Origin of the sequence: Nocardia sp. NBC_01503 (assembly GCF_036327755.1) — a bacterium.
GTDB lineage: Bacteria > Actinomycetota > Actinomycetes > Mycobacteriales > Mycobacteriaceae > Nocardia.
The window spans coordinates 630,075-742,831 of the sequence record NZ_CP109596.1 but is presented as its reverse complement, the minus strand read 5'-3'; the positions used below and the strand labels follow the sequence as shown (position 1 = coordinate 742,831).

The window sequence follows — 112,757 nt, the reverse complement described above, 5'->3', positions numbered from 1 at the left end:
GCAGCATGGCGTCCAGATCGAGTCCGCCCAGGCGCGGCACATTGTGGAAGATCACCCACATCTCGGCGAATTCGACGAGTCCGATCAGGAAGGCGCTGAACACATCCGTGGTGAACGACAGGGGATAGGAGCGCTGCGCGCGCAGCCGGGAGGCGAGTACGGCGCGATAGGGCGCGAATCGCGAGGGACGGGACACGATCGCGGTGCGATCGATCGGCGGGGACGTGCGGGCCGGTATCTCAACCACCCTGCACCTCCAGCTTCCGGCGGCCCGCCCGCAGCACCAACTGTCCGACCGCCACCAGCACCCCGAGCCAGAGGCATTGCACCACTACGATTCCCACCGCCGCCATCCCGGTGGTGCGCCCGGAGATGACATCGATGGGCCACTGCAGCATGGAGGGGAACGGCGTGGCATAGGCGATGGCGCGCAACCACTCCGGGAACAAGTGCAGCGGTGCGAACAATCCGGCGAGGAAGGTTCCGCAGATCATGTGCAGCGCCCGCAGCCCCCGGGTGTCCACCATCCAGAATCCGGCCAGGCAGACCGCGAACATGGACAGGAACGACAGCGCGATGGCCGCGGCCAGGCTGATCACCCCCAGTGCATAGGGGCCGGCGGTGGTCGGCAGTGCCAATCCGAAGGTGAGCGCTCCGACGAGCATGCTGGGTAGTCCGCGCGGTAGCAGTGAGTAGGTGGCGCGCCCCAAATACTCGGCCAGATGCGCGAATTGGACATCGATGGGTCGCAGGAAGTCGATGGCCACATCCCCGGTGCGAATCCGCTCCACGATATCGGGCAGCGTCCAGAAGGCGATGGCCCCGAGCAGCCCCTGCGACAGCCAGATGTACGCGCCGATGGTGCCTGAGTCGTAGCCGCCGAACCCATTGTTGGCGTGCACCGCCGCCGTCAGCACCGCCGCGCGTACGAACCCGAACACCAGATTGGTGATCAGTCCCGCCACCATGGCCAGGCGATAGTGCGTCTGCCTGCGAAATCCGGCCTTGACCAGTTGCCAGTAGACCCCCACCTCGGCACGCACAAGAGTTTGACATTACCCGATGCCGCGACACCGGCAATGAGCGTCGCCCACAGCGCTTTTCCAGCGATCCTCGTCATTCCGGCGCGCCGGGGTGGTCCACCGGGGGAGGACGGGGCGGGAGGGGTCTTGGTGAGCGCGTTATGCTCGCGGCTGTCCGGACGCGACGGCCGTCACGTCCAGCCTGTTTGCCCGGATTCGCCGAAAACCCTCCGCCGCGGTATCGGTCAATGGTAGAAACATCTCTGTTTCACTTTGCTCCGACGCTAGGACGACCGATGACCGTGGCCGAGACGACTGTTTTCGAGACCCTCGAATCCAACGTGCGCGGTTACTGTCGATCCTGGCCGACGGTCTTCGAGACAGCGCGCGGGTCCTGGCTCACCGATGAGAACGGCAAGGAGTACCTGGACTTCTTCGCCGGGGCCGGATCGCTGAACTACGGGCATAACAATCCGGTGCTCAAGCGGGCGCTCATCGACTATCTGATGAACGACGGCATCACCCACGGCCTGGATATGTCGACCGTCGCCAAACGCCGCCTGCTCGAGACCATTCGGGACGTGCTGCTCGCTCCGCGCGGGCTGGAGTACAAGGTGCAGTTCCCGGGGCCGACCGGCGCCAATGCCGTGGAGGCCGCGCTGAAGCTGGCGCGCAAGATCACCGGGCGCACCTCGATCCTCAACTTCACCAACGCTTTCCACGGAATGACGCTGGGCGCGCTGTCGGTCACCGGCAATGCCGCCAAGCGTGCCGGGGCGGGTGTTCCGCTGGTGCACGCCACCCCGATGCCCTACGACGGGTATCTCGAGGGGCTGGACGAGCTCGCCTGGATGCGCCGCGTACTCGACGACAGCTCCTCGGGCCTGGACAAGCCCGCCGCCGTCATCGTGGAGACCGTCCAGGGCGAGGGCGGGGTGAATGTCGCCCGCGCCGAATGGCTGCGCGCGCTCGCCGACATGTGTTCCGCGCGCGGGATCCTGCTCATTGTCGATGATGTGCAGATGGGCTGCGGCCGCACCGGACCGTTCTTCTCCTTCGAGGTCGCGGGCATCAACCCGGATATCGTCACGCTGTCGAAATCCATTGGCGGCTACGGGCTTCCGATGGCGCTGGTGCTCATGAAGCCGGACCTGGACCAGTGGTCCCCGGGTGAGCACAACGGCACCTTCCGCGGTAACAACGCCGCCTTCATCACCGGTGAGGTCGCGCTCACGCACTACTGGTCCGACAATCGCATGGAACTCGACACCCTCGCCAAGGGTGAGCGCATCCGTCAGCACCTCACCACGCTGACCACCGATTTCCAGGGCATCTCCACCCGCGGCCGCGGCATGGTGCACGGACTGGTGTTCGACGATGCCTCGCAGGCCGCCAAGGTCTGCCGGATCGCCTTCGAACTCGGTCTGCTGGTGGAGACCTCGGGCTCCACCGACGAGGTCGTGAAGCTGCTGCCCCCGCTCACCGCCACCGCGGACGAGATCGGCCACGGCCTCGGAATCCTCACCCGCGCGGTGGAGATCGTGCGCGACGCCCACTAGCGGCGCACCCCAGAAACGTCGTCACCGCCCACACCGGTGCCGACCCGATGCCGGGCTCCCAGCTGCGGAGGGAGCCCGGCATCACTTATCTCGCGGGGCTCAGCCCAGCTTGCGCAGGAACCAATCCGGTAGTTGCTGTTCATCCTTGGGCCCCAGGTGCGGATCACCCGGCGGCAGGGTGCAGAAGATTCCCGCGGTGTGGAACTCGTCCGGCAGCGACAGGATGTATGGCGGCCGATCTCCGTCGGATCCGCGTAGCAGTAGAAGCGCCCGACCAGCTTGCCCTTCTGCCGCCAGACCCCGTCCGGGCTGCGGGGGCCGCCGCACCTGTCGGCTTTTGCGCCGAATCCCCCACCGGCGCAGCGGTTTGCGTCTCATCGCCGAGGGTGATCTCGCCCGCTTCGGCGGGTGCGGAGAGCGCCGTCCGCGCGGCCGCCGCCAAATCGCCCGCGCTCGCGCAGCGTTTGGCCGGATTCTTGGCCATCCCCCGCGCGGCCCCCGAGTCGAACGCGGCCGAGACTGTCGGCCGGGCCAGACTGGGGCGCGGCACCGGATCGAACAGGTGCGCGCGCATGATCTGGGCATCGGAATCGCCGGTGAAAGGTCGTGTGCCGGTGAGGCATTCGAACGGCATCAAGCACTTCGTGCTTTCGGGCTACCCGCACCTCGAGGAGGCGTACTGGTTCGGCGAGGGTGTCCTGTCCATCCTGGAGCGAAAGGGACTGTGGCAGCACCCCACTCGGCGTCCGTCCGGACCCGCCTCGATTCCGTTCGCGGGCGCGTCCAGCAGCCAGCGCCGGAACCTCCGCGCCGGCTCGAGCTCCGCGGCCCGCCTTCGGGCCGGGTGCGCCCAGGTGCACCGCGTCGATGAGGTCTTCGGCGACGGGATCGGCCTCGTAATAGGCCGCGGCGAAGTCACGCACCTCGGCGTGCCGGTACGCGAATCGGGTAGCCACCAGCTTGCGGATCGCACCGTAACCACCGTCGGACCTGGATATCGACGGAGTCATCCAGGAGACCGCGACCATGTTGGGGGAGCGGCTCAGCATCCGGTCGTAGCGGTGGATTAGCCGTGGGCATAGGGTGGCTCTATGTCACTGTCACCTCGGGTGCCTGATCTCGCCGCGCTGGAGCTGCTGCTGTCGGTGATCGAGTTGGGCAGTCTGGGGCGGGCGGCGAAGGCGCACGGCATCAGTCAGCCCTCGGCCAGTTCGCGGATCCGGTACCTGGAGCAGCTGGTGGGGGTGCCGGTGCTGGAGCGGACCACCCTGGGTTCCCGGGCCACCGCGGCGGGAGCTTTGATCGCGGAGTGGGCCCGCGATGTGGTGGCGGCGGCGGCGCGATTGGACGCGGGCATCGAGACCCTGCGGGAGCAGCGGGATTCGCGATTACGGGTGGCCGCCAGCCAGACCGTCGCGGAGTATCTGTTCCCGAAGTGGTTGATGGCCCTGCGGACTCGTATGCCGGAGATGGCCCTGGCCCTGGAGTCCGGAAATTCGGCGGAGGTGGCCCGGGCGGTACTCGACGGGCGCGCGGGCATCGGATTCGTGGAGAGCCCGGTGGTCCCGGGGGAGTTGGAGACCCATATCGTGGCGCGCGACCGCCTCGTCGTGGTGGTGCCGCCAGGGCACCGCTGGGCGCGCGGCCGCGCTATCACCGCCGAGGAGTTGGCGCGTACACCGCTGATCTATCGGGAACCCGGCTCCGGCACGCGAATCTCCTTCGAGCGAGCCATGACTCGCGTTGTCCCGGAGTGGCAGCCGAAGGCGGTGCTGGAGCTCTCCTCCACCACCGCCATCAAAACCGCGGTGGCCGAGGGCGTCGGCCCGGCGGTGCTGAGTTCCCTGGCGGTGGCGGGTGAACTCGCCGAGCGCACCCTGGTGTCTCCCGAGGTGACCGGTCTGGATCTCGACCGGGATCTCCGCGCCGTCTGGCCCAAAGGGCAACGCCTCACCGGACCCGCCCGAGACCTCTACAGCATCGCTGGTCGCCCCGCGTAACACCGGTGCTCCTACCGGGTCTTCGCACCGTGCGTACTGCGAAGGCTCAAGTGCGCCAACGCCTCACGCGCCGCGCTGGAACGGGTTATGGTCACGACATGGTGCGATCAGCCGTCGCCGCCGACCCGGATGAGCCAGATGATCCGGCGTCTGCTCAGCGTCCTCATCTCGAGGTGGTGCCCGGGGAGCCTGGGGCGGAGTCACCTCGATCGGCGGACACCGAGCCGCCGCAACCACCGCTGGGTGAGAACCCTCTGAAAGCGGCCGATATCGCGCGACTACCGGCGGCGGCAAGGCATCGCATTGCCGCCTTCATCCACCTGCAGATCGCCGCGCTCGAGGAGATGCCCGAACCGCTGCCCGACGGCGATCCGAATCCCTAACCGGCGCAGCGATATTCGAACTAGGCGCAGAAGTAGCAGATGCCGTTCGCGGGCAACTGGATGAAACACTCCTGGCACAGCGCCTCACGCACCGGCTCCGGCTTGGGCTCGGCCTGCGGTGTGGTGATTGTCATTCGACGCTTGGCCGCCACCTTCGGAGTGAGCGGCGGCACACCACCATCGGCCGGAATCGCGGCCCCGTAGAACTGATAGCACTGCCAACGGGCATAGGCAGCATGCAATTCCAGATCCTCCGGAATCGGCAGCCCCGCCAATTCGAGCACGTACTTGTAGGCATCGCCCACGGTATGGTTCTGCCGCACGCACAGTGCCGACAGCGGCGGCTCGCCCGCACCATGGCAGCGCCGCGCCACCTTGCGCAGGATGGCATCCATCCAGGTGCGCGTCGGGGCCTTGGTATGCACGCCGGAGACTTCCTGTACGCGCTCGGCCAGCTCGTTCACGGTGACGAAATGTCCATACCCGGTTGCGGTTTCGGCCAATTCGGCATGCGCGGCCAGCGCCCACGCCACGGTTGCCTCCCGGAACGGCACCGCGGTGCCGTCACCTGCCCGCCATGCTCCTGCCATTGTGGTTACGGAATCCTTCATCACCTGTCCAAGTTATCGCGTCGACCGCCGAACAATCCAATAGCCTCCCGGGCCGCGGCCGGATCGGTCGCGGGTGTATCGACCGTTCGGCGGTGACGCGGTTCGGCGGTGTGCGAAAGTGCTACCGCATACCGACCGGTGTGGTGTGAGTTTGCTTGTGCGCCAACGAGTTTTACATCGGCGCACATACTACCGCGATAGACTGAATTCGGTTCGGTCAGACCCGACCCGTGAAAATCCAGCGGCTTTGGTGACTCCGGACTGTTCCGCTCCAGTCCCCGGCGGTTCGACAGCACGATCGGACCTGCCCGAAGGGGGCGTGATGCACGGTACCGAGAACACCCGCGGCGGTGTGGGATCGGGCGGATTCGCCTCGAGAGCCTCGGCGGTCGCACCCGGCTGGACGGCCGATTCCGCAGCTCACGGCAGTTCCCTGGCGCGCCTGAACTCCGATGACACCGACGGTGACGACGACTGCCGGCAGTGGACGGTGGTAGCCGTGGTGGTGGATGCCGGTCGCGTCGGACTGGTACCCATCGGCATGGTGATGGCCGCCGACCTCGACTTGGCGGCGGACCAGGTGTGTGACCGACTACCCGCCCCCGACGGGATTCCCGGCGCACGCTACCTCGTCGCCTCACCATGCACGCTGGAGGTGGATATGCGCGTCGGCCGCGTCGTCACCGTGCCGCAGCTGACCTGGGTGAACCGTATGAAGTGGGGTGAGGACGTCTGGGTCGGGACCGAATGGGTGCCGGCCGAGGGCGGTCTGCGCATGCTGGATCCACAACACTGGCGGAACGCCCCGCGCCGCAGCGCGGGGTCGTGAAGAGCTCTCGGACCATGGCTTCCCGGTTGTTTCCGCCATTTGGCATAAAGTGGCGCGAATACACCAGGGTGCAGCCGCGGTGATGCGCGGAACCGGCAGACGGGAGCGGGCGATGGCGGTCGACCGAGGGCATCGGCCCGGCGGATCCCGGTGAAGGCTGGCCACAGCGCGGTCGCCCGATTTCTGGCCGTCCTGCGTGAGCTGGGGGCCGATGGCAACTCTGCCCCGGTGCACGGCGAGCGCCTGTGCGCGGCCCTGATTCAGGTGTTGCCGGTGGATGAGGCCGCGCTCGTCCTCGCCCTGCCGGAGAACCGCTGGGAGGTGCTGGGATCTTCCGGTGTCATCGCCGCCCATCTGGCCGACGCCGAGGCCGTGGTCGGCGAAGGCCCAGGGCCCGCCGCGCACCTGGCCGGAACCCCCATTCGGGTGCCGGACTTCGCCAATGTGATGGCCGCGGGCCGCTGGCCGCTGCTCGCCCAGTGGGACCGGTTGCCGCAGACTCTCGAATCGATCTGTTCGATCCCCCTGCGCCTGGGCGCGATCAAGGTAGGGTTCCTCGATCTGGTCGGCGCGGACCGGGTGCTCGGCGGTGTCCAGTCCTATACCGATGCGCTACAGGTCGCCGATGTGATCACCACCGTGCTGCTGGCCGCCCTCAGTCCACCTGTGCGCGCTGGCGGTCGCGATATCGATGGCCTCGCGTTGGGGCCCTGGTGGGAACAGTCGGTCTCGGCCCGCGAGATCCATCAGGCCACCGGAATGGTTGCCGTGCAACTGGATTCGTCTGCCGCGGTCGCCTATGCGAGGCTGGTCGGGCATGCGTTCGTCAGTGGCGCGACCCTGAGCGAGACCGCCGCGGCCGTCGTAGCGCGCCGACTGCGCTTCCCACCCGATCACCATCACGACCCCAACCCGGTTCCCTAGCGCGGAACGCGCCCGGACGAACCGCCATAGGATTGACTAGAGAAGAGGTGAGTGGAGGATGGCAGCTGGAGATGGTGCGCTGACCGCCGCGATGGTGCGAATGGTCGATACCCTGGTCGTCGACTACGACCCGGTCGAGCTGACCCAGGAGCTCGTCGATACCACCGTCGACCTGCTGCCCGCCGACGCCGCCGGATTACTGCTGGCCGACGGGCACGGTGAACTCCAGGTCTTCGCCTCGACATCGGAGGAGACCCGGCTGCTGGAGCTATTGCAGGTCGAATCCGCGGCCGGGCCCTGTCTACAGGCATATCGGACCGGTGAGCAGGTGCTGGTCGAGGATCTCGAGCGCGGGGTTCAGCGCTGGCCGGCGTTCGCGGAGCGGGCGGCGCTCGAGGGTATCCGCGGTGTCTGCGCCCTGCCGCTGCGATTGCGCGACGACCGGATCGGGGCGCTGAATCTGTTCACCACCCGGGCGGGTGCGCTCGGACCCGACGATGTGCGCATCGGTCAGGCACTGGCGGATTTCGCGACCATCGGCATTGTGCACGCCCGCATTCTCGCGGACTCGCTGATGGTGAACGATCAACTCAGTGTCGCCCTGAACAGCAGGGTCGTCATCGAACAGGCGAAGGGCATGCTCGCCGAGCGCGCACAGCTCGATATGGATGCCGCGTTCGGGGTGCTGCGCAAATACGCCCGCGATACCAATCAGCGCTTGGCCGATGTCTCGCGCGCGCTGGTGGACCGTGAGATCGATCTCGAAACCATCCTCGGGCACCGGATTCGCAAATGACGTAGGGCTCGCTGCGAGGGTTCATTACCGATGCCTCGCGGGAAGGTCGGGGGTAGAATCCGAAACGCACGTCGTATCGCTCCGGACCCCGGTGGTCGATCTGCGCACGGCAGGACACGTCTCCTGTCGTTGACGCGAAAAATGGAGCGGCGCAATGTACTTACGAAATTGCAACCGTGCTTGCCCGTGCGCGAACAGAACTCGGGCAGAAGACTCGATCAGTGTTTCAGTGCAAGCGTTTACGCGATGTAGCGCGGCGGATGTGCAGTTCGGTCCGGGCGAAACGGTCCCCGGCGACCGCGAGCATGACGCGGCTGGCATCGTGGATCAGCAGATCCAGCTCCACGATGGCCTCGGACACCGCGGCACCGGCGGCACGGACCTGAGCCGGACTCGACTCTCTGCGGTTGAAAACGCCCCGCAACTCATGCAGCTCCACGCCCACATCGAAGAGTTGGCGCACCAGCCGCTCGCTGGATTCGGCGAAAATCGCTGTCACCAAAGGGGAATTCGTCGTCGGATCGGTTCCGGTGGGCGGCGGCTCCGGCGCACCCGGTTGTGACACTCCAGGGTCGGACATTTCGATTTCCTGGGTCGATCGCACCAAATCCCGAGCGACGCTGCGGAACTCGGCGCGAGAGTGATCCTCAGTCTACGCCTGCTCGGGCTCTGCGAGCGGTCTCGTACAGGTTTTCACTACTCCATTATCGAATGGGAGTTCACCGATGGTGGGCATTGGGCTGGAACAGGCCGTGGTCGCGGCGACGGCGCGGTCGATGGTGCGGGATGGTCCGGCGCCGCGGGCATCGAATACCGACCGGTGCGGCATTACTTGGTACTCCATGAGTTTACTTGTGCGGCAACGAGTTTTACATTGCGTGACATACTGCCGCGATAGAATTGCGGGTGCCCGGTCCAGTTCGGATCCGCCCAGGGGGCGTGATGAACAGCATTGAAAACATTGGTGGCAGTAGGAGATCGGATCGCGGGCTCATCGAGGATGATGCCGGTGATACGTTTCGGCAATGGACGGTGGTTGCGGTCTCCGTCGAAGCCGACCACGTCGGGCTGCTGCCCATAGGCACGGTTGTGGCCGCGGACCTCGCACTCGCCGCGGGACAGCTCTGCGACCGGGTGCCCGAACCCGACTCGGTTACCGGAGCTCCCTATCTGGTCGCCTCCTCGACCGCGTTGGAGGTGGATCGGGAGCTGGGCAGGGCCGTCCCGGTTCCACAGACCAGCTGGGTGAATCGCGTGCAGTGGGCCGGAGGCGGTTGGTCGCCGGGTCAATGGGTGCCCGCCGCGGGCGGCCTGCGCATGCTCGAACCGCGGCGCTGGCACACCGCGTAGCGTCGGGTGCCCTGAATCCTCTATAAATGTGGAGGCTGAGAGTCTCGGCCGTACCGCAGAGGAAGGGGCACCGCGTGATGGCACGTGGCAGCGGCGCATCCGCGGGAAACCCGAGTGCGGCTACGGAGATCGCGACCCGTGACAAGTCGGGGCGACGCGCGGCCATCTGTGGGGCGGCGCTGGATTTGGCCGCCGCGGGCGGTAATCGGGCGATCACGCATCACGCCATCGACGATCGGCTCGGGATCGCGCGGGGATCGACCTCGTACTACTACCGGACTCGGCAGGATCTGTTGCGGGCGGCGCTGATTCACCTCGCGTCCACCTCGCGCACGGCGTTCCGGATCGCGCTGGAGTCGGGTGATCGAGAGGCTGCGGCCCCGCCCTCGGTCGATGCCACGGCCGATCTGATGGCCGGGCAGGTGGATCTGCTGCTGGGCGCGCGCCGCCGGGACGCGCTCGCGCGCTATGCCCTGGCCGCCGATACCGCCGGGGACGAGACATTGCGGACCGAGCTCGCCAGCTGTCTCTTCTCATTGCCCGCCGCGACCATGCTGATGGAATCCCTCGGTTCCGCCGACCCCGAACGGGCGGCGCGCGATCTGATCAGCCTGCTCGAAGGGCTGCTCTTCGATCGGCTGCACGGCCATCGATCGCTGCTCGGCATCGAAGCCGGGACCCCCGCCAGCCTGGCCGATCTGCGTGGTCCGGTGCAGCTTTGGCTCTCCCGGGCGGTTCGTTAATCCGCCTTCAGGTGGTGGCGTAGCAGTACCGCGAGTTGATTGCGCGCGTCATCGAACGGATGACTGGATTTGAGCGCGCGGCTCTGCACGATCGCGCCCTCGATCACCGAGAGCAGCAGTCCGGAGAGCGAGCACGCCGTGGCGCGTTCGATACCCGCGGCGACGAGTCCGTCCGCGAGCCGGGCCGTCCATTCGGTGAAAGCCTGTCCGGCCGTGGACTGCACCGACGGGTCGAGTTCGTCCAGTGCCGCGGCCATCATGAACGATCCCGCGCGATAGTCGCTGGTCTCCAGTCCCGCCCGCCAGAACGCGAGGAGGTCGTCCAGCCAGCGTTCGGCGGAGGGTGTGCCGGGCAGGGCATCGGCCATCCTGCTGACGTGCTGGTACACCACCCGGGACACGATCTTCGCCGCCGTCTCCACCAGTTCGCCCTTGCCCGAAGGGAAATGCTGATAGAGCGAATTGCGTGAGGCATTGCTGCGCTTGAGTAGTTCACTCAGGCCCGCCGCGTGCACGCCGTGTTCCTGCACCGTCGTGATGGTGCTCGCGATCAATCGAGCACGCGGTCCCGCCGTCATGGAAGTTCCTCCAACCCTTGCTTGAACCGATCGGTCCATGTTAAACCTATCCATGTGAACCGATCGGTTCATGTCGAGAGGAACTCATGCCCGCGCAGATCGCCACCGCACCGCCGGTAACCCACGCCACCACCCTTGGCCTCGGCGTATACCGCCCCCGCCGGATCGTCCCCAATGCCGAGATCGTCGACCGCATCGACTCCTCGGACGAGTGGATCCGTACCCGCTCCGGAATCGAGGCGCGCCGCTGGGCGCAGGACGACGAGACCATCGTCGCCATGAGCACCGCCGCCGCTCGCGAGGCGCTCACCGCCGCGAATATCCCGGCCGAGCAGATCGATGCCGTCATCCTGGCGACCTCATCGCAGATGGTGCTGGGCCCCTCCGCCGGCGCGGTCGTCGCCACCGAGTTGGGCATGCACGACACCGCGGCGTTCGACGTCTCCGCAGGCTGCGCGGGCTTCTGCTACGCGCTCGCCAACGCCGCGAATCTGGTGCGCGCCGGACAGGCCCGGCATGTGCTGGTCATCGGTGTGGAACGCCTCTCGGACCTGCTCGACCCCACCGATCGCACCTGCGCGTTCATCTTCGCGGACGGTGCGGGCGCGGTGGTCGTCGGACCGTCCGATGTCGAGGGCATCGGCCCCGTCGCCTGGGGTTCGGACGGCAGTCAGACCTCGGCGATCAAGCAGGACAAGGACTTCGCGCAGTACTTCGCCGAGGTCGCCGCGGCCGAGGCCAGCGGCGGCAGCACCGAGCGGCCGTATATCCGGATGAACGGCACCGCCGTATTCCGCTGGGCCGTCACGTTTTTGGAGAAGGCGTGCCGGGACGCCCTGGACCGCGCCGGGGTCTCGGTCGACGATCTGGACGCGTTCGTCCCGCACCAGGCCAACAGTCGCATCACCGATGCGCTCACCCGTGCGTTGCATATGCCGGATTCGGTCGCCATCGCTCGCGATATCGCCGAGAGCGGCAATACCAGTGCGGCCTCCATCCCCATGGCCATGGAGCAGTTGCTGCGCTCGGGCGCGGCCGAGCCCGGCGATACCGCCCTGCTGCTGGGCTTCGGCGCGGGTCTGGCCTACGCCGGTCAGGTGGTGACACTCCCGGCCATCACCGCCGGTTAAGCTGCTCCCCACTATGGCCCTCAGCGCAACGATGCACACCTTCGCCATCCAGCTCGCCGATATCGACCGCGGGGTCTACCAGGATCTGGAATTGCGGGTGGCCCGGCACCCTTCGGAGTCGGCCGAGTTCATGGTGACCCGACTACTGGCGTACCTGCTCGAATACGAGGAGGGCATCACCTTCAGCGAGGGCGGGGTCTCGGCCACCGATGAACCCGCGGTGCTGGTGCGCGATCTCACCGGACAGATCACCGCCTGGATCGAGATCGGCGCACCCGATGCCGAGCGGGTGCATCGCGGCAGCAAGCTGGCCGGGCGCGCGGCCATCTACACCCACCGCGATCCGGTGAAGGTGCTGGCGCAGTTGGCGGGCAAGAAGATCCATCGCGCCGAGGCCGTCCCGCTCTACAGTTTCGACCGGGAATTCATCGATTCCGTTGTGGCGGTACTGGATCGGCGCAATACCGCCTCACTCTCGATCACCGAGCGGGTGCTGTACCTCGATATCAATGACGCCAGTCTGCGCGGATCGGTGGCGGAACAGTCGATCGGATAGGCGATCCCGTCGGCGAGACCGCGGAGATGCCGAGATCGTAGGCGGATTCGGCATGTTCGGCCTCGTCGATACCGGTCACCTCGGCCTCGTGATCGACGCGGAATCCGATGGTCTTGTGAATGAGCCAGCCGACGATATAGGTGGCCAGGAACGAGTAGCCGAGCACGGCGAACGCCGCGATCATCTGCCGCTCCAACTGTGTCCAGCCACCGCCGTACAGTAGGCCGTTACCGCCCGCCGGATTCACGGTGGCATCGGCGAAGACGCCCACGAGCAGGGTGCCCACCAGGCCCCCGACCAGGTGGACGCCGACCACATCGAGTGAATCGTCATAGCCGAAGGTGAATTTCAGGCCGACGGCCAGCGCACAGATCGCCCCCGCGGCCACGCCGATCGCCAAAGCGCCCGTGGGGCCGACGAATCCGCAGGCGGGAGTGATCGCCACCAGACCCGCGACCGCACCCGAGGCCGCGCCCAGGGTGGTCGGCTTACCGTCGCGCAATTGCTCGACAATGATCCAGGCCAGCGCGGCCACACCCGTCGCGATGGTGGTGTTGGTGAAGGCCAGGGCCGCGAGATCACCCGCCGCCAAGGCGGATCCGGCATTGAAGCCGTACCAGCCGAACCACAGCAGCGCCGCACCCAGCAGGGTGAACGGCACATTGTGCGGACGCGCGATACTGCGCGGCCAGCCGTGCCGATCGCCGATCACCAAGACCAGCGCGAGGGCCGCCGCACCCGCGTTGATATGCACGGCGGTACCGCCCGCGAAGTCGAATGCCCCGAGCCGATTGGCAATCCAGCCACCGACATCCGAGGAATTACCGGCCTCATCGGTGCCGGTGAACCCGGTGACGCTGAAAACCCAATGCGCCACCGGGAAATACACCACGGTCGTCCAACCGACTATGAACACCACCCAGGCCCAGAACCTCGCGCGCCCGGCGATCGCACCCGATATCAGGGCGGTTGTGATGATCGCGAACATGAGCTGGAACATGACGAACGCCATGGTCGGAATCTGATGTCCGGCCGGACCCGAGAGTGTGCCGTGCGTATCGCGTAGCAGCACATGTTTCATACCGCCGATCACGCCCTGATACGCGTCCGGCCCGAATGATTCGCTGTACCCGTACAGCACCCACAGCGTGGTCACCGCACCCAACGCGACGAAATTCATCATGAGCATGTTCAGCACGCTCTTGCCGCCGACCATGCCGCCGTAAAAGAAAGCCAAGCCCGGTGTCATCAACATGACCAGTGCCGCACTGGCCAGCACCCACGCGGTATCTCCCGAATTCACACCAATTACCTCTAACTTCACGGGTCGCGTGAAGCATCGAGAATTTCTGTTTCGCCGGTGCCGCTCAGCGTGTTTCGACTCGGTGAATTCGAGTGCGCCCGCACCGCGGCGGTATAGCGGTCGGCCAGGCGGGCGCACGCGGCCGCGAGTTCGGGCGGGCCGATCACCTCGAAATCGGCGTCGAATCTGCCGATGGCCGCGGCCAATCCGGTCCATGACCAGGAGCCGAGCGGCAGACGGCAGCGGTCGGGGCCGAGATCGGAGACGATGCCCTCGGGGGTGAATTCGCGAACGGTCGCGGCGGGAAGGCGCAGGATCACCTCGCCGTGGCACGGCCGGTCGGCGGTGCCGTCGGAGCCGTGGAATCTGCTGGTGAGGAAGGCTGTCACAGTGCCGCCGGGGAGTTCGCGCGGGGTGAAGCGCGGGCCGGTGGGTATGCGCGGGGTCATGCGGTCGGCGCGGAAGGTGCGCCAATCGGCGCGGTTGAGATCCCAGGCGATCAGGTATCAGCGGCTACCGCGGGTGACGAGGTGGTGCGGTTCGGCTCGGCGCGGGGGAGTGGCGGAAACTGTTGCCGGAGTGGAGGAGATCACCGGCTACTGGGACCGGCTCGGTGCCGGAGCCGCGGTGATCCAGCCGCTCGGCCCGGCGGGCTGGGCTCCGCTGTACGGCATGCTGCGGGACCGCTTCGGCGTGACCGGGGTGCTCGATGTGGCGGGCAGTTCGGAGTACTCCGGATAAGCCCCCAATTCCTTTGGCACTCAGCGCATAACGCGCCGATCGCGATCATGCTCGATAGGATCCACTGTGGCTCTTGGCCATTGGAACAGGAGAGTTTATGAGCAGGATTGTGATCGCAGGTATCGGTAGCCGGGGAGATGTCGCACCCTTGACCGGCCTCGGCGTCCGGCTCCAGCAGGCCGGGCACGAGGTCGTCCTCGCCGGACATGAGAGCTTCGCGGAGCTGATCGAGGGCTGCGGACTGCGATTTCGGCTGATGGAGTTGAACTTCGGCTTCGAGGGCGATTACGCGGAGATCCAGCGCCGGACCGTCTCGGCATTCAATACGCCCGCCGGATTCCGGGTGATCGGGCAGGGATTGCTCGCGGCCCTGCGGGACGAGCCCGCCGACTTGCTGCTGCTCACCCCCTACGCCGAATTCGCGGGGCATCCCTTCGCCGAGGCCACCGGCATTCCCACCATCGGCCTGCGGCTCCAACCCACCTGCGCCACAGCCGAATACCCACCTGCCGTCGCAGGCGTCTGGTCGCTCGGACCCTACGGAAATCGGTGGGCCGCCGATATCGGCGCCTGGCTGGTGGATCGCCGCTACGGCGCGGTCATCGGCGAATTCCGGCAATTCCTCGGACTGCCCAAGGTATCGGCGCGAGAACTGCGCCGCCGCCGTACCGCCGCGAAATGGCCTATCCTGCACGGCTATTCGCCGACCCTGGCGCCGCGTCCGGTCGATTGGCGCGAGGGCATCGATGTCACGGGCTTCTGGTGGCCCGCGCGGCCGGTGGATTTCGAACCGCCCGCCGAGCTGGTGGAGTTCCTCGCCGCCGGACCGGCCCCGGTATTCGTCAGCTTCGGCAGCAATATCAATGACGCGAAACGCACCGCCGAACTCGGTGAGATCATTCGCACCGCATTGCGCCGCGCGGGTGTACGCGGCATCGTCCAGGCCGGATGGACCGGCCTCGAGGTGGCCGACGACGACATCATCAGCCTCGGCGATATTCCCTACGACTGGTTGTTCCCACACCTCGCCGCCGCCGTACATCACTGCGGCGCGGGCACTTCCGCCGCCGCCCTGCGCGCCGCCGTCCCGACCATCGGCGTGCCGGAGATTCCGGAGCAGCAGTTCTGGGCGCACCGACTGGAGCTGCTCGGCGGCACCGCCGGAATCACCCGGCAGCCCGCCCTCACCGCGAACTGGCTGACCGACGCCATCCGAACCGCCACCACCGACACCGGACTCCGCGCGAACCTCAGCGGGGTCGCCGCCCAACTCGCCGAGGAGGACGGTGCGGAGCTGGTGTTGCGCACCATCGAATCGGTCATCGCGCGGTCATCCGTCTAGCTGGGGCCGGATGCGCACGACCTACAGTGTTGGCGTGAGCGCCGACGCCCGACTACTGCTGATCAATGCCGCCGAACAGCTGATCGCGCAGCACGGATACGCGGCGCTGTCACTGCGGCAGGTCGGGGTGGTGGCCGGGCAGCGCAATAATTCGGCGGCCCAGTATCACTTCGGGACCAAGGACGGGCTGCTGGAGGCGATTCTCACCACGCGTTCCGAGCGCGGTGAGCCGCGCCGTCGGCAGCTGCTCGCCGAATTGGATCCCGAAACCGTCACCGTGCGTCCCATCCTCGAGGCTCTCATCCTGCCCGGGGCCGAAACCCTCGCCACCGCGGGATATCCCAGTTGGATCGCGCGCTTCACCGACCGGATGATCACCGATCTGAGCCTCGGGCTGATCGAACAGCGATGGGCGGAGCACTTCATCGGCGCGTTGCAGGCCGGGGCGCTGCTGGAACGCGCACTCCCGGAACATGATCCGCGAGTGGTGCGGCAGCGACTGTCGCTCTTGCTGGTGCTGGCCGCCCGTGCCTTCGCACATCTGGAATCGCAGGCCGATCGCGGTCACGCGGTGCAGGTCGAGGCCATTCACCGCACCGCGGACGATCTGATCGATATGGGAACCGTACTGCTGACGAAACCGGCGTGAACCGCTGGCGGGGGACCACCCCCCCAACAGGCCGGTGGTCGCGTCGATGCCGGTGAAATACCAGCAGGGATTCCCGCCGCCATCGCTGCGCGACGATCCCGCCGTGGGCATTGACGGTCAGCTCCCGTTTCGTTCTCCGCCGCCCCAGCGGTCATGCGGTGAGGTCTTGCTAACCCAGTGGTTACGCGTGGTGATCGTATGGAAACGGCTGGTCCATAGCGTATTCAGGCATGTCGACACCATTGGGTACACGGTCGGACACCGGGGGCGGGCATCTGCGCGATACGGTGTACGGCATCCTGCGCGACGAGCTCATGAACGGGCAGATCAAGTTCGGGCAGCGGCTCACCGAGCCGAAGGTCTCTGGGCGGTTCGGGATCTCGCGGACACCGGCGCGGGAGGCGCTGGCCATGCTGTGCTCCGATGGTCTGCTGCGGCGCGAGGACATCGGATTCAGTCCGGTGCGGCCCAGCATTCCGATGATCCGCGATCTGTATGAATTGCGAATCACCCTGGAGCTGGCCGGAATTCAGCGGGTTATGGACAATCCCGGGCTGCGGCATGATCACGAGCTGCTGCGGCTGGAGCGGGACCGGTGGCTGGCGCTGCGGGAGGATCCGCCCGCGCAGGAGCCCGGATTCGTGGTGGTGGACGAGGAGTTCCACATCGCGCTGCTGTCGGCATCGGGCAATGGTGAGCTGGTGCGGACGCTGGCCTCGATCAATGCCCGCATCCGGCACGTCCGGATGTATGACTTCATGGTCAACAATCGGGTCGAGGTGACCATCGAGGAACACCTCGCCATTCTCGATGCCGTTCTCGCCGAAGACCTCCCGCACGCGCTCGTCCTGCTGCACCGGCATATCGGCGAATCCCTCGATGTCGTGCTCGACCGGGTCACGCGGGCCATTGTCGCCATGTCGATGGCAAGCGAACAGGAGTAGTCGGTGAGTTCGAGTTTCGACACCGTACTGATCGCCAATCGCGGTGAGATCGCCTGCCGGGTCATGCGCAGCGCACAGGCTCTCGGCCTGAAATCCGTTGCGGTGTACTCCGATGCGGATCTCGGTGCGGCGCACGTGCGCAGGGCCGATGCCGCGATCCGACTCGGGCCGGGCCCGGCGGCGCAGTCCTATCTGCGCGCGGACCTGGTGATCGAGGCCGCGCTGGCCTCCGGGGCGGGAGCCATTCATCCCGGCTACGGATTCCTCTCCGAGAACGCGGATTTCGCGGAGGCGGTGGCGGCCGCCGGACTGATATTCGTCGGTCCGACCCCGGAACAGCTGCGCGTATTCGGTGACAAGCACACCGCTCGGGAGGCCGCCCGCGCCGTGGGCGTGCCGCTGGTGCCGGGCAGCGGCATCCTGGAATCGGTCGACCACGCGGTCGCCGAAGCCGAGCTGATCGGCTATCCGGTCATGGTGAAAGCCGTTGGCGGCGGCGGTGGCATCGGTATGCAGGCGTGCTTCGATGCCGATGAACTCCGCACCGCGTATGAACGCGTACAGCGGCTGGCCGTGGCCAACTTCTCCTCCGCCGGTGTCTTCCTGGAGCGCTTCGTCGCCCAGGCCCGGCATGTCGAGGTGCAGGTCTTCGGTGACGGGCTCGGCCGGGTCGTCAGCCTCGGCACCCGGGACTGCTCACTCCAGCGTCGCAACCAGAAGGTGATCGAAGAGGCCCCCGCTCCCGGGCTTTCCGGCGAGATCACCGAACAACTGCTCGCGACCTCCCGTGACCTGGCGCGCTCGGTCGACTACCGCTCGGCGGGCACCGTCGAATTCGTCTACGACACCGACCGCGGCGAAGCCTCGTTCCTGGAGATGAATACCCGTCTGCAAGTGGAACATCCGGTCACCGAGGCCATCACCGGAGTGGATCTCGTGGGCTGGATGCTGCGCCTGGCGAGCGGTGACACCACCATGCTCGACACCCTGCCCGATGCGGGGCCCGCGCTCAGCGGCTGGGCGGTGGAGGCGCGCGTCTACGCCGAGGACCCCGGTCACGAGCACCGGCCCAGCGCCGGATTGGTCACCGAGACAAGGTTTCCCGATGATGTTCGGGTCGATACCTGGATCGGTACCGGCACCGAGGTCAGCGCGTTCTACGATCCGCTGCTGGCCAAGGTCATCACCCACGGCGCGACCCGGGACGAGGCATTCGAGAAGCTGACGGCGGCGCTGGGGGAGACCCGCGTCTACGGCGTGCAGACCAACCTGCCCCAATTGCGTTCCGCCGCAGTAGCTCCGGTGGTGCGGGAAGCCGCTCACATTACCGGCACACTCGCCGAACTGAGCTGGTCCAGCCGCCGCTTGGATGTGCTGCGGGGTGGAACGATGACCACCGTGCAGGACCATCCGGGCCGAATCGGGCTGTGGGAGGTGGGAATTCCGCCCTCCGGACCGATGGACGACCTGTCTTTCACCCTGGCCAATACCGCGGTTGGCAACCCCGTCGGCGCACCCGGCCTGGAATGCACCCTGCAGGGACCGCGTATCCGCTTCTCCGGGTCCGCCGTCATCTGCGTCACCGGTGCACCGACCCTGGTCACGGTGGACGGCGAACCCGTACCGATGTGGGAGCCGCTCACCCTCGAACCGGGGGCGGTACTCGATATCGGCGCACCCTCGGATGCGGGCCTGCGCACCTACCTGGCGATTCGCGGGGGTCTGGACGCACCGCTGTACCACGGCAGCGCCTCGACCTTCACCCTCGGCGGATTCGGCGGCATCACCGGCAGGGCCGTCGCCGACGGCGACGTACTCGGAATCGCTGCCGCACAACCGGATACCGCGGGCACTCCCGAGGCCGTACCGGTCGAGCAGCGCCCCGCGTTCACCCACGATTGGCAGCTGGCCGTCGGTGCGGGACCGCAAACCGCGCCCGCGTACTTCACCGATGCCGATATGACGCGGTTCTACGAGCGGTCCTGGCGGGTCGGTGGTCATGCCAACCGCACCGGCATCCGCCTCGAAGGCCCGAAACCCGAATGGTCGCGCGGCGACGGCGGTGACGCGGGGCTGCACCCCTCGAACCTGCATGACAATCCGTACAGCGTGGGCGCACTGAATGTCTCGGGTGACACGCCGATCCTGCTCGGCCCGGACGGTCCCAGCCTGGGTGGTTTCGCCTGCCCGCTGACCGTGGTCTCCGCGCATCGGTGGAAGCTCGGTCAGCTGCGCCCGGGTGATTCGCTCCGGTTCCTGCCCGTCGACGATGACACCGCCACCGCGCTGCGCGGCTCGAATGCCACGCGCGCCACCGGCATTCTCACCGATACCGGTGCGGCCCTTCGTGATCGGGGAATTCTGGGGACGGCCCCGGCCGGTCCGGATCGTCCTTCGGTGGCCTACCTGCGCGGCGGTGACGACAATATTCTCGTCGAGTACGGCGAGATGGTGCTCGATCTCGGACTGCGCATGCGAGTCCACGCCCTCGCGCGAGCCCTCGCGGCCGCCGCACCCGCCGGAATCATCGACGTCACACCCGGGGTGCGGTCCCTGCACATTCACTTCGATCCCGATGTGCTGCCGCAGTTCCGGCTGCTCGGCCTGCTCGGCGAGCTCGAGCAGCAACTGCCCGCCACCGGCGACCTGGTGGTACCGAGCCGCACCATCCGGCTGCCGCTCTCCTTCGACGATCCCTCCATTGCCGAGGCGATCGACCGCTACCGCAGTGGAATTCGTGATACCGCACCCTGGCTGCCATCGAACACCGAATTCATCAGGCGGATAAACGGACTCGACAGCGTCGACGAGGTGCGCCGGACGGTATTCGACGCCGAATACCTGGTACTCGGACTCGGTGACGTGTATCTCGGTGCGCCACTGGCGGTTCCGCTCGATCCCCGGCACCGCCTGGTCACCACCAAGTACAACCCCGCGCGCACCTGGACCCCCTCGGACGCGGTCGGCATCGGCGGCAAGTACCTGTGCGTGTACGGCATGGAATCGCCCGGCGGCTATCAGCTGATCGGCCGCACCGTGCCCATCTGGTCCAGTTATCGGCAGCACGCGCCATTCGAGGACGGGACGCCGTGGCTGTTCCGCTTCTTCGATCGCATTGTCTGGGAACCGGTTACGCCCGGGCAGCTGCTGGAGCATCGCGCCGCCGCCCGCGCCGGTCGATTCGATGGCGAGGTCAGCGATGGAACCTTCGCCCTGGCCGACCATCAGCGGATGCTGCACGACAATGCCGATGCCATCACCGCTTTCGAGACTCGCCAGCGGGTCGCCTTCGACGCCGAGAAGCGCGCCTGGCGGGCGGCGGGCGAATTCGATCGCGCGGTCGCCGCACCGGCACCGGTCGAGACCCGCGGCGACGTGCTCGCGGGCCTGCCCGCGAACGCCACCGTGGTCACCGCGCCCATGGTCGGCAATGTGTGGCGTATCGATATCACCCCCGGCACCAAACTCACGCAAGGAGATCCCGTCGCCGTCCTCGAAGCCATGAAACTGGAACTGCCCGTGCCCAGTCCGGCCACCGGCACCGTACTGAAGGTGCTCACCGCACCCGGTGCCACCGTGGAACCCGGAACCCCTCTCGCCGTGATCGGAGTCGACTGAATGAACACCCACCAGACCGATAGCAGCGCGAGCCCCGCACCCACCGCGCGCGTCGCGGCCGCCTACGCGCGGATCGCCGAGGCCGATCGGCCCGAGGTGTGGATCACCCTGCGCGATCAGGCCGAGGTGCTGGCCGAGGCGAGCGCGCTCGAAGAGCGGATATCCGGTGGGGCGGAGTTGCCGCTGGCCGGAGTGCTCGTGGCGGTCAAGGACAATGTCGATGTCGCGGGGTTGCCGACCACCGCGGCCTGCCCCGAATTCGCCTACACGCCAAGTGAAACCGCGTCCTCGATAGCGCGGCTGGTCGAGGCCGGGGCCATCGTCCTCGGTAAGACCAACCTCGATCAGTTCGCCACCGGACTGGTCGGCACCCGCAGCCCCTACGGCGCGGTCCGCAATGCGCTCCATCCCGAGCTCATCTCGGGTGGTTCCAGCTCCGGATCTGCGGTCGCCGTGGCCCTGGGTATCGCCGATATCGGAATCGGCACGGACACAGCGGGTTCCGGGCGGGTGCCCGCCGCGTTCAACGGCCTCGTCGGTATCAAGGCGAGCCTGGGAATCATTCCCGTCCACGGTGTGGTGCCCGCATGCGCCGACTATGACGCCGTGACCGTATTCGCGGCGACCCTCGACCTCGCGACCCGGGCGGCGGCGATCATGGCCGGACCCGAACCGCGCGATCCACGCAGTCGCACCTGGCCTGCCGATGTGCGGTTCGCCGCCGCGCAATCGCCCCGCTTGGCGATTCCCGTGCCCGCCAACCTGACTCCGCTCAGCCCGGCCTACCGGGAGGCGTTCGACAAGACCGTCGCCGCGGCGCTGGAGGCGGGGTTCAAGATCGACATCGTCGATATCGCTCCACTGCTCGAGGCCGCGCTGCTGCTCTACGACGGTGCGATCGTCGCCGAGCGGTATGCGGCCGTGGGGACGTTCCTCGACAGCCGGCCCGCCGGCGCCGATCCCACTGTGACAGCGATCATCTCGGCCGCGGAGATGCCCAGCGGGCATGCCTTCGCGGATGATCTCTCCGCCCTGGCGCGTACTCGATCGGCCGCACTGCGCCTGCTAGAATCCTTCGACGCGCTGCTGCTGCCGACCACCACCGAGCACCCGACTCTCGCTGCGGTCCAAGATGATCCGATCGGGATCAACCGGCGGTTGGGCACCTACACCAACTTCTGCAACCTGCTCGATCTCGCGGCCGTGGCGATTCCCGGCGCGGCGACCGCCACCGGCGAACCCTTCGGCGTCATGCTCGTGGTGCCCGCCTTCGGTGACCAGGTGGCCATCGATCTCGCGGCCCGGCTGCAGCATGCCTCCGCTACACCACTTCTCGTCGAGACCGGCGTCGAGCTGGCGGTATTCGGGGCCCATCTGCGTGATCAGCCACTGCACTGGCAGTTGGAGGAGCTCGGGGCGCGTTTCGCGGGATCCATCCGCACCACCGATGCCTACCGCCTGACCGCCATGGATACCACGCCTCCCAAACCGGGCCTGGTGCGCACCGCGCCCGGACATGGTGCGCCCATCGTCGGCGAACTGTTCCGACTCTCCGAGGCGGGGCTCGGCCGCTTCCTGGCCGCCCTCCCCGCGCCCATGGCATTGACCGCCATCGAACTCGGGGACGGGCGCACGGTCGTGGGCTTCACCGCGACCCATGACGCCACCGCCACCGCGGCGGATATCACCGAACACGGTGGCTGGAAGGCGTACCTGAGCGCCCGGTAATCGGAGCGCGATAGCGGCGTCGACTTGCTGCGACGTCGCTTTCCTTCCGATTGGTACGGTTCTGGGCATGACGACGAAGCTCTCGATACGGCTGCTGTCCGCGTTCGGACTGGTTTGCTGCCTCGTCGCCGGTGTCACCGCCTGCGGCAAGTCCGCCTCGATGACGGAGGTCGCCGACGGTGGCACAGCGGATAGCTCCGGCCATACCGGCTATCCGTTCACCCTCGACAACTGCGGCGTCAAGGTCACCTTCGACAAGGCGCCCAGCAGGGCGGTCTCGCTCTATCAGGCATCCACCGAGATCCTGTTGTCGCTGGGGCTGGCCGATCGGATGAAGGGCACCTCGACCTGGTTCGATCCCGTGCTGCCGAAGCTGGCGGCGGACAATGCGAAGGTGCCCCGGCTGGCCGACAATGATCCGTCGCTCGAGGCGGTGCTGGCCACCGAACCCGACCTCGTGACCTCGGCGAGCGCGCACACCTTCACCTCCGCCGTCGTCGCGGAGCGATCGCGGTTCGCGCAGCTCGGCATTGCGACGTATCAGTCGCCTTCGGTGTGCGCCGGGGCCACGGTCGAGGGTGAAACCGTCACTCGCACAGCGCCGCTCGGTATCGACACGCTGTTCCAGGAGATCACCGAACTGGCCCGCATCTTCGATGTGCGGGAGCGCGGCGCACAGCTGGTCGCCGAATTGCGGGGGCGTCTGGAGGCGGCGAAGACGGGCGCACAACGCACTCCCGAGCCGACCGTCGCCTTCTGGTTCTCCGGCATCAAGACGCCCTATATGGCCGGATGTTGTTCCGCCCCGGGGATGTACGCGCGTGAAGTAGGCGCCTGCAATGTCTTCGCCGGACAGCGGGAGGACTGGCCGGAGATCAGCTGGGAGGCCGTCGTCGCCGCCGATCCGGAGGTGCTGGTGCTCGCCGACCTGAGCCGCCAGCGCATCGACGGTGACGCGCTCACCACGAAAATCCAGTTCCTGGAGTCGAATCCGGCGACCAAGCAGATGCGCGCGGTGCAGGGCAGGCGCTATGTGGTCATGACCGGTTCGGAATTGGATCCCGGCATCCGCGAGATCGACGCCATCGAGAAGCTGTCGACCGGCCTCACCGCGGCCCGTTGACCGTCTCTCGCCGCGCGGTCCTGCCGATCTGTGTGGGCTGCGCTGTCCTGCTGGTCATTTCGATCGCCGTCACGGTATCCATCGGCCCCGCCGATATTTCCCTGCGCGAGGTCTACAGCGTGATCGGCAGCCACCTCGGCCTGGGAAGCTCCTCGGCCGGGCGGCTGGCCGACGGCATCGTCTGGCAACTGCGACTGCCGCGCGCGGTGCTGGCGGCCGGCTGCGGAGCCGGGCTCGCACTCTGCGGAGCGATTCTGCAATCGCTGCTACGCAATCCGCTCGCCGACCCCTTCGTGCTGGGTGTCTCGTCCGGAGCCTCCGCCGGCGCGGTCTCGGTCGCGGTGCTCGGTGTAGGAGCCGGAGCCCTGACCCTCTCCGGTGGCGCGTTCGCGGGCGCGGTCCTGTCCTTCGCCCTCATGCTCGCCCTCGCCTACGGCGCGGGCGGCACCCCCGACCGGGTAATCCTCGCGGGCGTGGCCTGCACCCAATTGTTCTCCGCCCTCACCTCTTTGATCGTCCTGTGGTCCGCCAACGCCGAACAAACCCGCGGTGTCCTGTTCTGGCTCTTGGGCTCCCTGGCCGGTGCCACCTGGAGCGATGTCACCACCTGCGGCATCGTCTTCGCCATCGGCTGCGTCATCTGCCTCTGGTACGCACCAACTTTGGATGCTTTCGCCTTCGGCCCCGACGCGGCGGCGGGACTGGGCGTCGCGGTAACCCGCACCCGCACAGTTCTGCTCCTGATCACCGCACTGGTCACCGCGGCGTTGGTAAGCGCCGCCGGTGCAATCGGTTTCGTCGGTCTGGTCCTGCCGCACGCCGCCCGCTTCCTCGTCGGCCCCGCCCACGCCCGCCTCCTGCCCGTCACGGTCCTGATGGGCGCGGTCTTCATGGTCTGGGCAGACACCATCGCCCGCAGCGCATTCGGGGCCAGGGAAGTCCCGGTAGGAGTGGTAACCGCCCTGCTCGGCGTCCCCGCGTTCGCCCTTCTGCTGGCCCGCCGCAGGCGACTCGCATGACACTGCGCGCCCTGGACATCTCCTGGACCCGCTCCGGCCGTCTGGTCCTCGACGGCGTAACCCTCACCCCCACACCGGGATCCACGGTCGGCCTACTAGGCCCCAACGGCTCCGGAAAATCCTCCCTGCTCCGCCTCATGGCCGGTCTCGACCGCCCTGACTCCGGCCGGATCCTCCTGGACGACAACAGTATCCAAGAAATCCGCCGCAGGCGGGTAGCCCGCCGCATAGCCCTGGTGGGCCAACACGCGGACACCGACCTGGACCTGACCGTCCAGGATGTAGTCCACCTGGGCCGCATCCCCCACCGCACCCTCTTCGGCACCGACCCCACCGCCGACACCTCCGCCATAACCCAGGCCCTCACCGCAACCGGCCTGTCCCACAAGGCATCCGACCCCTGGCACACCCTCTCCGGCGGCGAACGCCAACGCGCCCTCATAGCCAGCGCCCTGGCCCAACAACCCCGAGAACTCCTCCTCGACGAGCCGACCAATCACCTGGACATAGCCCACCAACTGGAAATCCTCACCCTCGTCCAATCCCTACCTCTGACAGCAATCCTCGCCCTCCACGACCTGAACCTCGCGGCAATGTTCTGCGACACCCTCCTGGTTCTTGATCAAGGCCGAGTAGTAGCCACCGGCACCCCTGCCCAAGTGCTGACCGAACCCTTGATCTTCGAGGTCTACAAGGTCCACAGTCGGGTAACCATGACTCCCGACGGCACCCCCTCGGTAACCTTTCTCCGCACCTGACCCGGGTCCCAACGCCCAGGACCGACCGTCAGTGGTCGATGAATTTCTTGTGGCCGAAGAGGCAGGCTCCGGTGTAGTAGTCGAAGCCGTAGTCGAAGACCGCGTGCAGGTTCCAGTGGGCTTCGCAGTAGGAACGGTCGCAGGTCGCACAGAAGTACGGGGCGTACTCCTTGGCGAGTGCGTGGAGCACCGCGTCGACACGGTCGCCCGCGCCGCGCACCGCGGCGACGACCGCCTCGTACCGGGCGACATGGGTGGAGAACCCTGTGAAGGGGAGAAAACCGCTGAGTCTGAAGGTGCCCAGTTCGGACAGGCCGGGGATGTTCAGTTCGTGCAGGATGTCCGTGCGCCCATCGGCGTATGCGGCTCCGCGCGGGATCAATTCGATGACGGCCGCGGTTCGCCCGCAACCCTCGTATCCGCACGGGATCTCGGCCCACACCCGTGGCGGCTGCTCAGCTGTCATCGGCCATCCCGGTGTTTGGTCCCGCCCTGGTGTGGGTACCACTGAACCTGGCGACTGTGTCGCAGGGTCAGGGTGGAGGCGCCCCCGGCAGGAATCGAACCTGCGACCTAGGGATTAGAAGTTCCTGCGCTCGAAGCATTGTCCTGACCAGCAGAGGAGCAGTTCGTGGGGGAGCGGAATGGGAGAATCCCTAGGTGAGCCGCGACCGGGCTTCCGATCTTGAACTATCTTTGCGGCCAATCGGCTTCGTTTCGATCACGCAGGCACAGGACCTCTTCTTGATCGGAAGGCTTGAGTGACGCCCCGGGTGGCTATTCAGAGCGAGGATCAGACCCTGTGCGGTTGCTGCTCTGTAGGGTCGTTCGACCAGGTCCGGTATAGCTTGTGGATCCCATCAGTTTCGAGCAATCGTGATTGCCAATCTTCACATGACGGCCGGGCGCCGAGGCTGATGCAACTTTCGACGATTTCCTCAAGGCTGTATCTAGGCGATGGCATATGAGCTTTTAGGTTGAACGAGGGATGAATATGAGGGCGAAACTCATGGCTGTTGCCCACGGGGTGCCAGTGCCAGCGGATCTCTATACCTTCCGCCTCACGAACCAATTTGTAGTTATACATCCGTGTTGAGATTCGGAACCTTCCGACTGAAATATCGAACCGTTCCGGGTCTGTCTCGACTAGCTCGAATCTCTGTTCGGCAAAAAGAGTGCCGAATCCTTTCAATTCCATGCCTTCGGGACCGTTCAGCATCCACGCGCCTTGGCTGCCGACCTTCCCCACCCGGTCAGCTACAAAGATCTGCGAGTACCCATCCAGGCAGCCAACGGCCCGCTTAAGGGGATCGATGTAGTTCTGAACCGCCTCTTGAGGCGTGCGACCAGGCACGGATACCCCCTACCGAATCCTACTGCCGCCGGGCAAACGGTAGGGCCATCGCGACCTCGGTGAGACCTGCAACGTCATCCCAGTTCACACCCTCGAAGTCGCCGCGGTCCCACCTTACGATGAACTCACTCCCCGATATGCCCATGTGTACCTTGGCGATTTGATCGAAAAGATCGGCGCTACCTTGTCCATCCATTGCGATCACTTCACCCGTGGTACCGGTCGCAGTGGTCATGTCACCCTCCTTTCGGCTCTCCCTATGTTTACCAGCTACTACCGACAGATGCTTGATGATCATCGCAACCAGTCCTTCATTGTTGCAGTACGTGCCCCTACGTTACTCGAACCTATGTTCGAAGACGGGTGGTTGCCCAACATCTTGGCGATCGGTGTCACATCGGCTGATCGTCTTTGAGGCTGGTGGTACCGGTCTGCGGCAAACTGGTTGGAGCTGCCTGTGCTGTCGGCGGTGGTAGCAAGCCCGCATTAGCCGATTGGCCTCGATCGAATAGGAGAACCGCATGACTCGAGCGGTCGATCGGGCCGATGACCACTTGCCCGATCGAGCAGCAGCCCTGCCTGTCGACGGTCGGTGACACTGCTTGCGACAGTGGAGGTTTCGCGTTGAAGTAACGTCTGTTGTCGTGGAGGCTCAGGTGAGTCTCCGCTTGCAAGCCGCTTGTGGCTGGTGCGAGCGGATTGAATCGGGTGATAGTCGGAGGTACGTATGTCCAACAACAATGGCGACAAACCGTCGGAGAAGGACAAGCTGTCAGAGAAGGCGGCCGATCTTGTCGAAGCGAGACTGCGTGCCTTGGTGACGTTGCCGCCTGCCAATCGAACGGACCCACCCGCCGCTGCCCGGTTATGGCTAGATGACCTCTTGTCGAAACATGATTCCTACCGGGATGCGACACTCGCGATCATTGCCTTCTCCGTCTCCTCCGACGAGAGGTTGGACGTTCGGCTCGCACCAGACGGCCGGCGGCCGGTAACGCAGAAGTTGACCAAAGTCTGCGATGAGCTGGGTATCCCGTGCAAGCGAGACGCGTTCCAGACGTTAGGTAAAGGTCAGAAGCGACTAGATGGGCTTGATCGCGCCGCCTGGCGAAACCTCATCACATGGTTGTCGACAACTGCGTCCGCTGAAGAAGTCGCGGCTGCTTTCGAATATGTTGCTGAGGATGTTGCGGCAACTGCCCGAGTGATTCCACCAATGCCCGATCTGGTCATATCGGCGCTAACGTTTCCCAAGATGTGGGCGCTCTTTGAATCAATGCTTGACACGCCAACTCGTGGTGCTCATGAACAGATGATTTTCGCGGCGCTTCTGCATGCATTGATGGAACAGCTTGGAGGGCACTTCCGTGTCGATACCAAGAATATCAATGCTTCTGACGCGTCTGCTAAGTCAGCTGCAGATGTGCAGGTGTGGTTGCAGGGCCAACTCATCGATGGGTACGAGGTGACAGCCAACTCGTGGGAGACCAAGCTTGCTCAGGCAGAGGCCGCGCGAGTCAAAGCAGATTTGCAGAGGATTCACATCGTAGCGAAGGCAGGAAACCTTTCGGCGCCGGATCTTGCGACAGCCCTCGCGGAATGTGGCCTGGGACTTGACGCTGATCTCAGTATCCTCGACGTTCGTCACGAGATTCGGTCAATGGTTGCGCGACTGGTGAGGCAACACCGTCTTGAGGCGCTTCGGCGCTTGCATTATCTCCTAGTTCATCAGCAACCGAATCATGTACTGGTGGGAGACTATGTGAGTTTGCTCGTGAAATCGGGGATGGTGGCTGAATGAAGGAATCATTCGCTTAGGCACTTAAGTAATGCTTTGCCGACAGCCGCAGCAAGGCGTGGAGGTACCGCGTTTCCCACCTGTCGGTACTGACTCGACCTTCGGCCTTGGAACTCCATCGTAGAAGGGAAAGTCTGTAGTAATGCAGCTTCTTGCACAGTGATACGTCGAGCCCCTGGCACCGTACCGGTCTTGGGTGTTCCCCCTGACAGAAGGTGGGCGTGGTAGGAAGGCAAAATTCCAGCGGTATCAATCCATGGTGTCTTGTTGCCACCCATGCTTGCCAACATAGTTGGAGCGAGGTCGTCGAGGTCAATCGGACGGCCGCCACCGTTGAACAAGAGTCCGTCATGGGGGCTGGGCCTGATATGTGGCTTCTTGGCGTAGGTCACCTTGGAAGTATTCGGATCACCAATGACGCGCTCCGCTGACAAAATGTCACCCGCTTTTACCGTGCCAACCTTGTGGGTCGGTGTAGGTGCTTTGAACCTCTTGCCTTGGATTCCGACGACGAAGAGACGACGTCGGCTTTGGGGAACGCCGTAATCGGATGCGGCAAGAACTTCCCATGAGACGGTGTAGCCCAGGCTGCGGAAGGCCTCAAAATAGGTTTCCATGTGGGCAAGGCGGCTGCCGCGTACTAGCCCGCTAACGTTCTCCATGATGAAGGCGCGAGGCGCTATGTCTTTCACAGCTCGCAGGTAGTGAGGAAGACCGTCCCGGGGATCGTCTTCACCTAGGCGGTGACCGCCGTCCGACCATGGCTGGCACGGTGGGCCGCCTGCTACTACGTCGATCTCACCTTTGTACTGACCGAAGTCAACCTGTGCGATATCGCACTCTTGCATCTTGGTTTTTGGATGGGACTGACGGTAGGTAGCAGCGGAATCTCGATCCCACTCGATAGCATTGCGTACGTCGAAGCCTGCTTCGATCAATCCCAGCGAGAGGCCGCCAGCACCTGCAAATATGTCGATGGTCCGCACAGGGGGCAGCATACGTGCAGCATCTGACAAGCGAACAGAAGCCGCTGCGAACAGCGTGAGTTGATCGCCCGGATCCACAGCATCATCCTCGTGGGCGTGTGGCGTCAGCATCCGATCACCATTCACCACTGACCCGGTTGAACTCAACATGAACTGAGTGTCTACTACCAGTTCTGTTGTCTGCCTTGAACGCCGCGCCGCAGGTGCCGCAGTAGATCGGACCGGCTTCGAAGACTCTGAGCGATACCCGCAGCTTGCGGCCGCATTCGCATACGGCGGAGAGCCCGTTGTTGTTGGATATACGTCCGCCGCGTCGGTTCGGTTCCCGTCGGCGGTACGCCACCAGCGCGAAGGCCAGTTCGTCCAGTTCGTCGCGGTATTGCTCGCGGGTTTGGTCCGGCACCATGGTCACCGACCATCCGAACTTGTCGTGATGCTCCAGGGCGAGTCCGAGTTCTTTGCCGAGGATGCGGTAGCGCTCGTTGTGCCAGCGGCCCTGTCGGCTGGTGTCCTTGATGCCCCGCGTTGCCGCAACACCGTGGGCGGCCTCGTGAAGCAGGGTGCCGAGCACGTCGACCGCGCCGTGCTGAAGCCCTTCCCCGCCCACGAACAGCTCATGTAGCTCGTACTCGCCTCGTATCCAGCGGTTTTGCGCAAAATGCCCCAGCGTGATCTCGCTACTGCCGGTCGATCCCGCACCTAAGGTGAGCACTACTTCGGGTACGTCCGGGTGGTGCGATCGGATTGCCAGCCATGTGTTTTCGAGCGCGGAAATGAGCAAGCCAGTGATGGTATCGGAGTCGGTCATGACATCCGGGTCCTTCCGAAGGCTGTTGACACGTACGTGTCAACGGGTGGAGTCCCGACCGAGCGTGGATTCCCTGGGCGCGCGCCGCGCTCTGTCGGGGCAGGCCCTGCGCCTGCCCTCACCGCCTGCCGGGGGCGTCGCAGAGGCTCCGGGCCGAGGAGGAATTTCCCGGCACCCCGCCGTCACTGAATCTGTGGACCGGACGGGGAAATTCGTCCTCGGGCGGGAGGGGCGGCGCCCGTACAATGCGGCGCGCACCCAGGGAATCACCCAGCACGACAACCACTCCGGACCATCCGCCGGACTATCGCCCGCGACTATCCGCACCGGGCACAGCCACCCCCGCGCAACCGGTCCCTCCGGACGTCACCACTGCGCGAGCGTTCCGGACGACACCCTGCACTCAACCGCCACGTACGCACCCACCGTCACCGGACGCTCCCACGCACCCAACTGCAACGCTCATTACCCAACTCAACCTACTTACTCCTCTGTCTGAATATTCTTCTCTCTCTTCTTCTTTCCCCCGCCCCGCCTCCTTCTGAAAATTAACTATGGCTCTCACAGATCACCAAATACACACTGATGGGGGTATTTGGTGATCTGTGAGAGCCCACCCTGTAACCGCAGGTCAGGAGGCGGGGCGGGGTGTAGAACACGGGTAAAACTCGGGTAGTGATCTCCCGCGTTCTACCCGCGTTTTTCCACGATGCGACGAGTTCTGCCCGCCTTTCGCCGCTCATGCGCTGCGTTCTACCTGTGTTCTGCACGGGTTTTACCCCCGATTTCCGATTGCTGGCCGCTGGCCGATCCCGGTATCCGGTCCAGATTTCGACGGCCCGTCGCGTCCGGGAGGGGGTGGGGCGCGTGATTGTGTCGGCGCCGCCCCTCACGCCAAGCACGAATTTCCCCGTCCGGCCCGGCGCTCACCGCAGGGTTTCGGAACGGGAAATTCGTACTCGGCGTGAGCCTCTCGGGCGGCGCCAGCGGGCAGCTGGTGACGGGCAGGCCGGGCCTGCCCGCACTCTCCACGCGCCCCACCCCACCATCGCTGGCATCCACTACGGCGTGGAACCTCGCGCTGATCGCGGCTACGCCGGAATGAGCGGCGGCAGCGCGGCGATGGCAGACCGCAACGAAGTCACGACGGTATCGACTTCAGGGTTGGTCGCGGCAACAGCGTCGATGGTCTCGGTGATCTGTTGCCCCACGGTGACCGCCTGGGGCTGCGGCGCTGCGGCAGGGGCGGCGATCTCGATCAGTGGTGGTATATCTACGGGTTTGGGTACATCGACACCGCCGCCGAGCGCGCCCGCGGCCGCGCCGCCGAGCACCGCGCCAGCGGTGGCCCCGAGCGCGATACCCGGTACTGCGGCCACCACCGACCCGACCATGCACCCCGCGATGCCTCCGAGCGCGGCGCCCGGACCCGCTCCGGTGCCTGCGGTCGGCACGCCCGCGATCGCTGCACCCGCGATCCCGCCGACCACAGCGCCGACTCCGCACCCGGCCAATGATGCTGGCACGGACACGATCTCCGCTCCCGCGGTACCGCTGACGAGTGCGCCGGTCATGGTCGAGGCGGCGCGGCGATCGGATTCATCCCGCGGAAAACCCGCGCTGTCATACCCGGCGGCGATCTGCCATTCGACATAGTCCAGATACGCCTGCGCTTTGTCCCGGGTCTTCCTATCGACCCAGTCCGGCACCGCCACCGTAGTGTTCCCGGCGCGCACCGTATGCGGGTCGACCGGGACAACCTCGGGCACGGTGTCGGGTTGCTGCACGTCGGGTTCGGCCGTCGGTGGCTGCGGTTGTGGCGCAAGGAGATTGGACTGCGGGCTGGTCTGCTGCTGAGGTCGTGGCCGCGCGGGTGGCGCGGGCGGGTCGGGGAGATAGTCCGCCATGCTCGGTGCGGGCGTCGTACTTAGCCCCGGTTGTCCTTCCCCGGGCACCGCCAAACCGGGTTGTCCCGGCGCGGCAACCGCGGTACCGTGCCCGGCGGCGGCAAGGACCGGTAGCACCGCCAGTGCGGTGATTGTGCGTGTGATGGTCATGGGCTCACCTCTCGATCCGACCAGACACCGCCGGATCGATTCATCGGGAGCGGAACCGAACTCATGCGGTAATCACGCTGAACCGGAGCCTACTCAGAACCGACTGTGCGACAACCACGCTCACGAACCTGGCACAGATCGTCACACCAACTCGGTTATGCCACAAAGACTGCGAGTAGCGCATTGTCTTACGGGGCGGGTAGATAGAGGTTCTGAACCTGCCGCCGCGTACCGACCGTCGCCGACGGCCACGGCATTGGGGTTCTCGCTGGCCGGTTTGGTCACTGCGGTCAGCGGAGGTAGCGGACACCTCACCTGGGCGGCACGTTGGCTGAATTGCCGCGAGTGGGAGAGTTGGCAGATTAGTTCCATGCTCAGTTGACGGGAGGTAGATAGCCTTCCAACGCGGTTGCTGCTCGTGTAGCCACCGCGCACGGGTCTTCGTCTTTGTGCAGTGAGTTCGTCACCTCGAAAACGATATTCGCAGCGCGTGTCTGGAGTTGGAGAGCGCAGAAGTAGGGGTGGCTTTGGGTCGTGAGGTGATAGGTGTGGCCTTGGTAGGCGCCGATTGTGGCGTCTGTGATGTCCTCGGCGCCGAGTTTCCAGTCCGCGCCGTTGGTGTGATACCAGACGTCCATGCGGTAACCAGTCGGTCCTGACCAGCTGCACCGCATGCCGGTGGTTCCTTCCTCGGATTTGTCGGTCATTCCGATGCTCTGCATGGCCGGTTCGGGGAAGGCTGTACACGGATCCCATTGCGGGGCTGGAGGTGTGGCGGTGTCGGTGTTTCGAGTGCAGCCACTGACCAGCGCGATGAGGGTCGCTGCGGCGGTGAGGATTGTCATCGCCCGGCGACGTGTGTGGCTGGCGGTGATCATTTAGCTTTGCCCCATCTGTTGACTTGGTCGGGTACCCCTCCAGCTTGCAGGACTGAACCGAAGAGTTTATTGCCTGGCTCTACCAGTTCCCCGCCGAACACGGCGGCGCGCACGGTTTTACTTCCCGCTGCCGAGTCATCCTCGTATTGCCCGAGACGGTGTGGATCCATGCCGTTGCCTTCGAGTATGGCGGGGATTTTGGCGGCGTCGACGTCGTCGACGTCATCGAATGTTCGTAGTGCCCCCTGGTCGGTGAGCAGTTCATGGGGCAGTGTGCTGGGGTCGAGCTGTCCGGAGTCCACCCGCGCCTGGAGCATGACGTATCGCTGGGCTGCATCGGCGCGTTCTGGTATTTGCTGAAACCCCGGAGTGTCCTTGTGAGCGTAAGGGTTGAGTGTGGTGTCCACGGTCGGGTACGTCAGTGTGGGCTTGTCGTAGACGGCGTTGACCGTTGGATCCTTGAGGTACGCCTCCAGCGAGTTCACCACCGGCATGACGAACCGTTCTCCGGGGACGAACTTGAAGGCTTCCTTGGCTCCGGCGTTGAAGATTTCCTTGGCGCTGAGGAAGCTGGCGCCGAGTAGTTCTTTGCGGTGTGTGCCAGCGCTTTCCGCGTCCAAGTTGTGCAGGCCCGAGTCGGCGGCGATCCCACCTTCGATCAGACCGTGCAGGCGCCCGGAATATAGGGCGAGTTCGTTGCCGCCGTCGCCGCGAGCGAACGCGCGGTCGAATTCATAGGATTGGGCGATCGCTGCGCCGTTGATGATCGCGGCGGCGTGTTTATCTCCGTCCAGGAGTGTGAACACGCGTGTGGCTTCCACCGGGTTGAGGGTTCCGAATCCATGTGTGCCGGTGAGGTTTTCGTTTACACCCACCATGTTGGATACGTACGGGGACAGCGCGCCAGCGACGTAGCGCATGCCATTGTCCTTGTGATCGAACAAGGATTTGAAGTTGTTGATCCCGTCAGGAGACTTCGTCGTGGACAGCACGTCTGCCAGCGCGCGGGCGGATTTGCCGGCGAGGGTGGACTGGTCGAGTTGATGCTGATAGCCCGGATCAGCGGGGCTGAGTTGAACTTTGGCGTCCTGGGGAATCCAGTCGAACATCTGGTGGATCGGTGAGTTCTCCACACCGCCGGGCCAGTCGTGGTTGATCAGCGCGACGACAGTGGAGTCGCGGTGATAGTTCGCGCCGAGCTGGTCCGGGGTGCCTTCACCGGTGAGAATGATCGCAGTGGCGTCGGTGTTGCGTGAACCGATGTCGACGATGTTGGTCAGGGACTTCTCGAGCAGGGCACCGTCGGCGGGCAGATTCAGTTTGCCGTCATGGTTGGCGTTGAGCATCGTGGCGAGGGTTCCGCCTTGGCGGTACAACTCGGTGGAGAGTTTGGTGCCGGGTGTATAGCTGCTGTCCGCGGCATCCAGAGCAGTAGTCATGCGCGTGAGGTTGTCGTAATACTTTGTGCCCGCACGGAATTGGCCGATTCCGTCTGGGTCGGGGTATTTGTTGGTGTTCGCGTCCGGTAGGAAGCTGGGATTCCCAGCGCGCTGATCGTTGGGGTTTTCCAGGACTCGGCTGGAGATGATGTCGCGGTAGGACTGCGGTAGCTGCTCGTAGCCACCGGTGGTTTGTTTGCCGTCGGCTTTGATGCCTTTGACGTTCTCGTTCGATAGCAGCATGACCGAGTTCGCCAGTTCGCGGGCATGGGTTTCCCCATCCGGACCTTGCGCGCGCAACTGCTCGCTGACTTTGGCGAATCCATCGGGGCCTGCGGCGTCGAGAAACTTCTGGGTGAACTCGAGCGTAGAGGCGGGAACATCGACCGTTTCCCCAGCGTGTAGTCGGGCCAAATCGTCCGCTGAGAGACCGGTTCTGTCGAGTATCTGGTCGATTTGCGCCAGCACATCCGCGGGAATCTGATCGGAATTCTTCACCTTGGTACCGAGGTCCTGCCCCGACGCACCGCTGATCTGCACAGGCGTGGTCCCGTTCCCGCCCCCGGGTAGGTCGGCGAACGCGGTGGTGAGTCCGTCGACGACGATTTGTCCGTTCAGTCCGGCCTCGGCCAGCCACCACCGTAATGACCTGGCATATTCGTCGGCTTGACGTTGCAACGCCCCCAACTTGATCGCTGCGTTGTCGCGATCCGATAGCGCGTTCGCAATCTGAGATAGGGAGAGCGTGACCCCTCCGTCTTCACCGACCAGGTAGCCCTCGCCAGTGATCAGTCCCTTGGATTGGGAGACGGACGCCTGGGCGAGCCGCATCTGTTCGAGCCGCATGAGGATTGCCCCAGAGGCTGCGTGCAGGACCCCCGCAACCTTGTAGCCCTCATCGCGTACGCTCGACGCTTTGCTGCGGACTCCATTGCCGAACTTGCCGACTATGTAGTCCAGTGAGTTACTCGAATTGTTCTGTACCGCATCGAGTTCAGTCTTGAGTTTGTCCGACTGCGCCATCCAGTGCATGGCCTGCGTATCGAGCGCATCCAGCTTCCAGCCGATCACCTGAGATACGGTCGGAACCGGGGTATCGCTCACCGGGGCCCGGCCTGGGTGATCTTGACGGCGCTGGTGCGGTCCTGGGTTTCGATCTCGGTAAGCCCCACGTCGGTACTGACCGCGATCACGCGAACCTTCTCTGTGGTCGTTCCTATCGCGGTTGTGGCACTTTGGGCGCCACTCACGCACGCCGCCTCGATACCGGTGCCCGGCGCCGCACCGGCGATTGTCAGCACCTGGTCATCCGGGTGGACAGTCGTCAAGGCGTCGGCGCTGGCGTTGATGGATGTGATCAGGCCACGGGTACGTTCGGGGTCGACATAAATATCGTCGCTGCTCACCGCTGATCCCCCCTATGGGTCAGTGTCGATCGGCTATCGGTGCGAAACTCTACGCGAAACCAAGATCATAGGGAGTCTGGGATCGGGTCAGTCCGCAGCGATCGGCGAGCGCGGCCGCCATGGATCATCGCCGTCATCCCAACTCTCAGTCGGTCGTAAAGAGGTAGGCAGCGGTCGTTGGGGCGCGTCACCGATTTGCTCGACAACGCTGGCAATCCGGGGGTCGTCGCTCACCTCACGAACAAGGTCCGCCATTTGCTGTTGGGCTTGCTCGCGCGCACGGTTGATCAAGTCCGCGATCAGTTGCCCGACCCCACTGACATCGGATATGACCTCGCTGTCGATCACCACCGCCCGGACAGTGCCATTCGCATAAACATCCACGTACACGCCGTCTGCTCGTATGGACGCACGGTTGTTACTCAATGCATCAGCGAGCCGGTCCATCTTTGTCCCCAACGACTCGGTGAAGCCCGAAGGAACCGACGCCTGCGAAGTCATAATCAAAATCCTCCCACTAGAACGCGCAGATCCACCCGCCGCGGCCTCGCAACCCCTGCCACGCGTGTCACGACTCGTCAGACTGATCATCGCCTATCAGCACCACTCGCGCCGGTCATCGTGCGTTCGCTGGCCCACTCACGCGGGGGTTCGGGCTGGACTGATCTTGCCCACCCGCGTACGGAGCGCTACTCCGAGACCGTTGCCCGCCCAGCGCAATCCGTCGTGCTGCCAGGCTGGTAGAACAAGGGGCGGAGCCCGTGCCTGCTACTAACAGGCACGGACTCCGCTTTCTTTCGGTATTCAGTTGTGGGTGATGATCAGCCGAACAAGGTCATCTGGTTCTGGTGGGCTCTCCGATCGCAGTCGTCCCGGTAGGTCTTGGCTAGCCTCTTCACCTTCGACGGCGACATGTCGTAGTCGTCGGCGATTCTGGCCCAGCTCGCACCCCGGTCGTACTGTTCCTGGATCTCCCGCCCGAACCTGAGTTCCGTGCGGCGGCTCATCGGCTTCTTACTCCTCGCCATCGCAGTCACCCGAACTCAAGTAGAGGGTTTCCTCGCGCTGGCAATCGCCTTCCCCGATCTCGCACCCTGCCTCTTCGCAGAGCCCGCACAAGGTCAGCGTGTTCACTGTTCCGACCGCGACGTCGAAGCAGTCGCGGCACCCGCACCACTGGTATTCCGATCGCTTGCTCATGACCGGTCCTCCCGCGGCTGGCCGCCGTGTTCACCCGTTCCCGTGGGTTTGTCATCATCGACATCCCACGGTTCGTAGGAACCGCAACAGCAGCAGTAGAGCAGGAACTCGATACCGAGCACCCGATCCTCCTGCCGGGCAGGGATTTTCGACATTCTCATGTCGCAGCAGGTGAGTCCCTCGCTCATATCGCCCGCCCGATCACGGTGTCCCGGGTGGTGGCGGCCGTGGGCCTCCAGTCCTCGGGCAGGAAACCGCCGTCGGTGATCCAGTCATCCAGTCCCTCAACAACTTCGGTGAGGGCGTACAGGATGCGAGCCACTTCGTTGTGGTCGAAACACACATGCGGATTCAGGGCATCGGCTTCGCCGATCAGATCCCGGATTCGGGTCAGGGCCGCGTTCGGGTCCATCACCGTCTCCGCACCGGTGCCGGCTGCGGGCACAGATCATGCTGGGCCACGAGCGCGCTGAGGTCCCATTGCAGGCACTGCACCTGATCGAGCAGTTCCTTGTTCTGGTCCCGCAACTCATCGCGTTCCTTGATCAGCTCGGCCACCCACACCCCATGGGCCTTCTCGTCCGCGACAGCGGGTGTGCTGTCCTGCACGGGAACCCCGTCCTGGAGTGCTTCGGTGATCGTGATCAACAAGTCCCCGGCCACCTGACGCGGCAGATCAGCCGAGACCGACCGATACTCACCCGCCAGCGAGTACAGGAACGTGAACCGGAACTTCGCGCCCGGCTCCATCGTGATCAGCAACCGTCCGAACCGTTCGGCCCGCGCGACCAGTACATTGCGCATCGCCATCACAGCACCTCCTTCGGATCGGTCAGTACCCGAAGCGGTTTCATCGCCTTCGCGTCGGTGATCGCGGCATCGATCAGATCCCGCAGCAACACCGCCTGATCGACGGTCATCGCCATCGAGGCCATGCCCGCACCGTGCTGATGAGCACGCAGTTCCAGGACCACGAGTTCGAGGAACTGGCCGTAGTACACCTCGAACGAGCCACCGACCTGGGACACGATGTGTACCCCGTCATCGACCGCGCCACTGACGTGGTGTCCGAAAAGGTTCCGCATCACGCCACCTCCTCCGGCATCGGCTCGGAATCGTCGTCAGTGACGATCTCCGGGTCGGCGACATCGTTGTCGCTGCCATCGAATGCGGTGATGACCGCGATCAGGTTGTCCCGTAGGACGCGAGCCTCCTCGACCGTCAGATCGGCCAGCACTCCTTCGGAGTAGCCAGCCCCCCAACGGATTTCGATGTCACCGCGGCAATCGGACTTGCGCAGGGTCTCGACGGTGGCATGGGGCATGTTGTGCCAATGCGTGTCGAGGCTGCCGTGGCCGCCCTTGCCGTACTCACCGTGGGATGCGGTGCGCGCGGTGGTGCTCAGATAGGCCATGATCAGAGTCCTTCCTGGTTGTTGTTCTGGTTATCCAGGGCGTCGAGGATCGCGGCGTCGAACAGGTCGTGCACCGCCATGGCCGCTTCCAGGGGAAGGCCCATGATCAGATCCGGTCCGCGATCTCCATCGGGGTGAATACCGAACACGATGACGTTGAGCTCGGCGTCGTACTCGGTGCTGAACCCCACCCCGACCGAACGGCCGAGATCGGGGTGCGGTTCGTTGTTGCCGCAGTTACCGGTGTATGGATTGCGCATGATCACGCCACCTCTTCCGGATCGCCCTGGAACGAAGCGAACGGGTCATCACTGGCCACGGCCGACCCGTTCGCGTTTCCACCGGGTTCGGCCTGTGCTCGCCCATTGCGGCTACCGCCTTGGGTGGAGCGCCGAACCGGTTTGGCGACGGCGTATTTCAGAGACACTCCGACTTCGTCGGCGACCAACTCGATCACCTGGCGTTTGACGCCCTCGCGGTCGGTGTACTCGCGCTGGGCGAGTTTGCCGACCACGACCACGCGCGCGCCCTTGGACAGGGAATCGGCGATGTTCTCCGCGGCTTCACGGAACATCGTGCACCGCATGAACAGCGGCGCCCCGTCCTTCCACTGGTTGGCCTGCCGGTCGAACACCCGAGGGGTCGACGCGACGGTGAAGTTGACCACCGAATCATTGGTCTTCGGAATGCTCCGAATCACCGGGTCAGCGGTCAGATTGCCGATAACGGTCAGAGTGGTTTCACCGGACATGTTTCTCACTACTCCATTCGATATGGGTTGTGTCCGTCGGTAATTGGTTGTCCGAAACAGATTCGGATCGGTTGGTAAAGCGTGGATTGGGTTGGTGTGTCAGCTGATTCGGCTGATTGTTGCGGTCGTGGCGGTGGGTTTCCTTTCTGATGTTGTTGGTGTAAAACCTGTGGGGCACAACCGAACCGGTCATGCCTCGGCCTCCATCTGCGCGATCCACGCCGCACGCTGCTCGGCGCTGTCGGTTTCAGGTGCGGGCTGTTCGGGCTCGGGGTGCGATGTCGGCGACTCGTGCTGTGCGGCATCGGCATCGGCCTGGGCGTGGGCCGCGGAGGGCGCTTGTTCCTGTTCGGTATGCGCTTGCGTGCTCGCGGCTTGGTGGGCGGCCTGTGCGGTCGCGCGGGGCCGGGAATGCCCGTTGGCGCTGGCGGTGGCCGTGGCGTCGTGCCGGGGCACGAGTTCCTCGATCGCGGCTTCCAGGCGCGCGATCCGGTTACCGAGTTCACCGAACCGGCGAGCACTCTCGCGCTGGAATTCGCTGGCCTCGGCGCCGCCGGTCGGCGTGGTCTCGGCCGTGGTCAACTGCTGGCGATGCTGGGCCACCCGGTATTCACTCGCTGCCGCCGCATACCGGGCACGGGCGGCGCCTTCACCTTCCACCTGCTCGAACATGTTGTCAGGCACCGGTTTCGAGGCGTCATGATCGACCGCATCAAGGGTTTGCACCACCTGTCCGCGTTGTTCGGGGGTCAGGGTGGTGTCGTGGATGGTGTGCTCGATGCTGGCCCGCAACCCCTTCAGGTACGCGGCGGATTGGGCTTGCTCCTGCGGGCTGGCTCCGGCCGTGGTGCGCGCGGCGGCGGCTTTGGCTTCGCGCTGGTAGTCCTGGGTGCGGGCCTGATACCACGCCCGGGTGGTCTGGGCCTGGTAGTCATAGATTTTCTGGGCATCGCGGGCCTCGGTGACGAGTTGGGCGCGCTGCTGGCGGCTCAGTTTCACAGACCCGTCGGCGGTGGCCTTCTGGAGCTGCTGCAACACCTGCAACAGCAGCGCCATCATCTGCGGCCAACTGCGGGCGACTTCGTCGGATTCTCGCCCGGAGGTGGGCACGTGGTCGCCTCCGAATATCGAGAATCGGTCTTTGCTGGGCATGGGAATTGCGTCCTTCCTGGATTGGGGGGCTAGGCGGTGACGGTGTCGTCGCGGTCGCGGGCGGCTTTCCAGGCACGCCAGCGCGCACGCACCGGGCGAGAATGGGCGAACACGAATCGGGACACGGATTGACTTGCGGCGGTGACGAGTTCACGTGTGGTGTGGAATGCGGTGGGCCAGTCGGGGCGGCCCAGACTGATCCAGACGCCGTAGCCGATCCAGCCCGCCAGCCATATCCGCAGGGGAATGGTCGCGGCGGCAGGGGCGCCGGAGGCGCCGGTCAGCCACATCAGCACACCGACAAGGATCAGCGTGATTAGGGCGGCGCGAGCTCGCAGGAGAATGCGACGGGCGCGGGTGGTCCATGTCGGGCGGGCGATCTGGGTGGGGTCGATGCCGGAGGACTCCATGAGCGCTTGGAGCTCACCGTCCCAATCGATTCCGCGGCCGTTGCCGTTCATGCGTGCACTCCATTCGTGTCGTGGTGGTGGGTGTCCAGGGCGGTCAGCCATTCGGCGGACAGGGTGTTCGCGTGGTCCTCGGCGAACGGGTCGGTGTCCTCGTTGGTGGACAGGTAGCGGCGGACAGTGCGTTTGCTGACCCCGAGTTCGGTCGCGATGCGGGCATGGGTCCAGTCCTGGGCGTGCAACTCCCGTGCCCGCTGGCGGCGGGTGTCCGCCTCGCTGTCCATCCCGTCGGCGGTCATGTCCGCCTGCCGGACAGAGGTGTCCACCTCCTGCGTGGGGGTGTCCGCCTGTGCGGCAACACCTTCGGAGCCCTGTCCGGACACCCCGGACACCGTGCCGACCGCGCGGACAGGCTGGGGTGCGGCGGGTTCCACTTGGATCGCGAGTGGAATCTCGCGGGCACCTGCCGATTTCGGTTCACCCGTGCGCATCGGTCTAGTGGGGATGGCGTGTTCGGGATTGGCGGGGTCGCTGTGGGTGCTCATCGACATCAGTGCGAACCCGCACACCACCATCAGCCCATCGAGGGTCAGTGGCCCGAATTCGGCGGCCGGATGCCCGTATCCCCAGGCCACCAGCACATCTCGCACGTGACTGTAAGAGATGACGGCTGATCCGAAGGCCACTGCTCCGGCGCCGCCGTAGCGGGCTACGCCCCACATGCGCCCGCCTCGCCATTGCGCGCGGGAGAGCACCTCGACGCTGAGGAGTAGGCCGATCGGCCATACGGCGGCGCCGATTTGGGGTGCGATGCCGGGTGTCCACCCGGGCGGCATGTGTGCGGCGGGTAGCCAGGTGTGTAGGACATTGGCCGCGATGGAGGTCAGCGATCCGAACACGAATCCGGTCCAGGAGACCAGCCGCCCGCGCGCTGCGGGGGTCTTGGTACTCATCGTGTCCGCCCCTTGTCCTCGGCGCTGTCCGCGTGAATGGTGATGTCCGCCTGGCTGTCCGGGGTGTCCGGCCGTGTGGTGGCCGGGTGTTCGGGGTGGTCATGGGCGGGTGTGTGGTGTTCGCTTTGGCTGGCCACGTAGGCCGCGATTGGGCGTAGGTAGTCGGTCATGCCGCTTCACCGCCCTCGTTGCCGTCCAGGCCCAGATCGGCTTGGCGGGCGCGTCCGGAGTCCAGATCCCGCATCCTGGCCAGGGGCACCCGGGCCACGGTGTCGGCGGCCCAACGCTCCGCGTGCGGGTCTGCGGGCAGTTCGGTGACCTCGTCCAGCTCGACCGGGATCACGTGTCCCCATTGGGCTTTGAGGGCGTGCACCCACACCACGTCGCCGGTTTTGAATTCGGCGAGCCGGTTCGGGTCGATGAAGAAGGTTTCGCGGTTCCCGAGAGTGCCTTCGTCGCCGACTTTGCCGTCCTTGGCGCGGCGGGTGTTCTCGGTGACCGGGCGTGACCCGAACACCTCGCTGACCTTCCCGGCTCCTTCCAGTGCCATCAGCAGCGCACCGGACGGGCACGATTCGAGGAGACGGCGCCGCTCGTCGGGGGTTTGACCGAGTCCGTATTGGTTCTGGGCGGCGAAGAACGCCACCACACCCATGCCCAAAAGTCGTTCGGCGATGGTGAATTGGTTGATACCGCCGGTCTTATCGGCCACGGCGGACATCTCATCGATGATCAAAATGATCTGCCGGTCGTGCTCCCCGCATGCGAACTGAGAGATGAGGGTGGTCAGGGCCGCGACCTGGGCGCGGGCGTTCTCCCCGCGGACGGTGCCGGGCACGGTGGCGTAGATGACATCGAAGCTGTTCAGGGGGCGGCCGCCGTCGAAGCCCTCACCGATCGCGGCGAAGATGTTGCGGAACTTGCCCGACACGTCCCCGATCGCTGGCGGCTTGTTCAACTCCAGGGCATCGATCTCGTTGCAGATCGCCTCGTCATGTGCCCAGCCGACTTCTTTGAGCCAGGTCACCGAAAGCCGTTCCAGGAACTCCTTTTTCGAACGCGGTGGCCCGCACGGCGCGGTGACCGCGAGCTTGGTCACCCGGATACGGTTCTGCTTGAAATGCTCGGACCCGGCCTCGGTGGACTGCACCGGGTTGATCATCGATTCCAACGTCGCGCACATGTCATCGACGTTCATCGACCACAAATCCAGGCGATTGGTGATGGGCCACAACGCGATACGCTTCGGATTCACTCCCAGCCGCGCGGCGATCTTCACCACCTGACGACCGGTCGCGAGACCGGGTTTGCCGCCCTTGCAGTCCACGAAAATCAGCAGCGGACGCTTCTCCCCGGTCCGCACATACCGATGCCAATAGGCGCTGTAGAGACCGGTGCCCAAGCGCACGAGCATGGTGGTCTTGCCCGCCTTCTGCGACTTGCCCAGGATCACCATGTGCCCCAGGCCATCGATCGGCAGTTCCAGCTTCGAAGTCCTGCGATCCGCCATCTGCGTGAATGCGCTGGGCTGGGTCGCATCGGTGCGTTCGGACAACGGCCCGAGCACCACACGAGCCTTGAGCCAACCGGTCACCAGCGGCGCCCCGTACTTCGCGGCCCGGCGCGCGGCGGCAGCCTTACCCAGCTGCTGACGCCGCTGCAACCGCCGCGTCTTCCACGGTGATCCGACGCCCTCGGTGCCCAACTTCGACAGGAACCGCGCCCTATAGATGGCCGCACCGCACCAGGCGAACGGCAAAGCGCCGGCGGTCATCGCCACCACCGCCCCCGAGCCCGGACCGGAGTGGACCAGCACCGTGGTGCCCTGCCACCACAAGACCAGCGGCACGAACCACGAATTCGCCACCCACATCGCACCCAGCACCAGAATCAGCGACCCGAACGCATAGTTCCGAACCTGCCGGGCCTCCCAACGACGTTTGGCCGCAACCATATTCAGGGCAAGCAGTAGGGCGATCGCGAACACGATGCCCACCAAGGCGGTACCCACTACCGCGAGCACCTCGCCCACGCTGGAGACGTGCAGACTCCAATTCGGGGCATGCCAGCCATTGGGCAGACTCGGGTTCTCGAACCGCTCCGACGACGGTGCCTGCGTCGGTGCAGGACTCACCGGTCCGGGCGACGGTGGCAGCATCTCGGGGACGGGTGCGGTTGGGACCGTCGGCGCGGGTGCGGTGGTGGGTCCGCAGTCCTCGGGTGTGATCATCGGAACGCATCCGGTCATGATCAGATCACCCCCTTCCGGGCCAAAGTGGTGTCCAGGTCATGGATTTCGAGATTCGGCAGGCTCTCCACACCGCGCTTATGAGCCAGGCGCGCCGCAGTGTCCTCGACCGCGCGGAGCAAACTCGCACCGCGCACGAAGTACAGAACCCCGGCAAGGCCGTGGCGCTCAGCGGTGTCCAACGCGGTGGTCATCGCCCGCAGCAAGCGACCGTCACCGAATTTGCGGGACAGCTCAACCTCGATCGCCCATACCTTGTCCGGATCGGTGAAGTCTCGGAACCAGGCGTCATGAATACGATCGGTCGGCTCGGTGCCGGTCGCTTTGATCCGGCGCCGCAGCAGCCGTTCGCTGGTCCACACCTCCGGGTTGGTATCCAGCCCGGTCAGCGCGAGACGCAACTCCGTGATCGCGGTCAAATGCGCGGCCGTCGACGCCTTCGGCAACCACTCACCCGGATCGAATTCGAGGTAACCCCAATTGGTTTCGCGATTCAGGAAGAACCACAACGGCCCATGCGGCACCATGTCGGGCTCATCGAAATTGCTCGAATGCCGCCACGGACCAGGCGACCCGTAATCCACGCGAGTCACATACGCCCGCCCGGCCTTCTTCGACCGGTCCGCGAACCTGTACGCCGCCCGCGCACCCTTACCCGCGAAACTCGCGGCCTTGGCAAGAGAATCGAACGACAGCCCATACTGCTGGGCAGTGAGCTCTTCGAGCCGGGTCTCCCACGGCTGCAACCGAATCTCGCTCATGGCGACACCACCTCACGCGGGCAGTCCGACGGCCACAACGCCACATTCGCGGTACCAGGAGCCGGGCAAACAACCACCGTGGACGGCAATGCGGAGCGGCTGCCGAACAGCAGCACCCCCAGATACACACCCACCGCGAACACGAACGCCAGCAGAATCAGCCCCGCCAGCATCGGCGACGACATCGGCACACTCGTCCGGCCGCGGGCATCCTGCACGAAGTACTCGTTCATCGCCGACCACCTCGTCGACGACGCCGGAACGAAGGCACCGAACTCCACACCAGGCCCGCAGCACCCAACAGCAACAGGGCGATAAGGAGCAGTGCGGAAAGCTGGGGAGCGGACACACCGATGATCAGTGCAGCTGCGAGAAAGACGAGCAGAGTTCGAATCATCTCGATCACCGCCGCCGTACTTGCGCCGACTTGAGGGCCAATCGAGTGAAGTACGCCTTTCGAGCGTGCTCGGCACGTCGGGCGCGTTCCTGTGGAGACAGGACGCCTTCCGGATCGACCTCGCGTTCAAACTTGCTCGCGAGGGCTTCTCGGGCCTTGGCGGTGCGCGCCGCTCGGTCCGGCGTTTTCGCCCATGAGGCGTGAGCGGCGATTCGAGCCTGAAGCACGCGATCATTCGGGGTGCTCATGCCGCACCATCCGGATATGTCCGAGATGCGTTGTCCTGAGCGTGTTTGGCGGGAATCGGCTTCGCGATAGTGAGCAGCTCATGCCGCTCGACTCGCACAAGCCTCGACCCCATGCGGTAGGCCCGAAGGTGTCCGTTGTCGATCCAGCGGCGGATTGTCCTGATATCCACCCGCGCCAGTGCGGCGGCGTCGCGCAGGCTGATCAACTGGCCGATCTGGGGTCGCGAATCCGTCGGGGGTCTCTGTGTCATGGATGTGCCTTCCTGGTAGGACATGGCGTGAAATGCCTTGTCGCACCAGAACACTCGGAAATCGCTGGTCCGGGCAGTGCACACGAACCACGCACATGACGCACGGGACGCAAAGTAGGGTGATGAAGTGCAGATCAGACCTGATGTCGAACAGTCCGACGATTCCAGCCGGGCGGCTGCTTTCCCGGCCGCGGCACCGGAGTCGCCCACGAACGAGGAATCAATTCGCGAGAATGACTGGGAAGCGTTTCAGGATGTCGACCTCATGGAGAACCATTGGGGCCGGACCTCGGACTCATCTGCCAGTGAGGCGTACTACTGGTACTTGACCTTTGATGATCCGGATCTGATCGCTGCGACCGAGCGATGCCAGAAGAATCTCGATATCGATGGCTTGGACCTCGTGCCCCTCGATGGACTGCACATCACCCTCATGCCGATCGGTAGTACCGACCACGTGACCGATGCCGATATCCAGGCAATCGCTGATTCCGCGAACGAGTACCTGGACGCTGTTCGGTCGTTTCGATTGTCCGTCGGGCCACTGGCGGGCTCACGTGGGGCAGTTCGATTCTCAGTGTCGCCTTGGTCCGAGCTTCTGGACCTTCACCGAATCACAGGCAAAGCCATAGCTGAAGTGCTTCCGGATGCGTATATAGCTCAGACGAGCAACTTTCGTCCACACCTCGGCATCGGATACAGCAACCGCCGCCAATCGGCAGAGCCGCTCATCTCACGAGTCTGCAAACTTCGCGATGTTCCACCGGTCACCGTCGACGTCAATGCGATTCGAATCGTTCGTCTTCGTCGTGAAGGTCGCGCCTACCGTTGGGACGACGTGGCGGTCATCGAGCTCGCGGCTACTGACGTTTAGCTCCGGGTGCGGAGAATTCCCGAACTCGGTCCGCCCAATCCCGCAGTTCGAACTGATAGTCGCGCGCCTCCGGTGCGTCGAATGATTCAGTCGCAGTGCCGAATTCGTGCGCACGTTGCCACACTGAGCGAATCGGCCGCTCCTCGGAGAAGGTCAGTGCCTGTGAACCCAAATGAGTAGCCTGCTCGATGTCCGGGCTGGCGAGTCTGATCAAGGCTGTGGCGATATCCAGCCGCACGAGTGATCGACTCCATACCGAATCGGACTCATCGACAAGTGTTTCCACTTGGTGGCCGTACTTCAAGGTTCGATCGAAGTCGCCAGCCGATAGATAGGCGGTCGCGGCATTGGCGGCAAGCCGGGCCTGACCGTACGGTTCAAAGGTCAGTGCCGGGGTCAGCCCATCCGGAATGTTCATTCGCTCTGCTAGGGCGTTCGCCCGGTCGATGGCGTGGTGCACGCCCCGAACATCGCCCATCTTGCCCCGTGCGCGCGCAACTCCATTGGACAACAAGCGGATTGCTTGCGGTCCGTCAGTCGCAAGCTGAAGCCCTTGTTCGGCGAGATCGGCTGCAACGTCGTATTTGCCCATGTAGTAGGCGCAGAAACTCTCAGTTCCGCGTACCCAAGCCTGCAACTGTGGATCTCCCAGGAGCGACGCGATCGCGAACGACTCCCGCGCATACATGCTGGCGTGAGGGAATCGCCCACGGTTCACAGCCATATAGCTGAGAATGCCGGAGAGCTTCGTCGCGAGCGTGTATAGCCGTACCGTCTGCTTCGGGTGCTGCCGCTGTTGAAGACAGCTATCAACTTGGGTTCGCAGTGAGACAACTTCGGGGGCAAGCTTTTTGGGACCCTCGACTTCGTACCGCTCCAGGATGTCCGCGATCGCGAAGTCGACGATGTCTAGCACCGGGTCATCGGCGTCTACCTGGTTGAGTCGTTGGAGTCGTTGTGAGATGACCGCAGGATTCTCGAAGGCGTCGGACACCGATTCGAGGGGTGAATCCTGGGGCAACTTGAGATCGGGATAGCCGATATCCGCAGGCCGCAAATCGCGCCCGAGCTTCGTCCCCAAGACGGCCAGCATGACCTGGCAGCTGCGATCATTCGGTTGAGCTACTGTCCCGTCCAACCACTTCGCAATCAGCGTATGAGTCGTGGACAGTTTTGAACCGCCATCGGTGAGGCTGTGATCCTTCATCCGTTTGGCGAGGCCGGTCGGCTTCATACCGGCCTGGAACATGACGGCCTTCAGCTTCGCGTTGGGCTGCGGCAGTTGTGCCATCGGCGACCACCTCGATCCCCACCATGGACAGCCTTTGAACCAGTATATGTCCTGAATTGTCCACTCGCGCATCATAATTCGGAGTTTGCTGGCGTCTGGTCAGCTACTTCGAATGCTGCCCAGGATTTCGAATACGACGGTCAATGGTCTCCATATTCACCATCAATGCGGTTCAGGATCGACCATGAATACGCGGACCTGTCGGACCCACACAACGGCTAACGGTTCGCACTGCTACAGCTTGTCGCCAAGTCGGGCCTTCCTGTGGGCATCGACAGCCCGAGTCGCAGCGGTTGCTCGCGCGTATCGGCCGATCATCTGACGGGACCGCCAACCGGCCAACATCATTAGGTCCTGTTCCTGGCCGCCGCTGGCTAGCCAGTTATGGGCGAAAAAGTGCCGTAGCTGATGAGGGTGCAGGTGGCCAATGCCTGCCGCGGTACCTCGGCGGTAGAGCATCTGCTGGATTCCGGAACTGGTCATTCGGCCTCGTTGCCCCAGCCATAGAGCCGGGTTGTCATCGCGGGCTTGGGTGTGCGATTTCCGGACCCGGAGGTAGCGCCGCAGCGCGATGCGGGTTTTGTCGCCGAAGGGCAAGGTGCGCGGCCGACGGCCTTTGCCGATGACCATGACGGTGTTCTCGCTGAAGTCCAGGGCGTCGATGTCGAGGTTTGTGATCTCGTTGATCCGCGGGCCGATATCGGCCATGAGCCGGATGATCGCGGTGTCGCGCCGGTCGGCGAAGTCGGTACCTTCACACTCGGCCAGGAGCTGGCGAAGCGCATCGACAGTGGGAACCGGAATCGGTTTGTCCGGTACGTGCGGCGGCGTCATCCGGTCGAAGGGATTGACAGCCAGGATCTCTTCAGCTTCGAGGTACTTGCAGAACTGCTGGAGGCTGCGGTACTGGCGGTGTGCGTAGTCGGCCGTGACCGGCCGCCCGGTGCGGCGGTTGGGGCGGTTGAGCGTGTCTTCGATGTAGCTTCCGATGTTGTCGCGGGTGAGCGCGTCCGCCATCGGTTCGATGCCCTGCGCTTCGAGAAAGGTCACGAAGTACCCGATGTCGCGGCTGTAGGTGTCGATCGTGGCCTTCGTGCGATTCGCCCGCCGGAGCTCAGTTGTGAAGTCCTCCAACAGCTCCGGGATGGCGTCGAGATCCTGCCCCATCTCGTGATTCTAGTCTCGAGAATCCCTAGCTGTTTAAGCGCTGTACGGGCTGGGTATCTCTGAGTCTGCGACTGTTGTCGCAGCTCAGAGTGTCAAAGCGCCCCCGGCAGGAATCGAACCTGCGACCTAGGGATTAGAAGGCCCTTGCTCTATCCAACTGAGCTACGGAGGCAGTGCGGGGCATCGTCGGCGATGCGGCCACCAAACACCTTGACCCATATTGATCTCGGTGTCCAGCGCGTTAAGTATAGCGAGCGTCCAGGAGGGGATCGGGTGCTCGCCTAGCAACCGTTCGGCGCGTCGGGCGCGATGTGCGGACCGGAGGTCGGGAAACCCCCGGGAAGTTCGGACCGCTACACCGAACTACCCTGGGCGTATGTCGTCGCCGCAGGATTCGCCCACCGCTACAGCTGTTCAGGCGAATCGGTCGGGTTCAGGCGGGACGTACGCGGTGGTCGCGGCAATGGGCGGGGCGGTCGCGGCGGTGGTGGCGGCTCTGGTGGTCGGTCTCTCGGCCTCACAGGCGCTGAGCCTGCTGGGGATCCCGGATCCCGGCCCGTTGACCACATACGGATTGCCCGCGGTGCGAGCGATCGCGGATCTTGCCGCCGCGCTGACCATCGGATCACTGTTGTTCGCGGCGTTCTTCGTGCCGCCGCAGGCCAATGGGTTGCTCGATGTCGGCGGATATCGTGCGCTGCGACGCGCCGGGTACGCCGCGCTGGCATGGGCGGGCGCGGCGGCGCTGTTGGTGCCGCTGACCCTGTCGGATACCACCGGACAACCACTCCTGGACTCGCTGCGCCCGGAGGCGGTCTGGAGCGCGACGGCGCAGGTCGATGTGGCCGGATCATGGCGGTTCACCGTCTTCATGGTGCTCGCGGTGGCCGTCGGCTGCCGCTTGGTGCTGCGCTGGGGATGGACCCCGGTGCTGTTGGCGCTGGCTACGCTCTCGTTGCTCCCGGTCGCGCTGACCGGGCATTCATCTGCCGGTGGCGCGCATGACCTGGCGACCAATAGCCTGATACTGCATCTGGTTTCGATGTGCCTATGGGTTGGCGGGCTATACGCGGTGCTGGCATATGCCCTGCGTGATGGCGAGTACACGGCATTGGCCGCGCATCGATTTTCGAAGGTGGCGACGGTCTCCTACGCGGTGATCGCGATCAGCGGCGTGGTGAACGCGTTCGTTCGGGTGTCCTGGTCCGAGCTGTTCGACACCACCTACGGTCGTCTGATCCTCGCGAAGGCCGCCGCGCTGATTGTGCTCGGCGTCATCGGTTTCGCGCAGCGTCGCCGCGCTCTGCCCGCTCTCGAAGAGAATCCGAGTGACCGCCGTGCGCTTATCCGGTTCGCGAGCGTCGAGGTGCTGACATTCGCCGCGACCGTCGGTCTCGCGGTCGGTCTGGGGCGCACCCCGCCGCCCGAACTGCTGACCGTCCCGAGTCCCGCTGAGGTCGAGATCGGCTACAACCTCGCCGGTCCGCCCACCGCGGCGCGATTTGCCTTCGACTGGCGTTTCGATCTCATTTTCGGCAGCCTCGCCATCGTGTTGGCGGTGTTGTACGCGGTCGGTGTGCGGCGGCTGCGCGCTCGGGGGGATGCTTGGCCGGTCGGACGAATCATCGCCTGGATGTCCGGTTGCCTGGTGTTGCTGATCGCTACCAGTTCGGGCGTCGGGCGCTATGCCCCGGCGATGTTCAGCGTGCATATGGCGCAGCACATGATGATGTCGATGCTGACGCCGATCCTGTTCGCACTCGGCGGTCCGGTGCTCCTGGCCCTGCGGGCGTTGCCCCCCGCCGGTCGTGGCACACCCCCGGGGCCGCGTGAATGGATTCTGGCGGCCGTGCACAACCCGGTGTCGCGCTTCATGACTCAACCCGTGGTGGCGGCGGTGTTCTTCGTTGCCGGTTTCTACGCGCTGTATCTGGGCGGCATCTTCGACGAGTTCGTCGACTCGCACGGTGCGCACCTGCTGATGAACGTGCACTTCCTGGTGAGCGGTTACCTCTTCTACTGGGTGGTCATCGGTATCGACCCCAAGCCGCGGCGGGTGGAGCCGCTCACCAGACTCGGCATGGTGTTCGGTTCGCTGCCGTTCCACGCCTTCTTCGGTATCGCGCTGATGAGTATGAGCACGGTGCTCGGCGGCTGGTTCTACCGCAGTCTGGGTCTGGGCTGGAACGGCAATCTGCTCGACGATCAGCACACCGGAGGCAGCCTCGCGTGGGCAACCGGTGAAGTGCCGCTGGTGGTGGTGATGCTGGCACTGCTCATCCAATGGTCCCGCAGCGACAAGAAACTGGCGACCAGGCTGGATCGCGCCGCCGACCGGGACGAGGACGCGGAACTCGCCTCGTACAACGCCATGTACGCCGAGCTCGCTCGGCGTGATCGAGAGGTACGCAAGTGAGTGACGTCGCCCAGGCGACCCGGAACAACAAGCGGCTCTATCGATCCGATGTGCGGCGTGCGCGCCGCCTGCTGCACGGCCAGACCCGCAAGACACCGGTATTCCACACCGAGATCATGGGCCCGCGCGGTCAGATACCGGTCAGTTTGAAGCTCGAGCATCTGCAGCACGGCGGGACCTTCAAGGTGCGCGGCTGCCTGAACGCGCTGCTGCGGGCGGATGCGGGAGTCGAGCATGTGGTGATCGCCTCCGGCGGCAACGCGGGGATCGCCGCGGCGCTGGCGAGTGCGGTGCGCGGACTCTCCTGCACGGTGGTGGTGCCCGAATCCGCACCGCATACCAAGGTCGCGGCCATGTGGTCGCACGGGGCCGAAGTGCTGTGGCACGGAACGACTTACGCGGAGGCGCATCGATACGCCTGCCAGCTCGCCCGCGAGCGCGGGGCGATGCAGTTGCACGCCTATGACCTGCCCGCCATTGTGGCCGGGGCGGGCGTGGTCGGACTGGAGATCGAGGAGCAGGTGCGCGGTCGTCCGCCGGTGCTGGTGGCGGTCGGCGGCGGTGGACTGGTCGCCGGAATCGCGGTGGCACTGGGGCTGCGCGGCCGGGTGATCGGGGTGGAGCCGCAGGGTGCGCCGACGCTGAATCGGGCGATCGCGGCGGGGCGGCCGGTGGATGTCGATGTTTCGAGTGTGGCCTCGGATGCGCTGGGGGCCAATCGGATCGGCGATATCGCCATGGAGGTCGCACAGCGGTACGCGGTGCGATCACTGCTGGTCAGCGATGACGCGATCGTGATGGCGCGGGAGTATCTGTGGCGTGAGTTCCGGATCGTGGTGGAGCCCGCCGGTGCGACGGCGCTGGCCGCGATCCAGAGCGGGGTCTATGTCCCGGCGGCGGGGGAGCGTCCGGTTGTCGTATTGTGCGGTGCGAATACCGATCTCGCGACGCTGTAGCCCACGCGCCGAGGATATTCAGCGCGCCGAAGTTATCCACAGCGCCGAGTTATCCACAATCGCGGAAGCGGCCCTGTCGCCGCGCTGCTCGCCGGTTCAAGCTGGAGTCACGACAGCACGGGACACGAATCGGCAAGGGGGACAGCGATGTACGAGGCGAATACCGCGGTAATCGGCAGGGTGGTCACCCATCCCAGTCGCCGGGCGCTGCCCAATGGCGAACAGGTGCTCAGCTTCCGGCTGGCCAGCACCACCCGCCGATATGATGCCGCTAGCGGGGAGTGGGTCGATGGTGGCACGCTGTATTTGACGGTAACCTGCTGGCGCAAACTCGTGGAGGGTGTCGAGGCGTCGTTGCAGCGCGGTGATCCGATCATCGCCTACGGTCAACTCCGCTCGAATGAGTACACCACCCGAGACGGTATGGAGCGCAACGATCTCGAGATGCGCGCCACAGCCCTCGGCCCCGACCTGGGCCGTTGCACCGCCCCGGTGCTGCGTAAACACTTCGGCCACAACGACCGCCCCGAAGCGTCGCCACAGCCGCCCACCGATGCCGACCGCGCCGGAGAACCGGCAACTCAACACAGTTAGGCTTGCCCATATGGCTGAGTTCATTTACCAGATGATTAAGGTTCGAAAGGCGCATGGCGACAAGGTCGTGCTCGACAATGTGACCTTGAACTTCCTTCCGGGCGCGAAGATCGGTGTGGTCGGCCCGAACGGCGCCGGTAAGTCGAGCGTTCTGAAGATCATGGCGGGACTGGACCAGCCGAACAACGGTGAAGCCTGGCTCGCGCCGGGAGCGACCGTGGGCATCCTCATGCAGGAGCCCGAGCTCAATGAGGACAAGACCGTTCGCGGCAATGTCGAGGAGGGCCTCGGCGAGGTCAAGGTCAAGCTCGACCGCTACAACGAGGTCGCCGAGCTCATGGGTGTCGAGTACACCGACGAGCTCATGGAGGAGATGGGCCAGCTGCAGGAGTACCTGGACCACGCCGATGCCTGGGATGTCGATTCCCAGCTCGAGCAGGCCATGGACGCACTGCGCTGCCCGCCGCCGGACGAGCCGGTCACCAACCTCTCCGGTGGTGAGCGCCGTCGTGTCGCGCTGTGCAAGCTGCTGCTGAGCAAGCCCGATCTGCTGCTGCTCGATGAGCCCACCAACCACCTCGACGCCGAATCGGTGCTGTGGCTGGAGCAGTTCCTGGCCAACTACCCGGGCGCCGTCCTGGCCGTCACCCACGACCGGTACTTCCTCGACAATGTCGCGGAGTGGATCCTCGAGCTCGATCGCGGCCGCACATTCCCGTACGAGGGCAACTACTCCACCTACCTGGAGAAGAAGGCCGAGCGCCTCGAGGTGCAGGGCAAGAAGGACCAGAAGCTGCAGAAGCGCCTCAAGGACGAGCTGGCCTGGGTCCGCTCGGGTGCCAAGGCACGCCAGGCCAAGAACAAGGCGCGTCTGGGCCGCTACGAGGAGATGGCCGCCGAGGCGGACAAGATGCGCAAGTTGGACTTCGAGGAGATTCAGATCCCCGCGGGTCCGCGCCTGGGCAGCATCGTGGTCGAGGTCGCGAATCTGGACAAGGGCTTCGGCGATCGCCAGCTCATCAAGGATCTCTCGTTCACCCTGCCGCGCAACGGCATTGTCGGCGTCATCGGTCCGAACGGTGTCGGTAAGTCGACGCTCTTCAAGACCATCGTCGGACTGGAGAATCCGGACAGCGGCACCGTGCGCGTCGGCGAGACAGTCAAGCTGAGCTACGTCGACCAGAACCGTGCGGGCATCGACCCGAACAAGAACGTCTGGCAGGTGGTCTCCGAGGGCTTGGACTTCATCCAGGTCGGCAATCAGGAGATGCCCTCCCGCGCATACGTTTCCGCATTCGGCTTCAAGGGGCCGGATCAGCAGAAGCCGGCGGGTGTGCTGTCCGGTGGTGAGCGCAACCGCCTGAATCTCGCGCTCACGCTCAAGCAGGGTGGAAACCTGATCCTGCTCGACGAGCCCACCAACGACCTCGATGTCGAGACCCTGGGTTCGCTGGAGAACGCGCTGGAGACCTTCCCGGGCTGCGCCGTGGTCATCTCCCACGATCGCTGGTTCCTGGATCGCACCTGCACGCACATCCTGGCGTGGGAAGGCAATGACGACAACGAGGCCGCGTGGTTCTGGTTCGAGGGCAACTTCGAAGCCTATGAGGCCAACAAGATCGAGCGCATGGGTCCGGAGGCGGCGCGTCCGCACCGCGTCACCCACCGCAAGTTGACTCGCGACTGAGTCGGCTCACACGGCGCACGCGCGGGTGATTCGCATCGCCCGCGCGTATGCCGCCAGCCGTTAACCAACGGCTCGCTGTTCACTCGGTTGAGCATGAATAACCCTCCCGGTGAACGGCTATCGAAGAGCGAACTCGACATTTTCGCGTACGCCTTATTGCGTGAAATGTCTTTTGGTGCAAGGTTTGTCGCGCGCGACCTGGTGATTCCGGTCTGCTATGGCCAATGCCGTACCGCCCGGTTTGCCCGAACCGTGCGACGCGGTGTGACATCGAGACGAATTCAGCCCGGCGCTAGTCGCGCCCAGCTACTCTCGGACCGGCGTCACTTGGTTACGGAACCGAATCCCAGGAGTTGGCGAAATGACGGTCTCGTCCGAATTGTCCAGCGCGGCTTGGGCTGCGAGTTTGCCCGCGTCGTTGCGAGGCAACCTCGTATCCCTCGAGGAGGCGTATTTCCGTCACGTCGACGCGGGCGACGCGGACTGTGCGATCCCCGCGACCTCGACTCAAATCTTCCGCTGCCAGATCGATCTGGCCATGCAGCGCAGCGCGGGCTCCGCCAGTCTGCGGGTCTACCATCCCGAGGACGACGCCGATCTCGGCGCGGCCGTGCAGATGGTCACCGACGATATGCCGCTCCTGGTCGAATCGGTCACCTCCTACCTGAGCCGCATGGGCGTCAGTGTCAGCGAGGTCGTGCACCCCATTTTCGAGGTCACCCGCGACGTGTCGGGCAACCTGGAAACCGCAGTGCCCCATGAGGTCGACGGCAATGGCGCGACCGGCCTGCGCGAGTCCTGGATGCATGTGCAGCTGCACCCCTCCACCAGTCTCGAGCAGCTCGAGCAGGTGGCACTGGGGCTGCCCGACGTGCTCACCGATGTGCGCCAGGTGATCGGCGATACCGAGGCCATGCGCGAGGTGCAGAGCCGGGTCGCCGACGAGCTGGACGCGGCCGCCAAAGCGGGCACATCCCATTTCATGGCAACCGATCTCACCGACTGCGCCAATCTGCTGCGCTGGCTCGCGGACGGTCATTTCACCCCGCTCGGCTACGCGCGCTATGAGCGCAGCACCGTTGACGGACAGGCGAAGTCGGTCATGGCCCCGGGAACCGGTCTGGGCGTACTGGGTTCAATGGACGGCACCGATTTCCGCGTTCCGGACAATAGCGGTGATCAGCCACTGCTCATGCTCACCCAGGGCCTGGTCCCGGCCACCGTGCACCGCGCGGTCTACCCCTACTTCGTCGGCGTCGCCGAAATCGACGAATCCGGCAGTGTCGCAGGGGAACACCTCTTCATCGGTGTCTTCACCGTCACCGCCCTGCACGAGAACGTACTGGACATTCCGGTTATCGAGCGGCGGGTGCGCTCGATCATCGAGGCCAGCGGTTTCGATCTGGAGTCCTTCTCCGGGCAGCAGATGCTCGAGGTCATCCAATCCTTCCCGCGCACCGAACTCTTCTCCTCCGACGGCGCCGCACTCCGCCGCACCGCCAGCGCGGTCCTGAATGTCGGTATGCGCCGCCAGGTTCGGCTGTTCATGCGCATGGACGGCTACGGCCGTTTCGTGGCCTGCATGGTCTACCTGCCGCGGGACCGCTACACCACCAGAGTCCGCCTCGAGATGCAGGACATTCTGGTCCGCGAACTCGGCGGTCACTCCATCGACTACTCGGCGCGCGTCTCCGAAAGCGACCTCGCCAGTGTGTATTTCACGGTGCGACTGCCCGATGAGGGCGCGATCGCCGATACCTCCGAGGCCAATCGGCTGCGCCTGCAGCATCTGCTCGCCGAGGCCACCCGCACCTGGGAAGACCACCTGCGCGATGAGGTGGCCAACTCCACCGTGCTCGATCCGGGCGTGGTGCAGCGCTACGTCGATGCCCTCCCGGAGAGCTACAAGGAGGATTTCCACGCCGACCGCGCTGTCGCCGATATCCTCCGGCTGCAACGACTCTCCGAGGGCGGTATCGCCCAGTACCTGTATCGCAATGCCGACTCCGAGCCCGGCTCCTGGCGGTTCGCGCTCTACATCGGCGGCAGCGGAATCTCGCTGAGCCAGGTGCTGCCGGTGTTGCAGAGCCTCGGTGTCGAGGTGATCGACGAACGCCCGCATCAGCTCGAGTTCGACTCCGGACCCGAGCAGTGGGTCTACGACTTCGGCCTGCTGGCCCGCCCCGAGCTGTTGCGCGCGGCGCTGGACCGGAATATGGACGCCGAACTGGTGGAGTCCTCCTCACGGCTCACCGCCCTGGACGATCAGGTGCGCGGTCTGCGTGAGCGTTTCACCACGGCGTTCGAGGCGCTCTGGTACGGCCGCGCCGAGGCGGACGGCCTCAACGAACTGGTGCTGCGCGCCGAACTCGATTGGCGCACCGTCTCGATTCTGCGCGCGTACGCGAAATACCTGCAGCAGGCCGGATTCCCGTACAGCCAGGCCAATATCACCCGTGTACTGCTGGCCTATCCGGATGCCTCGCGCATGTTCGTCGACCTGTTCGCCGCGCTCTTCGATCCCGACTCCGCGGACGAGAGCCATGCCCGCGATCTGGAAGGCGCGGTGCGGCACCGCATCGACGAGGTGGTGAGCCTCGACGCCGACCGCATCCTGCGCGCCATTCTCGGCTTGATCAAGGCCACGCTGCGCACCAACTACTACGTCACCGACGCCGAGGGCCGCCCCCGGGAATACCTTTCCTTCAAGGTGGAGCCGCGCGAGATCACCGAATTGCCCAAGCCGCGACCGCAATTCGAGATCTTCGTGTACTCGCCCCGGGTCGAGGGTGTGCACCTGCGCTTCGGTCCGGTCGCACGTGGCGGGCTGCGCTGGTCCGACCGACTGGAGGATTTCCGCACCGAGATCCTGGGCCTGGTCAAGGCGCAGGCGGTGAAGAACGCGGTCATCGTGCCCGTCGGCGCCAAGGGCGGTTTCGTAGTCAAGCAGCCACCGGCCGCCACCACCGATCCCGTCACCGATCGGCAGGCGCTGCAGAACGAGGGCGTGGCCTGCTACCGCACCTTCATCTCCGGTCTGCTCGATGTCACCGACAATGTGGATCGCGCTACCGGAAAGGTTATTCCGGCCGCGCAGGTGCTGCGCCGCGATGAGGACGACACCTATCTCGTGGTCGCCGCCGACAAGGGCACCGCCACCTTCTCCGATATCGCCAATGACGTTGCGCAGCAGTACGGTTTCTGGCTGGGTGACGCCTTCGCCTCCGGTGGTTCGGTGGGCTACGACCACAAGGCCATGGGCATTACCGCCCGCGGTGCCTGGGAGTCGGTGAAGCGGCACTTCGCCGAGATGGATATCGATACCCAGACAACGGATTTCACCGTCGTCGGGGTCGGCGATATGAGCGGTGACGTCTTCGGCAACGGCATGCTGTTGTCGCGGCATATCCGCCTGGTCGCCGCGTTCGACCATCGCAATATCTTCCTGGATCCCAATCCGGACGCGGAGCGTTCCTTCGTCGAGCGTGAGCGCATGTTCGCGCTGCCGCGCTCGTCCTGGGCGGACTATGACCGCTCGCTCATCAGTGCGGGCGGCGGCGTTTACGACCGCACGGTGAAATCCATTCCGGTCAGCGAACAGGTCCGCGAGGTGCTCGGCCTGGCCGCCGATATCACCGCGCTCTCCCCGCCGGAATTGATGCGCGCCATTCTGAAGGCGCCGGTCGGCCTGCTCTGGAACGGCGGTATCGGCACCTACATCAAGGCCAGCACCGAGACCAATGCCGAGGTGGGCGACAAGTCCAATGACGCGGTCCGGGTCAGCGCGAATGAATTGCGCGTCAAGGTGATCGGCGAGGGCGGCAATCTCGGCGCGACCGCATTGGGCCGCATCGAATTCTGCCGGCTCGGCGGCAAGATGAACACCGACGCCCTGGACAACTCCGCGGGTGTGGACTGCTCCGACCACGAGGTCAATATCAAGGTCCTGCTCGACGGTGTGGTCTCCGGCGGTCAGTTGCCCGCGGCCGAGCGCAATCCGCTGCTGGCCTCCATGACCGATGAGGTCGCCGCGCTCGTCCTGCAGGACAATGTCTCGCAGAACTATCTGATGGGCATGTCCCGTGCCGAGGCGCCGCGCATGCTCAATGTGCACCATCGCGTCATCGCGGATCTGGAGGAGCGCCGCGGCTTGGACCGCGAACTCGAAGCGCTGCCCAGCGATGCGGAGATGAAGACCCGCCAGGAGCAGGGCACCGGCCTCACCTCGCCCGAACTCTCGAATCTCATGGCGCACGTGAAGCTTTCGCTCAAGACCGATCTGCTCGCCGGTGATCTGCCGGACAGCGCCTACTTCTCGGCGCGACTGCCGCATTACTTCCCGACCCCGTTGCGCACCCGCTTCGGCGCGGCCATCAAGAAGCACCGGCTGCGTCGCGAAATCCTCACCACCATGCTGGTGAACGAGGTGGTCGATCTCGGCGGTATCACCTACGCGCATCGCCTCAATGAGGAGATCGGGGCCACCGCATCGGATGCGGTGCGAGCCTTCACCGCCGCCACGCAGATCTTCGACCTGCACTCGGTCTGGGATCGCATTCGCGCCGCCGACATCTCCACGGGTATGAAGGACACCCTCGAACTGGAGACCAAGCGCACCCTGGATCGCGCCTCGCGCTGGCTGCTCAACAATCGGCCGCAGCCCATCGCGGTCGGCGCGGAGATCAACCGGTACACCAGGGAGGTGGGTCAGCTCGCGCCCAAGGTGCCGGGCTGGCTGCGCGGACACCACATCGACACGCTCAACGAGCAGTCGCAGGCCATTGTCGATCAGGGCGCGCCGTCGGATATGGCGACCGAGGTGTTCGGGCTGCTGAATCTCTTCCCGCTGCTCGATGTGATCGATATCGCGGATATCACCGATCGCAGTGGCGAGGAGGTGGGTGCGCTGTACTACGCGCTCAATGATCACCTCAAGATCGATTGGCTGTTGCAGGCGGTCAGCCACCTGGAACGCGGTGATCGCTGGCATGCTCTCGCCCGGCTCGCGCTGCGCGACGATATGTACGGCTCACTGCGCTCGCTGACCCTCGATGTGCTCTCCGCGGGTGACCCGGAGGAGACGGCCGAGGAGAAAATTGCATACTGGGAGTCGAAAAATCAGTCCCGACTGGGTCGCGCCCGCGCCGCCCTCTCGGAGCTGTTCGAGTCCGGAACCCACGACCTGGCCACGCTGTCGGTTGCGGCGCGGCAGGTGCGCAGCATGGTGAGCGGGGTGGGTGCGCAATCGGAGGTACCGCGTTGACGAGTGTCGGTTCACTGAATGGCCACGGAAAGGCGCAGACGATCGAGGAGGTTCTCCCCGCATCGCCCAAGCGCTTTCACACCAGGGTCGAGGTGCGCTGGTCCGATATGGACGCCTTCCAGCACATCAACCATGCCCGAATGGTGACCCTGCTGGAGGAGGCGCGCATTCCGTGGCTCTTCACCGATGACCGGCCCACCGTGCGGCTGCGCTCCGGCTGCGTGCTGGCGGACCTGCGCGTGCAGTACAAGGGTCAGCTGCGGCACGAGGATTCACCGCTGGATGTCTCCATGTGGATCGACCGGCTGCGCGCCGTCGACTTCACCGTCGGCTATGAGGTGCGCGCCGGTGGCGCGGATCCCGACTCCCCGGCCGCGGTGATCGCCTCCACCCAGCTCGCCGCCTTCGATATCGATACCCAGCGACTACGCCGCCTCGACGCCGCGGAACGGGACTACCTGTCGTTGTGGCTGGACGACTGAGCCGGTCCCGACCACAGTGACGTTCGGCGAACTCACCCTGCATATTCCCGACCCCGCGGAGCGAGAGAACCTCGCTGCCTTCATCACCCATGCGGTGCGGCTGGATCCGGGTGCGGTCATCCGGCTGCGCCGACGCGGGGAAAAATACATATCCGCTTGGGCCGGAACCGGTTTCGAGGCCCTGGCGGTGCGCACCGTGGTTGCGGTGCTCGGCACCGATGATGTGACCGTCAGCGGTGACACGGTACTGTCCGGGCTGCACGGCCCGGACAGCGCCGAACCGTTTCCGCTCGGCTACGCCATGGATTCGGCCTGGCGCTCCGCGCTGCCGCCGGAGATCGGATTCGTGCATATCGATGATGTGCCCGCTCGCACGCTCGTCGAATTGGCCGAGCGTGGAGCCGAATTGGCGCAGGAGCATGGCTCCAGCCATGGCCCGCCCGCCTCGCTGCTGGACCAGACGGTACTGACCGTATCCGGTCCGGGTGAACAGGTCGAGGTGCCCATGCGCGTCGTCTTCGCCTTGGCCGCAATGGATTTCATCCCGCACGGTGGCGATAAGACCGATTCCCGGCGCATTCCGGCGGATGAGATCGTGCGGGTGCGGGCCGCCCGCACCTGGCTGCGCCTGGATGCCCGCTACGGTTCGGTCGCCCGCCGCCGCGGCCCCGCGATTCCGCTGCTCTCGCACTGACTTTCGCGCCGCCCTGCCATCGAATCATCGATGGCGGGGATCGGTTGCCCGATTGGTGGAGTGCGGCCGCCGTGGCTACGTTGAGCTCATGAGCGATACGGGCATCGTGACGGAGTGGATCGATATCGAGGTCGGCGGCGCGGTGATGAGCGCCTACCTGGCACGTCCGGAGGCGCCCGGCGACTATCCGGGAGTCATTGTCGGCCATGAGATCTACGGCCAGCACGAATCGGTGCTCGCCGCCGCCGAGCGGCTCGCGGCCCTGGGCGTCACCGTCCTGGTCCCGGACCTGTTCCACCGCGCCGAACCGCGCGCCCGCCTCGACTGGACCGCCGAGGGCCGCGAACGCGGACTGGACCTGCTGCGCACCCTGAATCGTGCCGATGTCATCGCCGATATCTCCGCCTGCATCGACGAACTGAACAGCCGCAATGCCACCACCGTAGGCATGGTCGGCTTCAGCGCGGGCGGCCACGTCGCCTACTACGCCGCCACCCAACTCCCGCTGACCGTGGTCGCCGCCTTCTACCCCGGCTGGCTCACCAACACCGAAATCCCGCTCTCCACCCCGGAACCCACCATCGAATCCACCTCGGGAATCACCGGCCGGGTCATCCTCTTCTTCGGCGGCCTGGACCCCCTCATCGACGCCGAGGCCCGCGCCGAACTCGAAAAAGCCCTCTCCGACAACAACATCGACCACGAACTCGTCGTCTACGAGGACGCTCCACACGGTTTCGTCTACCCCGGCCGTGATTGGTACCGCCCCGAGGATGCCGAAGACGCCTGGTCGCGTCTGGTGAACCTACTGCGCGGCTGAATGCTCACCGCTCTCCACGCCGACCGCGAAAAAGCGCGCGTACGGATGTCGTCAGTGCACACCGAGCATGCGCAGGCCCGCGGTGAGCACGGCAGCGGTCAGGATCACGACCAGTAGCGGTGCCCGTCGCCAAGCCAATACGGCGGCGACGAGTACCCCCGCAGGCAGCGCGAGGCCGAATTCGCCACTGCGCGAGGGCATCAGTGTGGTGACCGCCAGCGCCGCCAGCAGGACGACGGAGGCGATCTCCAGCAGTTTGACCGTGCGCGGCGAGATCTTCACCCGGCTGCGTAGCGCGGGGCCCGCGAAGCGGAATGCGAAGGTGCCCACGGCAAGTGCGCAGACTCCGGCGATAAGTGTGCTCGTCATGGCGGCACCTCCTTCGGGGCTCGAATCCATCGGCCGCTCGGGCCGCGGTGTGTGGGCTGGAGTTGTGGGGTGGGGCTGGAAGTTATGCGGCCGCATTCGCGGTAGTCGTCACCGCGACAGACTCGGCGGTGACCGCATTGGGCTCACGGTTGTCCGCGAGCGAAGTCGCGTCGCCCGCAGCGGTTGTGGCGCTGCCCGCGCGGCGAACGACCAACAGCACTGCGGTCAGGGCCAGTAGAACCGGCAGTCCCGCGCCCAGGAAAGGCGTAGCGATTGCCGCGACCGCCGCACCGGCGAGGGCGGCAGTGCGAGTCAGCGGGTCACGCAGCGCCGGGAGCACCAGGCTGATCAGGACCGCCGGGAACACCGCGTCCAGGCCGAAGGCGTTCGGATTCGGGACCACCGAGCCCAGCACCGCGCCGACGGCCGCGCCCAGCGGCCAGGCCGCCAGTACGGCCAATCCGCAGAGCCAGTACGCGGCGCGACGGCGCGGCCGGTCGGGCTGCGCGAGCGCCATGGCGACCGATTCATCGTTCATGACGTGCGTGCCGAGCAGTCGCCGCCAGCCGGTGCCGACGACATCCGGTACGGACAGGCCGTAGGGGAGATGCCTGGCATTGACCAGCAAACCCGCGAGTACGGCGGCGACGAGGCTGCCGCCCGCGGTGAGAATGCCCAGGAAAACGAATTCGGAGCCGCCCGCGACCACGGCCACGCTCATCAGCATGGGCAGCCAGGTGGGGAATCCCGCGGTCACGGCGGTAGCGCCGTAGGAAACGCCGATCATGGCGACTGCCAGGCAGATCGCCGCGATCCCCGTGAGTACACCCCGATCGAGTGTTCGCCATATCGAACGCATGCCGTCTATATTGAACGCAACCCGCTCGATAAGTCAAAGACCCCCAAGCGTCGACGATCGGCCATATCGCCCTGCCCGCGGGCCGCGCGAATGTAGGCACGGTAACCGCACCGCTACCACTGACGCGCTGTCGACCGGTCATTCCGGCGCTGGTGTGGATCCCGGCCGAAAGCGCGCCGGGATGACGGTGGGCTGCCCGCCGATCGGCCGTGTAGTCGTGCCGGTCGGGTGGCGCCGGGTACTGTGTGAAGCCGATATGACCCAGTCCGACAGCCCCTCGTCCGCGTCTCCGCAGGAGGCGATCGCCGCTGCCCTGCGTCGGGAGCGTGCCCGGGCCGGGCTCTCGCTCACCGAGGTCGCGCGCCAGGCCGGAATCGCGAAATCCACACTCTCGCAACTGGAGTCGGGCGCCGGGAATCCCAGCATCGAGACGCTGTGGGCGCTCTGCGTCGCCCTCGATATTCCGTTCTCGCGCCTGTTGGATCCACCGCGGCCGATGGTTCAGGTGATTCGCGCGGGGGAGGGCGCGATGCTGGCCTCATCCCAGTCGGAGTATCGAACAACACTGCTCGCGGCCTCACCACCCACCGCGCGCCGCGATATCTACCGCATTACCGCCGAACCCGGGCACTCCCGTGACTCCGATCCGCACAGCCACGGCGTGGTGGAACACATTGTGCTGGGCGGTGGCCGGGCCAAGGTCGGCCCCGCGGAGGCGCCGGTGGAGCTGCGTCCAGGCGACTACATCTGCTACCCCGGCGACTCGCCACACGTCTTCGAGGCGCTCGAACCGGGCACCTGGGCACTACTGGTCAGCGAATACAGCTGAACCGAGGAATGGGCTGGGCGCTCTGTGTCAGGCCGCGCCTTCGCCGAGATACTGCAGCCAGGTCGGGTCCAACTCCGAACTGGCGGTGAGTAGTCGCCAGTGCGGGCCCTTCGGCGCCACCATCTGATGGTGCAGGGTCCAACCCAATTCGCTGAGCAGCTTGTCGGCCTTGCGGTGATTGCAGGGGGCGCAGGAGGCTACGCAGTTCTCCCAGGAGTGCGCACCACCGCGGCTGCGGGGGATCACATGATCGATGGTTTCGGCCTTACCACCGCAGTAGGCGCAGCGATAGCGGTCGCGGTGCATGAGCGCGGCGCGCGTCATGGGCACGCGGGCGCGATAGGGGACATGCACGTAGGTGCGTAGTCGGATCACCGAGGGCAGCGCTACCGAGGTGCCGGCGGAGTGCACGACCGGACCTTCGGGATTGTCGTGAACGGTATGCGCCTTATCGCAGATGAGCAGTACGACGGCGCGGCGCGCGGAGAGCGCGGTGAGCGGCTCGTAGGTGGCGTTCAAGAGCAGAACGCGACTCTTACTCCAGCTCGGGCCGGGAGGGACATCGGCCGGGCGATGCGCGGAATGGTCATGATGCGCATCCGGATGGGAATGTTCGGACAAGATGTGCAGCGGAGTAGCCCCCGAGCCACGATTGTGGACGTCGGCGGGCTGGAGTTGTCGGTGCGTGCGCGCCTCGTGCCGGGCACTGTGCCGCTGCTTCATGATGCAATACCCCGAATCCGTATTCGTCCGATGGTGTGGTATTCGGCAGACTGCCACCCAGTTGACCATGGAACGGCGCACATTGCACGGTGATTTCGCACATTGTCGGGCACAAACGGATGAACGACGCGTGACGGTATGAAACACCCTGGGCAACGGGGCCTCGGACGGCCCGACCAGCAAGATCAACGGGCTTTCCGGCCCCCGTTTCGACCCGCGACGGGCCGTCACGGCGAGCAGTGGGCACAATGGTTGGCGTGAGCACCGGCGAGCAGACAGCGACCTCCTTCTACGAAGCCGTGGGTGGGGCGGAGACCTTCGAGCGGATCGTCGCCGCCTTCTATCGGGAGGTGGCGGGCGATGAGGTGTTGCGCCCGCTGTACCCGGAGGAGGATCTCGGCCCCGCCGAACGCCGGTTGCGGATGTTCCTGGAGCAGTACTGGGGCGGCCCGCGCACCTACGGTGACGAGCGCGGACACCCGCGCCTGCGGATGCGGCACCACCCGTTCAAAATCGGTCCGATCGAGCGCGATGCCTGGTTGCGCGCCATGCACATCGCCGTCGCCGAGATCGAACCCGCACTGCTCGACGACGCCCATCGCAAGCAGTTGCTCGACTACTTCGAGATGGCCGCCAATTCGCTCATGAACTCGCCGATCTGAATTCGTACCGCAGAAGTTGAAGGCCCCCAGAGCGTTTCCGGTTCGGGGTCTCGTCCGCTGATCATTTGCTGAATCTGGACAAGTGTCGGCGTCGTGCCCTCGAGTGTCGGCAGGCTTTGGCACCATTACGGCTGTGACCGAGAACTCCACCGCCGCTGTGCCCTCCGCCGCACCGGATTTCGTGCCCGCGACGGCGCCGTGGTGGCGATCCGCCGTCTTCTATCAGGTGTACCCCCGCTCGTTCGCGGACTCCGATGTCGACGGTGTCGGTGACCTGCGTGGGTTGCGTGACAAGCTGGGCTATTTGGAGCTGCTCGGGGTGGATGCGCTGTGGATCTGCCCGGTCATGCGCTCACCCATGGCCGATGGTGGCTACGACGTTGCCGATCCGCGCGATATCGATCCGCTCTTCGGTGGCCTGCGCGCGCTCGACGAGTTGATCGACGAGGCGCACCACCGGCAGATGCGGGTCACCATGGACCTGGTGCCCAACCACACCAGCGATCAGCATCCGTGGTTCACCGCCGCGCTGGCCGCCGCACCGGGTAGTCCGGAGCGCGCCCGCTACTGGTTCCGCGACGGCCGGGGGCCGGATGGCAGTGTGCCGCCGAACAATTGGCCGAGTATCTTCGGCGGTCCGGCTTGGACTCGCGTCACCGAGGCCGACGGCAGGCCCGGGCAGTGGTATCTGCATATCTTCGCGCCCGAACAGCCGGACCTGAATTGGGAGAACCCGGAGGTGGCGGCGGATTTCGAGCAGACAATTCGGTTCTGGCTGATGCGCGGGGTCGACGGATTCCGAATCGATGTCGCGCATGGAATGGCCAAACCCGCTGGTCTACCGGATATGGAGCTGCCGCAGCGGACTCCGGACGACACCCATTTGGTGGTGCATGACGATAATGATCCGCGCTTCAACAATCCGGGCGTGCACGAGATCCATCGCCGACTGCGAAAAGTCATGGACGAGTTCCCGAACGCGGTATCGATCGGCGAGGTCTGGGTGGACGACAACACTCGATTCGGTGATTATGTGCGCCCCGACGAGCTACACCTGGCATTCAACTTCCGATTGGCCGAGACACCGTTCCATCCCGACAGAATCCGTGACGCCGTGGACAATTCGCTGCACGCGGTCGCGGCGGTCGGTGCCAGTCCCACCTGGACGCTCTCCAATCACGATGTGGAGCGCGAGGTCACCCGTTACGGCGGTGGCGCGATCGGGCAGGCGCGGGCGCGGGCGATGATCATGGTGGAGTTGGCATTGCCGGGCAGCGTATTCATCTACAACGGTGCGGAATTGGGGTTGCCCAATGTCGACGACCTACCGGACGAGGCGCTACAGGATCCGACCTGGGAGCGCTCCGGGCACACCCAGCGCGGCCGGGACGGCTGCCGGGTACCGCTGCCGTGGGAGGGGGAGCAGCCGCCGTTCGGATTCACCGCCGGGACGCCCTGGCTACCCATGCCGCCGCAGTGGTCGGCGGTGACGGTGGAGAAACAGTTGGAGCGATTGGACTCCATGCTGTCGCTCTATCGGATGGCTATCGAATTGCGTGGCGTGCGACCGGAATTCGGTGGGCCCGGACTGGAGTGGTACGGAAGTCCGCCGGGCTGCCTGGCATTTCGGCGTGATGGCGGATTGCTATGTGTGCTCAATGCCACCGATGCGGCGATAACACTGCCGGCGGGAGATGTGCTGCTGTCGAGCGCTCCGATTAGCGCTGGAAAACTTCCGGCAAACTCAACGGCCTGGCTAATTTGAGCAAGATCACGACGACACGTGCGCACGTGTACTCACCGGTCGGTGGCGCTGATCCAGGCATCCATTACCGTTGAGCGGTGAGCATTCTCCAGACAGTGCTGATCTACGTCGGCATCCCGCTTGCGATCTATTTGGTGATCGCCGGATTGTCGTTCCTCGGTAAGCCGCTGCCCGGCAAGAAGCCGGACCACTTCGAGCTCGGCGCGGAGTGGACCCAGCCCCCGGTGCTGTGGAGCGCGACGGACGAGGTGACCGGTTCCGGTCATCACGACAATGCTGAGTCATCGCATGGCAACCATGCTGCTATCGAATCCGCCGCGGCGGACCTGATCGGAGGCCGGGCAAGTGGCAAGTTCTAATTGGCCCGCGGTGAACGAGGCCGAGCTACCGCACGGCTACGCGGTCACCGTGAGTGGACGCGTCTCCGGTGTGCACGAGGCGGGTGATGTCTTCAGCGAAGTGCCGTTCACCGATCACGAGCGGCTGCTCATGGACAACGCCCTCACCGATGCCACCCGCGCCACCAAGGTGCGGTTCAACATCTTCATCGGCGACCTCGGCGCGGACTCCGCCGCCGGCGCGGACGCGGTCTTCCCCGGTACCCCCGAGGCGGCCCGTTCGGTGCTCATCGCGGTCGACCCCAATGCCAAGGCGGTCGAGGTGCGTTCCGGCAGCGATGTCGCCAAGCGCGCCAATGACAATGTCTGCCAGCTGGGCGCGACCGCCGCCCTGAGCTCCTTCCGCAAGGGTGAGCTCATCGACGGCCTGGTCTCCGCGGTGCGCGTCATGGCCGCCTCCATCGGCCGGGTCTGAGTCCCGCACCGGCGCCGCGAATCCGCGCGGCGCCGGGACACTTTCGCACCCCTTCCATCTCCGCGCCCCCGCTTCTCGACCGGGTACGCGCAGAGGGAAGGGGTGCGCTGTTCTTTACGGCGAGGATGACGGGCCCCCGCATCCAGCACGCCCTACACGAGCAAGGCCGGTGCGCTGCCCTTGGCTGCTGGCACGTGCCCTACGTGGGTAAGGCTGGTGCGCTGCCCTTGGCTGCTGGCATGCGCCCTACGTGGGTAAGGCTGGCACGCTGCCCTTGGCTGCTGGCACGTGCCCTACGTGGGCAAGGCTGGCACGCTGCGCCTGGCTGCTGGCACGTGCCCTACGTGGGCAAGGCTGGCACGCTGCGCCTGGCTGCTGGCACGCGCCCTACGTGGGCAAGGCTGGCACGCTGCGCCTGGCTGCTGGCACGCGCCCTACCTGGGCAAGGCTGGTGCGCTGCCCCTGGCCGCTGGCACGCCTCAGATGGTGTGGATGGTGTGTGCTGCCCCGGCATCTGGTGCGTTCTTCGGCCGGAAGGCCGGGGGAGTTCCTTCTGCTCAGAGCAGAACGGGACCCGTGGTGCGGGCGAGCGGACTTACGCTCGGACCATGTCCGAGCAGCCGCGCCTTCACTCCATCCCCGGCGGACTCGCCGAGCGGGCCGAGACTCCGAGCCCGCAGCCGGTCCACGCGCTGCCGGGCGACGGCCCTGTTCGGAGCGCTCGGCTCCCGGAATCTCGCGGTGAGCGCCCACGCGCCCTGCGTCCGGTACGCGAGCCACTGTGGCGCGAGGTGCTCGGTGCCCAACTGCGGGCCCTGCGCCAAGAACAGGGCGAGAAGCTCGTGGAAACCGCTGGGCGAGCTGGAATCTCGCCGCAGTACCTCTCCGAGGTCGAGCGCGGTCGCAAGGAACCCTCCAGTGAGATGATCGCCGCCTTGGCGGGCGCCCTCGGCACCGACCTCATCGGCCTCACCCAACTGGTCGCCACCGAACTCCGCCGCCAGCGCATGGAATCCATCACCCGCCCTACCGCACAGGCATTCAATGGCCCGGTCATGCTGGCCGCCTGACGCATTGCCCCGTCCTGGTGGCCGCCCCCGATGCATCTAGGCGTTCTGCCGACTGCCTGACGCATCGCGGCGTAGGTCGCGGAAGCCCTCCGTCATCCCGGCATGCTTTTGGCCGGGATCCATACCGGCTGTGCCCCGGCGGCTTTCGATGGATCCGGTCGAAGCGCGCCGGGACCTCGTATCAGCCCATGAATCAGTCTCTGGGACCGAGGATTTGGTCGACGAGGCCGTAGGTGCGGGCGGCTTCGGCGGTGAGGACGCGGTCGCGGTCGGTGTCCCGGCGGAGGGCTTCGAGGGGTTGGCCGGTGTGTTCGGAGAGGATGGCCTCCACCTCGGCGCGAAGACGGACCACCTCGTCGGCCTGGATGATCAGGTCGGGGATGGTGCCCCGGCCGCTGATGGCGGGCTGGTGCAGCACCACTCGGGCGTGCGGGAGCATGGTGCGGCGGCCTTTCGCACCGCCCGCGAGCAGGACCGCGCCCACGGCGATGGCTTGGCCCACGCAGGTTGTCGCGACCGGGGACGAGATGTGCTGCATGGTGTCGTAGACGGCGAGCATGGCGGAGAGGTCGCCGCCCTCGCAGTTGATGTAGAGGTTGATCTCCTGGCCCGGACTGTCGGCATCCAGGTGCAGAAGTTGGGCGATGAGGGCATTGGCGACGCCGGAATCGATTGGTGTGCCCAGATATACGATCCGCTCGGCCAGCAGATGTGAGTAGACGTCCATGATGCGCTCGCCGCGCGGATGCTGGGCGATCACATTGGGAATGGTGTAGCTGGTCATGCCGAGATCCCCATCTTCTGTCGTTGCGGGACGATCTGCCAGAAGGATTCGACGATGCCGTCGATGAATCCGTACTCCTTCGCCTGCGTCGCGGTGAACCAGCGATCGTGCAGGGAATCGTCGTAGACCTGGTCGAAGGGCTGCCCGGTGTCCTGGGCGATCAACCCGAGCACGGTCTGCACGGTGTACCGCAGATCATCGGCCTGCACCTCCACCTCGACTGCGCTGCCGCCGATTCCGGCCGACCCCTGGTGCATGAGAATTCGCGCGTGCGGCAGTGCGTACCGCTTACCCGGGGTGCCCGAGGAGAGCAGGAATTGTCCTGCGCTGCACGCCAATCCGAGCGCGAGCGTTGAAACGTCGCAGGGCACCAGTCGCATCACATCGCGAATCGCGAGCATGGCGGGCACCGACCCGCCGGGCGAGTGAATCCACAGCGAGATCCCGGTCTCGGAATCCTCGGCCGCCAACTGCAGCAACTGCGTCATGAGCAGCGCCCCGTTGTCATCGTCGAGTGCCCCGTCCAGCACCAGAATTCGCTTACCGAACAGCTGTTCCCGTGTGCGCCAGTTGAACATCGGCGTCTTCTCGTCCTGTGCCATGAATCCACCGTGCCCCAGACCCGGCCGAAATTTCCGCCCCCGCTGCCCACAGCAGATCCGCCCACAGCAGCACCCCCGATCCCACCCGCCCCGGGATCTCGCCGACCCGTCATCCCGGCCTGCTTTTGGCCGGGATCCACGCGGGCTGCTCATCGGCCGATTGTGTGGATCCCGGCTGAAAACGCGCCGGGATGACGGGGTTTCGTTTGCCGGGATGCCGGGTTGGCTCCGCATCGAATGGCGAGGGTCTCGGAAATACCGCAGCCCCTCTCGCGCGACGGCGAAAGGGGCTGTGGGAGTGCGGGTTACGAGCGGTCGAAGGCTCGGGCGCGCAGGGAGCGTTCGATGCCCGCCTTGCCCTCCACGACCAGGCGGCGCAGGGCCGGGGGATGGTCGTTGGAGAGGAACTTGTCGGCTACCGCCACCGCCTCTTCGGTGATGGCCCAGTGCGGGTAGAGGCCGACCACTACGGTTTGGGCGACTTCGCTGGAGCGGCGGTCCCAGACCGACGGGATTTCGGCGAAGTAGCGTTCGACGTAGGGGGTGAGCAGGTCGGCCTGGCCGACCGGGGCGAAGCCGGCGACGATCGCGCGGGCGGTGATATTGGGGACCGCATCGTCCTGCATGACCGTGGCCCACGCCTTGGCCTTGACCGGGATCTGCGGGCGGGCCGTGGCCGCGGCGGCGGCTTGACGCCGACCGGCGGCGGTATCGTCGCGCGCCAATTCGCTGTCGATGGCGGGGGTTTCGATACCGTCGTTGTCGAGATCGCCGGCGGCGGCGAGGGCCTGGATGAGCCGCCAGCGCAGGTCGGTGTCGACCTCGAGGCCGGGCAGGGCCGCCGCCGGATCGCCCTCGAGGACCTGGCGCAGCGCCTCGATATGGCGGACGGACAGGTGCGCTCCGGTGAGGGCGTTGACGAAGGCCAGCTGGTGGTCGGAGCCGGGTTCGGCGGCGCGTGCCAGCGAGAGCAGGCGGTCGGCGAATTCGCCCCAGCCGGTTTCGGCCGCCCAATTCGGATCGGCGTAGGCGGAGATGGCGGTGTGCGCCTGCATCAGCAGGCGTTGCACCACACCGATTTCGGTCTCCGCGCCGACACCGCGCTGTACCAGGGCGACGAAATCGCGGGCGCGCATCTCGGCCTGCCGGGTCATTTCCCAGGCCGCCGACCAGGCCAGTGTGCGGGGCAGCGGTTCGGCGATATCGGCGATGCGATCCACCACGGTCTGCAGCGAGCCGGAGTCCAGCCGCACCGAGCAGTAGGTGAGGTCGTCGTCATTGACCAGCACCAGCTTGCCCTGCGCGATACCGATCAGCTCAGGCACCTCGGTGCGCTCGGCCGGGTTGATATCGAGCTCGATGCGCTTGGTGCGCACCAGCTTTCCGTCCTGATCGTCGTAGATGCCGATGGCCAGGCGGTGCGTGCGCCGCTCACCCGCGCCCGGCTCCGCGCCGTCCTGGATGACGGTGAACGAGCTGTACTTGCCGTCGCCGTCGACGGTGAACTCCGGCCGCAGGATATTCAGGCCGGTGGTCTTGAGCCACTGCGCACCCCAGTCGGACAGGTCACGTCCGGACGCCTTCTCCAGCGCACCCACCAGATCATCGAAAGTGGCGTTGCCGTAGGCGTGTTCGGTGAAGTAGTCGCGCAATCCGGCCAGGAACGGCTCCTGCCCGACGTAGGCCACCAGCTGCTTCAGTACGGAAGCGCCCTTGGCATAGGTGATTCCGTCGAAGTTCACCTCGACCGCGTGCAGATCCGGGATATCGGCGGCAATGGGATGCGTGGACGGCAGCTGATCCTGCCGGTATGCCCAGGACTTCTCCACATTCGCGAAAGTGGTCCAGGCATTGGTGTATTCGGTCGCGCCGACCTGGCAGAGCACCGAGGCGAAGGTGGCGAAGGATTCGTTCAGCCACAGGTCGTCCCACCACTTCATGGTGACCAGATCGCCGAACCACATATGCGCCATCTCGTGCAGCACGGTCTCGCAGCGGCGCTCATAGGAGGCGCGAGTCACCTTGGAGCGGAACACATAATCTTCCAGGAAGGTGACCGCGCCCGCGTTCTCCATTGCGCCCGCGTTGAATTCGGGGACGAACAGCTGGTCGTACTTGCCGAAGGCATAGGGCACACCGAAATTGGTGTGATAGAAGCCGAAACCCTGCTTGGTTTCGGTGAAAAGCCTTTCGGCGTCCATGTATTCGGCGAGCGAGGCGCGGCAGTAGATGCCGAGCGGGATCTCCCCGTGTGAATCGGAGTAGCTGTCGGTCCACTTGGCGTACGGACCGGCGATGATCGCCACCAGATAGGTGCTCATCCGAGGCGTGGTGGCGAAGGTGTGTTCGACCACGGTGCCGATGGTGCGGCTGGTGACCACCGCGCCATTGGAGATGACCTCCCAGTCCTCCGGCGCGGTGACGATCATGTCGTAGGTCGCCTTGAGGTCCGGCTGGTCGAAGCACGCGAACATGCGCTTGGCATCGGCGGTTTCGAACTGCGAGTACAGGTAGACCTTGTTGTCGGTGGGGTCGACGAAGCGGTGCAGACCCTCGCCGGTGTGCGAGTACTCGGCATCGGCCTCGATGACCAGTTCATTGCTGGCGGCCAGATCGGTGAGGGTCAGCCCCTGCGATTCGTCATAACCGCTGACATCGATCGCGACACCGTTCAGGACGGCCGAGCGCAGGCCCGCGCCGACGAAGTCGATGAAGGTCCGCGCGCCCGGTGTCGCCGTGAATGTCACCGTGGAGCGCGAGAAGAAGAGGTCGCTGGTCGCCGCTTCGGCGCTGGTGGGCTGCCCGGTCAGGTCCAATTCGACGCGGTAGTTCTCCACCTGGACCGTTGCGGCGCGTTCGATCGCCTGCTCGCGGGTGAGATTCGGTGCGGACAAGGGTGCTCCTTCGCTCTCGGAACTCTGTGCCGTGTTGGGACGCGACTGTGCCAACAATGCCATGTCCGCTGGGTCGTTCGCTGCTGGTTATGGCGGGGTGCCGGGCCGAATCGGCACGTCGGTAGGGTGTGCGGTGGCAGCGATCCCAGTCCGAGGAGGAGAAGTTGAAGCACATTCACGCCGGTAAGGTGCGCGACCTGTACGAGGACGGCGATTCGCTGATCCTGGTCGCATCCGACCGGGTGTCGGTGTTCGACGTGGTGCTGCCCACTCCGATTCCGGAGAAGGGGGCCATGCTCACCCAGTTGTCGAACTGGTGGTTCGGGTTCTTCGACGGGATTCCCAATCACATTCTCTCCACCACCGATGTGCCCGCGGAGTTCGCCGGGCGCGGGGTGCGGGTCAAGCCGCTGAAGATGCTGAAGGTCGAGTGCGTCGCGCGTGGTTACCTGACCGGCGGTGGCCTGGCCGAGTACAAGCGCAGCGGTACCGTCTCCGGTATCGCGCTGCCCCCCGGACTGCGTGACGGCGACAAGCTGCCGGAGCCGCTCTTCACCCCGAGCACGAAGGCCGATGAGGGCCATGACGAGCCCATCTCATTCGCCGAGGTGATCAACCAGGAGGGCGCGGAGGTCGCGAACAAGCTGCGCGATCTGACCCTGGAGATCTACTCGCGCGGCGCCGAGCACGCCGCCTCGCGCGGTGTCATCATCGCCGACACCAAGGTCGAATTCGGTTGGGACGGTGACGTTCTCACCCTCGGCGATGAGGTCCTCACCTCCGACTCCTCGCGCTTCTGGCCCGCCGAGGACTACGAGCCCGGCCGCCCGCAGGCCTCCTTCGACAAGCAGTACGTGCGCGACTGGTCCGTCGATACCGGCTGGAACAAGGAGTACCCCGGCCCGGAGATCCCGGCCGAGGTCATCGATGTCACCCGCCGGAAGTACATGCAGGCCTACGAACTCATCACCGGTACGCCCTGGACCGGTATCTAGGTCTAGTCGAGAACCGTCGCGGGCGGACTGCCGACAGTGAGATCCGGGACCTCATCGCGATAGGCCCGGATCTCGACGAGGCTCAACTGGCCGGTGCAGCCCTGGCTCAAGCTCGACGAAGGACGGTCGGCGGTAAGCACATTCGGATTGCCGTGGCGGCAGAAGCTCGGATCGTCGGGGTCCGGGTCGTACCAGGCGCCGGTGGAGAGTTGCGCTACCCCGGGCCGGACCGCGTCGTCGACGATCAGCCCGGCCAGGCAGGCCCCGCGATCATTGTGGATCCGCACGATGTCACCGCTGTGCAGCCCGCGCGCGTCCGCGTCCGACGGATGCAGCCGAACCGGTTCGCGCCCGGCGATTTTCGTGGATTGACTGTGCGCGCCGACATCGAGCTGACTGTGTAGTTTCGAGCGCGGTTGATTGGCGACCAATTGCAGCGGGAATTGTTCCGCCGCGGGGCTGCCCAGCCATTCGGCGGGCTCCAGCCAGACCGGATGCCCCGGGCAGTCCGGATAGCCGAAGCCGTCGATGGTCTCGGAGAAGATCTCGATACGACCGGTCGGGGTGGTGAGCGGATGCCCCTGCGGATCGGCGCGGAAATCGGCGAACATCACCTGCTCGGACTCGCCGACGGTCGGCAGTTCGATCCCGTCGCCCGCCCAGAACGTATCGAAGTCCGGCAGCTCGGCGGTATCGCCCCGCCATTCGTCATAGAGGTGCCGCAGCCACTCCTGGGAGGTGCGTCCCTGCGTGAATTCCTTTCCTATTCCCAGCTTTTCGGCCAGCCCGGCGAAGATGGCGTAGTCATCGCGGGCCTGCTCGTGCGGGCGGGTCAGCGCGGGCATCGGGAAGAACATCGGATCGTTCTCGCCCGCGCCGAAATCATCGCGTTCGATGGTCATGGTCGCCGGGAGCACGATGTCGGCATGGCGTGCGGTGCCCGTCCAGAACGCGTCGTGCACCACGACGGTCTCGGGCCGCGCGAAGGCGGTGCGCAGCCGGGCCAGATCCTGATGGTGGTGGAACGGATTGCCGCCGCACCAGTAGACCAGCCGAATATCCGGATACCGGAGCCGCTGGCCGTTGTAGTCGTAGTCCGCGCCGGGCTCGAGCAGCATATCGGCGATCCGGGCGACCGGGATGAAGGTCTCGATCGGGTTGTGCCCCTGCGGAAAGCGCGGTACGGACCGCTTCCGGGTCGGCTCGCCGACCATCCCCGCCGAGCCGTAGCCGTGGCCGAAACCGCCACCGGGCAAACCGATCTGGCCGAGCATCGCCGCGAGGACGACGCCGAGCCAGACCGGCTGTTCACCATGGTGCGCCCGCTGTAGCGACCAGCTCACCGTGATCATGGTTCGTGCGGCGGCCATTTCACGCGCGAGCGCCCGAATGCGGTCGGCCGGGATTCCGGTGATCGTCTCGGCCCAGTTCGGATCCTTGACCGCACCGTCGGCCCGCCCGCGCAGGTACTCCGCGAACCGGTCGTAACCGACGGTGTAGCTGTTCAGAAAGTCTTTGTCCGCCAAGCCTTCCGCATCGAGCACCTGGGCGAGCGCCAGCATCAGCGCCGCATCGGTGCCGGGCCGCGGCGCCAGCCACTCCGCCGCCGCGCCCGCGGTGATGTCATCGCGCAGCGGACCGACCGAGACGAACCGGCAGCCGCGCGCATGCGCCGCCGCCACCCAGCCGCGCCCGTGATGCCGCGATACGCCGCCGGGGGTCACCGCGATGTTCTTCGGCGACAATCCGCCGAAGGCCACCACCAGTTCGGTGTGCTCGGCGATGACGTCCTTACTGGTGGAGTGACCGAGCATCCAGCCCAGATCGGCGAGGATATGCGGCAGCAGCACCGTCGAGGTGCCCATGCTGTAACTGTTCACGTGCCGGACGTAACCGCCCAGGCAATTGAGGAACCGATGCGCCTGACTCTGCGCGTGATGGAAGCGCCCCGCGCTGGCCCAGCCGTAGGAGCCGCCGTACACCGCCTCCGCGCCGTACTCGTCGTATACCCGGCGCAGTTCGCCCGAGAGCAGATCCAGCGCGGTTTCCCAGGACACCGGTACGAACGGATCATCACCCCGTCCGGGTGCGCCCGGACCATTGTCCAGCCAGCCCTTGCGGATATGCGGCTGCGCGATCCGGGTCCGATGATGCTGTGCGGAGGCGACATTGTCGATCAGCGGCATCGGTTCCGGATCGCCGTGCCAGGGCCGTACCGCGGTGAGGCTCGCACCGTCGCTTTCGGCTTCGAATGTTCCCCAATGCGTCAAGTGTGTTGCCACATATCCACCGTAGCGCGATCGGCGGGGTTCAGGACGGGACACCGACTGGGGTCAGGAAATCGGTGACATGCTGGGCCGTCGTGCGTTCGAAGGCGGCGAAGTGGGCATCGCGGGCCGTGCCGGTGACGGCATCGCCGATCTCCAGATTGCCTGCGGCATCGAGTCGTTGCGGGCGTTCCTCGGCGTCCGGGAGGACCACCGTCCGGGAGTCCGACAGGCCGCAATAGTAGGCGATCGAGGCGCTGAGCTGGGTGTCGAGCATGGTCTGGATGGCGGGGATGATGGCGTCGTCGGCGGTCGCACCCGCCAGGCCGAGCCAGAGCATGCGCTTGCCCGCGAGGCGCGGTTTGCTGCGGCCGTAGGCGAATCCGTAGTTCCAGACCCGGTCGATCCAGCCCTTGAGCAGGGCCGGGATATAGGCCCAGTAGATGGGGAAGACGGCGATGATGACCTCGGCGGCCAGGACGCGGCGCATATGGTCTTCGACCTCGGGGGAGTAGGGCTTGTCGCGGTCGTTCCAGTCCGGCTGATCCTCGGTGTTCATGCGCGGGTCGAAACCCTCGGCGTGCAGGTCCAGCAGGTCGACGGTGTATCCGGCGTCCTCGAGTTGGGCGATGGTGCGGCGGGCGATATGCGCGGTGAGCGAATCGGACCGGTGATGCGAGACCACCACGAGGGCGGTGCGGGTATCGTTGTGCGACAAGGGATTTCCTCCTGAATGGGCAGCGAGTGACTTGCGTGCCTCCAGTACACCGGTGATCGCGTAGACGATCCATGGGTAGAGCGCTCCAGTGGATAGGAATTCGTCTACAGTCGAGTCGTGGATCCTCTGAGTCAGCTGCTGGGCGGTATTCGCGCTGAAGGATCGGTCGTCACGCACGCGGTATTGGCCGCGCCCTGGGCGATTCGCTTCGCCGACCGCGCACCCATGACCATGGTCACCGTGCTGCGCGGTGGCGGCACCCTGGTACTCGCGGATGGCAGTCGGACCCCGTTGGTCACCAATGACACCGCCATTATTCGAGGGCCCGAACCCTTCCACTTCGCCGATCAACCCGGGTCCGTCGGTGTGCCGCATACCGAGTACGAGATCGCCTGCTTCACCGAACCCGACTGCGATGCAGCGGATTTGAGTGGAATCGCGTGGAACTCCGAATCCGAGCAGGCGACCGCGCTGGTGGTCGGCGCGTACCGGACCTCCGCTCGACGCCATGAACGCCTGGTAAGCGCACTACCACCGGTGCTGGTGGTCGGCGATGACACCGATATGTGCCCCTGGATGGAGGCGGCCGCCGCCGAAGCCGTCGGTCAGAGTGCGGGCTCGCAGGCCATGATGGATCGCCTGCTGGATTGGGGCCTGGTCTGCACCCTGCGCAGCTGGTTCGAACAGGCCGGAAGCGAGGCGCCCGCCTGGTATCGCGGCGTCAACGATCCCCTGGTCGCACCCGCGTTACAGGCGATCCACACCCGTCCCGGCGTGCCGTGGACGGTGGCGTCACTCGCTTCGCAGGCGGGCGTCTCCCGTGCGCTGTTCGCCAAGCGCTTCGCCGCGATCATGGGTACCCCACCCCTGGCCTACCTCACCGAATTCCGCATGGACGAGGCCGAAGAACTGCTCGCCACAACGGATCTCACCGTCGCCCAGATCGCGAAAGCACTCGGCTACGCCGATGCCTTCGGCTTCAGCGCGGCCTTCAAACGTCGCAAGGGCATGAGCCCCACGGGATTTCGCGCCGCAGCCTGAGACACCGCCCATTAGCCCGGCATGAGCGAAACCGCCCGGCATCCCGGGCAGGGGCGACGCCACCCGTCATCCCGGCATGTTTTTGGCCGGGATCCACCCCCTCACAATGAGTTACGCAGCAAAGCCGCGCGAAGCATCAGGTAATCCCGTTCCGGCGTGCTGGTGGTGCGCCGCGCGGCCGCCGAGTACGAGGCGATGGCGGACTTGAAATCGCCTGCCATCTCATAGAAGTGGCCGCGAACAGCCTCCAGTCGATGCGACCCCCGCAACGCGTCCTCGACGGTGGCGACCAGATCCAGTCCGGCCTGCGGGCCCTCCACCATCGCCAAGGCCACCGCGCGATTGAGCCTCACCACCGGATTGGGTGTCAACCGTTCGAGCCTGTTGTACAGCAACAGGATTCGATCCCACTCGGTGTCCTCGGCCCGCGATGCCTGCGAATGCAGTGCGGCGATCGCGGCCTGGATTTGATACGGCCCGGCCAGCCCGCCCGGCAGCGTTGCGGTGACCAGTCGAATCCCCTCGGTAATGGACCCGCGTTGCCACTTCCCGCGATCCTGTTCCGCCAGTGGAATAAGTTCGCCATGCGGTCCGCTGCGTGCGGCCCGCCTGGAATCGGTGAGTAGTAGCAGCGCCAGCAATCCGGTGACCTCGGAATCCTCGGGCAGCAGGCGATGCAGCGCCCGCGCGAGCCGAATCGCTTCCGCGGAAAGGTCATTGCGCCGCAACTGCGATCCGCCGGTGGTGTGGCCCTCGGTGAAAATCAGATACAGCACCTGCAAAACGGTGCCGACGCGCTCCCGCCACGCACCCGGACAGCCGGACTCATCTGCCGCGGCTTCGTCCGAGGCGAAGGGCCGGTCCACCGCCGCCAGCCGCTGCTTCGCGCGCGAAATGCGCTGTGCCATGGTCGATTCCGGTAGCAGGAAGGCCCGTGCGATCTCCTCGGTGGAGAGTCCGCCCACCGCCCGCAGCGTCAGGGCGATGGCGCTGGCCGGTGACAGCACCGGATGACAACACAGGAAGAACAGCGTGAGCGTGTCGTCCCGTTCGTCCATCGCATCGGAGAGTTCCGCCGTGGCGGGCACCTCGCGCTGCATGGTCGCGGTTTCGCGATTGCGCCGCGCCACCTCGGCCCGCACGGTGTCGACGAGTCGTCGCGCCGCGACCTGGATCAACCAGCCGCGCGGATTATCCGGCGTCCCTTCGCTCGGCCACTGTGTCGCGGCCGCGAGCAGCGCCTCCTGCAGCGCGTCCTCGGCGGTGGCGAAATCGCCGTACCGCCGCACCAGCACCCCGAGCACCTGCGGCGCGAGTTCGCGCAGCAGGTCCTCGATTTCATACGTGGCCGATCCGCTCCCCATTCGAATCGGTCACTGATCTACCGCGGGCGCGCCCATGACCGCACGCACCTCGATGTATTCGCCGATCGGTTTCCCACCCGGACCCGGCCCGGCCGAGGCCCGCGCGGCGATCTCCAGCGCCCGCTCCGGCGAATCCACATCCACGAGCCAGTACCCGGCCAGGAACTCCTTGGTCTCCGGGAACGGCCCGTCGGTGATCACGGCCGCGGACCGACCGTCCGAACAGACCAGTCGCGCCTCGTCCGGAAAGGCCAGCCCCTGCGCGTCCACCAGCTCACCGGATTTGGCGAGCTCCTCGCCGAGCGCGCGCTGAAAGTCGATATGCGCCTTGATCTCCTCGGGGGCCCACTCGTTGATCGGGGTAGCGCAGTAGGCGGCGGGGTTGTAGGTCTTGAGCAGCATGTACTTCACGATGGGCTCCTATCCTCGATGCGCCCGTGCGGCGCTTTCACGGACCGGTCGGAGCCCGGCCCGCGATTTCGACGCAGTTTCCCAACCGATCAGCTGACGCTGATCACAGTGGAGCGGAGGTATCGGCCAGTCGATCCGGATCGACCGGTTCGCCGCCCAGGATCAACTCCTTGATCCGATCGCCCACATCCCACACATTCACATTCATCCCGGCCAGCACCCGATTCCCGGAGTCCAGCCAGAACGCCACGAACTCGCGCTTGCCGAGGTCACCGCGGACCACCACGCGCGCGGCCTGTTTGGGCGCGACATAGCCGGTGTACTCCATGCCCAGGTCGTACTGATCGGTGAAGAAGTACGGCAGCCGGTCGTATACGGCGGGCTTGTCGAGCATGGTCGCGGCGGCCACGGCGGGCTGATTGAGCGCATTCGCCCAATGCTCCACCCGAATTCGCCGCTCCAGAATCGGATGTAGCTGATCGGCGATATCGCCGATGGCGACGATATCCGGATCGCTGGTGGACAGGCTCTCATCCACCAGCACGCCCTCGCCGGTGGCCAGTTCGGCATCGACGGCGAGTTCGATATTGGGTCGCGCACCCACCGCGACCAGGACCGCGTCGGCGGGAATGACGGTGTCGTCGGAGAGGCGCACCCCCGTGGCCCGGCCGTCGGCGGTGGTGATCTCGGCGACCTTGGTCTCGCACCGCAGATCGACGCCGTGCTCGCGATGCAGGTCGGCGAAGACCGTGCCCATCTCGGGACCGAGCGCGGTCTGCAGTGGCACCGGCAGCGCCTCCAGCACGGTCACCTCGAGTCCGGCATTGCGGGCGGCGGCGGTCACTTCGAGGCCGATCCACCCTGCTCCGATCACCACGAGTCGTGTTGCGGTGCGGAACATTTCGATCAGCGCGAGCGAATCCTCGGCATTGCGCAGGGTGTACACCCCGGCGGCGTCGGATCCCGGAATCGGCAGCCGTCGCGGCCGAGATCCCGTGGCCAAAGCCAATTTGTCGTAGGTGACGGTCGTACCATCCGGCAGCGCAACCGTTTTCGTCGCACGATCGATCCCGGTCACCGTGGTGCCGAGCAGCACCTCGATATGGTGGTCGCGATACCACTGCCCCGGCTCCACGATCGCGTCCTCGGGCGTCTTCTTGCCCAGCAGACACTCCTTGGACAGCGGTGGGCGCTCGTACGGTAGTCGCTCCTCCGCGCAGACGAGTGTCACCGTCCCGTCGAAATCATTGGCGCGCAAGGCCTGCGCGAGCTTGGCCGCAGCCAGCCCACCCCCCGCTATGACGAACCTGGATGCCGTGGTCATGTGTGACCTCCCTGCGCCGCCCATCCGCGGCTGCCGACGACGAGGCTGATGATCCGACCCTAGCCCGCATCCCGGGTGCCTTGGCGGAAATAACGGCAAGAAGGTGCATTGTTGTGCTGAAGGGCGGCCATGCCCGGCCGACGACTGCGAAAGGGATTACTCGTGAGTGACACCAAGAAGGACCGGGTCGATTTCTGGTTCGACCCGCTGTGCCCGTGGTGCTGGATCACCTCCCGCTGGATCCTCGAGGTCGAGCAGGTCCGCGATATCGACGTGAACTTCCATGTGATGAGCCTGTCGGTGCTCAACGAGGGCCGCGACGGACTGCCCGAGCAGTACCAGGAACTGCTGAAGACCGGATGGGGTCCGGTGCGCGTGGCCATCGCCGCCGCCCAGAAGAACGGTGACGAGGTGCTGCCCGCGCTGTACACCGCCATGGGCACCCGGCTGCACAATCGGCGCGCCGAGTACGAGACCGACGGTCCGCGCACGGACATGCTCAACACCATCATCGCCGAATCGCTGGCCGAGGTGGGCCTGCCCGCCGAGCTGGCCGAGGCCGCCACCAGCACCGAATACGACGAGGCGCTGCGGATTTCGCATCACGCGGGGATGGACAAGGTCGGGCCGGATGTCGGCACTCCGACCATTCACATCAATGGCGTCGCGTTCTTCGGACCGGTGCTGTCGCGCATTCCGCGCGGTGAGGTCGCGGGCAAGGTATGGGACGGCGCGGTCGCGCTGGCCTCCTACCCGCACTTCTTCGAGCTCAAGCGCACGCGCGACGAAGATCCCGAGTTCGACTGACAATCGCGGGTCCGGGCAAGAGCGGGATGGGCCCTCCGGTCGCGGCGGGCCCATCGGTGTCACTGACCGAAATATGTTGTGGTGTTCCCGTATCCGCTGTTGGCGGGCTGCTGTGGATAAGTCCCGTACAGTGCGGGCGGCTGCGCGAGTGACGGCGGTGCGGGCCGCAGGAACAATTGCCCGTGTTTACTGCGATCGCGCAGCGCCCACATACGCCAGGTCAGCACCGGATGGCTGGACAGCGCGTTCACGATCCAGATGAAGAAGCCCTTCTCCTGCGGTGCGCGGTCGGCCATCTCGTCGAATCCGACAATGGTGTTGAGGTATTTGCCACCGGCCAAGGTCTGCATCGCGGTGGGGGCGCCGGTATGGCGATTGCAGAAACCGTGGTTGTCGGCCGTGTACTCCTGGGCGCGAATCAGCGAATTGCCGATAATGGGCAGGAACGGTCCCAGGAACATGCCCAGCTGCCGCCAGTACGACACATGGCCCGCCGCGATATGGCCTACCTCATGGCCGATGATGAACGCCAAGGCATCGGGTTGCCGTGCGGCGCCACCGATTTCGAAGAGATCGCTGTAGACGACCACGAAACGCCGGAATCCGTGCCCGGAGGCGAAGGCATTGATCTGACCATTGCCGAGCACCACATACGCGTCCGGAACCGTCTGCATTCCGAAGCGCGCGGCCGCCTCCTGCACCATGCGATAACCCTCGGGGAATTGGGTCGGCGACATTTTCACGCCATTCACCCGCTGGGCCGAGTACGTCATACCGCGGCCGAACCACAGCAGCATCGGCGCGAAGACGAACAGCAGCACATATTGATCGAGGCTGCCGGTCAACAGCAGCAGCAGTGCGAACAGGTATGCCAGCACGGTCAGCACCACCACGACCACGAGTAGCGGAATCTCCCAGCTGTGCCGGGCGGGCATACCGAATGGGGACAGCCCGCGGGTCTGCTGATGCGGGGGGATCTGCGGCGGCGAATAACCGGGCTGCGCAACCCATCCCGGCGGGCCCACCTGTGGATTCCAACCGGACATCCCCGTGACCGGATTCCATCCCGGATGACTGCTTGCGGCTGGAATCCCCTGCTGCGCGTACGGCGGCTGCGACTGATCGTCGGACGTCATGATCAGAACTCTATGTGGCAGGGGGAGCAGGACGCAGAAACAGCTTGCCGTGCCGGCTGCGATCGCGCAGTGCCCACATACGCCAGGTGTTGACCGGATGGCTCGCCTGGAGATTGGTGAGCCAGACGAAGAAGCCGGTTTCGGTGCAGGCGCGGTCGGCCATTTCGTCGAATCCGACCAGGGTGCCGAGGTATTTGCCCGCGGAGAGGGTGGTCATGGCGTCGGCCGCGCCGGTGAAACAGTAGCTGTAGCCGTGATTGTCGGCGGTGTACTCCTGTGTGCGACTCAACGCGGGGCCGAGTACTGGTATGAATTGCATGAGTATCGTGCCGAATTGCCGCCAATACGAGGCGTGCCCGGCCGCGATATGCCCGACCTCGTGGCCGATGACGAAGGCCAATGCCTCGGGTTGCCGTGCCGCACCGCCGATTTCGAACAGATCGCTGTTCACGACCACGAAGCGGCGGAAGCCGTGGCCCGCCGCGAAGGCATTGATCCGGCCGTTGCCCAGTACCACGTACGCGTCCGGCGTGTGCTTCATCCCGAATCGGGTGGCCGCCTCCCGCACCATTCGATACGCGTCCGGGAATTGCGTCGGCGATATCTTCACCCCCTGTACCCGCGCCGCGCCCCACTGCGAGCCGCGCAGGAACCACACCAGCATCGGGGCGAACGCCAGAATCGACAGGTACACATTGTCGGTGCCGCGTACTACGGCGTAAACCGCATAGGGATAGGCGAATACGGTCAGCGCGACGATAACCACCAGCAGCGGAATCTCCCAGCTGTGCCGGGCGGGCAAACCGAACGGTGACAGCCCGCGCACACCGGGATCCATCGGCATCAACGGTGGCAGCCGTCGCGGCCGGGTCTCATCCGGGACCACCGGACCCCATCCGGGCGGCCCGGTGGCCGGATCCCATCCGGTCAACCCCGAGACGGGATTCCAGGCCGGTCCATTGACCGTCTTATGGCCGGTCAATGCGGGCAGTCGTTCTTCACGGTCATGGGACGGCATGGCGCACCCTCGGGTCGGAGGCCGGATCGGGACACCTGTTATTCGCGTACCCGCTCACCCACCGTTAATGGTCGGCGGCACGCCCTGAGAGAATCGCTGCCATGCGCGTATACCTGGGTGCCGACCATGCCGGCTTCGAACTGAAGAACCACGTCAAGTCCCACCTGGAGTCCCAGGGCCACGATGTCGTCGACTGCGGCGCCCTCGAGTACGACGCCCTCGACGACTACCCGGCCTTCTGCATCGAGGCGGCCCGCCGTACGGTCGCCGATCCCGGCAGCCTCGGCCTGGTCTTCGGCGGCTCCGGCAATGGTGAGCAGATCGCCGCCAACAAGGTCCCCGGCGCCCGCTGTGCCCTGGCCTGGAGCGTGGAGACCGCTCAGCTGGCGCGCCAGCACAACAACGCGCAGCTGATCGGCGTCGGCGGCCGCATGCACAGCACCGAGGAGGCGCTGGCCATCGTCGATGCCTTCCTGGCCGCCGAATGGTCCGATGAGGCCCGCCACCAGCGGCGCATCGATATTCTCGCCGACTACGAGAAGACCGGCGTCGCCCCCGAGGTCCCCGCGTACTGAGTTCTTTCACCCTGGAATAGGCTGCGCCGCCGCGAATTTCGATACGCGGCGGCATATCTTCGCCCCGAGAAAGTCGGTGATCCGTGCCCGAAGGCCATACGCTGCACCGCCTCGCCGGACTGCACCAGCGGCGCCTGGCCGGTGGCACCGTACGCGTATCCAGCCCGCAGGGCCGCTTCGCCACCGAAGCCGCACGCCTGGACGGCCAAGTCCTGTCCAGCGCCGAAGCCTGGGGCAAACACCTACTGCACCACTATGATTCGGGCCTCGTAGTCCACATCCACCTGGGCCTCTACGGCAAATTCTACGAATCCCCGGTCCCAATGCCCGCCCCCGTGGGCGAAGTCCGCATGCGCCTGATCGGCGCGGGCAACACCGGCGACCCCTACGGCGTAGACCTGCGCGGCCCCAACACCTGCGAAATCCTGCTCGACCCCGAAGTAGACGCTCTCACGGCCCGTCTGGGCCCCGACCCGCTCCGCCCCGACGCCGATCCCGATCGAGCCTGGCACCGAATCAGCCGCTCCCAGCGCCCCATCGGCTCCCTGCTCATGGACCAGAAGGTCATAGCCGGAGTCGGCAATGTCTACCGCGCCGAAGTCCTGTTCCGGCACGGCATCTCACCGCAGCGTCCGGGTAATCGGCTGGATCGCGCCGAATGGGACATGATCTGGGCCGATCTGGCCGACCTCATGAAGGTCGGTGTCCGCCGGGGCAAGATGCACGTGGTGCGTCCCGAACACGACCACGGCGCACCGGCTTACGCCGCCGACCGCCCCCGCACGTACGTCTACCGCCGCCTCGGCGAACCCTGCCGCCTGTGTGGCGCTACCGTCTTCCATACGGTGATGGAAGGCCGAAACCTGTTCTGGTGCCCCGTTTGCCAGCCTGGTTGAGTACGCCGTGGCAGGCCAGTGGTCCGATCGGTGTCGGCGATGTCGTCGTCGGCTTTCCCGACGTCTTTCTCGGCACGGAGCTCGCACATCGGGAGGCGTGCGTCCGTCGTGCTCGGTAGTCGGGAGCGGCTATCGCCGTTCGGTCGGCTCGCTGAGGTCCCGGATCACCCGGGCGAGCGCGCGGGTGCGCTCGTTCTCCGCGTCGGTGCGCCACACCAGGGCGTAAGGCAGTCGCGGAAGACCGAGGACCGGGATGAAACGGATGTCGGGCAGTGACCAGTATTCGGTGACGTGCGCGGGGAACAGATGCACGAGTTCACCGGCCGCGATCAGCGCCAGGGCGTCGTCGGGGCTGGTGGCGTAGGCGCTCCGGGGAATCGGGCGGCCGCCGGGGGTGTGGAACGGCAAGTAGGCGTTCTCCCAGTATTCGGGCCAATCGGCCCCGATGATGTGCGGGACGTCGGCGAGGTCCTCCGCTGGCAACGACCCTCGTTGGGCGAGCTCATGGTCGGCGGCAACGGCGAGCGCGCGGGTATCGGAGAACAGGACGGGGCCCACTGTCAGATCCGGTTCCAGGATCGGCGTCCACACGATCAACGCGTCGATGCTGTCGTCCCGGAGCGCGCTGAGCGGATCGGTGATGACGGCGGGACGACGGATCTGCAGTTCCCACTGTGGGTGCCGGTTCCGGAATTCCTGCCAGTACGGTTGCATCGCCGACGTGTTGTACGGCATCAATCCGACGCACAGCCCGGCGTCCGAGCCCCGGGCCGTCGTTTGGGCCTGTTGAACGCATGCACGCAGCGCCAGGTAGCTCGGACGCAGGCTATCGCGCAGCTGCTTGCCGATCGGAGTGAGTCGCACACTGCGGCTGGTTCGCTCGAACAGCGCCGCGCCGATCTCGCGTTCCTGCTTCTTGATCGCCTTGGTGATGCTCGCGGGCGTGACGCGGAGCCGCTGGGCGGTCCGGCCGAAATGTAGTTCGTCGGCGAGCGTCAGGAAGATCTCGATGTCGCGGAGCTCCACATCGTTCCTGTCGTCGGTGGCCCGTTGCGGCATCGTCGGTATCCCGATGCCGCGCGAGCAGCAAATATAACCGGCCCGAGTAGCCGCCATCGCTGACGGCCGGGCAGGTCACACCCGGGCGGGCCGATTCGATCGTGAACCGCTGGGAAACGATTGTTGCCAGACGCGGCCTTGTTCGGCGCCGGGCGGACGCGCACGCTGAATACCGTCACGTGAATCCGCGCCGTGACTCATGCCGAAATTCCTCGGCCCCAACGGGATTGGAGAAAGTAATGTCCATCGCTCATGTCGTCGTCACCATCGTGGCGGCCGCCTGGGTCGCCTTCTCGGCGGTATCGATGTATCGGAAGGCTAAGTGGGTGGTGGAACCGCTGGCCGACTATGGCGTCCCGGAATCGTGGTGGTCGTGGCTGGCCGCCGCCAAGACCGCCGGTTGCGTGGGATTGTTGGTCGGCTTGGCGGTCCCCGCGATCGGGATCGCGGCCGCGGCCGGTCTGGTGTTGTACTTCCTGGGCGCCGTGGTCACGATCGTTCGGGCGCGCTCGTACAGCCACATCCCGTATCCGCTCATGTATCTGGTGCCCGTGGCCGCCGCGGCGGCGCTGGGGGCCGCGGCATGATCCGCGTGCGCGGTTCGAGGCCGCACATCCGACCCCGAACCGCGCACGCCGGAAAAGGCTCTCGCGTCAGTGGATTCGCTGCGGATCCAGGCCCAGCTCGGATAGGTTCATGGCCATCTTGCGGTGGACCGCCGGGATCCAATCGAGGGCGCGCAGTGCGGTATTGCGCATGCCGCGCAGGGGCGCGCTGCTGACGGTGGCGATGCGGGTCATCGTGTCGGTGAAGGCGACGACCTCCTCGGCGATGGGTCGTCGCTCGGTCTCGTAGCCCTCGAGGGTCGTGTCGGGGGCGCCCTCACCGATCACCGCGGCCAGTTTGGCGGCCAGGTTCAGCGCGTCCTGCAGTCCGGTATTCATGCCCTGTCCGCCGGCGGGGCTGTGCACGTGCGCGGCGTCCCCGGCGAGGAAGACCCGGCCGGCGCGGTAGTGCTCGGCGAGACGGTGGTGCACCCGGAACCGGGAGCTCCACACGATCTTCCGCACGACCGCCGGATCCGCTTGCGGACCGCGCTCGTTCAACAGGTTCTGTACATCGTCGTGATCGGGTGCGGGTGGCGCCTGGTCGACCGTCGCGACGATCCGATGATGGCCGCCCGGCAGTGGCGCGAGCACGGTCACGCCCTCGGGAGAGAAATAGAGCCGGATCTCCGCCTCCGGAACATCTCCGTCGAGCAGAGCATCGGCGAGGATGAACGACTGTGCGTAGGTGTCGCCCTGGAAGCCGATACCGGACTGCTCACGGACCAGGCTGTGCATGCCGTCCGTACCGACCACGTAGCGTGCCCGGATCTGGGCGCCGGATGTGGTTGTCGCGGTGACCGCGTCGGTGTCCTGGGTGAGTGTGGCCAGTTCGCAGGGGCGGATCACGCTCCCGCCCAGACTCGATAATCGCCGCAGCAACACCGCTTCGGTGACGTCCTGGGGAATCAGCAGTGTGTAGGGATAGTCGGTCGGCAGGTCGTCGAAGCCGACATGCAACAGGACACGGTCGCGTTCGCGGACCGTGGCGCGCGGCACGATGATGCCGCGGGAAACGAGTTCGTCGGTGATCTGGAGCTCGGTCAGCACCTCGAGAGTCCTGGCGTGAACCACGGCGGCGCGTGAGGTGTTGGCGCCCTCTGCCTGCTTGTCGATGAGGACTGCGGCAATACCCTTGTCGGCCAGCGACGCCGCGAGCGCCATGCCGGCCGGTCCGGCGCCGACGATGAGCACGTCCGTATGGCTGGGAAGAGTCGCCGTGTGGCTGGGAGAAGTCATACCGGCGACGCTACGGACGCGCGCTGGTGGGCGAATCCGTCAAATGACGGTAGTGGCAATCGGTTCCGGTAGGTCCGCCTAAGTCGTGACGTACCTTGCCAGCTCGGCTCGGGATGAGACGCCGAGCTTCGGAAATGCCTTGTACAGGTGATAGGCGACCGTACGAGCGCTCAGGAACAGCCGGGCGCCGATCTCGCGGTTGGTCGCACCGGTCGCGGCCAGCCGGATCACCTGAAGTTCCTGCGGCGTCAGTGCGGCCAGCGGATCCGAACCCGTGCGCTGAGCGGCCGAGGAGACCCCGCTCGCGCGTAATTCCACCGCGGCGCGTTCCGCCCACGGCGCCGCGCCCAACCGATCGAAGGTCGAGAGCGCGGACGCGAGCTGAGCTCGCGCTTCGGCGCGGTGGTTGTGCCTGCGCAGCCACTCGCCGTAGACGAGTTCGGTGCGTGCGTGCTCGAAGGGCTGGTCGTCCTGCTCGTGCAGTCGCAGCGCCTGCTCGTACAGATCGGCGGCGTCGCCATCGGTGAGCAGCGCATGGCAACGGTGCAGCACGGCCAGTGACCACGAATTCCCGGTTGCGCGAGCCCAATTGGCGAATCTGCCCAGCAAAGGGTCGGCCCGGCGCGGATCCCCCGTGCGGACGGCGGCCTCGACATAGTCCGGATAGGCGTAGCGCCAGACGAATCCGTGTCGCGCCGGTCCGGTCGCGGCCTTGTCGAGCCGAGCCAGCACCTGCTCGTAGCGGCCGAGCCCGGAATCGAGGGCTACCAGCGCCCAGGTGGCCCAGGCGTGCCCGGTCATCCAGGTGCCGCCTTCGGCCTTCGCTTCCGCGGCGAGTTCGTGGCATTGCTGCTCGTCACCCGCCACCGCGTGCACCCAGGCAGCCACCCCCGCGAGGTAGTGCTTCCAATACGGCTGACCGACATCCTCCGCCAGTCGTCGCGCCTCGAAAGCGGTGGCCCGTGCAGCTCGATGTCGGCCGCTGGCGAGTTCGGCGATCGCGAGCATCATCATGGCCTGTGGCATACGGCCGATACGGCCCGCCGACCGGCACAGGTCCACCGAGCAGGTCGCGTCCCGGACCATGCCGGACACATCGCCGCGGGCGAAGCTGAGGTAGGCGGCCAGGACATGCAGATCGAACGGAGCGTTCTCGAGCTGTCCGAGACCCCGAGGCGCGATATTGACGGCGAGCGGGTCGCCCTCCAGGAGCAGACGGATGTCCTGGACGAGTGCGTGGACCGATCCGAGCGGGCCGGGTACCACCGGAGTGAGTTGCTCGGTCTCCCGAGCCAGCGCGATCTGGTCCGGGTGTGGGCGGCTGGACCAAATATAGATGGCAGCCCAGCCGAGCATGGTCAGCGCTGACGGCTCACCGCGGCCGGCCACGTCCATCGCCTGTATTGCTTCGTGGAGCAGCCGGGCGGCGTCGAGTGGGCGACCGGCGTCGAATGCGAGTGCCGCCCGCACCCGGGCCAGCTCGGCGGTGACCGTCGTCTCCACCTGCCCATTGTGGGTCGCCGCATGCTGTACGAGTTCCGCAGCGCGCAAAGGTATTCCAGCATCCCATGCGGCGGAGGACGCTGCTGCCCAACGCCGGACCGCCACGCCGGGATCGGGAGTGAGTTCAGCGGCGCGGGCATAGGCGCTGGAAACGGCGATCTGACCGCCGCGGCGCCGCGCACGCTCCGCGGCCCGGTCCAGTTCGTCGGCGACCACCGCGTCGGGGGCGACGGCGATCGCCGCCAGATGCCATACCCGGCGGTCATCGTCGACGTTCTCGGCCAGCGCCGCATGGGCGGCCATCCGCTGGCCGATGTCAGCGGTGAGCCGGGTCGCGGTGCGCACCAACGGATGCCGGAATTCGACGCCGGTGATGGTGACACGGACCAGGTCCGCCCGTTCAGCGGGTGCGAAGTCGGCCATCGTGTGGCCGAGGGCGAGCAGGGTGCGCGATACCGGCGCCATGTCGCCGGTATCCTCCAGCGCCGCCACCAGCAGGCACAACCGGGTCGACGGCGACAGCGCCCGGATCCGCTCCCGGAAGCCCGACAGCACCCGATCCGAGGGCGGCTCGGCCACTCCCAGTGCGTAGGCGAACGGCGTGAAGGCCCCGGCCCGCTGCTCGGGGGTGAGCATACGAGTGAGTTCCAGCAGCGCGAGGGGATTGCCGCCCGCCTCGTCGACGATCTGGTCACGCACCACGGGCGCGAGCGCACCGCCTGAATCGGCGAGCGCGCGCGCCGCCACCCGATCCAGTCCCGGCAGTCGGAGTTCGGGTACTCCGGGTGCGAAGAAGGCACGTCCGTCGTCACGGGCGGCGAGGATCAGGCTCACCGGCTCGCTGTGCAAGCGCCGCGCCGCGAACAGCAGTGCGTCGGCGGATTCTTGATCGACCCATTGCGCGTCGTCGATCAGGCACAGCAACGGTCCTTCCGTCGCGAGGTCGGTCAACAGGTTCAGCGTGGCCAGGCCGACGAGAAACCGGTCCCCGAAGCTGGTCTCTCCCAGGCCGAGGGCGCTGCCCAGTGCGTTCGCCTGCTGCTGGGGCAGCTGCACGAGTTTCCCGAGAACCGGACGCAGCAGGACTTGCAGGGCGGCATAGGGCAATGCGGCCTCGGATTCGACTCCGGTCACCCGCAGCGTCCGGCAGTGCGCGGTGCTCTCCGCGTAATTCAATAACGCAGATTTCCCGATTCCGGCAGCACCGCGCAGGATCAGGACTCCCGGACATCCCCGGGCGGCCCCGGCGAGCAGCTCGCCGATCGAATCCTGCTCACTCATACGGCCATACAGCATCTGCCCGTCCCGACGTTCGGAATCCCTCGATCATGAAGACCCTAGGCCCTGATCGGCGGATGGCGCATTTCACAGGTGAACCAATGGGGCCCCGACCGGAGTCGGGAACGTCTATCGCGCGGAAGTGCTTTTCCGGCACTGTATTTCGCCGCAACGCCCGGGCGCGCAGCTCACTTATGAAGAGTGGCAGGCCATCTGGGATGACCTGGTCGACCTCATGAAGGTCGGTGTCCGGCGCGGTGTGATGGTTGTGGTTCGCCCCGAACACGACCACGGCGCGCCGTCCTATGCCGCAGACCGTCCTCGTACCTATGTTTACCGGCGGGCGGGCGACCCGTGCAGGTTGTGTGGCACGACGGTGCTGGCCTCGGTCCTGGAGGGTCGAAACCTGTTCTGGTGCCCCACGTGTCAGCCCCGCTGAACTGCGCCTCCGCAGGATCGAAAGTCCAGCAGTTGCTGGAACAACGGATCGGCCGCCTCGACGCTGGCCGAGTGTAGCTGTGATGGAGTGGGTGAATGGTTGAGGACGACAACGTTCGCCGAATCTACGGGGCTACAAGCCCATTGATGGTGACCGGGCGTGCTGTGACGGATCCGAGCGAGCTCAGCGAGCGTGAGTACCTCGCGCTGTTCGCCAAGCGGCCTGGCATGTATATCGGCCGCGCCACATGGCATGGGGTGACGGGTTTCCTCGAGGGGTACAACCAAGGCGCGGTCCGCCACGGTGGCCGGGGTCTCGATGGTTTCCGAGAGTGGCTGATTACTAACCATCTGGGCAAGGAGAGCAGTTTCAGCTGGCCAGGATTGATCACGCAGATCGCGTTGGCGGACCGAGACCACGTCACGCCCCTCACCGATGAACAACAAGCCCGTGCCCTCGCGGTGCTGTTCGATCTGCTCGACACTTTCTTGGCTGAACGCGAAGGCATGCATGATTAGCATCGATGTGTCCGGTACGGAGGCTGCCCGACGTATGAATGCCCGCTGAACTGCTGGACTACCGTAAGTATGGCGGTATGCTCGCGGTATGTCCGATATGACCACCATCAAGGTGCCCAAAGCTGTTCGGGATCGCTTGCTCGAGGTCGCAGCGTCGAACGGGTTAACCCTGGGGCAGGCGCTCGATCATCTGCTCGGCAAGGTTGGTGCGCGGCCGAAGCCTACGGTTGGGGGCTATCGCAGTCAGCGTCCACTTTCGGCCGAGGAGATCGACCGGGAGCTCGGCCAGGGCTTCGGGGCCTAGATGACGATAATTGTCGACACGAGTGCAATCCTCGCCTTGTTCGATGAGGCGTACGCCGAGCACAAACAACTGGCGCAAATCATCGCTAAAGCCGATGAGCGACTTGTGGTTTCGCCGATGGTTGTCGCCGAGGCGGATCGCATGCTCTACACCCGGCTCGGGTCCCGTGCGGCGCACGACTTCGCCTCCGACGTGGCTGGCGGCGCGTATGACCTGGCGGCGTGGACATCCAACCATCACGCTGCGGCTCTGACCATCCTCGACCGTTATAGCCAGGACTACGTCGGGATCACGGATGCCTCGAATGTGGTTATCGCTGATCGAGAGCGTACCGACCGAATCATGACGCTCGACCAGCGCCATTTTCGGACGCTACGTCCGTTGTGGGGCTTCGATAGCTTCGTTCTCTTGCCATATGACTCTTAGCCGAACCCGGGTCGGCAGGGGTGAACTTAGCCTGAATCCACCGAAGTTATCTGCGGGTAGCTTTACGCTGGAATAGCGAAAGTGCCTCTGAGCTGGGATGATTGATGTTCTCACGCATTAATCAAGACCAGGACAGGCAGGCACTTTCAGTGCGATTGTTCCACACGTTCGCCGGGGACTCGGCGCGGTTCGACGACGACAACCTCGTGTCGGTTGCGGGCTTGGTGCCGGTGATGACTTTGGCCGAGCAAACGGGCCTGACCAGCATGTTGGCCGAGAAAGTTGTGATCGCCTCGCCGCGGATCCGGTCCGGTTCGGCCAACCTCGCGCCGAAGCTGGCCACGCTGATCGCCGGGATGTGCGCGGGCGCGGACTGTATCGATGATATCGATCTGCTGCGCAGTGGCGGGATGAGCGAGTTGTTCGATGGCGTGTATGCGCCTTCGACGGTGGGAACCCTGTTGCGGGAGTTCACTTTCGGGCACGCCAAGCAGTTGGAGTCGGTGCTGCGCGAGCACCTGCTCGCGCTGGCCGCCCGGACCGATCTGCTGCCCGGCGCGCCGGGGAGAGTGTTCGTGGACATCGACTCGCTGCTGCGCCTGGTTTACGGCCGCCAGAAGCAGGGCGCGTCCTACGGGCATGCGAAGATTGCGGGGAAACAGGTTCTCCGCAAAGGACTTTCGCCTTTGGCGGCGACGCTCGGCACCGATCTCACCGCCCCGGTGATCGCGGGTATGCGGTTGCGCGCCGGGAAAACCGGCTCCGGCAAGGGTGCCGCGTCGATGGTCACCGCGGCGATCGGCACCGCCCGCGCCGCCGGGGCGACCGGCACGATTCTGGTGCGTGGCGATTCAGCCTTCGGCACCCGCAAGGTCGTGCGTGCCGCGCTGCGCGCGGGCGCGCAGTTCTCGCTGGTGATGACCCGCAACTCCGCGGTGAACACCGCGATCGGCCAGATCCCGGACTCCGCGTGGATCCCGGTGAAGTACCCGGGGGCGGTGCGAGACCCGGACACCGGCGGGTGGATCTCCGACGCCGAGGTCGCCGAAATCTCCTACACCGCTTTCGCTTCCACCAAAGACGAGACCACTGCCAGGTTGATCGTGCGGCGCGTGAAAGACGCCCGCTACCCCGACGCGTTGTTCCCGATCTGGCGGTACCACCCGTTCTTCACCAACTCGCAAGAGCCGGTCGCCGACGCCGACATCACCCACCGCAAACACGCAGTGATCGAAACCGTGTTCGCAGATTTGATCGATGGCCCCCTGGCCCACATCCGGTCCGGGAAATTCGGTGCCAACTCCGCCTGGGTCCTGTCCGCCGCGATCGCCCACAACCTGCTACGTGCCGCGGGCATCCTCACCGGCGGAAAACACGGCCGCGCTCGCGCGGCCACCCTGCGCCGCAAGATCGTCAATATCCCCGCACGACTGGCCCGCCCACAGCGTCGACCGATCCTGCACCTGCCCAGCCACTGGCCCTGGACCGATGCATGGCTCACGTTGTGGCACAACACAATCCGATACACACCACCACAACCCGCCACCACCTGACCACCCCGGCCCCCAACGCCCCCGACCCGAGATCCACGTGGAAATGCTGGGCAGACCAGCGGCTACCCCACACCTGAAACCCGCTGGTCAGCGCGCCTTCGGCGCGCGGACCAGCCCGAAACCCGAATCGGTGGATTCAGGCTAAAATGGATAGGTCATCGAACAACGGAAAGCGCATATCCTATGTACGTTGAGAGTGACAAAATCGAGCACATCATCGCGGTCGCAGCATCGTTCGACTGGACTTGGACCGAAGGGGACCTTCCGCTGCTGAGCGAGGCGCTGGGATGGCGCGGAGTTCTCCACCGAACCAACGCTACGACCACTCTGCGCACCGACCTCGTGGCAGCGCAGTCCCAGGTGTATTGGCGCGCGTGGGATAAGGGCGGTGTTCGCCACATGATCATGGTTGTAACGGATAAGATTGACTCGAATGATGTTCCAGCGATGGAGCGACTACTCGATGATTTCAGGAGCCTGGTGGTGCGGTTCTCCGCTGTCTTGGGCTCGCCACACTGTAGCCAACAGGGACCTGGGTCGAGCGTGCGCTGGGATCGAGCGAATCTGGTTGTTCGACTTTTTGTGGCGGACGGTTATATCAATCTCCATCTGGTCAACCCTGCCTATCAGGAGTGGCTTGATACCCCGGAAGAGTTCGAGGTGTACGAATGATCTCCGGGCAATTAGAACCAGTCAGGTACTAATTCCGTGTGGTGCTGTGGAACAACTGGAGAGCACATATCTTTTGCACATTTTGAGTGACAGAGTCGAGAAGATCGTCACCGTCGCAGCATCGTTCGACTGGACCTGGACCGATAACGACCTCCCATCCCTGTGCGAGGCGCAGGGGTGGGAGGTCGTTCGACGTACCAGCGATACGGCTCTACTCCGTACTGACCACATGGCTGACCGGCCCGAGGCGTACTGGAGCGAGTGGGATCTGGGCGGCGTACGTGACGTGATCATGGTTGTCACGGACAAGGTCGACACGAGTGATGCTCAGGCAGCGCAGGAGCTGCTCGGCGAATTCGATAGGCTTGTGAACAGATTCACCGCGGTCCTGGGTTCGCCGCGTAGCGCCCAATGGGGACCTGAGCCAAAGGTGCTCTGGGATCGAACGAATGTAGTCGTCCGGCTTTTTCTACTGGACGGCTACATCAATCTCTACTTGGTCAACCCCGCCTATCAGGAATGGCTGGACACACCCGAAGTGTTCCGGACATACGACTGACTTCGGATTGATGTCGGCCCGATCGTGTCATCGGCTCACTCCATCGTGCTGCACTCGTTGAGGAAGGACGAAACCTGTTCTGGTGCCCCGTCCGACAGCCTCTTGAGAGGGCATGAGGAGTCAACTCCAGCGCTTGCGGCTGGTCATCGGTGTGCTGGTGGGTTCGGTTGCAGTCCAATAGGTTCCGTGAACGCTTGTTCCCTCTCCGAGTGACTCGACCGGCGGTCCCGACGGGGCCTTGTTCGGAGAGATTTGCGGTACGCCCTGCGGAATCATGCTTAGCACGCTAAGTTGGTCGCACGTCCAGGTGCTGGTACCGGGAAGGAACACCTCCGCTACTCGAACTCGATTGTTACGCAGCGTAATTCGAGTAGTGGGTAGACAGCGGCGGAGCGATAGGTGACGGCCGAGCGCATGCCTCATCCTCCGGCGAGAACCACACGAGAGCAGCTATTCATGCAAAAGACCGTTTTGACCACCGCCTTCATCGCCATCGCACTCGCCGTCGGGGCGGGACCCGCGGCAGCCCTCCCGCTCACCGTGGAAGACCCGAGCGTGACCCAGGCTGACACCATCGACGCCGCGGCCCTACCGCCGGGCGAGTCCTGTCAGCAGGGTTTCCTCAGCGGCTCGGCCAAATCGGGCGCGACCGGTTCGGTCACCGGTTCGGCAACCGGATACCTCGGCGGTTCCGCCGCCGGACCACAGGCGGGTTCCGCCGCCGGGTTGTCCAATGGGATCTTCACCGCTCTGGCCAGTGGGTCCGGCGGCGGACTCGCCACCTGTGCCCTCGACGAGTTGGCCAACTCCGCACCCGACACCCTCACCGGCTCGACCAGTGGTCCGGGAAAGGGATACCTCACCGGCTCCGCGAGCGGATTCAACTCCGGTTCGAAGGGCGGCCTGCCGAGCGGGCTGGGGATGAGCGTGCTATCCGGCCTGTTCGGAGCGTTGACCAGCGGATCGAGTAAGTAGCCGGACCCGGCATCGATCCCTGCGCCGAGGCCGAGCTGCCTCATCGCCGGTATCGATGCCGGGAGCTCGATCGTCGTCGAGCGCGGGTGCTAGCTGCTTTGCCCGTCGAATGAATTGCGCCGCTTGTCGAGGGCCGTCCCGATCAGCGCTTCAGCTGCTTCGCCGGTCACGGACTGGCTGGCCGACAATTCGAAGGCACGGCCGTAGACGCCTATCTCTCTCGGCTGGGTGATACCAACCCACTTCACAGGAAGCCCCCGGCGCCTTCGCAACCGCGCCGGGGCCGAGTCTGTTCCGCGGCTATTGCAGACAGGGGGTTGTGGTGTCGGAGGCATTCACGACCATCGTCTGCACTGTCACGCTGGGCGCGCGGAACAAACCGCTGCCCGAGCCGAGGCCGACCAGTTGCGAGCTGCCGAGCACGCTCAAAGCCTCACCGCCCTCCGTGATGTCGCCGGACAGCTTCAGGGTGTGTTTGCCTGTCGTCGTGGGCGTCCATTCGACGTAACTCATGTTGTGGTCCTGCCAGTTGATCGGAATCACTACGCCGTTGTCCGTGAACGTGAGTTCCCCCCCGCGCGGCAAGATGTGCGACAGCCCGATCTCGTACGTCTGGCTGACATGGCACGGCCCGTTCTTCAACGTATCGGTGTGGATTTCGGTCCTGGCGGCCTGGGCCGACGGAGCGGCGATCACCAAACCGACCATAGCGGTGCCGAAAGCCGTTGCCAGCATGGACTTCACAGGACTCTCCTCGGGTCGAACCTACGGCGGCCAACCTAACACTTGTGAAGTGTTCGCGTTCCACTTTTGGTCGGGCCGCCGCGGCCCTCAGGCGCCGAGGTTCCGCACGTAGGCCGTATCCACCCCTAATACGCCGACACCGGCTGTGCCGCTGGGGTTTCCGAGCGGGTCCGAGCGTCCCGGCAGCGGCTCTTCGAAGAAGCGGGCGTTCTCGGTGATGAACTGTTCTTGCCCCGGGGGAATGTCGTCCTCGTAATAGATCGCCTCGACCGGGCAGACCGGTTCGCAGGCCGCGCAGTCGATGCATTGGTCGGGGTGGATGTAGGCCATTCGCTTGCCGATGAAGATGCAGTCCATTGGGCACTCCTCGATGCAGGCTTTATCCAGGACATCGACGCAGGCGGCCCCGATTACGAACGTCACTGTGCGCTCCTCTGCGATTTCGCGGTCCGCGACGTGCGGATATTCATGATCCTGCTGCGCTGCGGGGTGCGCGGGTAGAGACATCATGGTGCGCACGTCATAAGGTGCGCTTATGGTTCTGCCCGGGCGGACGCCCGATTTGGAAGTGCTCGATCTGCTCGCCTCGGTGGCGGAATTGGGCAGTCTCGGCGCGGCCGCACGGCGGCACGGCATCAGCCAGCCCGCCGCGAGTATGCGGATCAGCGCGCTGGAGCGGCGGTTGAATCTGCGCCTGTTGGATCGTGCGCGGACCGGGTCGGTGCTGACCGATGCCGGGCGAACGGTCGTCGACCTCGGGCGGCCGGTGCTGGCGGCCGCGCGGGAGATGTCGGAGGGGATCGCGGCGCTGCACAGCGATATCCGCCCGAGCCTGCGTGTGGTGGCCTCGACAACCATTGCGGACCACCGCATTCCGCATTGGCTGAACGCATTACGCAAGATCCACCCGGAACTGGCGGTGGCACTCGACGTCGCGAACTCGCAGCACGTGACCGCGGCGGTCCGCGACCGCGAGGCCGCCCTCGGCTTCGTCGAAGGTCCGCACCCGCCAACGGGTTTGGGCAGCCGCGTCCTCGCCGCCGACGAGCTCGTCGTGGTCGTCGCCCCGACGCATCCCTGGGCGACCCGCCGCACCCCGCTGACCGCCCGCGAACTCGCCGCCACCCCACTGCTGTGGCGGGAGAAGGGTTCCGGAACCCGCGACACGGTCTGGGCCACCCTCGAAATCCACGGCACCCCGGCACCACCCGCGGCCGAACTGGGTTCGGCCGCGGCGATTCTCACCACCGCCCGCAGCGGTGCGGCCCCGGCGGTGGTCAGCCGCCTGATCGTGGCCCACGAACTACGCGCCGCCACCCTCCGAGAGGTCCCCCTCGCCAACGCGGTTCCGCTGACCAGAAAATTCCGAGCCATCTGGCACCGCCAAACCCCGCCCACCGGTCCCGCCGCCGACCTGCTCGAGCTCGCGACCCGCATCGAGTCCAGCCGCGCGCGCAAACGTTAGACCGGTGGCCCCGCCGAAACGGTCCGGCGAGACGCGGCCGCTAGGCGCGGCCGAGTGGGGCGGAATCCCGCGATATTCGTGAGCGGGTTCGCAGCAGGTGGGTTACCGCGACGGCGATCAGGATGGTGGTGGCGATGATGTAGGCGTCGCCCGGGATGTGTTGCCACCAGGACCATTTGAGTTCCTGGTGGCTGCCGTTGGGGACGATTCCGGGGCCGATCAGGAAGACGGCCGCGAAGATCGCGATGGTGATGAAGGGGGCGCGGCTGGATTTGGTGGTGGCCCATGCGAGAGCTGCCACCAGGGCGGGGCCTGCCCAGACCCAGTGATGGGTCCAGGAGACCGGTGAGATCAGTAGCAGGACCGAGGCGTTCACGAAGAGGGCGGTGACGGACAGGATCGTGATCGAGGGTGTACCGGGGGAGTCCGGGCGGTCGGCTTGTTCGGTGGTGAACAGGTGATGCATCAGCGCCGCGCCCGCGACGACGACGATCATGCCGACGCCGAGCCAGACCGCGGCCGCGGCTGAATGCGTCAGGCCGAGGCGGAAGACCATGCCCTTGATGGACTGGTTGCCCACGTAGTCGGGGGAGCCGATGCGGTTGGTATCGCTGACCGCGTGCAGCCAGTAGTCCTTGGACTCCTGGGGGAACAGCAGGAACAGGCCGAGGACCACAGTGAGGGAGGTCGCCGCAGCGGTCGCCGCCGCTTTCCAGTCCTTGCGGATCAGGAAGTACAGGATGAAGGCCGCGGGGGTCAGCTTGGTCACCGCGGCGATGCCGACCAGGATGCCGCGCGGCCAGCGAGGCTTCTCGGTCAGGGTGTCCAGGGCCACCGCTGCCATCAGGACGAGGTTGATCTGTCCGAACCACAGGGTGGTTCGGACAGGTTCTATGGCCAACAGGATCACCACCGCCGAAGTGGTCAGCGTGGCTTTGGTGCGCGGGTCCAACTCGGGGCGCACCCGGGTCAGGACCAGCCAGATGGTTACGCCCAGGCACGCCAGGGAACTCGCCGTGACGAGTACCTCCGCCAACCACATCGGCGCCACCGCCAGCGGGATCATGAATATCGCCGCGGACGGGGGATAGGTGAAGGGCAGGTCGGTATGGCCCGCGACCGGCAGGGTCGGTCCGTACAGGGCCGAACCGTGGTGCATCCAGGAGCGGGTGACGACGCGATACACCTGGAGGTCCAGGAATCCGTGCAGCCTGGAGAAGATCAGCGCGATGGCAACCGACACCAGTACTCCGACCACGATCGGAACACGGGGTACATATGTTCGGTTGGCTGAATTCGGTTTACGCGGCAAACCGCGCTGCCCCGCCCGCGTCGTGATCATCAAGCAGACACTAACCTTTCGGCTTTCGCGCGAGTTGTCCGGATTGCCTTGTGGGAGTGGCTGTTCGATGGCCGAACCAGGTGCCGTAGAACACGAATGTAACCGCCGCCAGCGCGCCCAGAACGGCGAATCCGGCGGGCAACGGATACTCCGCCATGGTCGTCGCGAGGAAACGGTAGGACAGCAACAATCCGGCTAGCACCGCCGCGCCGAGCGACACGAGGAACACCCGACCGCGATCCCAACCACGCTCCGGATCACGCAGCGCCGACTCCACCGTCATGCACAACACCGCGCCCGCGACCAGATCGCAGCCATAGTGATAGCCGAAGCCCAGCGTCGCGAGCAAGGTGCAGACCAGCCAGATCGCTCCGGCCCAACGCAACCAGCGCGGTGCGGCACGGGTGTGGATGAACAGCGCGGTCGCCCACGCGGTATGCATGGACGGCATGCAGTTTCGAGCGGTGACGGTATCGAAGAGCATCGGCCGCGGCGCGAAATTCCAGGTGGGCAGCGTATGCGGCCAGTCGGAGAGCTGTAGCCCGTGTCCGAGCGGACCGTAGGCGAAGACCGGACCGACCACCGGGAACAGCACATAGCCCAGCGGCCCGATCACGCCCAGCACCAGGAACGTGCGCAGCAGACTGTGCCGGGGCCACGGCTCGGTGGTCACAGTGCGCAACTGCCACACCGCTACCGCCATCGCCGCCACCGGCAGTTGGATGTACACCACGTGCAGCACATTCGACGGAATCGGGCCGAGCCCATCCAGTGCGCGGCCCACCAGCCACGCAGGTTCGCCGAGCGCGCGATCGGCCAGTTGGACGTACTGATCCAGCACCCGCGGACCGTTGACGATGCTGACCATCAGCCAGGTGTCGGCAACTTTCGAGGCCATGATCAACAGCACGCCGAATGCGATGGCGTGCAAGGCGGTTCGCCGCGGCTGACCCTGCCACTGGGACACCGTCACCACGAGGCCGGTCAAGGCGAGGGTGGGTCCGGTGCCGATCGACACATGCCAGCCGCAGAGCGCCTGCACGCTCAGTGCGAGCAGATCCAGCACCGCGGCCGCGGTGAGGCTGGTGATCCGCAGGCGCGCGGGAACCCCCACGCAGGCCAGCCCGAGCCCGGCCCAGGACACGAATGCCGACTGCGGATTCAGCAGATAGTCGGCCAGCAGACTGCGCAGCGGGCCCATGGTCTCGTGCGTGGACGCCCAGACCTGAGTGGCGATCAGCAGTACCAACGCCGCGATCGATCCGGCGATGGGTAGCAGCCGTGAACCGACCCCGCCGCGAACCGACGAGCCGGGATCATTCACCTCGTGGTCGACCAGCACTGTCAATCGATAACACAGGGCAAACGGAGGCACAACTTCCGGTTACTGGAAAACCATCCAGGCAAACGAGCGGGAAACAGCGGTCGCGCCGCCGGGAGCCGCTCGTCCGTCGGATCGGCGGGTTAGAAGCCGCCGCCGTCGAAACCGTCGAAGCCGCCGAAATCGCCGTAGTCGCCGAAATCACTGCCGCCCAGATCGGATCGCGGGTCCGCGAAGCCCGCGTCGGCGAAGCCCGGATCGCCCCGGTCGTAGTTCTGATCCCCGGAGTCGTAGTTCTGGTCCCCGCCGTTGTTCCCGGCATCCAGTCCCGCCTGGTACCCGTCGCCATAGCCGCTCTCGAACGCGGTCGCGTCATACCCGACCCCGGACATCCCGGTGAACAGCGCGTCGAAGAGCAGTACCGACCCCACGCCCCAGGCGCCCGCGACCAGCGCTGTGCGCCACCACGGCTCGGAGTACCAACCGGCCGGAACGGGCCGCCCCGCGACCCGGCCGCCCGGGTAGTAGTTGGGAGTCCGCGCCGAGGGATCCGGTGAGGCTTCGATGCGCCGACCGTCGAAGTCGACGCTCCGGTCCTCGGTGACCTTGCCTGCGCCGCGCTGGCCGTCGAGTTCGGGAACGGCCGGTCCGAGGTCCATCCCCATGGTCGAACGCGCGGCACGGACGTAATAGAGCCCCTCGAGAGCGGTCTCCTTGGCGAGCCGGGCCTGCGCGGGCGTACTCGCCTGTTCGATCTGCGATCCCGCCGCATTGAACCGCTCACTCGCATCGGCGAGCGCCTGACGCGAGGGTTCGTCATCGCCGGTGAGGTTGTACACCTGTCCGCCGAGGCGTTCGATGACCCGCCTGGCATCGGCCTTGGCATCCGCGAGTTGAGAATTCGCGCGGGCCTGCCGACCGCGGCTGACCGCCAAGACCGCCAGCAGCGCGACCACCATGAGAACGAGTAGTACGACAACCGTAGCCACGATCCCACCCTACGCGGCAGTGTTGCCAATCAATTGCTACGTGCTGGTGTTACCCCTTTGACCAGCGTCGACCCAGGTCGCTCAGCCTGCTACTGCCGCGAATCGGGCGGTTGCAGGACCTGAGTCGACCTCCTCTGGGTCGAGTTCCGACACCGCGAACTGACGCTTACCCGCGGTCTTGGCCGAGTACATCGCACGGTCCGCACTGCGCAGCAGATCGGCGAAGTCGCAGTCCCGCCCGGGCGGGCAGAAGGCGGTGCCGACGCTGGCCGAGGCCGGGACGGGTCCCACGGCGGTGGGTACGGGTTCGCAGAGCACCGCGAGTACCCGCATGGCCAGCTCGCCCAGCGAATTGCGCCGAGCGGGCAGTGCGACCACGAATTCGTCCCCGCCGTAGCGGGCGATCACCGTCTCGGCCGGACAGGCCGACCGCAGTCGCTGTGCGATGGTGACCAGCACCTCATCGCCGACCGAATGCCCGTAACCGTCATTGATCTGCTTGAAATCGTCGAGATCGATGAGCAGCAGTCCGACGCCCCGCGCCGAATCGGTGGCCATCATCCGCACCCGCTCCTTGAGCAGTGAGCGATTGGCCAGATCGGTCAACGCGTCATGGGTGGCCTCGTGCCGCAGCCTGGTCTGCAATGCCGCGATCTCCTGCACCCGCACCGAAACCGCCTCGGAGAGACTGCGTTCCTGCTGTGCCAGGGCCCGCTGCTGCAGCGCCTCGGCATAGCTGTCGATGGCCTGACTGGCGATGAACGGCCAGCGGGTGGCGATCAGCGATCCGGGTTCACCGGGCGCGAGCCCGAGCAGCGCGCGACTGGCGGGTGCGAGCATGCGGGTGCGTTCGAACGGTGATTCGGCGAGTTGCCGCCCGATGGCGCGGGCCGCGGGCACCGGAAACGGTTCGGATCCGGCCAGTTCCAGCAGTTCACCGATGACGCGGCGGAATATGCGCTCCATATCCTCGGGTTGGAGTGCGGGCACGATGGAACCGGTTCCGCCGGGATGCACCGCCCGCGCCCATTCCCGGATGGTGGCCGTCACGACGGCGCTGGTGCGGGTGTCGATTCGGATGGGCATGCGCGCTCACCCAGCGAACGTGATGTCAGGCCCGGCGTCGCCGGTGCCTTCGGTGCCGGCGATGGTCCTGCTCACGCCGGTATTGCCCTTCGGATCGAACTCACTGACTCGCGGTTGGCATGTGTGGTGCACGCTCACCGCCCCCTTTCCAGATACCCCCGTCCGGACAAAAAGGATCCTAGCAAGCCACCCGGCATCGAAAGTCCCTGTTTCAGAACGGGTTCCCGACGCCTCGCGAATGGCGATCGGATGTGTGATCGCTACCGAGACCCAGGCGTTACACCCAATTTCCGCGAGTCCCCCGCGACGCGCCGCAAGCCTCGTCTACCGGGGCGAACAGGCCCGTATCCAGCCCGATTGGCATTGGGTGAGTGAGATTAGGTACAGTGCTCAACGCATGCATTCGGGTACTCCGAAGGCGGCATGCGGGTGTAGTTCAATGGTAGAACTTCAGCCTTCCAAGCTGATAGCGCGGGTTCGATTCCCGTCACCCGCTCTTCTCCCGTCGGGGAGCTTCGGCCCAGGCCGAACGGTCACGGGGTGTAGCGCAGCTTGGTAGCGCATCCGCTTTGGGAGCGGAGGGTCGCAGGTTCAAATCCTGTCACCCCGACCATCTTTCGATTCGCCGAGGTTCGATAGCCGGTCACTCGAGTGGGCCCGCGGGGCGAAAATCGCAGGTATGACGTATCTCTCGTCGAGCGCGGCGCGTCGGGGCGAGTTTCCCGGGGTGGCAATGTGTTTGGTGGTGGAACCCGGCGGATATGGCGCGGGGTGGGGGTGAGCCCTAGGGGGTGGGGTCCAGATTCATGCGGAACATGAAGGCGGAGTAGCGATCCAAGGGGAAGGAGAGATCGCAGACCATCACCACGCTGTTGTCGCGGCCGAGGAAGCGCTGGCGCACGCTCTTGACCAGATCGCCCGGCGGCGTATTGAGCCAGGCCGCATGGGTTTCGGCGGGGATTTCGTCGGCGATGGTCTCTTCCAGGAAGGCCGCGCCCGCGGTGCCTTCGATGCCGAGTGGTTGGTATGAGTCGGCGATGGAGATGGGGCGGCCGTCCTCGCTGGTGCGCGTCACCACATGGGTGATCTCAGCGCCCGGGTCCAGGCCCAGGGCCTCCGCCAGACGCTCGGTGGCGGTCATGCGCTTACTGCTGCGCTCGAACCGAACCTCCCGGTCGGTCTCCTGGTCGAAACTTGGTTCCGGACTTGCCATTTGACGCTGGGGAGCCGATCGCACCAGATCCAGGCGATCCGCGACGAAGGTGCCACGCCGCTCCACCGTGCGCACCAGACCCTGGTTGAGCAGCAGCTTCACCGCATGCCGAATGACGATCTGGGAGACCCCGTTGCGTTCGGCGATCTCGGCATAACTCGGCAGCCGGGTGCCGGGAGGCAGTGCGCCGGTACGGATCTGGCGGGCGTACTTCCCGGCGATGGCCACATACGCGGGTTCTGGCATGGCTCGGTCCGGGCCTTCGCCGACTACTTCGGCTGATCGGCCGGTTGCGCCTGCGGCTCGGTGGTCGCGGGCGCGGCCGGAACCGGTTTCGGCTTATCCGCCCACTTGGTGGTGCCGTCCGCGGCCTGCATGGTGGTGAGCAGATCGATACCGGCGGCGATCAGCGTGGGGCTGCCGAACGCGATCGAACCGATAATGCCGCCCACGGCCGCACCCATGGTGAGCCCGGGTACACAGCCGGCGGGCAGAGTGACGAAGCAGCCGATGGTCGCACCCAAGGCGGTTCCGATGAAGGTGCCGATGGTGGTGGCCAGGCCGAACTGGGTGGAGAAATCATTGAGCGCGCGGGTGTTCTCGTTCGGCGAGGCGATCGGCTTCACCGTGAGCGGCTGCGCGACCGTGACGCCCGCGGGCTTGTCCGGGGTGAGGACCAGGACCGTATTGTCCTTCTGCACCTCGGGTTTCACCGGAACGTTCACCCCGGCCAGGTGGAATTCGAGCGGCAGCGTGAGCAGGACGCCGCCCTGATCGTCCTTCACATCGACCACATTCACGATGTCCGCCGGATCGACGGTCTTACCGTCGGCCGCGGTGACCACACCGTCGTGTTCGGTCAACCGGGTGGTGGTGCCGGACGCGAGATCCGCGCCGAGGGCTTTGGAAAGCTCGAACGTGCCGCCCTTGAGAGTGGTGACGACCGTTTTGTCCACCAACTTCGCGGAGTACGCGATGTGCTGGGGTGCAGCGGGCTCGGCATTAGCCAGGCCGGTTGCCGCGGTCAGTGCGCCGATCACGAGGGAGGCGGCCGCGGTGGCGCTGCGGAACTCCATGCGGTATCCAATCGTCATCAGGTTCAGTCGAGATCCAACCAGCGAAGCTTAGTGGAACGCGCAGGGGCCGACCATGTTTCGGCCAGAGCGAATGCAGCGAAAATCATCCGGCGTTTATCGAGAACTTATTCATCTGACCGGTTCGCTGACGCGTCGCTCAGGATAGCGCCCCGAATGTGCGGCTGCCAGCCGAACGGGGCAAACTGCGCTCATGAGCCTCAGGTACAGCGCGGGCGTTCTGCTCTTCCGCCGCACCCACACCCTGGAAGTACTGCTCGGACATATGGGCGGCCCGCTCTGGGCGAAGAAGGACGCGGCCGCCTGGTCCATCCCCAAGGGTGAGTACGAACCGGACGAGGAGCAGGCACAGGTCGCCGCGGCCCGCGAATTCACCGAAGAGCTCGGCCTGCCCGTTCCCGACGGCGAATGGCTTGCGCTCGGCGAGGTCGAATACGGCAGTGGTCGCGGCCGCAAACAGGTCACCGTCTGGGCCGTCTCGGGTGACCTCGATCCGGCCTTGGTGGTCCCGGGCACCTTCGATATGGAGTGGCCGCCCCGCTCCGGTCGCATCCAGCAGTTCCCCGAGATCGACCGCGCCGAATGGTTCGACCTCGACCTCGCCCATGAGAAACTGGGCAAAGGTCAGCGGCCGTTCCTGGACCGCCTCGCCGAACTCGCGGGGGCCTAGCGGTCGACCAGGGGGGCCTGGCCTCCTGGGGCCGAGCCTTCCCTCGTCATCCCGGCATGCTTTCGGCCGGGATCCACGGAATCAGCTGGACCGCTGCGGGTGTGTATCCCGGCCGAAAACGCGCCGGGATGACGGGGGCGGCGTCGAGCGACGTCGGCGTTCACAGCAAGCTCCCAGCGCGGTCCCAGGGCGGGCGTGGGGGGAGCGCGCAGGGTGGGTTGCATGACCGAGACAGCTAATGGGCCCGGCGGCGCGACCGGGGTGATGGGCGGCGAGAGTCCGCGGCAGGGTGGTGCGGCCGAACAGGGATCCACGCCGACCGCGGGACGGGCGCTGACCGGACGTGCCACGCGCGGTGAGTGCCTGGCGCTGGCGGTGCTGCTGGTCGGGACCGCCGCCGCGTACCTGTGGAATCTGACCGCCAGCGGGTGGGCGAATTCGTTCTACGCCGCCGCGGTGCAGTCCGGGGCGCGGTCGTGGAAGGCGTTCTTCTTCGGCTCCTCGGACTGGGCCGATGCCATCACCGTGGACAAGACTCCGGCGTCGTTCTGGCCGATGGAGTTGTCCGCCAGGGTGTTCGGGTTCAGCAGCGCGAGCATGCTGGTGCCGCAGGTGCTGATCGGGGTCGCGTCGGTGGCGCTGCTGTGGGCGCTGGTACGCCGGTACTTCGGGGCGAATGCGGGACTGCTCGCCGGACTCGTGCTGGCGGTGACTCCCGTTGCGGCGCTGATGTTCCGGTACAACAATCCGGACGCGCTACTGGTGCTGCTGATGATAGCCGCGGTCTGGGCCATGCTGCGGGGTCTCGAGGACGGGCGCTGGCGGTGGCTGGTGCTGTGCGGGCTGTTCGTCGGATTCGGGTTCCTGGCAAAGCAATTGCAGGTCCTGCTGGTGCTGCCCGCACTCGCTTCGGCATACCTGTTCGCCGGACCGCCGAAACTCGGTAAGCGGATCGCGCAGCTGTTCGCCGCCGGTGCGGCCATGGTGATCGGTGCGGGCTGGTGGGTGCTCATCGCTCAGCTGTGGCCCGCCTCGGATCGGCCGTATTTCGGTGGCTCCGAGCACAATTCGATCATCGAACTGACTCTCGGATACAACGGACTGGATCGGCTCGGATCATTCGGCTCCAGCTCGGGGTCCGGCTTCGGCGGTGGGACGCCCTCCGGTGATCTGCCTTCGGGCGGCGAACAGCCCGAAATGCACGGCGGCTTCGGCGGATTCGGTGGTAAGTCCGGGATCACCCGCCTGTTCAACGAGACCGTCGGCGGTCAGATCGCCTGGCTGATCCCGGCCGCGCTCATCCTGCTCGTCGCGGCGATCGTGCTGTGCGGCAGGGCTCCCCGCACCGATATGAAGCGGGCCGCCCTGCTGGTGATCGGCGGCTGGGGTCTGGTCACCGGCCTGGTCTTCAGCTTTATGAGCGGCATTTTCCACGAATACTACACGGTCGCACTGGCTCCCGCGATCGCCGGAACCATCGCCGCCGCCGCAGCGGTGGTATGGCCGCACCGCGACCGCCGCTGGGTCCGGGCGGCATTGGTGCTGAGTGTCGCGCTGACCGCGCTCACCGCCTTCGTACTGCTGTCGCGCACACCGGATTTCGTCCCGTGGTTGCGCTGGGTGATCGTGGGCGTGGCGGTACTCGCGGCGGCCGGACTGCTGCTGCGCGGCAGCCGTAACCTCACCATCGCCGCCCTGCTCGCCACGCTGTTCGTCGGCCTTGCCGCACCCACCGCATATGCCGTGGAAACCCTGCGCCAACCGCACAGCGGCGGAATCGTGAAAGCCGGTCCCAAGACCAACTCCGGTTTCCCGGGCTTCCCCGGTGGCGGTGGCACCTCGGACCCGGAATCGACCGGGGCCGAACCGAATAGCGCTGCCCCGAACGGTGCTGCTCCGGAGGGCGCTGCGCCGACCGGTGCGGCTCCGAACTCCGCCGCCTCGGATGACGCCGGGCAGCAGCGGGAGCGCGGTCGCAGCGGCGGCGGTCCGATGGGCGGGGACGAGAAGCCGAGCGACAAGATCCTGGCCCTGCTCGAGCGGGACGGCGGTGCGTACACCTGGGTCGCCGCCACCGTCAGCTCGAACAATGCCGCGAACTACCAGCTGGCCGCGGACTATCCGGTCATGGCGATCGGCGGCTTCAGCGGCGGCGATCCCGCACCCACCCTGGAGCAGTTCCAGCAGGATGTGGCCGAGGGGCGAATCCACTTCTTCATCGCGGGTGAGAGCCGTGGACCGGGTGGGCGATCCAGTTCCGAGGGTTCGAAGATCACCACGTGGGTAAAGGATCATTACACCGCGGTTCAGGTGGACGGGGTCACGCTCTACGACCTGACCTCCCCGCGCACGACCGGGTGAATCGAGGGGCGGTACGGGCCGAACCCCTACGGTCCGCACCGGATACCGCGGCGTCCGGTCCACCAGCCACACTGGTGGGCCGGACGCTCCGGCGCGGGTGCGCCTGGAGGGCACCATAGGTCGTGCGCCGCTCCGTCATCCCGGCGCGCTTTTGGCCGGGGTCCACTGAACGGCCGGTGCGCAGGGGGTGTGGATCCCGGCCAAAAGCATGTCGGGATGACGAGGTGATTCCGCTGCCGTTCGGGTGGCGAGGTGCCCCCGCTACAGCCGGGGGTCGATCGGCTGGGTCTCCAGCGCCAGGATCGCGAAGACGGCTTCGTGTACTCGCCAGAGCGGTTCGCCGGTGACGAAGCGGTCCAGGGCCTCCAGGCCGAGGGCGTATTCGCGCAGGGCCAGGGAGCGTTTGCCGCCCAGGCCACGCTGGCGCAGGCGGGTCAGATTGGCGGGGCGCAGGTATTCGGGGCCGTAGATGATCCGGAGGTACTCCGGGCCACGGCATTTCACGCCGGGCTGGACCGGGCGTCCACCGCGGGTGCCTGCTCCGGTCACCAGCGATCCGCTCGGCTTGACCACCATGCCCTCACCACCGGCCGTGGTGAGCTCGGTCCACCAGGCGGTGGCCGCGGCTTCGCTATCCGGGTCGGACAGGTTCACCACTCTGCGCCGGGTGGGCGTGAACAGCTCCGGATCGGCCTCGGCAAGTCGGTCGATGCGCTCCAGATGCCAATTGTGTTCGTGCACGGCGTAATTGACGCCCTGTGCGGCCAGGATCTGGAACGGTGCGAGGCGTACGCCGTCGAGACCGTGGACGGGCCAGCAGTACCGACCGTAGGCGGTGGTGAAGGCTGCCGCGTCGGTCGCCCGGTCCGCGGTGCGCGTCGCGAGATCGGTGACGTCCAAACCTCTTTCGCGTACCGCGTCCAGCGCCTGTGCGGCCGCGCCGAGGGAGGCCCGCGCGGCCGCGCCGACCGCCGCGTACTGGGTGCGCAGCAGCCCCATCGCCTTGGCGGACCACGGCAGCAGTTCGGTGTCCAGGGCCAGCCAATCGGTGCCCAACTCCTCGAAGAGACCGGCCTTCTCGGCCGCCGCGCGCACCCGCGCGAGCAGCGTCTCCCCCTGTTCCGCGGCGTCGAAGAACGGTCGCCCGGTGCGGGTGTATACCGCGCCGGTGCTGCCGTCGCTCACCCCGAACCGATCGCGAGCGGTCATGGCCGAGCGCGCCACCACCACGACGGCCCGTGACCCCATATGCTTCTCCTCGCACACCACGGTCTCGATGCCCTCGGAGCGGTAGTACTCGAACGCCTGCGCCGGATGCTCCAGATATCCGTCGAGTGTCGAAGTGGCACAGGGCGACATGGTCGGCGGCAGGTAGACCAGCCAGCGCGGGTCGACGGCGAACCGGCTCATCACCTCCAGTGCCGCACTGGCCGCGTCCTCCTGCACACCGACGCGCGCCAGGTAGCGGGTCTCCACCACGCGGCGGCCGATCACATCGTCGAGGTCGAGTACGCCGGGATCGCGGTGCACCATTCCGATACCGGGTACGACGCTGGGTGTCTCCAACGGGCGCGTCGGCTCGTACCAGACCTGTTCGGCCGCAACCGAAACCGGCTCCCGCTCCGGATAACGCAGCGCGGTGAGTCGTCCGCCGAACACCACGCCGGTATCGAGGCAGAGGGTGTTGTTCACCCACACCAGCTCGGCCATCGGCGTGTGCCCGTACAACACGAGGGCCCTACCCCGATAGTCATTGGCCCACGGGTAGCGCACCGGCAGCCCGTATTCGTCTGTCTCGCCGGTGGATTCGCCGTACATGGCGAATTCGCGGACGCGGCCCGAGGCACGTCCCTGGAACTGCTCTTTGAGCCCGGCGTGCGCGACCACCAGATTGCCACCGTCCAGCACGTAGTGACTGATCAGGCCGCGCATGAATTCCAATGCGGTCTTACGGAATTCGCCGTCCTCACCCTCGAGCTGCGCCAGGGATTCGGCCAGCCCGTGCGTGGTCCTCACCTTGCGCCCGTCCAGCGCGCGCACCAGCTTGAATTCGTGATTTCCGGTGACGCACAGCGCGTTTCCAGCGGAAACCATGCCCATGACCAGGCGCAGCACGCCGGGGGTGTCGGGTCCGCGATCCACCAGATCGCCGACGAATACCGCGGTCCGACCCTCCGGATGTCGCGCGTCCACGGCCCGTCCGGCGGTATCCCGAACCAGCGCATAGCCGAGTTCGCCCAGCAGCGTCTCCAATTCGGAGCGGCAACCGTGCACATCGCCGATCACATCGAACGGTCCGGTCAGATCCCGCCGGTCGTTCCACAGTCGCTCGTTCGCAATGGTCGCCGCGTCGATCTCGGCCGCACCGTGCAGCACGTGCACCCGGCGGAAGCCCTCGCGCTCCAGGAACCGCATACCGCGCCGCAGATCCCGCTGCTGCCGGGCTACGACATGCGGGCCGAAGTCGCGATCGGGTCGAGAGGCATTGCGCCGCACACACTCCTGTTCGGGCACATCCAGCACAATGGCCACCGGCAGCACATCGTGCGCTCGCGCCAGCTCGATCAACTCCTGTCGCGCCTTCGGCTGCACATTGGTGGCATCGACCACCGTGCGCAGCCCTCGCCGCAACCGTACCCCGGCGATATGGTGCAGCAGTGCGAACGCCTCGGGCGTGGCGGCCTGATCGTTCTCGTCATCGCTGACGATGCCGCGGCAGGCGTCCGAGGAGATGATCGCCGTCCCCCGGAAATGCTTACGCGCGAAGGTCGATTTACCGGATCCGGTACTGCCGATCAGTACCACCAGCGACAGTTCGGGGATGGAGAGCTCCGCCATTACGCGGCTCCCTTCTCGTCATTCGCGGCCTTGGTGAAGACCGCCATCTGGGTCGGCGCGCCGAGCTCGGCATCGACCAGGCCGATGGGCTCGAAACGCACCTGATAGCCGTAGGTTTCGCCGA

General features: G+C 65.7%; 115 protein-coding genes, 3 tRNA genes and 1 pseudogene (2 of these 119 cut by a window edge). 55 read left to right on the top strand and 64 right to left on the bottom strand.

What is annotated here, in order from left to right; all coding sequences use genetic code 11:
• Both OHB26_RS03415 and OHB26_RS03410 read right to left on the bottom strand, forming a co-directional pair.
• Positions 1-247, bottom strand: the beginning of a protein-coding gene (locus OHB26_RS03415) for an ABC transporter permease (protein WP_330182778.1). Its footprint begins 614 nt before the window's first position; 247 of the gene's 861 nt are visible here — the first part of the coding sequence; it begins with the start codon at positions 245-247; its stop codon lies off the left edge, out of view.
• On the bottom strand, positions 240-1,043 hold the full coding sequence (locus OHB26_RS03410) for an ABC transporter permease (RefSeq protein WP_330182777.1): 804 nt from the start codon (positions 1,041-1,043) through the stop codon (positions 240-242). The genes OHB26_RS03415 and OHB26_RS03410 overlap by 8 nt, the downstream gene beginning before the upstream one ends.
• A gap of 275 nt (positions 1,044-1,318) precedes the next feature.
• On the opposite strand from OHB26_RS03410, the gene ectB reads away from it, so the two are divergent.
• Positions 1,319-2,581, top strand: coding sequence for a diaminobutyrate--2-oxoglutarate transaminase (gene ectB, locus OHB26_RS03405; RefSeq protein ID WP_330182776.1), 1,263 nt, complete (start codon positions 1,319-1,321; stop codon positions 2,579-2,581).
• Between the two features lie 99 nt (positions 2,582-2,680).
• On the opposite strand, the gene OHB26_RS03400 is transcribed toward ectB, so the two are convergent.
• Positions 2,681-2,959, bottom strand: a complete 279-nt coding sequence (locus OHB26_RS03400) for a hypothetical protein (protein WP_330182775.1) — start codon at positions 2,957-2,959, stop codon at positions 2,681-2,683.
• A gap of 8 nt (positions 2,960-2,967) precedes the next feature.
• On the opposite strand from OHB26_RS03400, the gene OHB26_RS39685 reads away from it, so the two are divergent.
• The 3 genes from OHB26_RS39685 (at position 2,968) to OHB26_RS03385 (ending at position 4,964) form a co-directional block, all read left to right on the top strand.
• A complete protein-coding gene (locus tag OHB26_RS39685) occupies positions 2,968-3,651 on the top strand; it encodes a hypothetical protein (protein WP_442942847.1) in 684 nt (227 codons plus the stop codon).
• A gap of 21 nt (positions 3,652-3,672) precedes the next feature.
• Positions 3,673-4,581 (top strand): LysR family transcriptional regulator, encoded by a 909-nt coding sequence (locus OHB26_RS03390; RefSeq protein ID WP_330182774.1) that lies wholly within the window; start codon positions 3,673-3,675, stop codon positions 4,579-4,581.
• A 98-nt stretch (positions 4,582-4,679) separates the two neighbouring features.
• A complete protein-coding gene (locus OHB26_RS03385) occupies positions 4,680-4,964 on the top strand; it encodes a hypothetical protein (protein ID WP_330182773.1) in 285 nt (94 codons plus the stop codon).
• 20 nt (positions 4,965-4,984) lie between these two features.
• On the opposite strand, the gene OHB26_RS03380 is transcribed toward OHB26_RS03385, so the two are convergent.
• Positions 4,985-5,554 carry a hypothetical protein gene (locus OHB26_RS03380; RefSeq protein ID WP_330182772.1) on the bottom strand — a complete coding sequence of 190 codons (570 nt, stop codon included), beginning with the start codon at positions 5,552-5,554 and terminating at the stop codon, positions 4,985-4,987.
• A gap of 343 nt (positions 5,555-5,897) precedes the next feature.
• On the opposite strand from OHB26_RS03380, the gene OHB26_RS03375 reads away from it, so the two are divergent.
• The 3 genes from OHB26_RS03375 to OHB26_RS03365 all read left to right on the top strand — a co-directional run bounded on the left by OHB26_RS03375 (position 5,898) and on the right by OHB26_RS03365 (position 8,124).
• Entirely contained in the window at positions 5,898-6,404 is a 507-nt protein-coding gene (locus OHB26_RS03375; protein WP_330182771.1) for a hypothetical protein, read from the top strand.
• Between the two features lie 150 nt (positions 6,405-6,554).
• Positions 6,555-7,328: an ANTAR domain-containing protein gene (locus OHB26_RS03370; protein ID WP_330182770.1), complete on the top strand. Its 774-nt coding sequence runs from the start codon at positions 6,555-6,557 to the stop codon at positions 7,326-7,328.
• Positions 7,329-7,386: 58 nt separating this feature from the next.
• Positions 7,387-8,124 carry a GAF and ANTAR domain-containing protein gene (locus OHB26_RS03365; RefSeq protein ID WP_330182769.1) on the top strand — a complete coding sequence of 246 codons (738 nt, stop codon included), beginning with the start codon at positions 7,387-7,389 and terminating at the stop codon, positions 8,122-8,124.
• A 226-nt stretch (positions 8,125-8,350) separates the two neighbouring features.
• Here the strand turns inward: OHB26_RS03365 and OHB26_RS03360 are convergent, their stop codons facing one another.
• Positions 8,351-8,704 (bottom strand): hypothetical protein, encoded by a 354-nt coding sequence (locus tag OHB26_RS03360; protein WP_330182768.1) that lies wholly within the window; start codon positions 8,702-8,704, stop codon positions 8,351-8,353.
• A 362-nt stretch (positions 8,705-9,066) separates the two neighbouring features.
• Here OHB26_RS03360 and OHB26_RS03355 point away from each other — a divergent pair, with 362 nt between their 5' ends.
• A complete protein-coding gene (locus OHB26_RS03355) occupies positions 9,067-9,474 on the top strand; it encodes a hypothetical protein (RefSeq protein WP_330182767.1) in 408 nt (135 codons plus the stop codon).
• Positions 9,475-9,551: 77 nt separating this feature from the next.
• Positions 9,552-10,217 carry a TetR/AcrR family transcriptional regulator gene (locus OHB26_RS03350; RefSeq protein ID WP_330182766.1) on the top strand — a complete coding sequence of 222 codons (666 nt, stop codon included), beginning with the start codon at positions 9,552-9,554 and terminating at the stop codon, positions 10,215-10,217.
• Here the strand turns inward: OHB26_RS03350 and OHB26_RS03345 are convergent.
• Positions 10,214-10,795, bottom strand: coding sequence for a TetR/AcrR family transcriptional regulator (locus OHB26_RS03345; RefSeq protein ID WP_330182765.1), 582 nt, complete (start codon positions 10,793-10,795; stop codon positions 10,214-10,216). The two genes, OHB26_RS03350 and OHB26_RS03345, sit on opposite strands and share 4 nt — an antisense overlap.
• 86 nt (positions 10,796-10,881) lie before the next feature.
• On the opposite strand from OHB26_RS03345, the gene OHB26_RS03340 reads away from it, so the two are divergent.
• Positions 10,882-11,925: a beta-ketoacyl-ACP synthase III gene (locus OHB26_RS03340; protein WP_330182764.1), complete on the top strand. Its 1,044-nt coding sequence runs from the start codon at positions 10,882-10,884 to the stop codon at positions 11,923-11,925.
• Between the two features lie 13 nt (positions 11,926-11,938).
• The gene (locus OHB26_RS03335) at positions 11,939-12,481 is read left to right on the top strand and encodes a YaeQ family protein (protein WP_330182763.1); all 543 of its coding nucleotides are present in this window, start codon (positions 11,939-11,941) and stop codon (positions 12,479-12,481) included.
• Here the strand turns inward: OHB26_RS03335 and OHB26_RS03330 are convergent.
• Positions 12,432-13,784: an ammonium transporter gene (locus OHB26_RS03330; RefSeq protein ID WP_442942846.1), complete on the bottom strand. Its 1,353-nt coding sequence runs from the start codon at positions 13,782-13,784 to the stop codon at positions 12,432-12,434. The two genes, OHB26_RS03335 and OHB26_RS03330, sit on opposite strands and share 50 nt — an antisense overlap.
• A 17-nt stretch (positions 13,785-13,801) precedes the next feature.
• On the bottom strand, positions 13,802-14,287 hold the full coding sequence (locus OHB26_RS03325) for a helix-turn-helix transcriptional regulator (RefSeq protein ID WP_442942982.1): 486 nt from the start codon (positions 14,285-14,287) through the stop codon (positions 13,802-13,804).
• Between the two features lie 55 nt (positions 14,288-14,342).
• On the opposite strand from OHB26_RS03325, the gene OHB26_RS03320 reads away from it, so the two are divergent.
• From OHB26_RS03320 to OHB26_RS03280, 9 genes are all read left to right on the top strand, one after another.
• Positions 14,343-14,525 (top strand): hypothetical protein, encoded by a 183-nt coding sequence (locus OHB26_RS03320; RefSeq protein WP_330182761.1) that lies wholly within the window; start codon positions 14,343-14,345, stop codon positions 14,523-14,525.
• A gap of 97 nt (positions 14,526-14,622) precedes the next feature.
• A complete protein-coding gene (locus OHB26_RS03315; RefSeq protein ID WP_330182760.1) occupies positions 14,623-15,867 on the top strand; it encodes a glycosyltransferase in 1,245 nt (414 codons plus the stop codon).
• A 34-nt stretch (positions 15,868-15,901) separates the two neighbouring features.
• Entirely contained in the window at positions 15,902-16,516 is a 615-nt protein-coding gene (locus OHB26_RS03310; RefSeq protein ID WP_330182759.1) for a TetR/AcrR family transcriptional regulator, read from the top strand.
• Between the two features lie 230 nt (positions 16,517-16,746).
• Entirely contained in the window at positions 16,747-17,460 is a 714-nt protein-coding gene (locus OHB26_RS03305) for a GntR family transcriptional regulator (RefSeq protein WP_330182758.1), read from the top strand.
• A gap of 3 nt (positions 17,461-17,463) precedes the next feature.
• Positions 17,464-21,078 (top strand): urea carboxylase, encoded by a 3,615-nt coding sequence (uca, locus tag OHB26_RS03300; RefSeq protein ID WP_330182757.1) that lies wholly within the window; start codon positions 17,464-17,466, stop codon positions 21,076-21,078.
• Positions 21,079-22,806, top strand: coding sequence for an allophanate hydrolase (atzF, locus tag OHB26_RS03295; RefSeq protein WP_330182756.1), 1,728 nt, complete (start codon positions 21,079-21,081; stop codon positions 22,804-22,806).
• A gap of 67 nt (positions 22,807-22,873) precedes the next feature.
• A complete protein-coding gene (locus OHB26_RS03290) occupies positions 22,874-23,929 on the top strand; it encodes an ABC transporter substrate-binding protein (RefSeq protein ID WP_330182755.1) in 1,056 nt (351 codons plus the stop codon).
• Entirely contained in the window at positions 23,926-24,948 is a 1,023-nt protein-coding gene (locus OHB26_RS03285) for a FecCD family ABC transporter permease (RefSeq protein WP_330182754.1), read from the top strand. Before OHB26_RS03290 ends, OHB26_RS03285 begins: the two co-directional genes overlap by 4 nt.
• The gene (locus OHB26_RS03280; protein WP_330182753.1) at positions 24,945-25,706 is read left to right on the top strand and encodes an ABC transporter ATP-binding protein; all 762 of its coding nucleotides are present in this window, start codon (positions 24,945-24,947) and stop codon (positions 25,704-25,706) included. The genes OHB26_RS03285 and OHB26_RS03280 overlap by 4 nt, the downstream gene beginning before the upstream one ends.
• A gap of 28 nt (positions 25,707-25,734) precedes the next feature.
• Here the strand turns inward: OHB26_RS03280 and OHB26_RS03275 are convergent, their stop codons facing one another.
• The 3 genes from OHB26_RS03275 to OHB26_RS03265 form a co-directional block, all read right to left on the bottom strand.
• Positions 25,735-26,172, bottom strand: a complete 438-nt coding sequence (locus tag OHB26_RS03275) for a hypothetical protein (protein ID WP_330182752.1) — start codon at positions 26,170-26,172, stop codon at positions 25,735-25,737.
• 327 nt (positions 26,173-26,499) lie between these two features.
• Entirely contained in the window at positions 26,500-27,060 is a 561-nt protein-coding gene (locus OHB26_RS03270) for a hypothetical protein (protein WP_330182751.1), read from the bottom strand.
• Between the two features lie 19 nt (positions 27,061-27,079).
• On the bottom strand, positions 27,080-27,295 hold the full coding sequence (locus OHB26_RS03265) for a hypothetical protein (protein ID WP_330182750.1): 216 nt from the start codon (positions 27,293-27,295) through the stop codon (positions 27,080-27,082).
• Between the two features lie 492 nt (positions 27,296-27,787).
• On the opposite strand from OHB26_RS03265, the gene OHB26_RS03260 reads away from it, so the two are divergent.
• A complete protein-coding gene (locus OHB26_RS03260) occupies positions 27,788-28,861 on the top strand; it encodes a hypothetical protein (protein WP_330182749.1) in 1,074 nt (357 codons plus the stop codon).
• Positions 28,862-28,866: 5 nt separating this feature from the next.
• Here OHB26_RS03260 and OHB26_RS03255 read toward each other — a convergent pair whose 3' ends face one another.
• The 24 genes from OHB26_RS03255 to OHB26_RS03140 all read right to left on the bottom strand — a co-directional run bounded on the left by OHB26_RS03255 (position 28,867) and on the right by OHB26_RS03140 (position 46,214).
• Positions 28,867-29,994 (bottom strand): DNA cytosine methyltransferase, encoded by a 1,128-nt coding sequence (locus OHB26_RS03255; protein WP_330182748.1) that lies wholly within the window; start codon positions 29,992-29,994, stop codon positions 28,867-28,869.
• Entirely contained in the window at positions 29,960-30,652 is a 693-nt protein-coding gene (locus OHB26_RS03250) for a hypothetical protein (RefSeq protein ID WP_330182747.1), read from the bottom strand. The genes OHB26_RS03255 and OHB26_RS03250 overlap by 35 nt, the downstream gene beginning before the upstream one ends.
• Positions 30,653-31,743: 1,091 nt before the next feature.
• The gene (locus tag OHB26_RS03245) at positions 31,744-32,709 is read right to left on the bottom strand and encodes a hypothetical protein (RefSeq protein WP_330182746.1); all 966 of its coding nucleotides are present in this window, start codon (positions 32,707-32,709) and stop codon (positions 31,744-31,746) included.
• A gap of 374 nt (positions 32,710-33,083) precedes the next feature.
• Positions 33,084-33,587 (bottom strand): DUF3558 family protein, encoded by a 504-nt coding sequence (locus tag OHB26_RS03240; RefSeq protein ID WP_330182745.1) that lies wholly within the window; start codon positions 33,585-33,587, stop codon positions 33,084-33,086.
• Positions 33,584-36,097, bottom strand: coding sequence for a TPR repeat region-containing protein (locus OHB26_RS03235; protein WP_330182744.1), 2,514 nt, complete (start codon positions 36,095-36,097; stop codon positions 33,584-33,586). The genes OHB26_RS03240 and OHB26_RS03235 overlap by 4 nt, the downstream gene beginning before the upstream one ends.
• Before the next feature lie 29 nt (positions 36,098-36,126).
• The gene (locus OHB26_RS03230) at positions 36,127-36,432 is read right to left on the bottom strand and encodes a hypothetical protein (protein ID WP_330182743.1); all 306 of its coding nucleotides are present in this window, start codon (positions 36,430-36,432) and stop codon (positions 36,127-36,129) included.
• 87 nt (positions 36,433-36,519) lie between these two features.
• Positions 36,520-36,933 carry a YbaB/EbfC family nucleoid-associated protein gene (locus OHB26_RS03225; protein WP_330182742.1) on the bottom strand — a complete coding sequence of 138 codons (414 nt, stop codon included), beginning with the start codon at positions 36,931-36,933 and terminating at the stop codon, positions 36,520-36,522.
• A 320-nt stretch (positions 36,934-37,253) separates the two neighbouring features.
• Positions 37,254-37,460: a hypothetical protein gene (locus OHB26_RS03220; protein WP_330182741.1), complete on the bottom strand. Its 207-nt coding sequence runs from the start codon at positions 37,458-37,460 to the stop codon at positions 37,254-37,256.
• On the bottom strand, positions 37,447-37,632 hold the full coding sequence (locus OHB26_RS03215) for a hypothetical protein (RefSeq protein ID WP_330182740.1): 186 nt from the start codon (positions 37,630-37,632) through the stop codon (positions 37,447-37,449). Before OHB26_RS03215 ends, OHB26_RS03220 begins: the two co-directional genes overlap by 14 nt.
• A gap of 184 nt (positions 37,633-37,816) precedes the next feature.
• The gene (locus tag OHB26_RS03210; protein ID WP_330182739.1) at positions 37,817-38,044 is read right to left on the bottom strand and encodes a hypothetical protein; all 228 of its coding nucleotides are present in this window, start codon (positions 38,042-38,044) and stop codon (positions 37,817-37,819) included.
• Entirely contained in the window at positions 38,044-38,442 is a 399-nt protein-coding gene (locus tag OHB26_RS03205) for a hypothetical protein (protein WP_330182738.1), read from the bottom strand. Before OHB26_RS03205 ends, OHB26_RS03210 begins: the two co-directional genes overlap by 1 nt.
• On the bottom strand, positions 38,442-38,717 hold the full coding sequence (locus OHB26_RS03200) for a hypothetical protein (protein ID WP_330182737.1): 276 nt from the start codon (positions 38,715-38,717) through the stop codon (positions 38,442-38,444). The genes OHB26_RS03205 and OHB26_RS03200 overlap by 1 nt, the downstream gene beginning before the upstream one ends.
• Positions 38,717-39,046, bottom strand: coding sequence for a hypothetical protein (locus OHB26_RS03195; RefSeq protein WP_330182736.1), 330 nt, complete (start codon positions 39,044-39,046; stop codon positions 38,717-38,719). The genes OHB26_RS03200 and OHB26_RS03195 overlap by 1 nt, the downstream gene beginning before the upstream one ends.
• 2 nt (positions 39,047-39,048) lie before the next feature.
• A complete protein-coding gene (locus tag OHB26_RS03190) occupies positions 39,049-39,306 on the bottom strand; it encodes a hypothetical protein (RefSeq protein WP_330182735.1) in 258 nt (85 codons plus the stop codon).
• A 2-nt stretch (positions 39,307-39,308) separates the two neighbouring features.
• Positions 39,309-39,797, bottom strand: a complete 489-nt coding sequence (ssb, locus tag OHB26_RS03185; protein ID WP_330182734.1) for a single-stranded DNA-binding protein — start codon at positions 39,795-39,797, stop codon at positions 39,309-39,311.
• 189 nt (positions 39,798-39,986) lie between these two features.
• Positions 39,987-40,949, bottom strand: coding sequence for a hypothetical protein (locus OHB26_RS03180; RefSeq protein ID WP_330182733.1), 963 nt, complete (start codon positions 40,947-40,949; stop codon positions 39,987-39,989).
• Between the two features lie 29 nt (positions 40,950-40,978).
• The gene (locus OHB26_RS03175; RefSeq protein WP_330182732.1) at positions 40,979-41,410 is read right to left on the bottom strand and encodes a hypothetical protein; all 432 of its coding nucleotides are present in this window, start codon (positions 41,408-41,410) and stop codon (positions 40,979-40,981) included.
• A complete protein-coding gene (locus OHB26_RS03170; protein WP_330182731.1) occupies positions 41,407-42,309 on the bottom strand; it encodes a helix-turn-helix domain-containing protein in 903 nt (300 codons plus the stop codon). The genes OHB26_RS03175 and OHB26_RS03170 overlap by 4 nt, the downstream gene beginning before the upstream one ends.
• Positions 42,306-42,479 carry a hypothetical protein gene (locus OHB26_RS03165; protein ID WP_330182730.1) on the bottom strand — a complete coding sequence of 58 codons (174 nt, stop codon included), beginning with the start codon at positions 42,477-42,479 and terminating at the stop codon, positions 42,306-42,308. The genes OHB26_RS03170 and OHB26_RS03165 overlap by 4 nt, the downstream gene beginning before the upstream one ends.
• The gene (locus OHB26_RS03160; RefSeq protein ID WP_330182729.1) at positions 42,476-44,539 is read right to left on the bottom strand and encodes a hypothetical protein; all 2,064 of its coding nucleotides are present in this window, start codon (positions 44,537-44,539) and stop codon (positions 42,476-42,478) included. Before OHB26_RS03160 ends, OHB26_RS03165 begins: the two co-directional genes overlap by 4 nt.
• Before the next feature lie 20 nt (positions 44,540-44,559).
• A complete protein-coding gene (locus OHB26_RS03155; protein ID WP_330182728.1) occupies positions 44,560-45,318 on the bottom strand; it encodes a hypothetical protein in 759 nt (252 codons plus the stop codon).
• Positions 45,315-45,551 carry a hypothetical protein gene (locus OHB26_RS03150; protein WP_330182727.1) on the bottom strand — a complete coding sequence of 79 codons (237 nt, stop codon included), beginning with the start codon at positions 45,549-45,551 and terminating at the stop codon, positions 45,315-45,317. Before OHB26_RS03150 ends, OHB26_RS03155 begins: the two co-directional genes overlap by 4 nt.
• Positions 45,552-45,720: 169 nt before the next feature.
• Positions 45,721-45,963 carry a hypothetical protein gene (locus OHB26_RS03145; protein WP_330182726.1) on the bottom strand — a complete coding sequence of 81 codons (243 nt, stop codon included), beginning with the start codon at positions 45,961-45,963 and terminating at the stop codon, positions 45,721-45,723.
• On the bottom strand, positions 45,960-46,214 hold the full coding sequence (locus OHB26_RS03140; protein WP_330182725.1) for a helix-turn-helix domain-containing protein: 255 nt from the start codon (positions 46,212-46,214) through the stop codon (positions 45,960-45,962). The genes OHB26_RS03145 and OHB26_RS03140 overlap by 4 nt, the downstream gene beginning before the upstream one ends.
• Positions 46,215-46,341: 127 nt before the next feature.
• On the opposite strand from OHB26_RS03140, the gene OHB26_RS03135 reads away from it, so the two are divergent.
• The gene (locus OHB26_RS03135) at positions 46,342-47,088 is read left to right on the top strand and encodes a 2'-5' RNA ligase family protein (RefSeq protein ID WP_330182724.1); all 747 of its coding nucleotides are present in this window, start codon (positions 46,342-46,344) and stop codon (positions 47,086-47,088) included.
• On the opposite strand, the gene OHB26_RS03130 is transcribed toward OHB26_RS03135, so the two are convergent.
• From OHB26_RS03130 to OHB26_RS03120, 3 genes are all read right to left on the bottom strand, one after another.
• Positions 47,075-48,379 (bottom strand): hypothetical protein, encoded by a 1,305-nt coding sequence (locus OHB26_RS03130; protein WP_330182723.1) that lies wholly within the window; start codon positions 48,377-48,379, stop codon positions 47,075-47,077. The two genes, OHB26_RS03135 and OHB26_RS03130, sit on opposite strands and share 14 nt — an antisense overlap.
• A 234-nt stretch (positions 48,380-48,613) precedes the next feature.
• Positions 48,614-49,546: a tyrosine-type recombinase/integrase gene (locus OHB26_RS03125; protein ID WP_330182722.1), complete on the bottom strand. Its 933-nt coding sequence runs from the start codon at positions 49,544-49,546 to the stop codon at positions 48,614-48,616.
• A gap of 98 nt (positions 49,547-49,644) precedes the next feature.
• Positions 49,645-49,718 (bottom strand) — tRNA-Arg (locus OHB26_RS03120).
• 204 nt (positions 49,719-49,922) lie between these two features.
• On the opposite strand from OHB26_RS03120, the gene OHB26_RS03115 reads away from it, so the two are divergent.
• The 8 genes from OHB26_RS03115 (at position 49,923) to OHB26_RS03080 (ending at position 62,458) form a co-directional block, all read left to right on the top strand.
• Entirely contained in the window at positions 49,923-51,962 is a 2,040-nt protein-coding gene (locus OHB26_RS03115; RefSeq protein ID WP_330182721.1) for a cytochrome c oxidase assembly protein, read from the top strand.
• A complete protein-coding gene (locus OHB26_RS03110) occupies positions 51,959-52,918 on the top strand; it encodes a threonine/serine dehydratase (protein WP_330182720.1) in 960 nt (319 codons plus the stop codon). The genes OHB26_RS03115 and OHB26_RS03110 overlap by 4 nt, the downstream gene beginning before the upstream one ends.
• 147 nt (positions 52,919-53,065) lie before the next feature.
• Positions 53,066-53,512, top strand: coding sequence for a single-stranded DNA-binding protein (locus OHB26_RS03105; RefSeq protein WP_067565675.1), 447 nt, complete (start codon positions 53,066-53,068; stop codon positions 53,510-53,512).
• 10 nt (positions 53,513-53,522) lie between these two features.
• Entirely contained in the window at positions 53,523-55,199 is a 1,677-nt protein-coding gene (gene ettA, locus OHB26_RS03100; RefSeq protein WP_330182719.1) for an energy-dependent translational throttle protein EttA, read from the top strand.
• Between the two features lie 361 nt (positions 55,200-55,560).
• Positions 55,561-60,462, top strand: coding sequence for an NAD-glutamate dehydrogenase (locus tag OHB26_RS03095; RefSeq protein WP_330182718.1), 4,902 nt, complete (start codon positions 55,561-55,563; stop codon positions 60,460-60,462).
• Positions 60,463-60,503: 41 nt separating this feature from the next.
• Entirely contained in the window at positions 60,504-60,944 is a 441-nt protein-coding gene (locus tag OHB26_RS03090; RefSeq protein WP_330185478.1) for an acyl-CoA thioesterase, read from the top strand.
• 16 nt (positions 60,945-60,960) lie between these two features.
• The gene (locus tag OHB26_RS03085; RefSeq protein ID WP_330182717.1) at positions 60,961-61,638 is read left to right on the top strand and encodes a hypothetical protein; all 678 of its coding nucleotides are present in this window, start codon (positions 60,961-60,963) and stop codon (positions 61,636-61,638) included.
• A gap of 88 nt (positions 61,639-61,726) precedes the next feature.
• Complete coding sequence (locus OHB26_RS03080; RefSeq protein ID WP_330182716.1) at positions 61,727-62,458, top strand: dienelactone hydrolase family protein; 732 nt, start codon at positions 61,727-61,729, stop codon at positions 62,456-62,458.
• Positions 62,459-62,509: 51 nt separating this feature from the next.
• On the opposite strand, the gene OHB26_RS03075 is transcribed toward OHB26_RS03080, so the two are convergent.
• Together OHB26_RS03075 and OHB26_RS03070 are read right to left on the bottom strand one after the other, a co-directional pair.
• On the bottom strand, positions 62,510-62,827 hold the full coding sequence (locus OHB26_RS03075; protein ID WP_330182715.1) for an AzlD domain-containing protein: 318 nt from the start codon (positions 62,825-62,827) through the stop codon (positions 62,510-62,512).
• An 82-nt stretch (positions 62,828-62,909) separates the two neighbouring features.
• On the bottom strand, positions 62,910-63,686 hold the full coding sequence (locus tag OHB26_RS03070) for an AzlC family ABC transporter permease (protein WP_330182714.1): 777 nt from the start codon (positions 63,684-63,686) through the stop codon (positions 62,910-62,912).
• Between the two features lie 256 nt (positions 63,687-63,942).
• On the opposite strand from OHB26_RS03070, the gene OHB26_RS03065 reads away from it, so the two are divergent.
• Positions 63,943-64,515 carry a helix-turn-helix domain-containing protein gene (locus tag OHB26_RS03065; RefSeq protein ID WP_330182713.1) on the top strand — a complete coding sequence of 191 codons (573 nt, stop codon included), beginning with the start codon at positions 63,943-63,945 and terminating at the stop codon, positions 64,513-64,515.
• A gap of 27 nt (positions 64,516-64,542) precedes the next feature.
• Here the strand turns inward: OHB26_RS03065 and OHB26_RS03060 are convergent, their stop codons facing one another.
• The gene (locus tag OHB26_RS03060) at positions 64,543-65,238 is read right to left on the bottom strand and encodes an HNH endonuclease (RefSeq protein ID WP_330182712.1); all 696 of its coding nucleotides are present in this window, start codon (positions 65,236-65,238) and stop codon (positions 64,543-64,545) included.
• Positions 65,239-65,486: 248 nt separating this feature from the next.
• Between OHB26_RS03060 and OHB26_RS03055 the strand changes: the two genes are divergently transcribed.
• The 5 genes from OHB26_RS03055 (at position 65,487) to OHB26_RS03035 (ending at position 69,548) form a co-directional block, all read left to right on the top strand.
• Positions 65,487-65,900, top strand: coding sequence for a globin (locus tag OHB26_RS03055; protein ID WP_330182711.1), 414 nt, complete (start codon positions 65,487-65,489; stop codon positions 65,898-65,900).
• 157 nt (positions 65,901-66,057) lie between these two features.
• A complete protein-coding gene (locus OHB26_RS03050; protein ID WP_330185477.1) occupies positions 66,058-67,665 on the top strand; it encodes a glycoside hydrolase family 13 protein in 1,608 nt (535 codons plus the stop codon).
• A 77-nt stretch (positions 67,666-67,742) separates the two neighbouring features.
• Positions 67,743-68,024, top strand: a complete 282-nt coding sequence (gene ctaJ / locus OHB26_RS03045; RefSeq protein WP_330182710.1) for an aa3-type cytochrome oxidase subunit CtaJ — start codon at positions 67,743-67,745, stop codon at positions 68,022-68,024.
• Positions 68,011-68,478 (top strand): DUF5130 family protein, encoded by a 468-nt coding sequence (locus OHB26_RS03040; protein ID WP_330182709.1) that lies wholly within the window; start codon positions 68,011-68,013, stop codon positions 68,476-68,478. Before ctaJ ends, OHB26_RS03040 begins: the two co-directional genes overlap by 14 nt.
• A gap of 608 nt (positions 68,479-69,086) precedes the next feature.
• Positions 69,087-69,548: a helix-turn-helix domain-containing protein gene (locus tag OHB26_RS03035; protein ID WP_442942845.1), complete on the top strand. Its 462-nt coding sequence runs from the start codon at positions 69,087-69,089 to the stop codon at positions 69,546-69,548.
• A gap of 193 nt (positions 69,549-69,741) precedes the next feature.
• Here OHB26_RS03035 and OHB26_RS03030 read toward each other — a convergent pair whose 3' ends face one another.
• From OHB26_RS03030 to pepN, 3 genes are all read right to left on the bottom strand, one after another.
• On the bottom strand, positions 69,742-70,332 hold the full coding sequence (locus OHB26_RS03030) for a ClpP family protease (RefSeq protein WP_330182708.1): 591 nt from the start codon (positions 70,330-70,332) through the stop codon (positions 69,742-69,744).
• A complete protein-coding gene (locus tag OHB26_RS03025; protein ID WP_330182707.1) occupies positions 70,329-70,934 on the bottom strand; it encodes a ClpP family protease in 606 nt (201 codons plus the stop codon). Before OHB26_RS03025 ends, OHB26_RS03030 begins: the two co-directional genes overlap by 4 nt.
• Positions 70,935-71,239: 305 nt before the next feature.
• Positions 71,240-73,828, bottom strand: a complete 2,589-nt coding sequence (pepN, locus tag OHB26_RS03020) for an aminopeptidase N (RefSeq protein WP_330182706.1) — start codon at positions 73,826-73,828, stop codon at positions 71,240-71,242.
• A 128-nt stretch (positions 73,829-73,956) separates the two neighbouring features.
• Between pepN and OHB26_RS03015 the strand changes: the two genes are divergently transcribed.
• Positions 73,957-74,823 carry a phosphoribosylaminoimidazolesuccinocarboxamide synthase gene (locus OHB26_RS03015; protein WP_330182705.1) on the top strand — a complete coding sequence of 289 codons (867 nt, stop codon included), beginning with the start codon at positions 73,957-73,959 and terminating at the stop codon, positions 74,821-74,823.
• 2 nt (positions 74,824-74,825) lie between these two features.
• Here OHB26_RS03015 and OHB26_RS03010 read toward each other — a convergent pair whose 3' ends face one another.
• Together OHB26_RS03010 and OHB26_RS03005 are read right to left on the bottom strand one after the other, a co-directional pair.
• Positions 74,826-77,105, bottom strand: coding sequence for a molybdopterin-dependent oxidoreductase (locus OHB26_RS03010; RefSeq protein ID WP_330182704.1), 2,280 nt, complete (start codon positions 77,103-77,105; stop codon positions 74,826-74,828).
• 28 nt (positions 77,106-77,133) lie between these two features.
• Positions 77,134-77,808, bottom strand: a complete 675-nt coding sequence (locus tag OHB26_RS03005; RefSeq protein WP_330182703.1) for an NAD(P)H oxidoreductase — start codon at positions 77,806-77,808, stop codon at positions 77,134-77,136.
• 117 nt (positions 77,809-77,925) lie between these two features.
• On the opposite strand from OHB26_RS03005, the gene OHB26_RS03000 reads away from it, so the two are divergent.
• Positions 77,926-78,849: an AraC family transcriptional regulator gene (locus tag OHB26_RS03000; protein ID WP_330182702.1), complete on the top strand. Its 924-nt coding sequence runs from the start codon at positions 77,926-77,928 to the stop codon at positions 78,847-78,849.
• Between the two features lie 101 nt (positions 78,850-78,950).
• Here the strand turns inward: OHB26_RS03000 and OHB26_RS02995 are convergent, their stop codons facing one another.
• The 3 genes from OHB26_RS02995 to OHB26_RS02985 all read right to left on the bottom strand — a co-directional run bounded on the left by OHB26_RS02995 (position 78,951) and on the right by OHB26_RS02985 (position 81,948).
• Complete coding sequence (locus OHB26_RS02995; RefSeq protein ID WP_330182701.1) at positions 78,951-80,213, bottom strand: RNA polymerase sigma factor; 1,263 nt, start codon at positions 80,211-80,213, stop codon at positions 78,951-78,953.
• 9 nt (positions 80,214-80,222) lie between these two features.
• Positions 80,223-80,624, bottom strand: coding sequence for a YciI family protein (locus OHB26_RS02990; protein WP_330182700.1), 402 nt, complete (start codon positions 80,622-80,624; stop codon positions 80,223-80,225).
• 103 nt (positions 80,625-80,727) lie between these two features.
• Positions 80,728-81,948, bottom strand: coding sequence for an NAD(P)/FAD-dependent oxidoreductase (locus OHB26_RS02985; protein WP_330182699.1), 1,221 nt, complete (start codon positions 81,946-81,948; stop codon positions 80,728-80,730).
• A gap of 162 nt (positions 81,949-82,110) precedes the next feature.
• Here OHB26_RS02985 and OHB26_RS02980 point away from each other — a divergent pair, with 162 nt between their 5' ends.
• Positions 82,111-82,755, top strand: coding sequence for a mycothiol-dependent nitroreductase Rv2466c family protein (locus OHB26_RS02980; protein WP_330182698.1), 645 nt, complete (start codon positions 82,111-82,113; stop codon positions 82,753-82,755).
• Between the two features lie 59 nt (positions 82,756-82,814).
• On the opposite strand, the gene OHB26_RS02975 is transcribed toward OHB26_RS02980, so the two are convergent.
• Complete coding sequence (locus tag OHB26_RS02975; RefSeq protein ID WP_330185475.1) at positions 82,815-83,690, bottom strand: M48 family metallopeptidase; 876 nt, start codon at positions 83,688-83,690, stop codon at positions 82,815-82,817.
• 211 nt (positions 83,691-83,901) lie between these two features.
• Positions 83,902-84,909, bottom strand: coding sequence for a M48 family metallopeptidase (locus OHB26_RS02970; protein ID WP_330182697.1), 1,008 nt, complete (start codon positions 84,907-84,909; stop codon positions 83,902-83,904).
• A gap of 101 nt (positions 84,910-85,010) precedes the next feature.
• Here OHB26_RS02970 and OHB26_RS02965 point away from each other — a divergent pair, with 101 nt between their 5' ends.
• Complete coding sequence (locus tag OHB26_RS02965) at positions 85,011-85,484, top strand: ribose-5-phosphate isomerase (protein ID WP_330182696.1); 474 nt, start codon at positions 85,011-85,013, stop codon at positions 85,482-85,484.
• A gap of 83 nt (positions 85,485-85,567) precedes the next feature.
• Positions 85,568-86,380: an Fpg/Nei family DNA glycosylase gene (locus tag OHB26_RS02960; RefSeq protein WP_330182695.1), complete on the top strand. Its 813-nt coding sequence runs from the start codon at positions 85,568-85,570 to the stop codon at positions 86,378-86,380.
• 129 nt (positions 86,381-86,509) lie between these two features.
• Here OHB26_RS02960 and OHB26_RS02955 read toward each other — a convergent pair whose 3' ends face one another.
• Positions 86,510-87,439, bottom strand: coding sequence for a LysR family transcriptional regulator (locus OHB26_RS02955; protein WP_330182694.1), 930 nt, complete (start codon positions 87,437-87,439; stop codon positions 86,510-86,512).
• A gap of 239 nt (positions 87,440-87,678) precedes the next feature.
• Here OHB26_RS02955 and OHB26_RS02950 point away from each other — a divergent pair, with 239 nt between their 5' ends.
• Positions 87,679-88,026 carry a DoxX family protein gene (locus OHB26_RS02950; protein ID WP_330182693.1) on the top strand — a complete coding sequence of 116 codons (348 nt, stop codon included), beginning with the start codon at positions 87,679-87,681 and terminating at the stop codon, positions 88,024-88,026.
• Between the two features lie 66 nt (positions 88,027-88,092).
• Here OHB26_RS02950 and OHB26_RS02945 read toward each other — a convergent pair whose 3' ends face one another.
• Complete coding sequence (locus OHB26_RS02945) at positions 88,093-89,283, bottom strand: FAD-dependent monooxygenase (protein ID WP_330182692.1); 1,191 nt, start codon at positions 89,281-89,283, stop codon at positions 88,093-88,095.
• A gap of 78 nt (positions 89,284-89,361) precedes the next feature.
• Positions 89,362-92,067, bottom strand: a complete 2,706-nt coding sequence (locus tag OHB26_RS02940; RefSeq protein ID WP_330182691.1) for a LuxR family transcriptional regulator — start codon at positions 92,065-92,067, stop codon at positions 89,362-89,364.
• A gap of 112 nt (positions 92,068-92,179) precedes the next feature.
• On the opposite strand from OHB26_RS02940, the pseudogene OHB26_RS02935 reads away from it, so the two are divergent.
• The 8 genes and pseudogenes from OHB26_RS02935 to OHB26_RS02900 all read left to right on the top strand — a co-directional run.
• A pseudogene (locus OHB26_RS02935) lies at positions 92,180-92,503 on the top strand (zinc finger domain-containing protein); the annotation flags it as partial.
• A 95-nt stretch (positions 92,504-92,598) separates the two neighbouring features.
• On the top strand, positions 92,599-93,021 hold the full coding sequence (locus tag OHB26_RS02930) for a hypothetical protein (protein WP_330182690.1): 423 nt from the start codon (positions 92,599-92,601) through the stop codon (positions 93,019-93,021).
• Positions 93,022-93,109: 88 nt separating this feature from the next.
• Positions 93,110-93,325 carry a hypothetical protein gene (locus tag OHB26_RS02925; RefSeq protein ID WP_153806104.1) on the top strand — a complete coding sequence of 72 codons (216 nt, stop codon included), beginning with the start codon at positions 93,110-93,112 and terminating at the stop codon, positions 93,323-93,325.
• Positions 93,326-93,751, top strand: a complete 426-nt coding sequence (locus OHB26_RS02920) for a PIN domain-containing protein (RefSeq protein WP_330182689.1) — start codon at positions 93,326-93,328, stop codon at positions 93,749-93,751.
• Between the two features lie 149 nt (positions 93,752-93,900).
• On the top strand, positions 93,901-95,304 hold the full coding sequence (locus OHB26_RS02915) for an IS1380 family transposase (protein ID WP_330182688.1): 1,404 nt from the start codon (positions 93,901-93,903) through the stop codon (positions 95,302-95,304).
• 183 nt (positions 95,305-95,487) lie between these two features.
• The gene (locus OHB26_RS02910) at positions 95,488-95,976 is read left to right on the top strand and encodes a DUF6301 family protein (protein ID WP_330182687.1); all 489 of its coding nucleotides are present in this window, start codon (positions 95,488-95,490) and stop codon (positions 95,974-95,976) included.
• 46 nt (positions 95,977-96,022) lie between these two features.
• The gene (locus tag OHB26_RS02905; RefSeq protein WP_330182686.1) at positions 96,023-96,535 is read left to right on the top strand and encodes a DUF6301 family protein; all 513 of its coding nucleotides are present in this window, start codon (positions 96,023-96,025) and stop codon (positions 96,533-96,535) included.
• Positions 96,536-96,991: 456 nt separating this feature from the next.
• Positions 96,992-97,510: a hypothetical protein gene (locus OHB26_RS02900; RefSeq protein ID WP_330182685.1), complete on the top strand. Its 519-nt coding sequence runs from the start codon at positions 96,992-96,994 to the stop codon at positions 97,508-97,510.
• A gap of 300 nt (positions 97,511-97,810) precedes the next feature.
• On the opposite strand, the gene OHB26_RS02895 is transcribed toward OHB26_RS02900, so the two are convergent.
• Complete coding sequence (locus OHB26_RS02895) at positions 97,811-98,254, bottom strand: hypothetical protein (RefSeq protein WP_330182684.1); 444 nt, start codon at positions 98,252-98,254, stop codon at positions 97,811-97,813.
• Positions 98,255-98,341: 87 nt separating this feature from the next.
• Positions 98,342-98,677, bottom strand: coding sequence for a ferredoxin (fdxA, locus tag OHB26_RS02890; protein ID WP_330185474.1), 336 nt, complete (start codon positions 98,675-98,677; stop codon positions 98,342-98,344).
• Between the two features lie 112 nt (positions 98,678-98,789).
• On the opposite strand from fdxA, the gene OHB26_RS02885 reads away from it, so the two are divergent.
• On the top strand, positions 98,790-99,719 hold the full coding sequence (locus tag OHB26_RS02885) for a LysR family transcriptional regulator (protein WP_330182683.1): 930 nt from the start codon (positions 98,790-98,792) through the stop codon (positions 99,717-99,719).
• Between the two features lie 40 nt (positions 99,720-99,759).
• Here OHB26_RS02885 and OHB26_RS02880 read toward each other — a convergent pair whose 3' ends face one another.
• The 4 genes from OHB26_RS02880 to OHB26_RS02865 form a co-directional block, all read right to left on the bottom strand.
• Positions 99,760-101,061 carry a glycosyltransferase 87 family protein gene (locus tag OHB26_RS02880; protein WP_330182682.1) on the bottom strand — a complete coding sequence of 434 codons (1,302 nt, stop codon included), beginning with the start codon at positions 101,059-101,061 and terminating at the stop codon, positions 99,760-99,762.
• 10 nt (positions 101,062-101,071) lie between these two features.
• Positions 101,072-102,403 (bottom strand): phosphatase PAP2 family protein, encoded by a 1,332-nt coding sequence (locus OHB26_RS02875; RefSeq protein ID WP_330182681.1) that lies wholly within the window; start codon positions 102,401-102,403, stop codon positions 101,072-101,074.
• 122 nt (positions 102,404-102,525) lie between these two features.
• Positions 102,526-103,341: a DUF1542 domain-containing protein gene (locus OHB26_RS02870; protein ID WP_442942981.1), complete on the bottom strand. Its 816-nt coding sequence runs from the start codon at positions 103,339-103,341 to the stop codon at positions 102,526-102,528.
• A gap of 111 nt (positions 103,342-103,452) precedes the next feature.
• Positions 103,453-104,457 (bottom strand): diguanylate cyclase domain-containing protein, encoded by a 1,005-nt coding sequence (locus OHB26_RS02865; protein ID WP_330182679.1) that lies wholly within the window; start codon positions 104,455-104,457, stop codon positions 103,453-103,455.
• A gap of 425 nt (positions 104,458-104,882) precedes the next feature.
• On the opposite strand from OHB26_RS02865, the gene OHB26_RS02860 reads away from it, so the two are divergent.
• A tRNA-Gly gene (locus tag OHB26_RS02860) sits at positions 104,883-104,953 on the top strand.
• 40 nt (positions 104,954-104,993) lie between these two features.
• Positions 104,994-105,070 (top strand) — tRNA-Pro (locus tag OHB26_RS02855).
• 171 nt (positions 105,071-105,241) lie between these two features.
• Here the strand turns inward: OHB26_RS02855 and OHB26_RS02850 are convergent.
• Positions 105,242-105,916: a GntR family transcriptional regulator gene (locus OHB26_RS02850; protein ID WP_330182678.1), complete on the bottom strand. Its 675-nt coding sequence runs from the start codon at positions 105,914-105,916 to the stop codon at positions 105,242-105,244.
• A 23-nt stretch (positions 105,917-105,939) separates the two neighbouring features.
• Complete coding sequence (locus OHB26_RS02845; protein ID WP_330182677.1) at positions 105,940-106,764, bottom strand: hypothetical protein; 825 nt, start codon at positions 106,762-106,764, stop codon at positions 105,940-105,942.
• A gap of 193 nt (positions 106,765-106,957) precedes the next feature.
• On the opposite strand from OHB26_RS02845, the gene OHB26_RS02840 reads away from it, so the two are divergent.
• Together OHB26_RS02840 and OHB26_RS02835 are read left to right on the top strand one after the other, a co-directional pair.
• Positions 106,958-107,434, top strand: coding sequence for an NUDIX domain-containing protein (locus OHB26_RS02840; RefSeq protein WP_330182676.1), 477 nt, complete (start codon positions 106,958-106,960; stop codon positions 107,432-107,434).
• 222 nt (positions 107,435-107,656) lie between these two features.
• Positions 107,657-109,795, top strand: coding sequence for an ArnT family glycosyltransferase (locus OHB26_RS02835; protein WP_330182675.1), 2,139 nt, complete (start codon positions 107,657-107,659; stop codon positions 109,793-109,795).
• A gap of 261 nt (positions 109,796-110,056) precedes the next feature.
• Here the strand turns inward: OHB26_RS02835 and OHB26_RS02830 are convergent, their stop codons facing one another.
• Both OHB26_RS02830 and OHB26_RS02825 read right to left on the bottom strand, forming a co-directional pair.
• On the bottom strand, positions 110,057-112,633 hold the full coding sequence (locus OHB26_RS02830; RefSeq protein ID WP_330182674.1) for a polynucleotide kinase-phosphatase: 2,577 nt from the start codon (positions 112,631-112,633) through the stop codon (positions 110,057-110,059).
• Positions 112,633-112,757, bottom strand: partial view of a 3' terminal RNA ribose 2'-O-methyltransferase Hen1 gene (locus OHB26_RS02825; RefSeq protein ID WP_330182673.1) — the final stretch only. The gene runs 1,477 nt beyond the window's last position; 125 of the gene's 1,602 nt are visible here — the last part of the coding sequence; its start codon lies off the right edge, out of view — the gene reads right to left on this strand; the stop codon is at positions 112,633-112,635. Before OHB26_RS02825 ends, OHB26_RS02830 begins: the two co-directional genes overlap by 1 nt.

Bases quoted from the DNA above. Each gene is read 5' to 3' on its own strand.
- ectB (WP_330182776.1), top strand. From the start codon at position 1,319: ATGACCGTGGCCGAGACGACTGTTTTCGAGACCCTCGAATCCAACGTG.
- OHB26_RS03400 (WP_330182775.1), bottom strand. From the start codon at position 2,959: ATGAGACGCAAACCGCTGCGCCGGTGGGGGATTCGGCGCAAAAGCCGA.
- OHB26_RS03390 (WP_330182774.1), top strand. From the start codon at position 3,673: ATGTCACTGTCACCTCGGGTGCCTGATCTCGCCGCGCTGGAGCTGCTG.
- OHB26_RS03385 (WP_330182773.1), top strand. From the start codon at position 4,680: ATGGTGCGATCAGCCGTCGCCGCCGACCCGGATGAGCCAGATGATCCG.
- OHB26_RS03380 (WP_330182772.1), bottom strand. From the start codon at position 5,554: ATGGCAGGAGCATGGCGGGCAGGTGACGGCACCGCGGTGCCGTTCCGG.
- OHB26_RS03375 (WP_330182771.1), top strand. From the start codon at position 5,898: ATGCACGGTACCGAGAACACCCGCGGCGGTGTGGGATCGGGCGGATTC.
- OHB26_RS03365 (WP_330182769.1), top strand. From the start codon at position 7,387: ATGGCAGCTGGAGATGGTGCGCTGACCGCCGCGATGGTGCGAATGGTC.
- OHB26_RS03360 (WP_330182768.1), bottom strand. From the start codon at position 8,704: ATGTCCGACCCTGGAGTGTCACAACCGGGTGCGCCGGAGCCGCCGCCC.
- OHB26_RS03355 (WP_330182767.1), top strand. From the start codon at position 9,067: ATGAACAGCATTGAAAACATTGGTGGCAGTAGGAGATCGGATCGCGGG.
- OHB26_RS03350 (WP_330182766.1), top strand. From the start codon at position 9,552: ATGGCACGTGGCAGCGGCGCATCCGCGGGAAACCCGAGTGCGGCTACG.
- OHB26_RS03345 (WP_330182765.1), bottom strand. From the start codon at position 10,795: ATGACGGCGGGACCGCGTGCTCGATTGATCGCGAGCACCATCACGACG.
- OHB26_RS03340 (WP_330182764.1), top strand. From the start codon at position 10,882: ATGCCCGCGCAGATCGCCACCGCACCGCCGGTAACCCACGCCACCACC.
- OHB26_RS03335 (WP_330182763.1), top strand. From the start codon at position 11,939: ATGGCCCTCAGCGCAACGATGCACACCTTCGCCATCCAGCTCGCCGAT.
- OHB26_RS03315 (WP_330182760.1), top strand. From the start codon at position 14,623: ATGAGCAGGATTGTGATCGCAGGTATCGGTAGCCGGGGAGATGTCGCA.
- OHB26_RS03305 (WP_330182758.1), top strand. From the start codon at position 16,747: ATGTCGACACCATTGGGTACACGGTCGGACACCGGGGGCGGGCATCTG.
- atzF (WP_330182756.1), top strand. From the start codon at position 21,079: ATGAACACCCACCAGACCGATAGCAGCGCGAGCCCCGCACCCACCGCG.
- OHB26_RS03290 (WP_330182755.1), top strand. From the start codon at position 22,874: ATGACGACGAAGCTCTCGATACGGCTGCTGTCCGCGTTCGGACTGGTT.
- OHB26_RS03280 (WP_330182753.1), top strand. From the start codon at position 24,945: ATGACACTGCGCGCCCTGGACATCTCCTGGACCCGCTCCGGCCGTCTG.
- OHB26_RS03275 (WP_330182752.1), bottom strand. From the start codon at position 26,172: ATGACAGCTGAGCAGCCGCCACGGGTGTGGGCCGAGATCCCGTGCGGA.
- OHB26_RS03265 (WP_330182750.1), bottom strand. From the start codon at position 27,295: ATGACCACTGCGACCGGTACCACGGGTGAAGTGATCGCAATGGATGGA.
- OHB26_RS03260 (WP_330182749.1), top strand. From the start codon at position 27,788: ATGTCCAACAACAATGGCGACAAACCGTCGGAGAAGGACAAGCTGTCA.
- OHB26_RS03255 (WP_330182748.1), bottom strand. From the start codon at position 29,994: ATGTTGAGTTCAACCGGGTCAGTGGTGAATGGTGATCGGATGCTGACG.
- OHB26_RS03250 (WP_330182747.1), bottom strand. From the start codon at position 30,652: ATGACCGACTCCGATACCATCACTGGCTTGCTCATTTCCGCGCTCGAA.
- OHB26_RS03245 (WP_330182746.1), bottom strand. From the start codon at position 32,709: ATGACCATCACACGCACAATCACCGCACTGGCGGTGCTACCGGTCCTT.
- OHB26_RS03240 (WP_330182745.1), bottom strand. From the start codon at position 33,587: ATGATCACCGCCAGCCACACACGTCGCCGGGCGATGACAATCCTCACC.
- OHB26_RS03225 (WP_330182742.1), bottom strand. From the start codon at position 36,933: ATGACTTCGCAGGCGTCGGTTCCTTCGGGCTTCACCGAGTCGTTGGGG.
- OHB26_RS03220 (WP_330182741.1), bottom strand. From the start codon at position 37,460: ATGGCGAGGAGTAAGAAGCCGATGAGCCGCCGCACGGAACTCAGGTTC.
- OHB26_RS03215 (WP_330182740.1), bottom strand. From the start codon at position 37,632: ATGAGCAAGCGATCGGAATACCAGTGGTGCGGGTGCCGCGACTGCTTC.
- OHB26_RS03210 (WP_330182739.1), bottom strand. From the start codon at position 38,044: ATGGACCCGAACGCGGCCCTGACCCGAATCCGGGATCTGATCGGCGAA.
- OHB26_RS03205 (WP_330182738.1), bottom strand. From the start codon at position 38,442: ATGGCGATGCGCAATGTACTGGTCGCGCGGGCCGAACGGTTCGGACGG.
- OHB26_RS03200 (WP_330182737.1), bottom strand. From the start codon at position 38,717: ATGCGGAACCTTTTCGGACACCACGTCAGTGGCGCGGTCGATGACGGG.
- OHB26_RS03195 (WP_330182736.1), bottom strand. From the start codon at position 39,046: ATGGCCTATCTGAGCACCACCGCGCGCACCGCATCCCACGGTGAGTAC.
- OHB26_RS03190 (WP_330182735.1), bottom strand. From the start codon at position 39,306: ATGCGCAATCCATACACCGGTAACTGCGGCAACAACGAACCGCACCCC.
- ssb (WP_330182734.1), bottom strand. From the start codon at position 39,797: ATGTCCGGTGAAACCACTCTGACCGTTATCGGCAATCTGACCGCTGAC.
- OHB26_RS03180 (WP_330182733.1), bottom strand. From the start codon at position 40,949: ATGCCCAGCAAAGACCGATTCTCGATATTCGGAGGCGACCACGTGCCC.
- OHB26_RS03175 (WP_330182732.1), bottom strand. From the start codon at position 41,410: ATGAACGGCAACGGCCGCGGAATCGATTGGGACGGTGAGCTCCAAGCG.
- OHB26_RS03170 (WP_330182731.1), bottom strand. From the start codon at position 42,309: ATGAGTACCAAGACCCCCGCAGCGCGCGGGCGGCTGGTCTCCTGGACC.
- OHB26_RS03165 (WP_330182730.1), bottom strand. From the start codon at position 42,479: ATGACCGACTACCTACGCCCAATCGCGGCCTACGTGGCCAGCCAAAGC.
- OHB26_RS03160 (WP_330182729.1), bottom strand. From the start codon at position 44,539: ATGATCACACCCGAGGACTGCGGACCCACCACCGCACCCGCGCCGACG.
- OHB26_RS03155 (WP_330182728.1), bottom strand. From the start codon at position 45,318: ATGAGCGAGATTCGGTTGCAGCCGTGGGAGACCCGGCTCGAAGAGCTC.
- OHB26_RS03150 (WP_330182727.1), bottom strand. From the start codon at position 45,551: ATGAACGAGTACTTCGTGCAGGATGCCCGCGGCCGGACGAGTGTGCCG.
- OHB26_RS03145 (WP_330182726.1), bottom strand. From the start codon at position 45,963: ATGAGCACCCCGAATGATCGCGTGCTTCAGGCTCGAATCGCCGCTCAC.
- OHB26_RS03140 (WP_330182725.1), bottom strand. From the start codon at position 46,214: ATGACACAGAGACCCCCGACGGATTCGCGACCCCAGATCGGCCAGTTG.
- OHB26_RS03130 (WP_330182723.1), bottom strand. From the start codon at position 48,379: ATGGCACAACTGCCGCAGCCCAACGCGAAGCTGAAGGCCGTCATGTTC.
- OHB26_RS03125 (WP_330182722.1), bottom strand. From the start codon at position 49,546: ATGGGGCAGGATCTCGACGCCATCCCGGAGCTGTTGGAGGACTTCACA.
- OHB26_RS03115 (WP_330182721.1), top strand. From the start codon at position 49,923: ATGTCGTCGCCGCAGGATTCGCCCACCGCTACAGCTGTTCAGGCGAAT.
- OHB26_RS03105 (WP_067565675.1), top strand. From the start codon at position 53,066: ATGTACGAGGCGAATACCGCGGTAATCGGCAGGGTGGTCACCCATCCC.
- ettA (WP_330182719.1), top strand. From the start codon at position 53,523: ATGGCTGAGTTCATTTACCAGATGATTAAGGTTCGAAAGGCGCATGGC.
- OHB26_RS03095 (WP_330182718.1), top strand. From the start codon at position 55,561: ATGACGGTCTCGTCCGAATTGTCCAGCGCGGCTTGGGCTGCGAGTTTG.
- OHB26_RS03080 (WP_330182716.1), top strand. From the start codon at position 61,727: ATGAGCGATACGGGCATCGTGACGGAGTGGATCGATATCGAGGTCGGC.
- OHB26_RS03075 (WP_330182715.1), bottom strand. From the start codon at position 62,827: ATGACGAGCACACTTATCGCCGGAGTCTGCGCACTTGCCGTGGGCACC.
- OHB26_RS03070 (WP_330182714.1), bottom strand. From the start codon at position 63,686: ATGCGTTCGATATGGCGAACACTCGATCGGGGTGTACTCACGGGGATC.
- OHB26_RS03065 (WP_330182713.1), top strand. From the start codon at position 63,943: ATGACCCAGTCCGACAGCCCCTCGTCCGCGTCTCCGCAGGAGGCGATC.
- OHB26_RS03060 (WP_330182712.1), bottom strand. From the start codon at position 65,238: ATGAAGCAGCGGCACAGTGCCCGGCACGAGGCGCGCACGCACCGACAA.
- OHB26_RS03055 (WP_330182711.1), top strand. From the start codon at position 65,487: ATGGTTGGCGTGAGCACCGGCGAGCAGACAGCGACCTCCTTCTACGAA.
- OHB26_RS03035 (WP_442942845.1), top strand. From the start codon at position 69,087: ATGTCCGAGCAGCCGCGCCTTCACTCCATCCCCGGCGGACTCGCCGAG.
- OHB26_RS03030 (WP_330182708.1), bottom strand. From the start codon at position 70,332: ATGACCAGCTACACCATTCCCAATGTGATCGCCCAGCATCCGCGCGGC.
- OHB26_RS03025 (WP_330182707.1), bottom strand. From the start codon at position 70,934: ATGGCACAGGACGAGAAGACGCCGATGTTCAACTGGCGCACACGGGAA.
- OHB26_RS02995 (WP_330182701.1), bottom strand. From the start codon at position 80,213: ATGGGGAGCGGATCGGCCACGTATGAAATCGAGGACCTGCTGCGCGAA.
- OHB26_RS02985 (WP_330182699.1), bottom strand. From the start codon at position 81,948: ATGACCACGGCATCCAGGTTCGTCATAGCGGGGGGTGGGCTGGCTGCG.
- OHB26_RS02975 (WP_330185475.1), bottom strand. From the start codon at position 83,690: ATGCCCGCCCGGCACAGCTGGGAGATTCCGCTACTCGTGGTCGTGGTG.
- OHB26_RS02970 (WP_330182697.1), bottom strand. From the start codon at position 84,909: ATGCCGTCCCATGACCGTGAAGAACGACTGCCCGCATTGACCGGCCAT.
- OHB26_RS02965 (WP_330182696.1), top strand. From the start codon at position 85,011: ATGCGCGTATACCTGGGTGCCGACCATGCCGGCTTCGAACTGAAGAAC.
- OHB26_RS02955 (WP_330182694.1), bottom strand. From the start codon at position 87,439: ATGCCGCAACGGGCCACCGACGACAGGAACGATGTGGAGCTCCGCGAC.
- OHB26_RS02950 (WP_330182693.1), top strand. From the start codon at position 87,679: ATGTCCATCGCTCATGTCGTCGTCACCATCGTGGCGGCCGCCTGGGTC.
- OHB26_RS02945 (WP_330182692.1), bottom strand. From the start codon at position 89,283: ATGACTTCTCCCAGCCACACGGCGACTCTTCCCAGCCATACGGACGTG.
- OHB26_RS02940 (WP_330182691.1), bottom strand. From the start codon at position 92,067: ATGAGTGAGCAGGATTCGATCGGCGAGCTGCTCGCCGGGGCCGCCCGG.
- OHB26_RS02930 (WP_330182690.1), top strand. From the start codon at position 92,599: ATGGTTGAGGACGACAACGTTCGCCGAATCTACGGGGCTACAAGCCCA.
- OHB26_RS02925 (WP_153806104.1), top strand. From the start codon at position 93,110: ATGTCCGATATGACCACCATCAAGGTGCCCAAAGCTGTTCGGGATCGC.
- OHB26_RS02920 (WP_330182689.1), top strand. From the start codon at position 93,326: ATGACGATAATTGTCGACACGAGTGCAATCCTCGCCTTGTTCGATGAG.
- OHB26_RS02910 (WP_330182687.1), top strand. From the start codon at position 95,488: ATGTACGTTGAGAGTGACAAAATCGAGCACATCATCGCGGTCGCAGCA.
- OHB26_RS02900 (WP_330182685.1), top strand. From the start codon at position 96,992: ATGCAAAAGACCGTTTTGACCACCGCCTTCATCGCCATCGCACTCGCC.
- OHB26_RS02885 (WP_330182683.1), top strand. From the start codon at position 98,790: ATGGTTCTGCCCGGGCGGACGCCCGATTTGGAAGTGCTCGATCTGCTC.
- OHB26_RS02880 (WP_330182682.1), bottom strand. From the start codon at position 101,061: ATGATCACGACGCGGGCGGGGCAGCGCGGTTTGCCGCGTAAACCGAAT.
- OHB26_RS02870 (WP_442942981.1), bottom strand. From the start codon at position 103,341: ATGGTGGTCGCGCTGCTGGCGGTCTTGGCGGTCAGCCGCGGTCGGCAG.
- OHB26_RS02865 (WP_330182679.1), bottom strand. From the start codon at position 104,457: ATGCCCATCCGAATCGACACCCGCACCAGCGCCGTCGTGACGGCCACC.
- OHB26_RS02850 (WP_330182678.1), bottom strand. From the start codon at position 105,916: ATGCCAGAACCCGCGTATGTGGCCATCGCCGGGAAGTACGCCCGCCAG.
- OHB26_RS02845 (WP_330182677.1), bottom strand. From the start codon at position 106,764: ATGACGATTGGATACCGCATGGAGTTCCGCAGCGCCACCGCGGCCGCC.
- OHB26_RS02840 (WP_330182676.1), top strand. From the start codon at position 106,958: ATGAGCCTCAGGTACAGCGCGGGCGTTCTGCTCTTCCGCCGCACCCAC.
- OHB26_RS02835 (WP_330182675.1), top strand. From the start codon at position 107,657: ATGACCGAGACAGCTAATGGGCCCGGCGGCGCGACCGGGGTGATGGGC.
- OHB26_RS02830 (WP_330182674.1), bottom strand. From the start codon at position 112,633: ATGGCGGAGCTCTCCATCCCCGAACTGTCGCTGGTGGTACTGATCGGC.